The sequence below is a fragment of the Ruminococcus sp. OM04-4AA genome (genome assembly GCF_003462585.1).
Taxonomy (GTDB): domain Bacteria; phylum Bacillota; class Clostridia; order Lachnospirales; family Lachnospiraceae; genus Mediterraneibacter; species Mediterraneibacter faecis.
In genome coordinates, this window is record NZ_QTZH01000008.1 from 1 (window position 1) to 83596 (window position 83596).

Annotated in this window: 83 protein-coding genes, 1 tRNA gene and 4 pseudogenes; 74 read left to right on the top strand and 14 right to left on the bottom strand. The window is 40.8% G+C overall.

The window, feature by feature from the left end:
* Positions 1 to 241: 241 nt before the first annotated feature.
* Positions 242 to 361 (bottom strand): IS66 family insertion sequence element accessory protein TnpA, encoded by a 120-nt coding sequence (gene tnpA / locus DXB52_RS16600; protein WP_416389035.1) that lies wholly within the window; start codon positions 359 to 361, stop codon positions 242 to 244.
* A gap of 285 nt (positions 362 to 646) precedes the next feature.
* Here tnpA and DXB52_RS16605 point away from each other — a divergent pair, with 285 nt between their 5' ends.
* The 23 genes and pseudogenes from DXB52_RS16605 (at position 647) to DXB52_RS04120 (ending at position 24289) form a co-directional block, all read left to right on the top strand.
* The gene (locus DXB52_RS16605) at positions 647 to 949 is read left to right on the top strand and encodes a zinc ribbon domain-containing protein (RefSeq protein ID WP_472519946.1); all 303 of its coding nucleotides are present in this window, start codon (positions 647 to 649) and stop codon (positions 947 to 949) included.
* Positions 946 to 1371 carry a CD225/dispanin family protein gene (locus tag DXB52_RS16610; RefSeq protein ID WP_472519947.1) on the top strand — a complete coding sequence of 142 codons (426 nt, stop codon included), beginning with the start codon at positions 946 to 948 and terminating at the stop codon, positions 1369 to 1371. Before DXB52_RS16605 ends, DXB52_RS16610 begins: the two co-directional genes overlap by 4 nt.
* 32 nt (positions 1372 to 1403) lie before the next feature.
* Entirely contained in the window at positions 1404 to 1835 is a 432-nt protein-coding gene (locus tag DXB52_RS04025) for a DUF2752 domain-containing protein (protein WP_055173064.1), read from the top strand.
* 455 nt (positions 1836 to 2290) lie between these two features.
* Positions 2291 to 3220 carry an orotidine-5'-phosphate decarboxylase gene (gene pyrF / locus DXB52_RS04030; RefSeq protein WP_015527964.1) on the top strand — a complete coding sequence of 310 codons (930 nt, stop codon included), beginning with the start codon at positions 2291 to 2293 and terminating at the stop codon, positions 3218 to 3220.
* Positions 3221 to 3246: 26 nt separating this feature from the next.
* Positions 3247 to 4029: a dihydroorotate dehydrogenase electron transfer subunit gene (locus tag DXB52_RS04035; protein ID WP_015527963.1), complete on the top strand. Its 783-nt coding sequence runs from the start codon at positions 3247 to 3249 to the stop codon at positions 4027 to 4029.
* Positions 4029 to 4931, top strand: coding sequence for a dihydroorotate dehydrogenase (locus tag DXB52_RS04040; protein ID WP_117540998.1), 903 nt, complete (start codon positions 4029 to 4031; stop codon positions 4929 to 4931). Before DXB52_RS04035 ends, DXB52_RS04040 begins: the two co-directional genes overlap by 1 nt.
* 18 nt (positions 4932 to 4949) lie before the next feature.
* A complete protein-coding gene (gene pyrE, locus DXB52_RS04045) occupies positions 4950 to 5630 on the top strand; it encodes an orotate phosphoribosyltransferase (RefSeq protein ID WP_055173059.1) in 681 nt (226 codons plus the stop codon).
* Positions 5631 to 5644: 14 nt separating this feature from the next.
* On the top strand, positions 5645 to 5794 hold the full coding sequence (locus DXB52_RS16110; RefSeq protein WP_020435871.1) for a hypothetical protein: 150 nt from the start codon (positions 5645 to 5647) through the stop codon (positions 5792 to 5794).
* 93 nt (positions 5795 to 5887) lie between these two features.
* Positions 5888 to 6370, top strand: a complete 483-nt coding sequence (locus DXB52_RS04050) for a VanZ family protein (protein WP_117498669.1) — start codon at positions 5888 to 5890, stop codon at positions 6368 to 6370.
* A complete protein-coding gene (locus DXB52_RS04055; protein ID WP_117498667.1) occupies positions 6336 to 6686 on the top strand; it encodes a DUF6142 family protein in 351 nt (116 codons plus the stop codon). The genes DXB52_RS04050 and DXB52_RS04055 overlap by 35 nt, the downstream gene beginning before the upstream one ends.
* Complete coding sequence (locus DXB52_RS04060) at positions 6683 to 8788, top strand: aminopeptidase (protein WP_118106590.1); 2106 nt, start codon at positions 6683 to 6685, stop codon at positions 8786 to 8788. The genes DXB52_RS04055 and DXB52_RS04060 overlap by 4 nt, the downstream gene beginning before the upstream one ends.
* A gap of 123 nt (positions 8789 to 8911) precedes the next feature.
* Entirely contained in the window at positions 8912 to 9424 is a 513-nt protein-coding gene (gene purE / locus DXB52_RS04065; RefSeq protein ID WP_015527958.1) for a 5-(carboxyamino)imidazole ribonucleotide mutase, read from the top strand.
* Positions 9425 to 9456: 32 nt separating this feature from the next.
* Positions 9457 to 10482, top strand: a complete 1026-nt coding sequence (purM, locus tag DXB52_RS04070) for a phosphoribosylformylglycinamidine cyclo-ligase (RefSeq protein ID WP_118106591.1) — start codon at positions 9457 to 9459, stop codon at positions 10480 to 10482.
* A pseudogene (gene purN, locus DXB52_RS04075) lies at positions 10476 to 11101 on the top strand (phosphoribosylglycinamide formyltransferase). The gene purM and the pseudogene purN overlap by 7 nt, the downstream one beginning before the upstream one ends.
* 13 nt (positions 11102 to 11114) lie before the next feature.
* The gene (gene purD / locus DXB52_RS04080; RefSeq protein WP_118106592.1) at positions 11115 to 12386 is read left to right on the top strand and encodes a phosphoribosylamine--glycine ligase; all 1272 of its coding nucleotides are present in this window, start codon (positions 11115 to 11117) and stop codon (positions 12384 to 12386) included.
* A 219-nt stretch (positions 12387 to 12605) separates the two neighbouring features.
* Entirely contained in the window at positions 12606 to 12914 is a 309-nt protein-coding gene (gene trxA / locus DXB52_RS04085) for a thioredoxin (RefSeq protein WP_055173049.1), read from the top strand.
* 134 nt (positions 12915 to 13048) lie between these two features.
* Entirely contained in the window at positions 13049 to 16420 is a 3372-nt protein-coding gene (locus tag DXB52_RS04090; RefSeq protein ID WP_118106593.1) for a PD-(D/E)XK nuclease family protein, read from the top strand.
* Positions 16417 to 20136: a helicase-exonuclease AddAB subunit AddA gene (addA, locus tag DXB52_RS04095; protein ID WP_118106594.1), complete on the top strand. Its 3720-nt coding sequence runs from the start codon at positions 16417 to 16419 to the stop codon at positions 20134 to 20136. Before DXB52_RS04090 ends, addA begins: the two co-directional genes overlap by 4 nt.
* Positions 20133 to 20393, top strand: a complete 261-nt coding sequence (locus DXB52_RS04100; protein ID WP_117568344.1) for a DUF1294 domain-containing protein — start codon at positions 20133 to 20135, stop codon at positions 20391 to 20393. Before addA ends, DXB52_RS04100 begins: the two co-directional genes overlap by 4 nt.
* A 224-nt stretch (positions 20394 to 20617) precedes the next feature.
* On the top strand, positions 20618 to 21820 hold the full coding sequence (locus tag DXB52_RS04105) for an LL-diaminopimelate aminotransferase (protein ID WP_118106595.1): 1203 nt from the start codon (positions 20618 to 20620) through the stop codon (positions 21818 to 21820).
* A gap of 258 nt (positions 21821 to 22078) precedes the next feature.
* Positions 22079 to 22522, top strand: coding sequence for a ribose 5-phosphate isomerase B (rpiB, locus tag DXB52_RS04110; protein ID WP_117540984.1), 444 nt, complete (start codon positions 22079 to 22081; stop codon positions 22520 to 22522).
* A gap of 72 nt (positions 22523 to 22594) precedes the next feature.
* A complete protein-coding gene (locus DXB52_RS04115; RefSeq protein WP_117568342.1) occupies positions 22595 to 23653 on the top strand; it encodes a putative ABC transporter permease in 1059 nt (352 codons plus the stop codon).
* Positions 23654 to 24289, top strand: coding sequence for an endonuclease III domain-containing protein (locus tag DXB52_RS04120; protein ID WP_117568341.1), 636 nt, complete (start codon positions 23654 to 23656; stop codon positions 24287 to 24289).
* Between the two features lie 89 nt (positions 24290 to 24378).
* Here the strand turns inward: DXB52_RS04120 and DXB52_RS04125 are convergent, their stop codons facing one another.
* Positions 24379 to 24726 carry a DUF6465 family protein gene (locus DXB52_RS04125; RefSeq protein WP_118106596.1) on the bottom strand — a complete coding sequence of 116 codons (348 nt, stop codon included), beginning with the start codon at positions 24724 to 24726 and terminating at the stop codon, positions 24379 to 24381.
* Positions 24727 to 24982: 256 nt separating this feature from the next.
* Between DXB52_RS04125 and DXB52_RS04130 the strand changes: the two genes are divergently transcribed.
* The 6 genes from DXB52_RS04130 (at position 24983) to DXB52_RS04155 (ending at position 29920) form a co-directional block, all read left to right on the top strand.
* Positions 24983 to 25219 carry a hypothetical protein gene (locus DXB52_RS04130; protein WP_020435856.1) on the top strand — a complete coding sequence of 79 codons (237 nt, stop codon included), beginning with the start codon at positions 24983 to 24985 and terminating at the stop codon, positions 25217 to 25219.
* Between the two features lie 86 nt (positions 25220 to 25305).
* Positions 25306 to 25376 (top strand) — tRNA-Gly (locus DXB52_RS04135).
* A 246-nt stretch (positions 25377 to 25622) separates the two neighbouring features.
* Entirely contained in the window at positions 25623 to 26216 is a 594-nt protein-coding gene (locus DXB52_RS04140; RefSeq protein ID WP_015527944.1) for a xanthine phosphoribosyltransferase, read from the top strand.
* 129 nt (positions 26217 to 26345) lie between these two features.
* Positions 26346 to 27044, top strand: a complete 699-nt coding sequence (locus tag DXB52_RS04145; protein ID WP_117542334.1) for a response regulator transcription factor — start codon at positions 26346 to 26348, stop codon at positions 27042 to 27044.
* On the top strand, positions 27016 to 29187 hold the full coding sequence (locus DXB52_RS04150; protein ID WP_270370583.1) for a sensor histidine kinase: 2172 nt from the start codon (positions 27016 to 27018) through the stop codon (positions 29185 to 29187). Before DXB52_RS04145 ends, DXB52_RS04150 begins: the two co-directional genes overlap by 29 nt.
* A 52-nt stretch (positions 29188 to 29239) precedes the next feature.
* Positions 29240 to 29920 carry a TIGR00266 family protein gene (locus tag DXB52_RS04155; RefSeq protein WP_117835311.1) on the top strand — a complete coding sequence of 227 codons (681 nt, stop codon included), beginning with the start codon at positions 29240 to 29242 and terminating at the stop codon, positions 29918 to 29920.
* A 121-nt stretch (positions 29921 to 30041) separates the two neighbouring features.
* Here DXB52_RS04155 and DXB52_RS04160 read toward each other — a convergent pair whose 3' ends face one another.
* Positions 30042 to 30734: a helix-turn-helix transcriptional regulator gene (locus tag DXB52_RS04160; protein WP_117568463.1), complete on the bottom strand. Its 693-nt coding sequence runs from the start codon at positions 30732 to 30734 to the stop codon at positions 30042 to 30044.
* Positions 30735 to 30954: 220 nt separating this feature from the next.
* On the opposite strand from DXB52_RS04160, the gene DXB52_RS04165 reads away from it, so the two are divergent.
* Positions 30955 to 31329 (top strand): RidA family protein, encoded by a 375-nt coding sequence (locus DXB52_RS04165; protein ID WP_118106598.1) that lies wholly within the window; start codon positions 30955 to 30957, stop codon positions 31327 to 31329.
* Between the two features lie 149 nt (positions 31330 to 31478).
* On the opposite strand, the gene hydE is transcribed toward DXB52_RS04165, so the two are convergent.
* The gene (hydE, locus tag DXB52_RS04170) at positions 31479 to 32519 is read right to left on the bottom strand and encodes a [FeFe] hydrogenase H-cluster radical SAM maturase HydE (protein ID WP_472519952.1); all 1041 of its coding nucleotides are present in this window, start codon (positions 32517 to 32519) and stop codon (positions 31479 to 31481) included.
* A gap of 181 nt (positions 32520 to 32700) precedes the next feature.
* Between hydE and DXB52_RS04175 the strand changes: the two genes are divergently transcribed.
* The 3 genes from DXB52_RS04175 (at position 32701) to trxB (ending at position 34858) form a co-directional block, all read left to right on the top strand.
* Positions 32701 to 32982: an acylphosphatase gene (locus DXB52_RS04175; RefSeq protein ID WP_015527938.1), complete on the top strand. Its 282-nt coding sequence runs from the start codon at positions 32701 to 32703 to the stop codon at positions 32980 to 32982.
* Positions 32983 to 33045: 63 nt separating this feature from the next.
* The gene (proC, locus tag DXB52_RS04180) at positions 33046 to 33840 is read left to right on the top strand and encodes a pyrroline-5-carboxylate reductase (RefSeq protein ID WP_118106600.1); all 795 of its coding nucleotides are present in this window, start codon (positions 33046 to 33048) and stop codon (positions 33838 to 33840) included.
* A gap of 94 nt (positions 33841 to 33934) precedes the next feature.
* Positions 33935 to 34858, top strand: a complete 924-nt coding sequence (gene trxB / locus DXB52_RS04185; protein ID WP_181984779.1) for a thioredoxin-disulfide reductase — start codon at positions 33935 to 33937, stop codon at positions 34856 to 34858.
* A gap of 127 nt (positions 34859 to 34985) precedes the next feature.
* On the opposite strand, the gene DXB52_RS04190 is transcribed toward trxB, so the two are convergent.
* From DXB52_RS04190 to DXB52_RS04200, 3 genes are all read right to left on the bottom strand, one after another.
* A complete protein-coding gene (locus DXB52_RS04190; protein WP_118106601.1) occupies positions 34986 to 35486 on the bottom strand; it encodes a hypothetical protein in 501 nt (166 codons plus the stop codon).
* Between the two features lie 42 nt (positions 35487 to 35528).
* Positions 35529 to 36464 (bottom strand): PucR family transcriptional regulator, encoded by a 936-nt coding sequence (locus tag DXB52_RS04195; RefSeq protein ID WP_118106602.1) that lies wholly within the window; start codon positions 36462 to 36464, stop codon positions 35529 to 35531.
* A 103-nt stretch (positions 36465 to 36567) separates the two neighbouring features.
* Complete coding sequence (locus DXB52_RS04200) at positions 36568 to 37680, bottom strand: ABC transporter ATP-binding protein (RefSeq protein ID WP_055166708.1); 1113 nt, start codon at positions 37678 to 37680, stop codon at positions 36568 to 36570.
* Positions 37681 to 38019: 339 nt separating this feature from the next.
* Here DXB52_RS04200 and DXB52_RS04205 point away from each other — a divergent pair, with 339 nt between their 5' ends.
* The 4 genes from DXB52_RS04205 (at position 38020) to DXB52_RS16625 (ending at position 40806) form a co-directional block, all read left to right on the top strand.
* Positions 38020 to 38538: a peptidylprolyl isomerase gene (locus DXB52_RS04205; RefSeq protein ID WP_118106603.1), complete on the top strand. Its 519-nt coding sequence runs from the start codon at positions 38020 to 38022 to the stop codon at positions 38536 to 38538.
* 215 nt (positions 38539 to 38753) lie between these two features.
* Positions 38754 to 39779, top strand: a complete 1026-nt coding sequence (locus DXB52_RS16615; RefSeq protein ID WP_472519948.1) for a heat shock protein Hsp90 family protein — start codon at positions 38754 to 38756, stop codon at positions 39777 to 39779.
* Positions 39779 to 40219 carry a hypothetical protein gene (locus DXB52_RS16620; RefSeq protein ID WP_472519953.1) on the top strand — a complete coding sequence of 147 codons (441 nt, stop codon included), beginning with the start codon at positions 39779 to 39781 and terminating at the stop codon, positions 40217 to 40219. The genes DXB52_RS16615 and DXB52_RS16620 overlap by 1 nt, the downstream gene beginning before the upstream one ends.
* Before the next feature lie 32 nt (positions 40220 to 40251).
* Positions 40252 to 40806: a hypothetical protein gene (locus DXB52_RS16625; RefSeq protein ID WP_472519949.1), complete on the top strand. Its 555-nt coding sequence runs from the start codon at positions 40252 to 40254 to the stop codon at positions 40804 to 40806.
* Between the two features lie 141 nt (positions 40807 to 40947).
* Here the strand turns inward: DXB52_RS16625 and DXB52_RS04215 are convergent, their stop codons facing one another.
* The gene (locus DXB52_RS04215) at positions 40948 to 41433 is read right to left on the bottom strand and encodes a DUF5721 family protein (protein ID WP_118106604.1); all 486 of its coding nucleotides are present in this window, start codon (positions 41431 to 41433) and stop codon (positions 40948 to 40950) included.
* A 173-nt stretch (positions 41434 to 41606) separates the two neighbouring features.
* Between DXB52_RS04215 and DXB52_RS04220 the strand changes: the two genes are divergently transcribed.
* From DXB52_RS04220 to nudC, 8 genes are all read left to right on the top strand, one after another.
* The gene (locus DXB52_RS04220) at positions 41607 to 42371 is read left to right on the top strand and encodes a GDSL-type esterase/lipase family protein (protein ID WP_055173129.1); all 765 of its coding nucleotides are present in this window, start codon (positions 41607 to 41609) and stop codon (positions 42369 to 42371) included.
* Entirely contained in the window at positions 42368 to 42853 is a 486-nt protein-coding gene (locus tag DXB52_RS04225; RefSeq protein WP_118106605.1) for a DUF4358 domain-containing protein, read from the top strand. The genes DXB52_RS04220 and DXB52_RS04225 overlap by 4 nt, the downstream gene beginning before the upstream one ends.
* Positions 42854 to 42865: 12 nt before the next feature.
* Positions 42866 to 44275 carry an MBOAT family O-acyltransferase gene (locus DXB52_RS04230; protein ID WP_055147670.1) on the top strand — a complete coding sequence of 470 codons (1410 nt, stop codon included), beginning with the start codon at positions 42866 to 42868 and terminating at the stop codon, positions 44273 to 44275.
* A 43-nt stretch (positions 44276 to 44318) separates the two neighbouring features.
* Positions 44319 to 45473: a DHHW family protein gene (locus DXB52_RS04235; protein ID WP_118106606.1), complete on the top strand. Its 1155-nt coding sequence runs from the start codon at positions 44319 to 44321 to the stop codon at positions 45471 to 45473.
* On the top strand, positions 45466 to 46290 hold the full coding sequence (rluF, locus tag DXB52_RS04240; protein ID WP_117579207.1) for a 23S rRNA pseudouridine(2604) synthase RluF: 825 nt from the start codon (positions 45466 to 45468) through the stop codon (positions 46288 to 46290). Before DXB52_RS04235 ends, rluF begins: the two co-directional genes overlap by 8 nt.
* Entirely contained in the window at positions 46290 to 48248 is a 1959-nt protein-coding gene (ligA, locus tag DXB52_RS04245; protein ID WP_118106607.1) for an NAD-dependent DNA ligase LigA, read from the top strand. Before rluF ends, ligA begins: the two co-directional genes overlap by 1 nt.
* 62 nt (positions 48249 to 48310) lie before the next feature.
* A complete protein-coding gene (locus DXB52_RS04250; RefSeq protein ID WP_181989155.1) occupies positions 48311 to 48787 on the top strand; it encodes a signal peptidase II in 477 nt (158 codons plus the stop codon).
* On the top strand, positions 48784 to 49620 hold the full coding sequence (nudC, locus tag DXB52_RS04255) for an NAD(+) diphosphatase (protein ID WP_117498630.1): 837 nt from the start codon (positions 48784 to 48786) through the stop codon (positions 49618 to 49620). The genes DXB52_RS04250 and nudC overlap by 4 nt, the downstream gene beginning before the upstream one ends.
* A 133-nt stretch (positions 49621 to 49753) precedes the next feature.
* On the opposite strand, the gene DXB52_RS04260 is transcribed toward nudC, so the two are convergent.
* Positions 49754 to 50122 (bottom strand): ArsR/SmtB family transcription factor, encoded by a 369-nt coding sequence (locus tag DXB52_RS04260; RefSeq protein WP_117568314.1) that lies wholly within the window; start codon positions 50120 to 50122, stop codon positions 49754 to 49756.
* Between the two features lie 369 nt (positions 50123 to 50491).
* Here DXB52_RS04260 and DXB52_RS04265 point away from each other — a divergent pair, with 369 nt between their 5' ends.
* Both DXB52_RS04265 and DXB52_RS04270 read left to right on the top strand, forming a co-directional pair.
* The gene (locus tag DXB52_RS04265) at positions 50492 to 50710 is read left to right on the top strand and encodes a cation transporter (protein ID WP_020437282.1); all 219 of its coding nucleotides are present in this window, start codon (positions 50492 to 50494) and stop codon (positions 50708 to 50710) included.
* Positions 50711 to 50723: 13 nt separating this feature from the next.
* Positions 50724 to 52610: a heavy metal translocating P-type ATPase gene (locus DXB52_RS04270; RefSeq protein WP_118106609.1), complete on the top strand. Its 1887-nt coding sequence runs from the start codon at positions 50724 to 50726 to the stop codon at positions 52608 to 52610.
* Between the two features lie 74 nt (positions 52611 to 52684).
* On the opposite strand, the gene DXB52_RS04275 is transcribed toward DXB52_RS04270, so the two are convergent.
* A complete protein-coding gene (locus tag DXB52_RS04275) occupies positions 52685 to 54007 on the bottom strand; it encodes an alpha-amylase family glycosyl hydrolase (RefSeq protein ID WP_118106610.1) in 1323 nt (440 codons plus the stop codon).
* A gap of 247 nt (positions 54008 to 54254) precedes the next feature.
* Here DXB52_RS04275 and DXB52_RS04280 point away from each other — a divergent pair, with 247 nt between their 5' ends.
* The 8 genes and pseudogenes from DXB52_RS04280 to DXB52_RS04310 all read left to right on the top strand — a co-directional run bounded on the left by DXB52_RS04280 (position 54255) and on the right by DXB52_RS04310 (position 59101).
* Positions 54255 to 54782, top strand: a complete 528-nt coding sequence (locus DXB52_RS04280) for an HD domain-containing protein (protein ID WP_181989156.1) — start codon at positions 54255 to 54257, stop codon at positions 54780 to 54782.
* Between the two features lie 56 nt (positions 54783 to 54838).
* Complete coding sequence (locus DXB52_RS04285) at positions 54839 to 56038, top strand: metallophosphoesterase (RefSeq protein WP_181989157.1); 1200 nt, start codon at positions 54839 to 54841, stop codon at positions 56036 to 56038.
* A gap of 215 nt (positions 56039 to 56253) precedes the next feature.
* Positions 56254 to 56681 (top strand): annotated as a pseudogene (rplM, locus tag DXB52_RS04290) (50S ribosomal protein L13).
* 19 nt (positions 56682 to 56700) lie between these two features.
* On the top strand, positions 56701 to 57093 hold the full coding sequence (rpsI, locus tag DXB52_RS04295; RefSeq protein ID WP_020437258.1) for a 30S ribosomal protein S9: 393 nt from the start codon (positions 56701 to 56703) through the stop codon (positions 57091 to 57093).
* A gap of 192 nt (positions 57094 to 57285) precedes the next feature.
* On the top strand, positions 57286 to 57435 hold the full coding sequence (locus DXB52_RS16115; RefSeq protein ID WP_181967863.1) for a hypothetical protein: 150 nt from the start codon (positions 57286 to 57288) through the stop codon (positions 57433 to 57435).
* A 240-nt stretch (positions 57436 to 57675) separates the two neighbouring features.
* Positions 57676 to 57846 (top strand): helix-turn-helix transcriptional regulator, encoded by a 171-nt coding sequence (locus DXB52_RS04300; RefSeq protein WP_117977194.1) that lies wholly within the window; start codon positions 57676 to 57678, stop codon positions 57844 to 57846.
* Positions 57847 to 57875: 29 nt separating this feature from the next.
* Positions 57876 to 58514 (top strand): hypothetical protein, encoded by a 639-nt coding sequence (locus DXB52_RS04305; protein WP_147343348.1) that lies wholly within the window; start codon positions 57876 to 57878, stop codon positions 58512 to 58514.
* An 83-nt stretch (positions 58515 to 58597) separates the two neighbouring features.
* The gene (locus DXB52_RS04310; protein ID WP_472519950.1) at positions 58598 to 59101 is read left to right on the top strand and encodes a WYL domain-containing protein; all 504 of its coding nucleotides are present in this window, start codon (positions 58598 to 58600) and stop codon (positions 59099 to 59101) included.
* On the opposite strand, the pseudogene DXB52_RS04315 reads toward DXB52_RS04310, so the two are convergent.
* Positions 59082 to 60043 (bottom strand): annotated as a pseudogene (locus tag DXB52_RS04315) (ATP-binding protein); the annotation flags it as partial. The gene DXB52_RS04310 and the pseudogene DXB52_RS04315 sit on opposite strands and share 20 nt — an antisense overlap.
* Positions 60044 to 60397: 354 nt before the next feature.
* Here DXB52_RS04315 and DXB52_RS04320 point away from each other — a divergent pair.
* Genes DXB52_RS04320 through DXB52_RS04330 form a run of 3 tightly spaced genes read left to right on the top strand, consistent with a single transcriptional unit; the run spans position 60398 to position 61608 of the window.
* On the top strand, positions 60398 to 60652 hold the full coding sequence (locus tag DXB52_RS04320; protein ID WP_147343349.1) for a hypothetical protein: 255 nt from the start codon (positions 60398 to 60400) through the stop codon (positions 60650 to 60652).
* Positions 60653 to 60686: 34 nt separating this feature from the next.
* Positions 60687 to 61265: a RhuM family protein gene (gene rhuM, locus DXB52_RS16630; protein ID WP_270370561.1), complete on the top strand. Its 579-nt coding sequence runs from the start codon at positions 60687 to 60689 to the stop codon at positions 61263 to 61265.
* A 25-nt stretch (positions 61266 to 61290) separates the two neighbouring features.
* Entirely contained in the window at positions 61291 to 61608 is a 318-nt protein-coding gene (locus tag DXB52_RS04330; protein WP_117570057.1) for a hypothetical protein, read from the top strand.
* 265 nt (positions 61609 to 61873) lie between these two features.
* On the opposite strand, the gene DXB52_RS04340 is transcribed toward DXB52_RS04330, so the two are convergent.
* Entirely contained in the window at positions 61874 to 63070 is a 1197-nt protein-coding gene (locus tag DXB52_RS04340) for an MFS transporter (protein ID WP_118106615.1), read from the bottom strand.
* 128 nt (positions 63071 to 63198) lie between these two features.
* Here DXB52_RS04340 and DXB52_RS04345 point away from each other — a divergent pair, with 128 nt between their 5' ends.
* The 16 genes and pseudogenes from DXB52_RS04345 to DXB52_RS16640 all read left to right on the top strand — a co-directional run bounded on the left by DXB52_RS04345 (position 63199) and on the right by DXB52_RS16640 (position 82280).
* Positions 63199 to 64095 carry an AraC family transcriptional regulator gene (locus DXB52_RS04345; RefSeq protein WP_117542537.1) on the top strand — a complete coding sequence of 299 codons (897 nt, stop codon included), beginning with the start codon at positions 63199 to 63201 and terminating at the stop codon, positions 64093 to 64095.
* Positions 64096 to 64123: 28 nt separating this feature from the next.
* On the top strand, positions 64124 to 64603 hold the full coding sequence (locus DXB52_RS04350) for a GNAT family N-acetyltransferase (RefSeq protein WP_117542538.1): 480 nt from the start codon (positions 64124 to 64126) through the stop codon (positions 64601 to 64603).
* 276 nt (positions 64604 to 64879) lie between these two features.
* Positions 64880 to 66052, top strand: a complete 1173-nt coding sequence (locus tag DXB52_RS04355) for an endo-1,4-beta-xylanase (protein WP_472519954.1) — start codon at positions 64880 to 64882, stop codon at positions 66050 to 66052.
* Between the two features lie 26 nt (positions 66053 to 66078).
* Positions 66079 to 67962: a sialate O-acetylesterase gene (locus DXB52_RS16040; RefSeq protein WP_117861428.1), complete on the top strand. Its 1884-nt coding sequence runs from the start codon at positions 66079 to 66081 to the stop codon at positions 67960 to 67962.
* A gap of 43 nt (positions 67963 to 68005) precedes the next feature.
* Positions 68006 to 69697, top strand: coding sequence for a sensor histidine kinase (locus DXB52_RS04370; RefSeq protein ID WP_181986289.1), 1692 nt, complete (start codon positions 68006 to 68008; stop codon positions 69695 to 69697).
* A gap of 4 nt (positions 69698 to 69701) precedes the next feature.
* Entirely contained in the window at positions 69702 to 71324 is a 1623-nt protein-coding gene (locus tag DXB52_RS04375) for a response regulator transcription factor (protein WP_117542542.1), read from the top strand.
* A 97-nt stretch (positions 71325 to 71421) separates the two neighbouring features.
* Positions 71422 to 73083, top strand: a complete 1662-nt coding sequence (locus DXB52_RS04380; protein WP_117542543.1) for an extracellular solute-binding protein — start codon at positions 71422 to 71424, stop codon at positions 73081 to 73083.
* 68 nt (positions 73084 to 73151) lie between these two features.
* Entirely contained in the window at positions 73152 to 74108 is a 957-nt protein-coding gene (locus DXB52_RS04385) for an ABC transporter permease (protein ID WP_117542544.1), read from the top strand.
* Positions 74109 to 74120: 12 nt separating this feature from the next.
* Entirely contained in the window at positions 74121 to 75017 is an 897-nt protein-coding gene (locus tag DXB52_RS04390) for a carbohydrate ABC transporter permease (protein ID WP_117542545.1), read from the top strand.
* A gap of 21 nt (positions 75018 to 75038) precedes the next feature.
* Positions 75039 to 77139 (top strand): annotated as a pseudogene (locus tag DXB52_RS04395) (glycoside hydrolase family 3 C-terminal domain-containing protein).
* Positions 77140 to 77164: 25 nt separating this feature from the next.
* Entirely contained in the window at positions 77165 to 77800 is a 636-nt protein-coding gene (locus DXB52_RS04400; protein WP_178037769.1) for a YesL family protein, read from the top strand.
* Complete coding sequence (locus tag DXB52_RS04405; RefSeq protein ID WP_118106616.1) at positions 77790 to 79283, top strand: alpha-N-arabinofuranosidase; 1494 nt, start codon at positions 77790 to 77792, stop codon at positions 79281 to 79283. Before DXB52_RS04400 ends, DXB52_RS04405 begins: the two co-directional genes overlap by 11 nt.
* A 12-nt stretch (positions 79284 to 79295) precedes the next feature.
* The gene (locus DXB52_RS04410) at positions 79296 to 79565 is read left to right on the top strand and encodes a DUF6171 family protein (RefSeq protein ID WP_101871488.1); all 270 of its coding nucleotides are present in this window, start codon (positions 79296 to 79298) and stop codon (positions 79563 to 79565) included.
* A gap of 276 nt (positions 79566 to 79841) precedes the next feature.
* Positions 79842 to 81338 (top strand): glycoside hydrolase family 43 protein, encoded by a 1497-nt coding sequence (locus tag DXB52_RS04415; protein WP_117861424.1) that lies wholly within the window; start codon positions 79842 to 79844, stop codon positions 81336 to 81338.
* 53 nt (positions 81339 to 81391) lie between these two features.
* A complete protein-coding gene (locus tag DXB52_RS16635; protein ID WP_117861423.1) occupies positions 81392 to 81955 on the top strand; it encodes an alpha-amylase family protein in 564 nt (187 codons plus the stop codon).
* Positions 81956 to 82079: 124 nt separating this feature from the next.
* A complete protein-coding gene (locus DXB52_RS16640) occupies positions 82080 to 82280 on the top strand; it encodes a hypothetical protein (protein WP_117861422.1) in 201 nt (66 codons plus the stop codon).
* 228 nt (positions 82281 to 82508) lie between these two features.
* On the opposite strand, the gene DXB52_RS16645 is transcribed toward DXB52_RS16640, so the two are convergent.
* Positions 82509 to 83138 carry an McrB family protein gene (locus DXB52_RS16645; protein WP_242988254.1) on the bottom strand — a complete coding sequence of 210 codons (630 nt, stop codon included), beginning with the start codon at positions 83136 to 83138 and terminating at the stop codon, positions 82509 to 82511.
* A complete protein-coding gene (locus DXB52_RS16650; protein WP_472519951.1) occupies positions 83056 to 83421 on the bottom strand; it encodes a hypothetical protein in 366 nt (121 codons plus the stop codon). Before DXB52_RS16650 ends, DXB52_RS16645 begins: the two co-directional genes overlap by 83 nt.
* Positions 83422 to 83596 lie beyond the last annotated feature (175 nt).

The window sequence follows — 83596 nt, forward strand, 5'->3', positions numbered from 1 at the left end:
TTAGATAAAGTATATGAATTATTAGACCGATATATAAAATCGAAATTATAATCATACTTTAGTGGAAGTATTGTTTGATGATAGAAAAAGGTGAAAAATATAATCGAAGATAAGTAAGAAGCTGTCGAACGAATTTTTCCGTTTGACAGTTTTTTGTAAGTAGGTAATCATCTGTATTACCAAAGTAAGCCACTCACTTGGGTGGCATTTTTTAAAATTCAAGAGACCGATGATTACGTACTTACGATTGTTCGTCCAATGTTTTTAGCTTGCGCATCCAGTAATTAATTGTAGAGACTGGAACGTGATGTTTTTGACACCATGTTTTGCACGGCTGTCCACTTGAATGAAATTCACTAATTCTTTCAGATTACAGTGCAATTTTTTCATCTGTTTTCATAATGATACAGTTTCCTTCCTTTGTTATGAAAAGAGTGTATCAGAAAAATATGGGTGCTAACAGATACAGATGATTACCTGCTTACAAGAAAAGTGTTAATTTTTAATGAAGATACAAGTTTTTTTGTGATATTAATGTTATGATATAAGAAATAAAGTCGCAAAACGAACAAGTGAGCAAATTGGTCAGTGCTCTGGAAAAGTGAGAATTGTGACTTACGAAAGTGAGGTAGAGATGATGAAATGTATGAACTGTTATCAGGAGATATCGGATAGTTGTAAGTTCTGTCCGAATTGCGGGGCGAAGCAGCCGGTACAGAAGATGGAACCTGTATCACAGGTAAAGGAAGAGACAATAGATAACATAACAGAAGATACAGCAGAGGTACAGCAGCCGACAGAAAAAGTGCAGTCAGAAGAAGATGTGCAGCCGGAAGAAAAAGTGCAGCCAGAAGAAGATGTGCTGCCGGAAGAAAAAGTGCAGCCGACAGAACCAACACAGCCAGAGGATGTGGAAGGTCATATCAGAACGATCCATACAAAAGTGTGACTCAGGAGCAGAATACTTTCTATGGTGAATCAAACAACTATGAGTATGGACAGGGGTATGGTCAGCAAAATCAGAATTATACTCAGCAGGGTCCAAACTATGGTCAGCAAAACCAGGGATATTATCAGCAGAATAATTTCAATGGAATGCCACAGAAGCCAGTGAACTGGGTTCCATATCTTATATTATCAATTATTTCAACATTATGTTGCTGTCTCCCGTTTGGTGTAGTGGGAATCGTATTCTCGGCGAAGATCAATAGTGCTATGCTGGCAGGAAATCTTGAAGAAGCACAGAATAATGCGAAGATGGCAAGAATCTGGATTATCGTATCCTTTGCAATTGGTCTTCTTACATGGTTGATCTACATGGTTCTGATCGTGACAGGGGCAGTTTCCGGTTCGGCTTATTACTATTATTAAAAAGTGAGCGGATGATGATTTGGAAGATAAAGATGCGTGAAGCATTTCAAACAAAAAGGTCAGCCAGGATCATCGCAGTTCTGACGGGGGCAGTGATTGCAGTGGCTGCTGCGGGTTATCTCTTTTTTCATAATCCGCACCAGTATCCGCTGCCCTGCCTCTTTCATATTATTACCGGACTGTATTGTCCGGGGTGCGGTGCCGGGCGGGCAAGCTATTCTATTTTACATGGAAGATTTTATACGGCATTCCGGTATAATCCGATGTATGTGACATTACTCCCGTTTCTTGGTGTGTATATTGTAGCACGATTGATTGACTGGGTTTTGACCGGTGGTAATCATGTGGATCAGAAGATTAATCAGAAAGTCTTATATGTGGTATTAGTTATAGTGGTGGGGTTCGGAATCGTGAGAAATATTCCGATTTATCCATTTACATTGCTTGTGCCGGCGGGATATTAAAAAATAAAATCAGAGAAACGAAGTTCTTTCAGATTCTGTTTAAATGAGTGACAGAGAAAGAACTTCATTTTTTGATTTATTAAAAAGCATGACTAGGAAAATTCTCAAGAATATGGTATTATGAAAAATGATATATTGTGATGTAAGTGTCAAAAGTAAATTTTGCCACTCACTGATGTAACCGGATTGCTCCATTGCTATGCAATTCCCGCAATCCTCGAACACCTCAAACTCCCATAAAATGGCGTGTTCACACCATTTTATTCCGTTTTCGGTGTTCGGCGTGTCAATAAGTATAAATTGCTTATTTGTGCGAGCACAAACGCAATTTATACTTTTGACACTTACATCATATTGTGCGTAAAGAAAAGTAACGCGTCAACCTGAAGGAAAGACCGAAGGTTATCATTCATCGGTGATCCGATGAAAAGTAACAGGATATGGAGGAATGAAGAATGATTAATAAACTGGTAGAGAAGATCAAAAAGACAGGTGCACCGATCGTAGTTGGACTCGATCCAATGCTGAACTACATCCCACAGCACGTACTTGATAAGGCTTATGCAGAGTATGGTGAGACTCTGGAAGGAGCAGCAGAAGCAGTATGGCAGTTCAATAAGGAGATCGTTGACAAGACTTATGATCTGATTCCGGCAGTAAAACCACAGATCGCAATGTACGAGCAGTTCGGAATTCCGGGACTGATGGCATTTAAGAAGACAGTAGATTACTGTAAGTCTAAAGACCTTGTGATCATCGGAGATGTAAAGCGTGGAGATATCGGTTCTACATCTGCTGCTTATGCAACAGCACATCTTGGAAAGATTAAGGTTGGAAGCAAGGAATATACACCATTCGGAGAGGACTTTGCAACAGTGAATCCGTACCTTGGATCTGACGGAGTGAATCCATTCGTTGACGTATGCAAGGAAGAGAAGAAAGGTCTGTTCATCCTTGTTAAGACATCCAATCCGTCCAGTGGAGAATTCCAGGACAGAATCATTGATGGAAGACCGCTTTATGAGTGGGTTGGTGAGAAGGTTGCCGAGTGGGGAGCTGACTGCATGGGTGATGAGTACAGCTATATCGGAGCTGTTGTAGGAGCTACTTATCCGGAGATGGGTAAAGTATTAAGAGAGATTATGCCGAAGTCTTACATCCTTGTACCTGGATACGGTGCACAGGGCGGACAGGGTAAAGACCTTGTTCATTTCTTTAACGAAGACGGACTTGGTGCGATCGTAAACTCTTCTCGTGGAATTATTGCAGCTTACAAGCAGGAAGCTTATGCGAAGTTCGGACCGGAGAATTTCGGTGATGCATCAAGAGCAGCAGTTGAAGCAATGGTAGCTGATATCAGCGGAGCACTTGCAGCGGCAAAATAATTTCAAGAAAGGAATTGCATAAGTTTATGGCAAAGCAGAAAGAAAATGCAGTAGTACATTCCCAGGAGCAGCTGGCGGATGGAATCTACAGCATGTGGATCAATACAGAGGCAGCAAAGGACGCAAAGCCGGGACAGTTTATCTCCATGTATACGACAGATGGAAGCAAGCTGCTTCCACGTCCGATCAGTATCTGTGAGATTGATAAAGAGAACGGAAGACTTCGTGTTGTTTACCGTGTGACAGGACCGAAGACAGGAACAGAAGAATTTTCTAAGCTGAAAGCAGGAGACATCATTCCGGTGATCGGACCTCTTGGAAATGGATTCCCATACGAGAAGGCTGAAGGAAAGAAAGTATTTCTGATGGGTGGAGGAATCGGTGTACCGCCGATCCTTGAACTGGCGAAACAGATGGATTGCGAGAAGAAACAGATCGTAGTAGGATACCGTGACGCACAGACATTTCTTAAAGAAGAGTTCGAGCAGAACGGAGAACTTTATATTTCCACAGAAGATGGAAGTGTCGGAACAAAGGGAAATGTTATGGACGCAATCCGTGAAAATGCCCTGGAAGCAGATATGATTTATGCCTGTGGACCGACTCCGATGCTCCGCGCGATCAAACAGTACGCAGAAGAGAACGGAATCGAGTGTTATATCTCACTGGAAGAGAGAATGGCGTGTGGTATCGGTGCTTGTCTGGCATGTGTATGCAAGTCCAAAGAGAAGGACGCACACAGCAATGTAAATAACAAGCGTATCTGTAAGGATGGTCCTGTATTCTTGTCTACGGAGGTGGAAATCTAATGAACATGAGCGTAAAGATTGCCGGAGTAGAATGGAAAAATCCTGTAACAGTTGCATCGGGAACATTTGGCTCAGGAGAAGAATTTTCAGAATTTGTAGACCTGAACCGTCTTGGAGCAGTGACAACGAAAGGTGTGGCGAATGTACCGTGGGCAGGCAACCCGACTCCGCGTGTAGCTGAGGTTTATGGCGGTATGATGAATGCCATCGGACTTCAGAACCCTGGAATCGATCTGTTTTGTGAGAGAGACATTCCATATCTGAAGAATTTTGATACAAAAATCATCGTAAATGTATGCGGACACGCTCCGGAAGAGTATCTTGCAGTCGTAGAGCGTCTCGCAGACGAACCGATCGATATGATGGAGATCAATATTTCCTGTCCAAACGTCAATGCAGGATTTCTTGCATTTGGCCAGGATGCACATAATGTAGAAAAGCTGACAGCGCAGATCAAGAAGATCGCAAAGCAGCCGATCATTATGAAGCTGACACCGAATGTAACAGATATCACGGAGATTGCAAGAGCAGCAGAAGCAGGTGGAGCAGATGCGGTATCTCTAATCAATACACTGACAGGAATGAAGATTGATATCAACAGAAAGACATTTGCGGTAGCGAATAAGACCGGAGGAGTATCCGGACCGATCGTGAAACCAGTTGCAGTTCGCATGGTTTATCAGGTTGCTCAGGCTGTTAACATTCCAATCATTGGAATGGGCGGAATTTCCTGTGCAGAAGATGCAATTGAATTCCTTCTTGCAGGTGCAAGTGCAGTATCTGTAGGAACAGCAAACTTCCACAATCCGGCAGTGACACTGGAAGTGATTGACGGAATCGAAGCTTATATGAAGAAGAACGGCTTTGAGAATGTAAAAGATATGGTTGGTATTGTAAAATAAACCTGGAGGTAAGATAGAATGGAAAGTTATAAGAAAGAATTTATTGAATTTATGGTAGACTGTGCCGCATTGAAATTTGGAGATTTCACACTGAAAAGCGGAAGAAAATCCCCGTTTTTCATGAATGCAGGAGCATATGTAACAGGATCCCAATTAAAGAAACTTGGAGAGTATTACGCAAGAGCAATTCATGAGACATATGGAGATGACTTTGATGTACTGTTTGGACCGGCTTACAAAGGAATCCCACTCGGAGTTGTAACAGCAATCGCATACAGTGAATTATATGGAAAAGAAGTACGTTACTGCTCAGACCGTAAGGAAGAGAAAGATCACGGCGCAGATAAAGGAAGTTTCCTTGGAAGTAAGCTGAAAGATGGAGACCGCGTGATCATGATCGAGGATGTTACAACATCCGGTAAATCTATGGAAGAGACAGTTCCGAAGGTAAAAGGCGCTGCTGATGTTACAATCGTTGGACTTATGGTATCCTTAAACCGTATGGAAGTAGGAAAAGGCGGAGAGAAGTGCGCGCTTGACGAAGTGAAAGATCTCTATGGATTTGAGACAGCAGCGATCGTTACAATGGAAGATGTTGTAGAGTGCCTTTACAACAAGGAATGTGACGGAAAAGTAGTGATCGATGATGAATTAAAAGCAGCGATCGATGCATATTATGAGAAATATGGAGCAAAATAAGGAGGCCTGGTGTTTTGGAAAAAGCGTATCGTGTAATGAGAAACAGCGGAGCAGGTAACATTGCAATTGGAATTATCCTGCTTGTTACAGGAGTTACGGTAGGAATTATTTCTATTATCAATGGAGCCAGTCTGTTAAAACATAAAAATAATATAACATTTTAAAAGGAAAGTCCCCTCGTAGCTTGTTCATTGTGAGTAGTTACGTCCGAAGTGACCGGCAGAGGGGACTTTCTTTTTCTGTAAAGGTGTAAGAAATTGACAAAAAAAGAAGCGAAGAGAGTCAGGACGCTTGGAAAGATCCTGTTTATATTATATATTATCTTCCTTGTATACTTTCTGTTCTTGTCAGACTGGTACGGCAGGGAAGGCGTAATGGATGAGTACCATTACAATCTGGAGCTATTCAAAGAGATTAAGCGATTTATTAAATACAGACATCAGCTGGGAACATTTGCGGTTTTCTCGAATTTAATCGGAAATATTCTTATTTTCATGCCGGTTGGTTATTTTTCTGCAATGGCAGGGAAAAGAAGAAGCTTTTTTAAAACGTTATTTTGGAGTTTTTGTCTGACTTTTTGTGTAGAGTTAATGCAGCTGATCACGAAAGTGGGATGCTTTGATGTGGACGATATTCTGCTGAATACAATCGGCGGTGTACTTGGATATATAGTTTTTGTAGTTTGTAATCTACTAAGGAGAAGAAATGAACGAAAAAAAAGAAAAAGAACGAAAGCGTAATCAATCAAAGAAATATGGGAAAGCAGCTTATCTGCAGTCAAGAAGAGGTGTGATCTCCTGCTGGTTGACCGGATGGTCACTTGCTATCTTGCTGGGATGTGTCGGATATGCGTTCCTGACGAGAGGAAAGGCAGCCGGAATTGTCGGAGGGATTGCAATCCTTTCTTTAATGATTGATATATATGGAATCTGGAATGCAATAGAAGGATTTGAGGAGCAGGATAGAAAATACCTTTCCTGCAAATGTGGAATCGGGATCGGTATTGTGCAGATCTTGTGCTTCCTTGGAATTTTTGTTGGAGGTCTGAGTTTATGATCGGAAAGTTAAGTGAGTTACAGAAGGAGAAAAATGAACAGTGCACACAGCGTCACGAACTGGCAGTTGAGCGTCTGCGCACGATCGTGACAGAAGAAACAGTGGATGCAGCATATATTTCTTACTTTCAGGATTGTACCTTGTTTCTGCTTGAGTTAGAGAATACACAAAGAAAGATAGAAGATGGAATCTGGGACAGCTTAAATCTTGAGGAGAAGCGCAGCCTGAACAGGATTCTTTATAGTGATATTATAGGGGAGAAATATCAGACAAGCTATGTCAATCAAGACTATGCCTGTGAAAAATTTGGGCAGGAGATGGGACAGCTTTTAAGTTTGTTGTATACGGAAATCAGAGCAGGAATTCCGTATGTGTTTGAACAGCGCAAGGATTATCTGACAATCCTCTATGAGTTGTTTCTCGAAGTCTATACCTGTTTCGAGGGAATGAGTAAGGAAGAGAATCCAGTTCCAAAGCCGGAGCAGATCAAGGAGATTCTGTATTGGTATGCAAGCGATTACTGCGATGTGTTTTATGCAGACCGAATTCTGGAGCAGATGGACCCGTCAGCGGATTTTGCAGTACAGATCATTGAGAAGGCAGATCTTGATGAAGATGATTATCTGTATGAATTCGGTGAGTACATTTCCAAGAATGAACTTGGAACAGCTCATCATCTGAGAAATCTACCACAGGAGACACTGCAGAAGATGGCAGATGTATATACGGAAGGATATCGTGTTGGTTTTATTAACACTGGAAAAGATCTGTCAAAGAAATCGATTGTAAATATCCGTTACAGTCTTGGATTTGAAAAGGTGATCTGCCTTGCAATCGAGAACTTCCGTAAGATGGGATTAAAGCCGGTTATTTACCGTGCTGCCTCCAGCGTGATCACGAAGAGAGAGCACCACAAGATTGGATATTACGGTGCGATTGCGAATCAGCAGTATGAGTATGATCATAGACAGGACCAGGCACTCTTTATGGATAAGCGTTATGTAGAACGTAAGCTTGAGGTGATGAAGACCGTTTTTGAGCAAAATAAAGAGATGGCAGCAGGCGTTGCAGGACCGGCAGTTATGGAGATCTTCGGTGAGACTCCATTTTCACCGGAAGCGAAAGAAACAGCACCGGCATATGATGAGGCGCAGAGAGAACTGGATCTTCTCTTTAGCAGCAGATCAGGACAGATCACGAATGAGTATATCAAGGGTGAGGAAAGAAGTTTCACGATTGTTGCTTATCCGGTGCCGGAGATTGGGGCAGATTATGCAAAGATCTTTGATGAAGTGATCAAGATCAATACATTAGACGCGAAACTTTATGAAAAAGTGCAGCAGACAATGATCGATGCGTTAGATCAGGGAACTTGTGTACATGTAAGAGGAAAAGGAGAAAACCAGACAGATATTACGGTACAGTTATATCATCTGAAAGACACACAGAAGGAGACAATCTTCGAAAATTGTGTGGCAGATGTGAATATTCCTGTCGGAGAAGTATTTACATCACCGGTTCTGGAAGGGACGAACGGCATACTTCATGTAAGCAAGGTATATCTGGACGGACTTCAGTATGAGAATCTGAAGCTGACATTTCAGAATGGAAAGATCACCGACTATACATGTACGAACTTTGAGGATGAAGCACAGAATAAGAAATACATTTACGATAATGTGTTGAAGAATCATGAGACTCTTCCGCTTGGTGAGTTCGCAATTGGAACAAATACGACTGCATATGTGGCAGCAAAGAAATTTAATATAGAAGATAAGATGCCGATTCTGATCGCAGAGAAGACAGGACCGCATTTTGCAGTAGGAGATACATGTTATTCCTGGAGCGAGGAAATCAGAGTCTACAATCCGAATGGAAAGGAAATTGTGGCGAAAGATAATTCCTGTTCTCTTCTTCGTAAGGAAGATGTATCAAAAGCATACTTTAACTGTCATACAGATATAACCGTGCCTTATAAAGAGTTAGAAGAAATAAGTGTAGTGACAAACGAGGGAAAAGACATTATACTATTAGAGGACGGAAGATTCGTATTGCCGGGAACAGAGGTACTTAATGAGCCTTTGGATGAAGCGGGATTTTAAGGAAATCCTATAGGTAATTGGATAGTTAATAGATGATTAAATGGAATCTTTCATAAGTATGGATAATAAATAAACAAAGTTTCCAAGGGAAGGAAAACAGTATACCACTGAGGAGGAAATGATATGCCAAAAGTAGGAATTGTCATGGGCAGCGACTCAGATCTGAAGGTGATGAGTAAGGCAGCAGCCACACTGGAGAAGTTTGGAATCGATTATGAGATGACGATTATTTCAGCACACCGTATGCCGGATGTCTTTTTTGACTGGGCAAAGGCAGCTGAAGGAAAGGGAATCAAAGTAATTATTGCAGGAGCAGGTATGGCAGCACATCTGCCGGGAATGTGCGCAGCACTTTTCCCAATGCCGGTAATTGGTATCCCAATGTCAGGGAAGAATCTGGAGGGTATGGACGCACTTTATTCAATCGTTCAGATGCCACCTGGAATCCCGGTTGCTACAGTTGCAATCGACGGCGGTATGAATGCGGCAATTCTTGCAGCAAAGATGCTTGCAATGTCAGATCCGGAGCTTTTAGAGAAACTGAAAGCTTATTCTGCAGAGATGAAAGATACGGTACAGGCAAAAGCAGACAGACTTGCAGAAGTTGGTTATGAGGAATATCTCAATAATAAATAAATATTACGATTCGAAAGAAAAGGAGATTTACGATGGATTACAAGACATCAGGTGTAGATATTGAAGCCGGTTACAAATCAGTGGAATTAATGAAAGAATATGTAAAAGAGACAATGCGCGCAGAAGTTCTCGGAGGACTTGGCGGATTCTCAGGAGCTTTCTCTCTTGCGAAGATCAAAGAGATGGAAGAGCCTGTTCTTCTTTCCGGTACAGACGGATGCGGAACAAAGGTAAAACTTGCTATGGTAATGGATAAGCATGACACAATCGGAATCGATGCTGTTGCTATGTGCGTGAACGATATCACATGTGCAGGCGGAGAGCCACTCTTCTTCCTGGATTACATTGCATGTGGAAAGAACTATCCGGAGAAGATCGCTGAGATCGTAAAAGGTGTTGCAGAAGGATGTAAGCAGTCTGATGCAGCTCTGATCGGTGGAGAGACAGCAGAGCATCCGGGGCTTATGCCGGAAGATGATTATGATCTTGCAGGATTCGCAGTTGGTGTTTGCGATAAGAAAGAAATGATCACAGGAGAGAATCTTGCAGCCGGAGATGTTCTGATCGGAATGGCTTCTACAGGTGTTCACAGCAACGGATTTTCACTTGTAAGAAAAGTATTTGATATTACAAAAGAATCTTTAGATACTTATTATGATGATCTTGGAACTACTCTTGGAGAGGCACTTCTTGCTCCGACAAGAATCTATGTAAAAGCACTTAAAAGCATCAAAAATGCAGGTGTTACGGTAAAAGCATGCAGCCATATCACAGGTGGCGGATTCTATGAGAACATTCCGCGTATGCTCAAAGAAGGAACTCATGCAGTTGTAGAAAAAGACAGCTACCCGATTCCACCAATCTTTGCAAAACTTGCAAAAGAGGGCGAAATCGAAGAGCAGATGATGTACAACACATTCAACATGGGACTTGGAATGGTTCTCGCTGTTGATCCGGCAGACGTTGATAAGACAATGGAAGCAATTCGTGAAGCAGGAGATCAGCCATATGTAGTCGGCAAGATTGAGGCTGGCGAAAAGGGAGTGACTTTATGTTAAGAGTCTTAAGTATGGTGTCAGGAGGCGGAACAAACCTTCAGGCAATCATCGACAGCGTAAAGAATGGAATGATCACGAACACAGAACTTGTGGGCGTGATCAGCAATAATAAGAATGCCTATGCACTGACACGTGCCAAAGAAAATGGAATCGATGCGAAATGCATTTCTCCGAAGGACTACGAGTCAAGAGAAGTGTTCAATCAGGAACTTTTAAAGGCTGTGGATGCATATGAACCGGATCTGATCGTGCTGGCAGGTTACCTTGTGGTAATCCCGCCGGAGATGATCAAGAAGTATAAGAACCGGATCATCAACATTCATCCATCTCTGATCCATCTTTCTGTGGAACAGGTTATTATGGATTGAAAGTACACGAGGCAGCTTTGGAGCGCGGTGTGAAAGTAGTTGGTGCAACAGTACATTTCGTAGATGAAGGAACTGATACAGGCCCGATCATCTTGCAGAAGGCTGTAGAAGTACACAATGGAGATACCCCGGAAGTGCTTCAGCGCAGAGTGATGGAACAGGCTGAATGGAAGATCCTTCCACATGCAATCGATCTGATCGCGAACGGAAAGGTTGAAGTAGAAGGACATCGTACAATCGTTACCGAGTAAGGAGGCAGAGACTATGAACGTATTGATCGTAGGAAGCGGCGGAAGAGAGCATGCAATCGCAGCAAGCGTGGCAAAGAGCCCAAGAGCAGACAAAATCTTTTGTGCTCCGGGAAATGCCGGAATCGCTGAGTATGCGCAGTGTGTACCGATCGGCGCTATGGAATTTGATAAATTAAGAGATTTCGCAAAAGAGAATGCGATTGATCTTTGTATCGTAGGAATGGATGATCCGTTGGTAGGCGGTCTTGTAGATGTTCTTGAAGAAGCAGGAATCCGCACATTTGGACCGAAGAAGAATGCAGCGATTCTTGAGGGATCTAAAGCATTTTCCAAAGACCTGATGAAGAAATATAATATTCCAACAGCAGCTTATGAGAACTTTACAGATCCAAAAGCAGCTGTTGCTTATCTTGAGACAGCGAAGTTCCCAATTGTTTTGAAAGCAGACGGACTTGCACTCGGAAAAGGTGTTCTGATCTGTAAGGATCTGGAAGAAGCAAAAGCAGGCGTGAAAGAGATCATGCTGGATAAGAAGTTTGGTACAGCCGGAAATGAGATGGTCATTGAGGAATTTATGACAGGCCGCGAGGTTTCCGTACTTTCTTTTGTTGATGGAAAGACAATCAAGACAATGACAAGTGCGCAGGATCATAAGCGTGCCGGAGACGGAGATACAGGACTTAATACAGGCGGTATGGGAACATTTTCTCCAAGCCCGTTCTATACAAAAGAAGTAGAAGAATTCTGTGAGAAATATGTTTACCAGGCAACGGTAGACGCAATGGCAGCAGAAGGACGTCCGTTCAAGGGAGTTATCTTCTTTGGATTGATGCTGACAGAAGACGGACCGAAGGTTCTTGAATACAACGCTCGTTTCGGAGATCCGGAAGCTCAGGTTGTACTTCCTCGTATGAAGAATGATATCCTTGAAGTTATGGAAGCATGTATCGACGGAACACTGGATCAGGTTGATCTTCAGTTTGAAGACAATGCAGCAGTCTGTGTCGTACTCGCATCCGAAGGATATCCGGTAAGCTACGAGAAAGGCTTCCCAATCACAGGACTGGAAGAGTTCAAGAAGCACGAAGGGTATTACTGCTTCCATGCAGGAACAAAATTCGACGGAGATCAGATCGTGACAAACGGCGGACGTGTTCTTGGCGTGACAGCGAAGGGAAAAGATCTGAAAGAAGCCCGTGCGAATGCATATGCAGCAACAGAGTGGGTAAACTTTAAGAATAAATACATGAGACATGATATCGGTAAGGCAATCGATGAAGCGTAAATAAAGGGTCGCAGACTGGTTGCAATAAGATAAAACGATATAAGAAGTAAGGAAGTAATGAAGGAAACCGGCAGGGAGGAAAAATCCAAACTGTCGGTTTCTTTGTGATTTTATCACAGAAAAATAAAAAATATGTGCTATACTAGGATTGTAACAAAGGAAAAAGGTAACTGTTCAGTTACAGATAAAAGATATAACATCTATAAGGAGGATATAAAGATGGCAGTAGTAAAACTTACAACAGACAATTTTGAGCAGGAAGTACTTCAGGCACAGCAGCCGGTACTCGTTGATTTTTATGCAGACTGGTGTGGACCATGTAAGATGATGGCTCCAATCGTAGAAGCTCTTTCAGAAGAACTCAGTGATGTAAAGGTATGCCACATCAACATTGATGAGAATATCGACATTGCACAGAAATACAGAGTGATGAGCATTCCGACTTTCATCGCATTTAAAGGTGGTGAAGAGAGCGGAAGACAGATTGGTGCGATTCCTAAGACAGCACTGGTTGACCTTGTGAAATAAATTTGCGATAATAGAAGAAAGGAAAAACCCAGACGGGCTGCCGGGCACAGAGAAGGCTGAGAGATATGGCTCATTCCTGTGAACGACAGCCTGTCTTTTGCTTAGATATTAAGAGGAAAGGCGGGAGTCAGAGCATGTCATTGCAGTTTATTTTCGGGAATTCCGGAAGCGGAAAGTCCCATTATTTATATCAGCAGATTGTTGAGGAGTCAATCCGTCATCCGGAGAAGAATTATCTTGTTCTGGTTCCGGAGCAGTTTACAATGCAGACGCAGAAGGACCTGTGTATGGCACATCCGCGTGGCGGTATTATGAATATTGATGTCTTAAGTTTTGGACGTCTGGCTCACCGTGTTTTTGAAGAGACAGGAAAGGAAAGACAGCCGATCCTTGATGATGAGGGTAAGAATCTGGTGCTCCGTAAGATTGCAGGAAATTACGAAGATGAGCTGACCGTTCTTAAGGGAAATCTTAAGAAGCAGGGATATATCAGCGAAGTGAAGTCTGTGATATCAGAATTCACACAGTATGGAATTGATTTTGAACAGCTTGATTCTTTCATGGAAGGACTGAATCCGGAAAGTTATCTGTATTATAAGTTAAAGGATATCCGTAAAGTATATGAAGGATTTGAGGATTATCTGCGTGATAAATATATCACAAAAGAAGAATTACTTGATGTGTTGAGTCAGACTGTACCGGAAGCGAAAATGCTTAAAGACAGTGTGATCGCAATGGATGGATTTACCGGATTTACACCGGTGCAGAACCGGCTGATCGGGGAACTTCTGAAAGTGTGCGATAAGATTATGTTGACAGTTGAGATCGATCGGAGGGAAGATCCGTTTGTCTATAAGCATCCGTATCAGCTCTTTGCGTTGAGTAAGCAGATGGTTACTTCACTGACGGAAGTGGCGCAGGAAGTGAGAGTGGAGATTGATGAGCCGGTCTGGTTATGCAAGAATCCGTCGTATCGGTTCAAAGAGAATCCGGAGATGGCGTTTTTGGAAGAGGAACTATTTCGTTATTCCAGAAGAAAATACAGTGGAGAGAAGATGCGGTCAATTTCTCTTCATGAAGTTCATACACCACAGGAAGAAGCACAGTATGTGGCAGAGGAGATCCGGCGTCTGGTGAGAGAAGAAGGGTACAGATATCGGGAAATCGCAGTGATTGCTTCGGATCTGAGTACTTATGCAGATGCTTTGGAAAAAGCATGTGATCGATATGAAATCCCGGTCTTTATGGATCATAAGAAAAGTATTTTATTAAATTCTTTTGTAGAGTATTTAAGAAGCTTGCTGGTGATGGTAGAACAGAACTATACTTACGAAAGCGTTTTTCGTTATCTGCGGACCAGCCTGTGTGGATTCACAAGAGATGAAGTAGACCGTCTGGAAAATTACTGTCTTGCGCTGGATCTGAAAGGATTCAAGAAATGGGATCAGGTCTGGGTGAGAAAGACACCGATGACGACAAAGGAAGAACTGGAAGAACTGAACCATCTGCGCATGCGTTTTGTGGAAAAACTGACACCGCTGCATACAGTCCTGAAGAAGAGAAAAAAGACGGTAAAAGAGATCACACTTGCAGTTTATGAATATCTGGTTCAGGAGAAGATCCAGGAGCAGCTTGCAGAATTGGAGCAGAAATTCCAGGAAGATGGAGAACTGGCACTGGCGAAGGAATATGCACAGATTTATCGTATTGTTCTGGAATTATTCGATAAATTCGTTGAACTTCTGGGGGAGGAAGAGATTCCTTTGAAGGAATACTGTGAACTTTTAGATGCAGGACTTGAAGAGGCGAAAGTAGGTGTGATCCCTCCAAGTCTGGATCAGGTTGTGATCGGAGATATGGAGAGAACACGTATCAAAAATATCCGCGCATTATTTTTTGTCGGAGCAAATGATACGCTTCTTCCAGGAAATGCAGGGGCAAGAGGTCTTCTTTCCGAGCGAGACAGAAAACAGTTTCAGGAGAAGAAAATGAATCTTTCTCCCGGACCAAAAGAGAAATTATATATTCAGAAATTTTATCTCTATATGAATCTGACGAAACCGTCAGAACTTCTGTATCTGTCCTGGGCGAAAGTATCCGGGGAAGGAAAAGCACTTCGTCCGGCGTATCTGATCCAGGATCTGATGCGTCTGTTCCCGGTACTTGTTCCGGTAGAGGAAGACAGAAAGGGACTGCTTGATCATGAGATGATGAGAAAGAGCGGACTCTTGCAGATTGCAGAAGGTTTAAGAGAGAGGGAGCATGGACTGGATGATTCCTGGAAAGAACTGTACAGATGGTTTGTAAAGGATGAACAGAGTCAGGAAACTCTGAAGCAGATGATAGAAGCCGGTTTCTACCGGAAGGATGAGCCGAGCCTTGGAAGTAGAGTAGCAAAAGAACTCTTCCTGGATCCAAAGCGTGTCAGCGTAACAAGACTGGAACGTTTTGCTTCCTGTGCATATGCACATTTCCTGAATTACGGACTCCGTCTGTCAGAACGGGAGAAATATGGGTTCGAAGCAATGGATCTGGGAAATATTGCACATCAGGCACTGGAGCGATTTGCACACAAGGTAGAAGAGGAAGGTCTGGACTGGGTTACAATGCCGGAAGAGAAGCGGGAGCAGCTGATTGATGAAAGTGTAGAAGAAAGTATTCTGGATTATGGAAATACAGTTCTATTTTCATCTGCACGTAATGAGTATATGATCCACAGAATCAAGCAATTGATCAACCGGTCTGTCTGGGCACTGACACAGCAGATGGCGGCAGGCGATTTTGTGCCGAGCGGGTGTGAATTTAAGTTCGGAAGCGGAAAGATTGACAGAATTGATACATGCGAAGACGAAAATGCGGTCTATGTGAAAGTAACAGATTATAAAACTGGAAGGAAAGCATTTGATATCACAGCATTCTATCACGGTTTGCAGATGCAGCTTCCGGTTTATCTGAATGCGGCACTGGAGATCGAACGGCAGAAACATCCGGAGAAAGAAGTACTTCCGGCCGGTATTTTTTATTACAGGATCCAGGATCCGATTGTGAAGAAAGAAGAGACAAAAGCGGAAGTTGAGCAAAGTATTCTAAAAGAGCTGAAGCTGGATGGACTGATCAATGCAGATGAAAATGTAGTTGAGCATCTGGAGCGGAATCTGAGTGGAACTTCAACATTCTATCCGCTGCGGATGAATAAGAACAAAACGCTCGGTTCGGCATCAAAAGCTTTATCAAAGGAGAACTTTGATACAGTTCTTGCGTACACGAAAGAGAAAGAAAAAGAGCTGAAGGACGTGATGTATCAGGGAGAGGTTGCGGCACTTCCGTATGTACTTGATGAGATGACAGGCTGTGATTACTGTGGGTGCAGGGATATCTGCGGATTTGACCAGAGGATTGAAGGCTGTGAGTACAGAAGATTAAGAAAATATACCTTGGAAGAAGCGTTGAATTCTATGAAAGAGCGTCTTGGTATTTTGGAAGAGAAAGGGGAGGCAGGAGAATGAGCGTAAAATGGACAGAAGAACAACAGAAAGTAATCGACTTGCGTGACCGCAACATTCTCGTATCTGCAGCAGCAGGTTCCGGAAAGACAGCGGTACTTGTTGAACGGATTATTTCCAGGATAACAGATGAAAATGATCCCGCGGATGTAGACCGTCTCCTGGTTGTGACTTATACGGAAGCAGCGGCGGCAGAGATGAAAGAACGAATCGGTGCAGCAATTGAAAAGAAGCTGGAAGAGCAGCCGGGAAATGTGAATCTGGAGCAGCAGTCCACATTGATCCACAATGCGTCGATCATGACAATCCACAGTTTCTGCCTGTCGGTGATCCGGGATCATTTTCATGTGATTGGAATTGATCCGGCCTTTCGCATTGCAGAAGAAGGAGAATTGCGTCTTCTGATGCAGGATGTCTTAGAAGAGCTGATCGAGAATTTCTATGCAGAGGGCTCCGAGGCATTTTTAAACTTTGTTGACCAGTATGGAACAGGAAGAAATGATCAGAAGATCGAGGAACTTATCCTCCAGCTTTATGAATATTCCAGAAGTTATCCACAGCCGGAAAAGTGGTTGAAGGAATGTGTGGATAATTATGAGATCGATCCGGAGAAGATGGAAGAAGCAGATGTCGTGCAGGAGGCAAAGGCAAGAGTAAGGCAGAATCTCACAGATGTGAAAGGGTTTGTTCAACAGGCAATAGAAGTATGCGAACTTCCGGCCGGTCCGTATATGTATGGTGAAATGTTAGACTCTGATCTGGTACAGATTGAGCAATTGGAAAAAGCAGAGACATTTTGTCAGCAAGAGCAGATCGTCAGTGATTTTACATGGAAACGTTTGTCAGGGAAGAAAGATCCGACAGTCGATCCGGAGCTGAAAGAGAAAGCGCAGGGGCTTAGAAAACAGGCCAAGAAACTGATAGAAGATCTGAAAACAAACTATTTCTACGCGCCTGTTGATGAGTGGATCAGGGATATGCAAGAGGCACAGACAGCAATGAAGATGTTAGTTCTGCTGGTACAGGCTTTTGCAGAGGCATTTTCGGAGAAAAAGAGACAGAGAAATCTGTTGGACTTCAGTGATATGGAACAGTTTGCACTTCGGATTCTGACGGAAGAAAAGGAAGGAAAACTGGTTCCGTCAGCAGTGGCACAGGAGTATCAGGAACGCTTTGAAGAAGTTATGATCGATGAGTATCAGGATAGTAACCTGGTGCAGGAAACAATTCTGACGAGTGTGTCAAGAAAGTCGGCAGGACAGAATAATCTTTTTATGGTTGGAGATGTAAAACAGAGTATTTACCGATTCCGCTTGTCGCGCCCGGAACTCTTTATGGGAAAATATAACAGCTACAGTACGCAGGAGAGCAGCAGGCAGAGAATTGATCTTGACAGGAACTTCCGAAGCAGAGGAGAAGTACTTGACAGTACAAATTATATTTTCAGGAAACTGATGCGGAAGGAATTCGGGGAAATTATCTATGATGATAAGGCGGCACTGCATTTGGGAGCCTCTTTTCCTGAATTACCGGATGAAAATGTGTTTACGGATCAGACGGAACTGCTTCTTTATAATCAGACGGGGCTTCGGAGCAGTGAAGCGAGAGAAGAAGAGGCGCGGATGATCGCACAGAGAATGAAAGAACTTCTAAACACGGGTGTTGTGCTTGATAAGGAGACAGGAGAATACCGCCCGGTTCATTATCGGGATATGGTGATTCTGACGAGAAGTTTACAGGGGTGGGCAGAAGTTTTTGCGTCCATACTGGCCGAGGAGGGGATTCCGGCATACTCTGTGAGCAGAGAAGGATATTTCGAGACGTATGAGGTCAGTGTTCTTCTGGATTATCTGAAAGTTCTTGATAATGCAAGACAGGATCTGCCATTGACAGCAGTTTTGACTTCACCGTTTGTCGGTCTGACGGCAGCAGAGTTGTCAGTGATTCGTCTTGCGTATCCGAATCAGTTGTTTTACGAGGCAGTGGAAGGATTTTGCAGCCTGAGTTCGGAAGAAATTCCGGAAACTGTGGACAAAAAGCAGGCAATACAGGTACAGGAAAAATTGAGGAAGTTTTTCGAGGTATTGGATCATTTTAGGGAAATTCTTCCGTATACGGCAATCCATGACCTTCTTGTGGAAATAATTGATAAAACCGGCTATGGGTTATTTATCAGTGCGATGCCAGGGGGCGCACAGAGACAGGCTAATGTAGAAATGCTTGTTGAGAAAGCAAGAGCATTTGAAGGGACGAGTTATAAAGGTCTGTTTAATTTCGTACGCTATATTGAGCAACTGAAAAAATATGATGTTGATTATGGCGAAGCAAGTATCATAGACGAACAGGATGACACAGTCCGTATTATGAGTATTCATAAAAGTAAAGGTCTGGAGTTTCCAATCGTTTTTGTAGCCGGAACAGGCAAGCAATTCAATACACAGGATCTGAAAGGAAGTATTGTGATCCATCCGAGAAACGGAGTTGGAATTGACGTTGTAGATCTTGAGATGAGGACAAAGGCACCGACTTTTTTGAAGAAAATGATCCAGGAGAAGACAAAGCTTGAGAATCTTGCAGAAGAACTCCGTGTGCTTTATGTAGCGATGACAAGAGCGAAAGAAAAGCTGATTCTGACAGGCAGTCTGAAAATAGGAGAAGACGGCCTGGAACCATATGTGAATCATATGACAGACAGGGAATCTCCATTGAGCCTTTATCAGTTAGAGGGCGCAAACCGTTATCTGGACTGGATTCTTCCGGCACTTCTTCAGGCAGAAGATCTCAAGAGGGAAGATGGTTTGTGTGGAATTCTCAAAACAGAAAGCGAAGAGGTTCAGCAATTGCCGATTCAAGTCCGGATTTTTGATGCAGGAGAGATGGATTTTACAGAAGATGCACAGCGACAGGCGGAAATAATTGCAAGAGAAGTGCTTGAACACTGGGATACATCGAAGGTTTATCTTCCGGGAGCAGAAGAAAAGCTGGAACAGCAGATGAATTTCCTGTATCCATATAAAGAAGAAGGAAAAATGAAGCTGAAATTTACAGTTTCAGAGTTGAAGAAGCGTGAGTCTTTGCGGGAAGAAGCAGGAGAAGAATTGATTCAGGAACCGGAGATTGTGCCACTGCTTCCACATTTCATGGAAGAACAGGATGAAGGACTGACAGGAGCTTCAAGGGGAAATGCTTATCATAAATTTCTCGAGCTTCATGATTTTTCAAAAGAGTATACAGAGGAACTTCTGAAAGAAGAAATCGAACGGTTCTATCAGGCAGGGAGATTGTCAAAAGAGATGGCAGACTGTATCCGCACGAAAGATATTCTTGCGTTTTTAAATAGTGAGAGTGGAAGACGAATGACACAAGCAGCAGGAAATGGGAAGCTCCGGAAGGAACAGCCATTTGTTCTTGAAGTAGCTGCTTCAGAGATTTATCCGGAAATCTATCCGGATATTCAGAAGAGAAGTCAGGAAACGGATGAAAATCGAAAGGAAGAGACCATTCTCGTCCAGGGAATTATTGATGTCTGGTTCGAGGAGGAAGACGGGCTTGTACTACTGGACTATAAGACGGATAGAGTCAGAAATGCATCTCAATTGAAAGAACTGTACCATGCACAGCTTGATTACTATGCCCAGGCGCTGGAGCAGCTGTTAGAGAAGCCGGTGAAGGAGAAGATCATCTATTCCTTTGCCTTGAAGGAGGAGATCATCTTATGAAATATTTCTGGTATTACCTGATATTTATCAATTTATTTGCATTTTGTACCTATGGGATTGATAAATGGAAAGCGAAGAAAGGCGCATGGAGGATTCCGGAGAAAACGCTACTAATCCTTGCACTGATCGGTGGAAGTGCAGGAGCAATCGCAGGTATGATGTGCTTCCGGCATAAGACACGGAAAGCAAAATTTATGATTACAGTGCCTGTGATCTTTGTTGTGGAGGTAATCTTGCTGGTTATTTGGCTTTTGTAAGAAAGAAAAAAAGAAAAATATTCTTTATCGCATCATCAATTTGCACAGTTAAAGTGCTGAAATTATTATCAAAGAAACAAGATTTTACAAAATCTTGTTTCTTTTTTTTCAACTTCTTTTCGAATGAAAAAAAATCTGTTAATATAACACATAGGAATACTAGAGTTATTGGTTGCAGAATACTGTGAATAGCATGAAAGCAGCTGGGAAAGGAGTTTGACAAGATGCCAAAATTAAATGAAAATTATCAGAATGTAAAAGACAGTTATCTTTTTGCAGAGATCGCAAGAAGAGTAAAAGTATATGAGGAAACACATCCGGAGAAAGCAGCGGATATTATCCGTCTCGGAATCGGTGATGTGACATTGCCATTGACAAAGAGTGTGATCGAGGCACTTCATGAAGCAGTAGATTCTCAGGCCGTATCTGAGACATTCAAAGGATACGGACCGGAGCAGGGATATGCATTTGCGCAGGAAGTAATCGCAGATTATTATGCGCGCAATGGTGTAGAAGTAAAAGTATCTGATATTTTTATTTCTGATGGAGCAAAAAGTGATACGGGAAATATTACAGAGCTTTTTGCAAAGGATAACGTGGTTCTCGTTCCGGATCCGGTTTACCCTGTTTATGTAGATACAAATACAATGGACGGAAAGAATATCATCTATATGAACGGAACAAAAGAAAACGATTTCCTTCCAATGCCGGATGAAAATGTAAAGGCAGATATCATTTACCTGTGTTCTCCGAACAACCCGACAGGAGCATGCTATAATAAAGAGCAGTTAGAGGCGTGGGTTTCCTATGCACTGAAAAATGATGCTGTGATCCTGTATGATTCCGCATACGAAGCATTTATCACAGATCCTACACTTCCGAGAAGTATCTATGCGATCGAGGGTGCAAAGAAATGTGCGATCGAGTTCTGTTCCCTTTCTAAGACAGCAGGATTCACAGGTACACGTTTCTCTTACACAGTTGTTCCGGAAGAGCTTGTGTTCGAGACATCAAATGGAGAAACATTGAGTCTGCACAACATGTGGAACAGAAGACAGTGTACAAAGTTCAACGGAACACCGTATATCATCCAGTATGCGGGAGCTAAGGTATTCACAGAAGAGGGCATGAAAGAGTGTCAGGAGAATATTGGATATTACCGTGAAAATGCACATATGATCGCTGAAACACTTGAGAAGAAAGGAATCTCATTTACAGGCGGCGTGAACTCACCATACATTTGGTTCGAGTGCCCGAAGGGAATGGAGTCCTGGGAGTTCTTTGATTATCTTCTTGAAAATGCACAGATTGTCGGAACACCGGGAGCAGGATTTGGAGAAAATGGAAAGAATTATTTCCGTCTGACATCCTTTGGAAAACATGAGAAGACAAAGGAAGCAATGGAACGTTTTAATACATTATTCTAAGATATAAAGTGAACGGATTACGTGCATAACAGAAGAAAGTTATCATAGTGACGGTTTACAGAAGGAAAAAGAGAAGCTATTCGTGCTTCTCTTTTTATCGTCAGGCAAAACTATCGTCAGGCAAAGCGGGAATCCTGAACAGCAACATTTTGTATTACATTAGAAACAAATCTGGTGTGAGTTTACAAGACCGTACAAGTTTGGTATGATAGAAACGGTATATCAGATTTTGAAATGTAGAAAGGATGGAACGTTAAAATGAAAATTGGTATTGGTAACGATCACTCCGCACTGGAGCTGAAAGCAGAAATCGTAGAATTTCTGAAAGAGAAAGGTCATGAGGTTGTAGATTATGGAACCTATACATCCGAAAGTTGTGACTATCCGGTATATGGAGAGAAAGTGGCCCGTGCAGTTGTAGCAGGAGAAGTAGAGAAGGGAATCCTGATCTGCGGAACAGGACTTGGAATCTCTCTTGCAGCGAATAAAGTAAAAGGAATCCGTGCATGTGTCTGCAGCGAGCCATTTACAGCGAAGATGTCAAGAGCACACAATGATTGTAATGTACTTGCATTTGGAGCTCGTGTGGTAGGTGGAGAACTTGCAAAGATGATCGTAGATACATGGATCAATACAGAATTCGAAGGCGGCCGTCATCAGCGCAGAGTAGATCTGCTGATGGAGATCGAGGAGAAAAACTAAAAGATTTTACGAAAGAGACTTCTGCGTTACATTTTATCAGAGCGTAGGAGTCTTTTAAAAAGGGGAAGAAAAATGCAGGAATATGATTTATCACAATGGGTTTTATTCTTTTTTCTTTACAGTTTTTTGGGATGGATATGGGAAAGCTGTTATGTTTCTGTCAGAAAGCACCGCTGGGTGAACCGCGGATTTATGCATGGTCCGATGCTTCCGCTCTATGGTTCCGGAGCAATGGTTGTCCTGATTGTGACGATTCCGGTCAGAGATAACATCCTGCTTGTCTTTCTTATGGGAATGATCGGTGCGACAATCCTGGAGTATTTTACAGGAATTACGATGGAGCGTCTGTTCCACGTAAGGTACTGGGATTATAGAAACCTGAAATTTAATGTCAGAGGATACATTTGTCCACTGGCAAGCTTGTGCTGGGGAGTATTCTCCATTCTTATGGTAAAGGTCGTACATATTCCATTTGAACATATGGTATTGTTGATTCCGGTTACAATAGCCGATATCCTTGCATTTGTTCTGACAATCGCAGCAGCAGTTGACTTCACACAGTCCTTCAACGAGGCTATGGATATGAAACGTATCCTTGTACAGCTTGAAGCCAGCAAAGAACAGATCCAGAAGATGCAGGAGCGCCTGAAAGATGCTTCTGAGGAAATGCAGGACAGACTGAAAGATGCATCAGAAGGTGTTCAGGAACGGCTGAAACGTGCATCTGAAGGGGTACAGGAGAGGCTTGAGGACAGCTATCTGTTGTATGAAGAGCGTAAAGAGATGAAAGCAGCGGAGAAGCAGACAAGAAAAGAATTGTATCTTGCGAAGATAGAAGAACAGCGTAGAGAACGAAAAGAACAGCTTACACAGCTTTCAGAGAAGGTTGAGGCACTGCTTCGTACTGTCCGACTGGAGAATGAAGCACAAGAGTCTGAATCGAAAGGAAACTGGAGAAAAGAACTTGCCCAGATGCGTTCCAATATATTAAGTGAGAGACGGAAATTAGGCTCACGTACAGACAGAAATTATGTAAATGCTATGAGACAGCTGAGAAGAAATCCTACAGCAGTATCAGACAAGTTTAAGAATGCAATGGAAGAATTAAAGAAAAATGCCGAGGTGAAGTAAATGACAAAGAAACAGCGTGCGCTTGAAGTGATTGAAAGGCTGAAGAAAGAGTATCCGGATGCCGGATGCACACTTGATTATGATCAGGCATGGAAATTGCTTGTCAGTGTAAGGCTGGCAGCTCAGTGTACAGATGCAAGAGTAAATGTAGTCGTGGAAGGTCTTTATGAGAAATATCCAACAGTAGAAGCACTGGCAGATGCTCCGGTGGAAGATATTGAAGAGATTGTACGTCCTTGTGGTCTTGGAAAGAGTAAGGCAAGAGATATCAGTGCCTGTATGAAGATGCTTAGGGATGAATATGGTGGAAAGGTTCCTGATGATTTTGATGCTTTATTAAAACTTCCGGGAGTCGGAAGAAAGAGCGCGAATCTGATCATGGGAGATGTGTTTGGAAAACCGGCGATCGTTACAGATACGCACTGTATCCGCCTGACGAATCGTATCGGTCTGGTGGACGGAATCAAAGAACCTAAGAAAGTGGAGATGGCTCTGTGGAAGATCATCCCGCCGGAAGAAGGAAGTGACCTTTGCCACCGTCTTGTTTATCATGGAAGAGAGATATGTACTGCGAGAACGAAACCGTATTGCGACAGATGCTGTCTGGCAGATGTTTGTAAAAAGGTCGGAGTATAGTAAAAAGATTGGGGTATAACAGTCAAAATAAAAAGTCTGTGAAAAGAATCTTAAGAGTAGATTCTTTCACAGACTTTCTTTCTATCAGTCTAAGCTAACTCAATAGCACCTGTTCCGCCGGCACAAGCATAGTAAGCTTTCTTATCCTCAGGTTTTACATAGATCTTAAGGTCGGAGCTGTCCATACCTTCAGCTTTGCATTTATCAAGAATCTTCTCTGCAAGTACAGCAGCGTCATATTCGCCGTTCTGATACTGGATGAAAAGATTATATGCCGGAGCAGCATTTACTGGCGCAGTTGTTTCTGTTACAGTCACTTCCGGAACAGGTTCAGCTGTTGGTGCAGCTGTCTCTACTACAGGCTGAGCAGCTAGTGCTGCAGTTGTATGTACTTCATTAATTCTTTTCTGTTTCTTCTTATCTGTTCTCTTGCTCATGGATGTTACCTCTTTTCTCTAATCTGAAAACCGAAGTCCGTGATATCTGTCCTTGCTGGTTATAATGATTCAGTAAAAAGGGGGACAACGGTCACTTTTTCTATTATATAACGAAGAGAGAAATAAGTCAAAAAAGTTGTATTTTTTCTCTGATTCGTATATCATGATAAAGTAAAAAGCCGACAGGGCAGAAAGGAAAATGTTGCCGGCGCAGTACGATGTGATTTGCGATATGCGCAGCAACAGGACAGTTAATATGAATTTTTCACAGCTTGGAAAAATACAGGAATTAAAAGGACATATGGACACATTTCGCAGAAATCATCCGAAGTTTCCAATGTTCTTAGGAGCAGTAGCTCAGAATGCAGTTGAGGAAGGTACGATCATCGAGATCAATGTGACAGCACCGAACGGAGCTCATTACGAGACAAATCTGAAGCTTCGTGCAGAAGATCTGGAATTTATCCGTGCACTGCAGGAGATGGGAAAATAAAAAATGTAAAAAAATTGAAAAAAGTACTTGCATATTTAAAAAGAGTATGATAAGATACTATTCGTGTCAAAGATAAGACACGAAATGCGGGTGTAGTTCAATGGTAGAACACCAGCCTTCCAAGCTGGATACGTGGGTTCGATTCCCATCACCCGCTTTTTTGTTGCCCTAATTTTGGAGGGCAGAATCATAGTTGTACAGAAATAGCGCAAAGCATTTTCCTGCGATTCGGTTTTGATAAACCGGATAAGGAAAGTGCTTTTTTAGAATTATTTTTGTACTATTTTTTCGTCTTGTTAACGTTGTTTCTTATATGGAGTTGTGCTATACTTTAAGAAATATTTTTGGGGTTACACTGAGCAGTAACACATTTTGGGGAAATCACAGAGGAAGAGGTAGAAAGATGAATTTTTTGGAAGAAAGAATTGTAAAAGACGGTATTGTAAAAGAGGGCAATGTTCTCAAGGTTGACAGTTTCCTGAATCATCAGATGGACATTAAACTTTTGAATCAGATGGGTGCAGAATTCAAGAAGAGATTTGCTGACAAGAACATCAACAAGATTCTTACGATCGAAGCTTCCGGTATAGGAATCGCCTGTATCGTAGCAGAACACTTTGATGTACCGGTCGTATTTGCAAAGAAGTCTCAGAGCATCAATTTAGACGGTGAGATGTATGTAGCAGAGGTTGAATCTTTCACACATAAGTGTAAGAATAATGTGATCGTTTCACAGAAATTCCTTTCAGAGGATGATCATGTACTTATTATTGATGATTTTCTTGCAAACGGATGTGCACTACAAGGACTGATCCAGATCGTTCAGTCTTCAGGAGCTACAGTAGAAGGTATCGGAATTGCAATTGAGAAAGGATTCCAGTCAGGCGGAAGAATCATCCGTAACCTTGGATTCCAGCTGGAGTCATTGGCGATTGTGGACGGAATGGACGCTTCTACGGGTCAGATTTTCTTCAGAGAGCAGAATGCAGAGAACTAAGAGACCAATATTTTTGAAAAAGCTATAGTAAGCTTAAGAAAATCTTTTGAAACATATAAAAGCCTCCTTTAGATTTACAGAGTATTCTGTAGATAGATAAAGGAGGTTCTTTTTTTAGGAGGAAACAAAATGGAGATCAATCATGTATTAATTGTAGAGGATGATAAAGAAATCAGAGAAGGCGTACAAATTTATCTGCAGAGTCAGGGGTACAAGGTATTTCAGGCAGCGGACGGAATCGAAGGGCTGGAAGTTCTTGAGAGAGAAGAGATCCATTTGGCAATCATTGATATTATGATGCCACGTATGGATGGAATCCGTATGACAATGAAATTGCGCGAAAAATATGATTTTCCTGTAATCATGTTGTCCGCAAAATCAGAAGAGGTTGATAAGATCACCGGACTTAATATCGGAGCGGATGATTATGTGACAAAGCCGTTTACACCAATGGAACTGATGGCTCGTGTGAATTCTCAATTGAGACGTTATCGCAGGTTTCTGGAGAAGCTGGCACCGCAGGAGAATGTACATGTGATCGGAGGACTTGAGATCAATGAGGATACGGTAGAAGTTACAATGGATGGCAATCCGGTGAAATTAACTCCAATCGAGTACAAGATTCTGCTTCTTTTGGCAAAGAATCCCGGAAGAGTCTTTTCATCCGAAGAGATTTATGAAAGAGTATGGCAGGAAAAGGCAATTAATACAGATACGATCATGGTACATGTAAGAAATATTCGGGAGAAGATCGAGATTGACCCGAAGAAACCAAAATATTTAAAGGTGGTGTGGGGAGTTGGATATAAACTTGAAAAGCAGCCGTAAGATAAGGACAATAGTAACCATAGTAATACTCAGCCTGTTTGCAGCAGGAATTGTGGGAAGTTATTATATGGTGAGTAGAAATAATATCGCATCGACAGTTACAGTAGAGGAGGATATAGAAGATTGTATAGAGAGGATGGACTATTCTCTTGCGACTGGAAACCGCATTCTGTATAACGAGGTCACAGGTGTGAAGGATGCGTCGGAGCAAATGGAGATGATGTCAAACAGTGCATTTTCTCTCTTTAAAAAATATATGGATTATCAGATTTTTGATAAAGAGGGCAATCCTTTATTTAAAGAAAACGATGATCAGATAAACGAGGCGTTGAAGTCAAATGATTCGTATGCGCTGAAAATTGAATACAAGTATGGCACAGCAGGAACAATGTCAAATGTAACAGTTAGCGGTACGAAATTGGTACCGGAAGAAGCATACAATATTGAGAAAGATCTGTCCTATTATTGTATGGACGCAGATCTGGAGGATTTGATTGAGGATGAAAAGCAAACAGATGGAATCAGTATCGTCTATGGAATGACAGATGCAAATTATGATGAATTCATTTCTGCAAATCAGGAGGAGGATGAGTATGTGGAATATAATTATTCCATGTTCTGGAGTTCTGCTGCACTCTTCTTTTTAGGAGTTCTGTTTGTAGCGTTCTTTCTTCCATGTATTCCGAAAGTTGGAAGATACGAAGGAAAATTATTCCATATGCCATTCGAACTTGCAGTGATTCTGGGGATTTCTGCATTGGGTATAGGTTATTCGGCATTTGCGGAATTAGTACACTGGTCATTTGAGAACTATCATCCGTCTGTAAATATTATGTGGAATACGATCAGTATGCTTGGAATCAACTGGATCATCTGGTTCTGCCTGCTGGGAGTTTTCTTCTGCGTGGCGGAGAGTCTCAGACTTATATTTACAGATAGAAGAAATTACTGGAAAGAACACACAATAGCAGGAATGTTGATTCGTTGGGGAAAGGAAAATCGTGGAGAAGTACATGAAAAAAGATATTTATTGAAGAAAGCATGGAAAGATGTTAAAGCATTTTTGCATCATCAATATGAAGCGATTCTTCAGACAGACTTACGTGATAAAGGAAATAAAGGAATCCTCAGAATCGTGATTTTGAACTTTCTTCTGCTCTTAGTAGTGAAATTATTTTCTTACAGTATGGGATTACTTCCGTTGGCGATTTATTCTATTATCTTATTCTTTGTAATGAAGAAAGTACTAAATGGAATCAAGAAGAAATATCAGCTGCTGCTTAAATCAACGAATCAGCTGGCAGAAGGTCATCTTGATCTTCCGATTGAAGGTGATGTCGGAATCTTCCGTCCGGTTCAGGATGAATTAAAGAAGATTCAGAGTGGATTTAAGAAGGCAGTAGATGAAGAAGTGAAAAATGAGCGTATGAAGACAGAGCTTGTGACAAATGTTTCTCATGATCTTCGTACTCCGCTGACCGCGATCATTACTTACATTGACCTTTTAAAGAATGAAAAAGATGAAGAAAAGAGAAAAGAATATACAGAAGTACTTGAGAGAAAATCTCTTCGTCTGAAAGCCCTGATCGAGGATCTCTTTGAGATGAGTAAGGCGGCTAGTAAGACAATCCAGATGAATTATATGAAGGTAGATCTTGTGGGATTGATCCGTCAGGCGGAGCTTGAGAACGAGGAAAAGATTCAGGAAGCACATTTGGAGTTCCGCTGGAAACTTCCGGAAAGTAAGGTGGTTCTCTGGTTGGATAGTGAAAAAACATATCGAATTTTTGAGAACTTGATTGTTAATATCACAAAATACGCAATGCCGCACACGAGAGTTTATATCGAAATGAATGAGCGGCCGGATGACGTGCAGATCTTTATGAAAAATGTTTCCGCAGGGGAATTGAATTTCAATACAGAGGAGATCACGGACCGTTTTGTAAGAGGAGATTCTTCAAGAAATACCGAAGGATCTGGACTTGGCCTGGCAATCGCTAAGAGCTTTGCACAGTTGCAGCATGGTAATTTGAATATTACAACAGAGGCAGATTTGTTTAAGGCAGAGATCATACTTCCTAAATTAGAGATGAGAGAGAAAAAAGAAGAAAATTTTGTACTGGAAAATAACGCAAAAGAATAGTATTGTTAGATTAGATAAAATATTGAGAAGAATGCGTTAGGAGGAATGAAACATGAGATATGAAATCAAAGGTGATACACTTCCGGTGGTAGTCTGCTATCTGGAAAATGGTGAGAAAATGATCACAGAACGTGGATCGATGAGTTGGATGTCTCCGAACATGAAGATGGAAACCACATCAAATGGAGGAATCGGAAAAGCATTTGGAAGAATGTTTTCAGGCGAGGCATTGTTCCAGAACCGTTATACAGCAACGGGAGGTAATGGGATGATCGCATTTGCATCCAGTTTTCCGGGGCAGATCGTAGCGCGCCAGATTGCACCGGGCCAGGAACTGATTGTACAGAAGTCAGGATTTCTCGCTTCAGAAGAAGGTGTTGATCTCTCTATTTTCTTTCAAAAGAAATTCGGAGCAGGATTTTTTGGTGGAGAAGGGTTTATCATGCAGAGACTTTCAGGAAATGGAATAGCATTTCTGGAATTTGACGGACATGTGGTAGAATATGAACTGAGACCGGGACAGCAGATAGTAGTGGATACCGGATATCTTGCAGCAATGGATGCGACTTGCAGTATGGAAATTCAGACAGTACCGGGACTTAAGAATATGGTATTCGGTGGTGAAGGTGTGTTCAATACAGTTGTCACCGGACCTGGACATGTATGGCTTCAGACAATGCCAATCTCCAGCGTGGCGGGAGAACTTCTGAGATATATGCCGGCAGGAAAATAAAGGATGAAAAAGGACAGGACACTTTCGAATGAAATGAAATTTGAATGGTATTTCAGGTAAAACGAAAGTGGCTCTGTCCTTTTTGATGTGTAGATATCAGTAATTTGCATATCACATAGCATTAATTGTTCGTTTTCTCAAGATTGCGTAGATGCAGGTATACAGTATTCTTACTAATCCCCAATGCATCGGCGATTGTAATAACCGCATCCTTCAGATTGAAGATTCCTTGCTGGTAAAGGCGAAAAATGATTTCTTTATTCTTATTTGTGCTCGATATTGCTGAATCCATCAATACTTCTTGGCGAACGGTTTGAATGGTCTGCTCAAGAAGATCAGAACTACTCTGGGAAAATGTTTCATGAATCTGACCGGAGACTGTAAGACCGTCAGAATCAGATGGAATCGGAACAGCAAAGTTGCGGAAGAAATCTGCCATCGTTGTATTCATATAAAAGTTGATACAGAGCAGTCCGATAATTCTGTCCTTCTCTCCTTTGACAGGAATTGTAGTTGACTTCAGAGGTTCTCCTTTTACATTTGTGGAAAAATAAATCACACCATGGTCATTCTCTTCATTGCGGCGGATCTGCTCCAGCATCTTTAATGCAAGGTCTGTAATCGGGGCTCCTTCGGCACGTCCGGTGTGATATCCGTTGATGACCTTGATTGCAGAGTGTTCATAATCCTCCAGGCTGTGCAGGACAATTTCATAACCGTTTCCGAGATAGTTGGAAAGTCCGTCGAGTGTCTGACAGTATGAGTGCAGAATCTTTTTATCAAGTGAAGTTAATTTTAAATTTCCGATTGGCATAATCATGCGTCCTTTCTGCCTGTATTGAATACAATTCATTTTTTCTTTACAGACAAATAGTTTATTGATGGTTTTATTTTATCATGGATAGACAGATTTGTGTGAAAAAGAAGTCAATGAAAAATAGTTAAGTAAATGAAATTTTATTGACTAAACGATTTTAACGTTATATAATTTCATTAAGAACTTATAATTTCAATAAATCAGGAGGTAGAATTCAATGAAAACAATTTCAACAACAAAAGCACCAGCTGCAATCGGACCATATTCTCAGGCAAAGGTAGTTAACGGAATGTTATACGCTTCAGGACAGATTCCGATTAACCCAGCTACAGGTAATGTAGATGCTACAACAATCGAAGGACAGACAGAGCAGGTTATCGCTAACATCGCTGCTGTTCTTGAAGAAGCTGGATCAAGCTTTGACAACGTTGTAAAGACAACATGCTTCCTTGCAGATATTGCAGATTTCGGAGCATTCAACGGAGTATACGAGAAATACTTCACAAGCAAACCGGCTCGTTCATGTGTAGCAGTTAAGGATCTTCCGAAGGCTGTTCTCGTTGAGATTGAGATCTTAGCTGTTGTAGAGTAATTCTTACAGATAGCAAAGAAAATGAAATGATGACACTGCGTTGTGAGGCGAGGTGCGAATAGAAAAGGAGTCCGTGGAAATGCGATATGTCGCATACCATGGACTCCTTTTGTTACTGTTCACACAATGTGCGACCAGCAACCTCCTTTTTACTTATTCAAGGAATCTCCTCGATCTACAACAACGCGATATCCGACAGACTCCATTCTTTGAGCCAGGCAGTTCTTGCACTGTGCCGATTCATCACCGGTGCAGATTTTGTTATCATAAAGCAAATAATCTTTGCGAACCTCTGTTGGAGACAGGTTTGGCATAACTACGTTAGCTCCGGCGAGAATTCCCTGTTCCCTTCCAGTCGGAGAAATCGTACCGAGAGCAGTTGTTGCCGGAAGGAGGACTTTTGGCAGCATAAGACGAATCAATCCAAGCAGATAAAGTGTCAATTCCAACGTTCCGGCAGGTTCATCCGCAAACTGTGTGTCGTGGTGAGGGATAAACGGACCGATTCCAACCATATGCGGATTCAGTTCCTTTAGAAAAAGCATATCATCTGCAAGATTCTCAGTTGTCTGGAAAGGTGCACCGACCATGAATCCGGTTCCAATCTGATAGCCGATCGATTTTAAATCCCATAAGCAGTTCTGCCGGTGAAGTGCACTTAAGGAAGCAGGATGAAGCATACGGTAATGTGCATCATCATAAGTTTCATGACGAAGTAAATAACGGTCAGCGCCGGCATCAAATAAAGTCTGGTATGCATCATGCTCCATCTCTCCAACGGAAAGCGTGATTGCGCAGTCCGGCCAGCTCTTATGTATGTCAGAGACAATATCAGCCAGACGCGGAACCGTGAACCAGCCATCTTCACCACCTTGAAGAACGAAGGTGCGAAAACCAAGTTCATATCCGGTTTTGCAACAGTTAAGAATCTCTTCTTTGGTAAGACGGTAGCGATGTGCATTCAGATTACTTTTGCGGATACCGCAGTAATAACAATCGTTACGACAATAGTTAGTGAATTCAATTAGTCCGCGGACATAAACATTATGCCCATAGTGAGTGATTCGTACTTCGCGCGCATTTTCAAATAAATAGTCGGCAAGTTCAGGGGTTCTTCCGTCAATTAGCCGAATCCATTCATTTTTAGAGAGAGTCTGTGTATCTCGTAATTTATTTATCAATTCTTTCAGATCAGAAGTCTGTGATGTTTCATAATTACTCATTCGTTCTCGAAGCCCTCCTTCAGAAAAGTTATTCCCATTATAACACAGGAAGCAGGAACTGTTTACCGAAAAGAACTGTACAAGGTAAAAAAATGTGTTAGAATAACGGTAGTGTACAACACAAATTGCTTCAAGGGAGTGATCAGATATGGCAGAAGTTAGAAAGCACATTGTTTTTCACGGTCGTGTACAGGGTGTTGGATTCCGCTATACAGCGAAATATCTGGCGAATTCACTAAATCTGGTTGGCTGGGTTCAGAACGAATGGGATGGAACCGTTACAATGGAAGTTCAGGGACGCGAATGGCTGATCAATGAACTGCTAAAAGGGCTGAACAGGAATCAGTTTATTACAATCGACTGGATGGACACAGAAGAAATTCCATTAGAGGATGAGAAAAAATTCTGGGTGAGAGACGGATACATGTAGATAAAAAGTTACTGGACACGGTTCTTAGAACAGTAATGATAAAAGAAAAGGAGACTTAAGATCATGAAATTAGGATTTATCGGAACAGGAAATATGGCAGGAGCAATCATGGGCGGAATCATCAAAAAGGGAATTATTGCCCCGGAAGAGATCATCGGTTCAGATATTATGGAAGCAGGACGTGAACGTGCGAAAAAAGAGCATGGAATTCATGTGACAGCAGATAATATAGAAGTAACACAGAAAGCAGAAGTATTAGTTCTCTCTGTAAAACCACAATTCTATGCACAGACAATTGCTGAGATCAAAGATGCAGTAAGAGAAGACCAGCTGATTATTACAATCGCACCGGGCAAGACTCTCGCATGGCTCGAAGAGCAGTTTGGAAAGAAAGTTAAGATTGTAAGAACAATGCCGAATACACCAGCATTAGTTGGAGAGGGAATGACAGCGGCATGCCCGAATGATGCAGTGACAGAAGAAGAAAAGAACTATGCACTGGAGCTTCTTAGCTCTTTTGGTAAAGTAGAAATCGTGCCGGAGCATTTGATCGATGCAGTTGTTGCAGTCAGCGGAAGTTCACCGGCGTATATCTTTATGATGATCGAGGCAATGGCAGACGGAGCGGTAGCCGAGGGAATGCCTAGACCACAGGCGTATCAGTTCGCAGCACAGGCAGTACTTGGAAGTGCAAAGATGGTACTCGAGACAGGGAAGCATCCGGGAGAACTGAAAGATATGGTGTGTTCACCGGCAGGAACAACGATTGAGGCAGTGCGTGTACTTGAGAAATTTGGACTTAGAAGCGCAGTGATCGAGGCAGAGAAAGTCTGTGCAGATATGTCCAGAAATATGTAAGAAGTGATTGAAACATATTACAGTTTAGCGTAAATGAAAAATGAATTACAGCAATCAGAAAATGTAGAAACAGTTTGTTGGGAAAGGAAAAAATATGGGGATTTATGATATTGGAATCATTGGTGGCGGAACTGCAGGGATGACTGCGGCTATCTATGGCCAGCGTGCAGGAAAGCAGACCGTACTCTTCGAGGGAACAACCTTCGGCGGACAGATCACATCTTCTCCGAATGTGGAAAATTATCCTGGAATTGCAAGTGTGAGTGGCAGTGAATTCTCTATGAATCTGATGGATCAGGCAGTAAAGCTGGGAACACAGACTATGATGGAGCAAGTGACAGGTATCCGTGAAGAAGCGGATTATAAAGTGATTGTAACAACGGAAAAAGAATATGAATGTAAAAGCATTATTCTTGCCACGGGTGTAACACACCGCCATCTTGGAGTTCCGGGAGAGGAACGTCTGACAGGTGCAGGAGTTTCATACTGCGCAACTTGTGATGGAATGTTTTTCCGGGGAAGAGAAGTTGCAGTTGTCGGAGGTGGAAGTACAGCACTCCAGGATGCAGAATTTTTATCAAATTACTGTAGCAAAGTTTATCTGATTCACAGAAGAGACGAATTTCGGGGAGAAGATCAGATTGTAAAACGTCTGCAAGAGAAAGAAAATGTAGAGTTTATCTTAAATACAACTGTTCAGGAAATCCGTGGAGAGCAGATGGTGGAAAGTCTGCGGCTTTTGAATAAAGTAACAGGAGAAGAATCAGGACTTGCTGTTTCCGGAATTTTCGTAGCTGTCGGACAGATTGCACAGAATGAAAAATTTGCTGATGTTGTTCAGTTAGATGAGGGGGGATTTATTGTTGCCGGAGAAGATTGCAAGACGTCAGAAGCGGGAATCTATGCAGCAGGAGACTGCCGGACAAAAGAAGTACGTCAGCTTACAACAGCGGCAGCGGACGGTGCAGTAGCTGCACTTGCCGCATGTAAATATATAGCAGATGCTGCTGAAAAATAAGATTATGATGTCTTAGGTATGTAATTGTAATTCGTAATCTACAACCAGACAGAAAAGAAAAAACAAGTACCACAATTAGTAGTTGCTGATTGTGGTACTTGTTTGAGTTAGAAATAAATATTCAATATTAATCTACGAACATCTTCATTCCCATCCATTGTTTCATATGTTCAATCATATTTTCATCAGGTTCAATATAAACACAAGTCATTTTCTGATTGATCGGGATCATGATTGCGAAAATCTTTGCATTTGCATTTCCGGATGAAAAATCGCAAGTTGTTTCCGGATGATAAGAGTCCAGTCGGTGAGATCCTTTTGGGGCAATAATCTCGGCATTCTGAATATCTAAGTTCATTTTGGATTTTCTTTTCTCTTTGCTGTAAATTGCATCAATATCCAGATCGTGATTCAGAAGGGAATATTCATACTCCACATTTAAGAGTGGAAATGCAAAATAATAAGCAAGTAAAGCCAGGATTGCTGCAAGAGCAAAAGCAAAGAATCCAAGAAACGGCATTCCTCCGATTGCGACCGCAACGATCACTACAATAATAAGAATGCGGATGATAAAATCCATTGGTTTTGATTTTCTGGCTACAATATGTTCACATAATGCGTCATTCATAAGTTATAAGTCCTTTCTTATATAGTATTTAATATATATCAATTACACCGCAGTGCAATTTTTTCCTTTTTCAGCATGAAGATAGTTCATAACCATTGTTGCAATCTTAAATGTCATTGCATCTTCAAACTGTCTCAAATCAAGACCGGTACGCTTTTCAATCTGTTCCAGACGATAGATCAGCGTGTTGCGGTGCATATGGAGCTGGCGTGAAGTCTCGGCAATGTTCAGATTGTTCTGAAGAAAACGGTTAATCGTCAAGAGCGTCTCATCGTCCAACTTGTCAGGAATCTCGTCTAAGAAAACTTCCTGGAGAAAGCTTTCGCACAGAGAAGCAGGAAGTTGATAAATCAGGCGTCCAATCCCCAGTTTATTGTATGGAAAGACAGTCTGTTCCGGATAGAAGAGTTTTCCAACCTTCAGTGCAAGGCTTGCCTCCCGAAAAGCCACGGATAATTCCAAAAGAGAAGGAATCATCTGACTAAAAGAAACCTGAACATGTGCAAGAGCTTCCGCATTCAGTGTATCAACAATCGCATGAGCCAGATGTCTTGCATATTCATCAGCAGAATCTTTGGAATCCTTTGTCTCATGAAATGGATATAATACAGCCAGTCGCTCTTTTGAAACAGGAACGATATAAGCTTTTGTTTGAGAAGGAAACAGATTTTTAAGAATCTCTCCTACAATCTCATCAGGTTCCTTCATTTCGATCAAAAAGAGAATTCGATTTTCTTCCGGCGCAATGTGAAGACGTGCGGCACGCTGATGTACATCATAGGAAGGAACACCGCCGGTCATCAGTCCCATAAGAAAATCATTTTTATTATATTTTTCCCGGTAGGCAAGGCAGAGACAGCGGATCTGTTCCAGGGCCAGCTGTTCTTGTTCAGAGTCTTCGGCAGTCACTGTAAGTGCGATTCCTGTTAAACGTTTTAGTTCATTGAGTCCTTTTTCAAGTTCGGATGTATTAGCCATTAGTACTTCTCCGTAAATAAAACAAAATAATAATAGATGGAAGAAAGGCTGCACCTTCCGAGAAAAGTACAGCCCCCTCCGTGTTTAGTTTAATTGTAAAGGATTAGTTTGTAATAGTCAACTCTGTGTCTTTGTCAAAGAGATGAATCTTCTCCATATCAAGTGCAAATACTGCGTGATCTCCGGTTCTGAGTGTTGTACGTGGGTTAACACGTGCTGTCATCTGAGTTCCCTCAAGATCAAAGTACAGGAATACTTCTGCTCCAAGCAGCTCGTAAACTTTGATTGTAGACTCAATTACGCTGTCAGGAGAGTTACTGATGAACGCCTGTGAATCATGTACATCTTCCGGACGAATACCAAGAACAACTGTCTTTCCGTCATATCCGCCATCGATCAGTGCCTGCTTCTTAGAAGCCGGTACTTTAAGAACATGTTTTCCAACTGTAAGAGTAACATCATTTCCCTTGATTGTACATTTTGCATCCATGAAGTTCATCTGAGGTGATCCGATGAATCCTGCTACGAACAGGTTGCATGGTGTATTGTAAAGAGCCTGTGGTGTATCTACCTGCTGAACAACTCCGTCTTTCATAACAACGATTCTTGTTCCAAGTGTCATAGCTTCTGTCTGGTCATGTGTTACGTAGATGATTGTAGCACCCAGATTCTCATGAAGCTTGGAAATCTCGATACGCATCTGAACTCTCAGTTTAGCATCCAGGTTGGAAAGTGGCTCATCCATAAGGAATACCTTAGGATTACGAACGATAGCACGTCCCATAGCAACACGCTGTCTCTGTCCACCGGAAAGGGCCTTCGGTTTACGGTCGAGCAGTTTCTCAAGATCAAGGATTTTGGCAGCCTCACGAACCTTCTTATCAATCTCATCTTTCGGAACTTTACGAAGTTTCAGTCCGAAAGCCATGTTATCATATACTGTCATATGTGGATACAGAGCGTAGTTCTGGAATACCATTGCGATATCACGATCCTTTGGCTCTACATCGTTCATTACTTTTCCGTCGATCTTAAATGTACCGCCGGAGATATCCTCCAGACCAGCGATCATACGAAGTGTTGTAGATTTACCACATCCTGATGGTCCTACGAAGATGATGAACTCCTTGTCAGCGATTTCAAGATTGAAATCTTTTACTGCGTGAAATCCGTTAGGATAAATTTTCTGAATTCCCTGAAGAGATAAACTTGCCATTATAAGTGCCTCCTTAAATGATTACTTTTTACTTGTTTGACTAAATTTGGTTTTGTTTTTTAATTGGTAGTTGAATTTGGTTTGTTTAACTTATGTACTTAGTATAGCGTTAGGCACGAAAATCAACAATGTCACAAGTGACTAAAAAATGGAGGGGAAAGTGTACATTTCAACCATATCACAGCATTTCAGTGTACAGAATGAACAGTGATTGGATTTTACGGGAATGAAACAGCTGTAATACTTCTTGAAGTTAGGAAATAAATCCGCTACAATAAGACTATTCACAGTCTATAGAAAACTGCGAACGATTATAATAGAAGAAAAGAGGAATTAAACATGGCAAATCCAGTAGTTACATTTGAAATGGAAAATGGCGATATCATGAAAGCAGAACTGTATCCGGAAGTAGCACCGAACACAGTGAACAATTTTGTGTCACTTGTAAAGAAAGGTTTCTATGACGGAGTGATCTTTCACCGCGTGATCAGTGGGTTCATGATCCAGGGAGGAGATCCGGAAGGAACAGGAATCGGTGGTCCTGGATATTCAATCAAAGGAGAGTTTGCACAGAATGGTGTGGCGAACAACCTTGCACATGACGCAGGAGTTCTTTCTATGGCACGTGCAATGCATCCGGATTCAGCAGGAAGCCAGTTCTTCATTATGCATAAGAAAGCACCACACCTTGACGGAGCTTATGCTGCATTTGGTAAGATTACAGAAGGAATGGATGTAGTGAATAAGATTGCTGAGACAGCAACAGACTACAGCGACCGCCCGCTTGAGAAACAGGTAATGAAGAAAGTTACTGTTGAGACATTCGGAGAGGATTATCCGGAGCCGGAAACAGTATAGTTCATAAAAACTTTATACTTTTAACGAAATTATTAGCACTCTTTTGAAAGGAGTGCTAATTTTCTATTGACTTTTAAATTTTGCTGTACTAGAATGTCCATTAGGCAGGCAAATATACTATCGATATCAGCGAAAAAGCTGATTGACAGCCGATATTAAAAGAAACGTAACTGAGCAGTTACGGATAGATTATAAATAAAAAGGAGTGCAGTAAAATGGCAGTTAAAAAAGGTACTTTATCAATTGACAGCGAAAACATTTTTCCTATTATCAAGAAATGGGTTTATTCCGATCATGATATCTTTGTACGTGAACTCGTATCTAACGGATGTGATGCGATCACTAAGCTGAAAAAGCTGGATATGATGGGAGAATATGAACTTCCGGAAGGATACAAACCGAAGATCGAAGTAATTGTCAATCCAGAAGAGAAGACAATGAAGTTTATCGATAACGGACTTGGTATGACAGCAGAAGAAGTAGAGGAGTATATCACTCAGATCGCATTTTCAGGTGCGACACAGTTTCTTGAGAAATATAAAGACAAGACAACAGAAGATGATATGATTGGACACTTTGGTCTTGGATTCTACTCAGCATTCATGGTAGCTGACGAAGTTCAGATTGATACTCTTTCCTATAAAGAAGGTGCGAAACCGGTACACTGGGCAAGTGAAGGCGGTACAGAGTATGAGATGCAGGAAGGAAATAAGACAACAGTCGGAACAGAGATCACACTGTATCTGAATGAGGACAGCCTTGAGTTTGCAAATGAATATCGTGCAAGAGAAGTACTTGAGAGATATTGCTCTTTCATGCCAACAGAGATCTTCCTTTCCAAGGCAAATGCAGAGCCTGAGTATGACACAATCGAAGAGGATGATGTTCTTGATACAGATACTGTTGTGGAGCACATCACAGAAGAGCCAAAGGAAGGCGAAGAGGGCGAACCGAAGAAAAAAGCAAAAATTGTAAGACGTCCGGTATCTATCAGTGATACACATCCGCTTTGGACAAAGAATCCAAGTGAGTGTACGAAGGATGATTATATTGATTTCTACCGTAAGGTATTCATGGATTATAAAGAGCCACTGTTCTGGATCCATCTGAACATGGATTATCCATTTAACTTAAAGGGAATTCTTTACTTCCCGAAGATCAATACAGAGTATGATCCATCGAAGGAAAGATTAAACTTTACAATAATCAGGTCTTTATCGCAGATAATATTAAAGAAGTAATCCCAGAGTTCCTTATGGTACTTAAGGGAGTGATCGATTGTCCGGATCTGCCGCTGAACGTATCACGTAGCGCACTGCAGAACGACGGATTTGTAAATAAAGTTGCTGATTACATTTCTAAGAAGGTTGCTGACAAGCTGAACGGAATGTTCAAGACAGACCGTGAGAATTATGAGAAATACTGGGATGACATCAGCCCATTCATTAAGTTCGGCTGTCTGAAGGATGAGAAATTCGGTGAGAAGATGAAGAACTCTATGCTTTACAAGAATCTTGATCACAAATATATGACTCTCGAAGATATCATCAAAGAAGCCAAAGGTGAAGATGCTGACGTAGCAAGGCAGAAGAAACTAAGGAAGAAGAAACAAAAACAGACGCAGAAGAGTCTAAGGACGCAGATGCGAAGGAAGAAGAGAAGACAAGAATCTTCTATGTAACAGATGAAGTACAGCAGAGCCAGTATATCAACATGTTCAAGGCTCAGGGACAGGATGCGATCATTCTGACACACAACATTGATTCTGCATTTATCACATACCTTGAGCAGAAACATCAGGAAGTTCAGTTCTTGAGAATTGATGCAGATGTACATGATTCTTTGAAAGACGAAGTTGCAGAAGATGAGAAGGAAGAATTCCAGAAGACAACAGACAGCCTTGTTGAAATCTTCCGCAAAGAGCTTGGCAATGAGAAGCTTGATGTCAAAGTTGAAAAGCTCAAAGATGAGAATGTAGCATCTATGGCAGTTCTTTCTGAGGAAAACAGAAGAATGCAGGAGATGATGAAGATGTATGGTATGGGCGGCATGGATGCATCCATGTTCGGAAGCCAGGCAACACTGGTTCTTAACGCCAACCATCCGCTGGTTCAGTTCCTTGTAGCAAATAAGGACAGCAAGAACGTGTCAATCATCTGCAAACAGCTGTATGATCTTGCAATGCTTGCTCATAAGCCGTTAAGTCCGGAAGAGATGACAGCATTTGTTAAGAGAAGCAATGATATCATGATGCTTCTGACAAAATAATAAAGTAAAATGATGAGAAACATGTTCCATGAGTTTCTCATCATTGGCAGTAATAAGTTCAGCCGCTTCACGATTATTTGACCGTGAGGCGGCTGTTATTATGTGCGCCTTGCGGCACACATTGCTAATGGATTTTTAAATTTACATCAACTCAAATGCAATCTCTTTTTTTAAAAAGAACTTCTTTACCATCTCATCCCATTCGCGTTCCAGGGTCTTATCCATCATAAAACTCTTGAAGGAAGTTCCTGTTACGCAGGTGAGATGAGTTCCATCGTAACGTATATTCAAATATAGTCCCTGCACGTCAGCAGGATTAAGTCCCAGTTCTTTCTGTTCAATCAGACGGGAAATATTCTTTGAATTCAGGCTGAAGACAAAATAAAAACCGAGCGGTGTTTTCTTTCCCTTAATTAAGGAAAAACAAAATTCACGCAGATTTTTCCAAAGAGAATATTCCGGAATCTCTTCTTCGGAATCAAAGAAATCTTTCTGTATATACCCGTCAATCCGAAAGGTATTAAACGTAATAATCTCTCCTTCAATAAAAGAGAAATTGTCAAATGTCTCTTTTAACAGAAGGTGAGACATGAAGTTTTTTACATTTGTTAAAGTCAGTGAAATCATAGAAATCAGATACCTCCGCAGCTGTTTAAGTTCTTAATCGTCTACCTATCATTGTACTAAAAGGAATGGCGAGATACAAGCGCAGATTTGTTGACTTTTATTGCTAAAAAATGTACTATTAAAACAGTATGGGATTCTATACAGTATATAAAAAACAGAAAGAATATAGATATATGAAGAAAACAATAAAAAGAAAGCAAAAACTGGGAATCCGGATCGGGGTCGGATGTGCGCTGGTCATTACAGTGATACTCCTGGCAGTGCAGGGTGTTAGCAATCTGACAAAGAAGCCAGTCGACACCAGTGAAGGAATTGCATATATAAAAGGCAAAGAATCTGCTGACGCAAAGACAATTGAGCAGAAGATTAATCAGTTAGAGAAGAAAGATGGTACGGGAGAGTCATCCGATACAAGAAGTATGAAGGAACGCTTTTCCGGTGCTGTTGTGATGGGAGATTCTATTGCAGCGAGTTTCACAGAGTATGATGTACTGAACACATCAAGCGTTGTTGCGAAAATTGGAATTCATTTCAGCGAACTGGATGATCAGATCGAGCAGGCAAAACAACTGGATCCGCAGATTATTTTTCTGGCATATGGGATGAATGATGTGACTAAGACAAACGGAGATGTAGACAAGTTTATCAAGGATTATTCAGATGTGATCAAGAAGATTCAGAAGGCTATGCCGGATGCGCACATTTTTGTGAATGCTGTTTTTCCGGTGCAGGAAAGTGCAGTAGAGAAGGAGCCGGCACTTGCAAATATTGCAGATTACAATGAAAAACTAGAAGCAATGTGTGAAAAGAAGCAAATCGGATACATTGATAATTCAGATATTATAGAAGACGAATACTATGAAGAAGATGGAATTCATTTTAAAGCGAATTTCTATCCAATCTGGGCAGAAAAGATGGCGGAGGTGGCAACGCTATGACAGAGAAAAGACAGCGAATGATCTCTGCGATGAAATATATACTTTTAGCAATTATCGTGGGATATCTTGTGATATTGATGCTATATGCAAGTGGAAGTAAGCGGGCTTTTTCAGAAGTATCAAAGGCTGTGAGCAGTGTATTGGACAGTAAAGAACTTGTGCAGATGGATGACCAGATGCTCAAGAGAAATTATGGACTGAACAGTGCGGACTACAAGGGTGTTTTGTATTATTCTTCTCCGTCCAGTATTTCAGCAGCGGAAGTTCTGGTGATACAGGTGAAAAATGATGCACAGATAGAAAATGTGACAAATGCGATCGCACAGAGAAAAGCACAGAGAATAGAAGATTTTGATTCTTACCTGCCGGAACAGGTGAAGCTTTTAGAGGACTCACAGGAAAGTATTCGTGGAAGATATATCTTCTTCGCAGTATCTTCGAAAGCTTCTGAATATCGCAGCGCATTTGACAAGAGTCTGTAGAAGGGGGAGCAGATGTTATTTAGTAGTATTACATTTTTGTTTTTATTTCTGCCGATCATGCTGGCAGTTTATTATATTGCACCGCCGCAATGGAAGAATCTCCTGCTGCTTGCAGGCAGTCTGATCTTCTATGCCTGGGGCGAACCGGTTTATATCATTCTGATGATACTCAGTATTTTGTTAAACTATTTTTGCGGAATGGATATTGAGAATAAGAGTGAGAATGAGGCGAAAGCAAAACGATCACTGGTCTTTGCAATAACAGTAAATATTGTTTTGCTTGTGTTCTTTAAATATTTTGGATTTTTGGTAGAAAGTACGAATACGTTGTTCGGAATCAGTATTCCATACAGGGAACTGGCATTACCAATCGGAATTTCTTTTTATACATTTCAGGAAATTTCCTATATTGTGGATGTATATCGGGGTAAGGTAAAAGCACAGCAGAGTCTGGTAAAGTATGCACTGTATGTATCCATGTTTCCGCAGCTGGTTGCCGGACCAATCGTCTGTTACGGAGATATTGAGAAGCAGCTTACCGCAAGGAAAATCTCCGGAAGAAAGTTGGGACAGGGCGCGATGCTCTTTATTATTGGACTTTCGAAGAAAGCAGTGCTTGCAAATACACTGGGAAAGATTTTTGAAGAAATCTCATCGACATCAGCAAGTAACCTGACAGTTCTGATGGCATGGCTTGGATGTATTACTTATGCATTCCAGATTTATTTTGATTTCAGCGGCTATTCAGATATGGCAATCGGACTTGGAAGAATGTTCGGTTTTGAGTTTAAGAAGAACTTTGATGTGCCGTATATTTCTAAAAGTATTACGGAATTCTGGCGCAGATGGCACATTTCTTTGAGCTCCTGGTTCCGTGAATACGTATATATTCCGCTTGGTGGAAATCATGTGACGATTTCAAGAAATATTGTAAACCTTTTGATTGTCTGGATGCTGACCGGAATGTGGCACGGAGCTGCATGGAATTTTATTGTATGGGGAATCTATTATGGAGTGGTTCTCGTACTGGAGAAATATGTCTGGGGGGCAATCGTGGATCGGTGGCCAAGTGTATTGCAGCATATTTATGCATTAGTACTGGTGCTGGTTGGCTGGGTGTTTTTCTTTAGTCCAAGCCTTGGAGCAGCACTTCGTTACCTCTTTGCAATGGTTGGCGGCGGAGCAGGATTTGCCAGTAAAGAAGTATTCTTTGTGATCCTGACACACTGGTTGTTCTACTTGTTGGCAGTAATTGGATCAACAACACTTGGATCAAGAATGCTCCGTGCAATCCTGAATGTGTCTGAGAATCATACAGTACGGACTGTAATCACACTGGTTGTTTTCTTTGGAATGCTGGCAATATCAGTTGCTTATCTGATCGCAGATACGTACAATCCGTTTTTGTACTTTAGATTCTAGAGAGTTATAGAAAACAGTGAACGACAACAATTAAGGTGAAAAGATGAAGAAAGATAGACAGAGAAAAGTACAGGAGCAATTGGTTGGTATTATATTTATTCTGACCTTGTTTCTATTCCTTATTATAAATGTTATTGTGCCTGATAGAGAAAAATCAGTGCAGGAGAACCGTATGCTTGCAACGAAGCCAAAGTTTCGCCTGAGTAGTCTGATAAGCGGAGATTATGATGAAAAATTTGAAGCTTATATGGATGATCAGTTTGTTGGAAGAGACATGTGGAGAAAGCTGAAAGTTACGGTGGACCGGATTGGTGGAAGTCGTCTGGAAAACGGTGTCTATATCGGAACGAATGGACAGCTTTTAGAACAGATTGAAGTTGCAGATGAGAATCATCTTGCCGCAAATATTAAGGCAATCAAATCATTTTCAGAGAGCCAGAAAAAGATTCCGGTTCGTATGATGCTTGTTCCGGATGCAGCAAATGTGCTGAATCATTCACTTCCAGCATTGGCAAAGCCGGAAGATCAGACGCAGATGTTCAGCATGGTGCGAAAGGATCTTGGAGATAGCGTTGAGTGGATTGACGTGTCAACGGAATTGAATAAACATAAGACAGAGAAGATTTATTACAAAACGGATCATCACTGGACGACACTTGGTGCATTTTATGCATTTCAGGCGGCGGCACCATCCCTTGGGATTGAAGGAGATCTTTCTGGGAAATATGTTTCCTATGCAGTTTCAGACAGCTTTAACGGAATGTTGGCGTCAAAAAGCGGAGTGAACCTTGGAGAGAAGGAACAGATTGATATTTATGTGCCGACAGAAGAAGATACAGACTTGATCGTAGATTATGTGGATGAAGGAAAGCGTTCCACATCCTTATATGATTCTTCTAAATTAAAGGAGAAAGATCAGTATACGGTATTTCTAGGAGGAAATTCATCCCTTCTTGATATCCGTACAGTTTCTACAAGCACAAAGCGTCTTCTCCTTGTGAAAGATTCCTTCGCAAATTCATTTATTCCGTTCCTGACGCCGTACTACAGAGAAATCGTAGTTGTGGATCCGAGATATTACAGTGGAACGATCAATGATCTTATGGATTCCTACAGAATCTCAGAGGTTCTGTTTTTATACAGCGGAAATACATTTTTCAAAGACAATAATATAAGTGGAGTGTTTGCAGTTGAGTAATCGAATCAAAGAAGAATTTTTACAGAAGAGTGAGCCGGTAAGGCTGAATAAATATTTGAGCGAGGCGGGCGTGTGTTCCAGAAGGGAGGCAGACCGCCTCATTGAGACTGGACGCGTGACAGTTGATGGACAGCGTGCGCAGACCGGTATGCGTATCGTGCCGGGACAGGTCGTGAAAGTTGGAAATAAAGTTGTCTCAAAACAGGATGAGATGATTGTGCTGGCGGTAAATAAACCGCGTGGAATCGTTTGTACAGAAGAACGCAGAGAGAGGGACAGCATTGTCCGTTTCCTGAATTATCCGGTGCGTGTGACTTATATCGGACGACTTGATAAGGATTCTCATGGACTTTTGTTGATGACGAATAATGGAGATATCATCAACAAAATGATGCGTGCAGCCAATAAACATGAGAAAGAGTATAAAGTAACTGTAGATAAAGAAATCACAGAAGATTTCCTGAAGAAGATGGCAGCCGGAGTTCCGATCCTTGATACTGTGACCCGTCCGTGTACTGTAAAAAAGATTGGAAAGTATACATTTTCCATTATCCTGACTCAAGGGCTGAACCGCCAGATCCGCAGAATGTGTGAGGCTCTCGGATATGAAGTGAAGGATCTTTTACGCGTCCGCGTGATGAACATTACACTGGATGGACTGAAGGATGGACAGTACAGAAAACTGACAGATCAGGAATTGAATGAATTATATGATCAGCTGAAAGATTCTTCCGTACTTCCGGGAGGAAAATACCAGGAACAGTGGGCAGCAGCACAAGATAATAGAACGAGACATGGGAAAGGGAAGAAGCGATGATGGATGAGCAGAAAGAAATGAATCACATGCGAGAACTGGTGGAACTTCTGAACAGAGCGAGACGTTCTTATGAGCAGGAAAATACAGAGATCATGAGCAACTACGAGTATGACAAGCTCTATGATGAACTGCAGGAGTTGGAAGAGAAGCTTGGTACGAGAATGGCAAACAGTCCGACTGTAAATGTTGGATATGAAGTACTCAGTGAGCTCCCGAAAGAACGTCATGAGCGTCCAATGCTTTCTCTGGATAAAACGAAAGATGTAGAAAGGCTGAAGGAATTCCTAGGCGGACAAAAAGCATTAATCTCCTGGAAACTGGATGGACTTACTGTTGTTCTGACCTATCAGAACGGAGAAATTGTGAAGGCAGTCACCAGAGGAAACGGAGTGATCGGTGAGGTCATTACAAACAATGCGAAAGTATTTAAAAATGTACCGCTTAAGATTCCATATCAGGGAGAACTTGTACTGCGAGGAGAGGCCGTTATTTCCTATAAAGATTTCGAGAAGATCAATGAAGAGATTGAGGATGTAGATGCGAAATATAAGAATCCACGAAATCTTTGCAGCGGTTCTGTTCGTCAGCTGAATAATGAAATCACTGCAAAGAGAAATGTAAGATTCTATGCATTTACACTCGTTCGTGCAGAAGGCGTGGACTTCCAGAATTCCAGAAAATATCAGATGCAGTGGCTTGAAAACCAGGGATTTGATGTTGTGGAGAACCATGAAGTGACAAGAGATACGATTGAAGAGGAAGTGGCATGGTTTGCCCGTGAGATTGAGCACAACGAAGTTCCATCGGACGGTCTTGTGCTTGTGTATGATGATATTGCTTACGGACAGTCACTTGGAACAACAGCGAAGTTCCCAAGAGATTCCTTTGCCTTCAAATGGGCAGATGAGATCCGCAACACAAAGCTGCTTGAGATTGAGTGGAGTCCGTCACGAACAGGTCTGATCAATCCGGTGGCGGTTTTTGAGCCGGTAGAGCTTGAAGGAACGACAGTCAGCCGTGCAAGCGTCCATAATATCAGCATCATGGAAGAACTTGAACTTGGTGTTGGAGATGAGATCCAGGTATACAAGGCGAACATGATTATTCCGCAGATTGCGGAGAATTTGACAAGAAGCGGAGTGAAAGATATTCCAAAAGTCTGTCCGGTCTGTGGAGGTGAGACGAAAATCTCTATGGAAAATGAGACAAAGACGCTGTATTGTACCAATCCGAAGTGTCAGGCAAAGCATGTGAAGTCCTTTGCACTTTTTGTGAGCAGAGATGCGATGAATATTGAGGGCCTTTCAGAGGCGACACTGGAGAAATTCATTTTCCACGGTTATGTGAAAGACTTTACAGATCTCTTCCATCTTGATAACTACAGAGATGAGATCATGACAATGGATGGCTTTGGCGAAAAATCTTTCCTGAAACTGCAGAGCAGTATTGAAAAGGCAAGAAAGACAACACTTGCAAGACTGGTTTATGGTCTCGGAATCCCGGGAATCGGAAGTGCGAATGCGAAGGTGATCTGCCGGGCACTTGGAAATGATTCGCAACGCGTACTTCAGGCAGAAGAGGCAGAACTGGTTGAGATCCAGGGTGTCGGAGCAGTCATGGCGAAGAGCTATGTAGATTATTTTAAAGAGGAAGAGCATCAGGAAATCTATAAGCGACTTCTTGACGAAGTGGAATTAGAAGAAGAGGAAGTAACAGAAGACAGCCAAAAATTCGCCGGAGTGAACTTTGTTATTACCGGAAGTGTTGAACATTTTGCAAATCGTGCAGAGGTAAAGGCTGAGATTGAAAAACGTGGCGGTAAGGTGACGGGAAGTGTCACATCAAAGACAAATTATTTGATCAACAATGACGTAAATTCCACATCTTCAAAAAATAAAAAGGCAAGAGATCTCGGAGTTCCGATTATTTCAGAAAAAGATTTTCTGGAAATGCTGTAGAGAAATTGTTGCCGGGAACAAGTACTTTGAATTGTAATATGAAATGACTGGGAGATGATAGTGTGAAGAAAAATAAATTCTATCCGTTGGGTGGAACCACGGTATTCCTTGTGGATCAATGGGCAAAGCACTATGTGGAAAAGAATCTCAAGATGGGTGAAAAGAGGAAACTGACAGAGAAACTGGAACTTCGACGTATTCATAATCCGGGAATCTGTCTGGGAGTATTTGCGAATAATCCAAAGAAAGTGAAAAAGCTTACAGAAGTGGGAACAGGTATTGTGACAGTGATACAGATGCTGACACTTCTAGGGAACAGCAATATTTTAAGAAAAACCGGAATCACACTTGCGGCAGCAGGTGCTTGGAGTAACTTGACGGACCGTTATCAGAAAGAGAAGGTTGTTGATTACATCGGAGTTAAGACAGGAAAGGAAAAGTTGGATCAAGTAACATATAACCTGGGAGATTTTGCAATTGGAGCGGGTGGAGTTCTCTGGGTTCTTGGTTCTATGTTTAAGAAAGGAAAAGAATTATGATTCAGGATATACAGCCACATCAGTTTGATAACCAGTACAGACCATGCCCTCCGGATGCGCAGAGCTATGCATTGTATTACGAAGGACAAAGCGCACTGCTGAAGAAAAGGAAAGATGGAATTGAATTTCCAAGATTTCGTGATTTGGAACGGCTTAATGAAGAAATTTATGAAGAAGCAGTTTATCTGTTTACGATTGACGAGGAACGCTTTTATCTGGTACAGAATATTAGTCGTGAACGGTTGTCAGAGTTTACAATGGAGAATAAAGAATCTTTCCGTTATGCAGAACCGCAGTATCTTGCATTTGCCGGAATTACCGGTTATCAGTTGAACAACTGGTATCGTAATCGCAAGTTCTGTGGACGCTGTGGACATAAGATGAGACATGATGAAAAAGAACGTATGATGCGCTGCGATCATTGTGGCAATATGGAATTTCCAAAAATCTGCCCGGCAGTTATCATAGGAGTAACTGATGGTGACAAGATTCTTATGTCAAAATACGCTGGAAGAGCATATAAAAAATATGCACTTCTTGCAGGATTTACCGAGATTGGAGAAACAATCGAGGAGACTGTTCAGCGTGAAGTCATGGAAGAAGTCGGACTGAAAGTCAAGAACATACGTTATTATAAGAGCCAGCCGTGGTCTTTCAGTGATACGATCCTGATGGGGTTCTATTGCGACCTGGATGGAGAGGAAGAAATTACATTAGATCGGGAAGAACTGGCACTGGCAGAATGGTTTCAAAGGGATGAGATTCCGGTGGAGCCGAGCAGAGACAGTTTGACGAATGAAATGATCATTAAGTTTAAAAATGGTGAAGTGTAAAACTTTCTTATGAACAGTTACAAAATATGAATAAATTCAGTAAGAAAACGGAAAGATGTGAATATCTCTGAGAAATTCATATCTTTCCGTTTTGATATACTTGTTTAATTGCGTGATATTGCAGTAATAACAGTTAAGCTTCAGGACATGTGATTTTAATCACCTGCTCGATCATGTGATGAAGCAGCTGAGCCTGGTTTGTGTCTGCTGCTTTGTAGTAAACTTCTTTCCCTTCTCTGCGGCTGGTAATCAGTCCGTAAGATTTCAGCTGGCGGAGATGGTGAGAGACAGCCGGGCTACTCATGTCCATCATGGAAGAAATATTGATCACACATTCTTCGCAGTGGCAGAGAAGCCAGAAAATGCGTACCCTGCTGTTATCTCCGAGGACCTTGAACAGGTCAGCTACAATCTGGAAGTCCTCCGTCTTTGCAATGTTATCTATAAGAAGTTTTGTATTCAAATGTTCACCATGATTATGTGGTAAAATATGGTCAGTCATAAACAATCTCCTTTAAAAATATTATAGTAACTGTTCAGAGCCAACCTCCAAAATGCTACGCATTTCGTCGGTGTGGCGTATCCGCCAAATAAAATTTCAAAAACAGTTTTAAAAATGCAAGCATTTTACACCTGTTTTATGAAATTTTGCTTGGCTCTGAACAGTTACAATTCAAGAATACCTTCAGTATCTCTTTAATCATAAAGGTATTGTAACACAAAATGGCAAAATGTATTGACTTTTTCATTTGGAGAGCTATAATGTAAATATAAAGATTAAACAACTGCTTAATTGTTTAATGAAAAATAAGAGAAGATGTAAGAAATTTGATGAGAGTCAAAGATCAAAGAAGATTAAAGGAGAAGAAAGATGAAGAAGACGTATAAGATCGAAGTGGATTGTGCAAACTGTGCGAACAAGATGGAAGATGCAGCAAAGAACACAGCAGGTGTTCAGAATGCAACAGTGAATTTCATGACACAGAAGATGATCGTTGAGTTTGAAGAGGGACAGGATGCAAAGAGCGTTATGAAAGACGTCCTGAAGAATTGTAAGAAGGTAGAGGACGATTGCGAGATCTACCTGTAAGAGGGTGAAGAGAATGACGAAGAAGCAGAAAAAGATGCTGACCAGGATCATCGCTGCGGCGGTGCTCCTGATTCTATTGAATTTCCTTCCGGTAACAGGAATTATCAGATTTGTATTGTTTCTGATCCCATATCTGATTGTTGGTTACGATATTTTGAAGAAAGCATGGAAGGGAATCTTAAACCGTCAGGTATTTGATGAGAATTTCCTGATGGCAGTCGCCACGGTCGGTGCGATTGCGATTGCATTTTATGAGAAGTCCGGAGACTTTAATGAAGTGGTAGCTGTTATGCTGTTCTATCAGATCGGTGAACTTTTCCAGAGCTATGCAGTTGGAAAGAGCCGCAGAAATATCAGTGAACTGATGGATATCCGTCCGGATTATGCGAACATAGAGCAGGATGGAAAGCTGGAACAGGTGGATCCGGATGAAGTTGAGATCGGAACAGTGATCATTGTTCAGCCGGGAGAAAAAGTGCCGATCGATGGTGTAGTTGTAGAAGGTACATCTACACTGAATACAAGTGCGCTGACCGGTGAAAGCGTTCCAAGAGAAGCAAAGACAGGTGATGAGATCATCAGCGGATGTATCAATATGACAGGGGTGTTGAAGATCCGTACAACAAAAGAGTTCGGAGAATCAACGGTATCCAAGGTACTGGAACTGGTAGAAGAATCTACATCCAGAAAATCAAGATCAGAGAACTTTATTTCTAAATTTGCAAAATATTATACACCGGCGGTATGCTATGGCGCACTTGCACTTGCAGTGCTTCCACCACTTGTGAGAATGTTTGCAATGGGAGCTGCACCGCAGTGGAATGACTGGATCTACAGAGCACTGACATTTCTTGTAATCAGCTGTCCGTGTGCGCTGGTTATCAGCATCCCACTTAGCTTTTTCGCAGGAATCGGTGGGGCAAGTCATGAAGGAATTCTGGTGAAAGGATCCAATTATCTCGAGGCACTGTCCAAGACAAAATATGTTGTTTTTGATAAGACAGGAACTTTGACACAGGGAATTTTTGAAGTGGTCGGAGTACATCATAATCAGATGGAAGAAAAGCAGCTCTTAGAGTATGCGGCACTTGCAGAGAGTGCTTCGTCCCATCCAATCAGCAAGAGTATTCAGAGGGCTTACGGAAAAGAACTGGATCGTTCGCGCGTTAGCGAGATTGAAGAGATTAGTGGAAATGGAATTACAGCGAAGGTAGATGGTAGAAGTGTTGCAGCAGGAAATGTTAAGCTGATGGATCGCCTTGGTATTCCATATAAATCATGTCATAAAGTAGGAACAATCATACATATGGCAATTGATGGCGAATATGCAGGACACATTGTGATTTCAGATGTTGAGAAACCGACTTCTAAAGAAGCAATCGCGAAACTGAAACAGGCAGGAATTCAGAAGACAATCATGTTGACGGGAGATGCGAAACAGGTGGCAGACCAGGTGGCAGCAGATCTTGGTATTGATGAGGTTCACAGCGAACTGCTTCCTGGAGATAAGGTGGAGCAGGTAGAAAGACTTCTGGCTGAGAAGCCGGCGAAGGCAAACCTGGCATTTGTCGGAGACGGTATTAACGATGCACCTGTTCTTGGAAGAGCGGATATCGGTATTGCGATGGGGGCAATGGGATCCGATGCGGCAATTGAGGCAGCAGATGTTGTCCTGATGGATGATGATCCGTTGAAGATTGTTAAGGCAATCCGAATTTCTAAGAAATGTCTCGGAATCGTATATCAGAATATTGTATTTGCTCTCGCAGTAAAGGGCGTGTGCCTGATTCTCGGAGCACTTGGAATTGCAAATATGTGGCTTGCAATCTTTGCAGATGTGGGAGTTATGGTACTTGCAATACTCAATGCGATGCGTACACTTTTTGTGAAGAAGTTATAAAAAGAAAAGGATGAATGGTAAATGTGAGATACATTACCACTCATCCTTTTTCTAATGACTTAATCAGTAAAATCTTATACAGCTTTCAGGAACTGTACACTGTAAGCCGGCATTGTCAGCTGTCCGTTCAGAGTTACATTTTCTATTTCATCAGCATTTGCAAGCAGTTCTGTGAAATTACCCTGCAGTTCTCCATTTCCGGCAGTAAATTCAGAATCACCGGCGTTGATCGCAACGAGAACACGTTCATTATCAGTGCGGCGTTCAAAGATCAGCTGATGATTTGTAATGACAACATTTCGGTAAGAACCATTGCAAAGAGCATCACTGTTTCTGCGAACTTCAATCAATTCTTTGATGAAATCAGTCAGTTCATTCGGCTTCGGCTCTTCGAAGCATGGACGAAGTGCATAGTCATTATCCGGTGCTTTCACACCTTCCTCGCCCCATTCACTTCCATAATAGATACACGGAATACCCGGCATACCAAAGAGAAGACCGTAAGCAAGCGGAAGATGATTCTTGTTCGTCAGGATACTTGCGATACGTGTGACATCATGATTATCTACGAATGTCATCAAATGCTTTCCACGATAAATACACCACTGCTCTGGTCCGAACTGGCGATTCAGAGAATGTGCGATCTCAAACAGATTCATGCAGTTGAAGCTTGAAAAAATTCCTTTGTAGCATTCATAGTTTGTACAGCTGTGAAGCATCTCGTCGTTTACAATTAGATTGTAGTCACCGAAGAGAACTTCACCGATCAGTGCAAATCCCGGTTTCAGTTCCTCGCAGAAGCTGCGCAGACGGCGCATGAAATTATGATCCAGGCAATAAGCTACATCCAGACGCAGTCCGTCTATGCCGAACTCTTCAATCCACATCTTGACACAGTCAAGCAGATAGTCGACAACTGCAGGATTCTGCAGATTTAATTTAACAAGTTCAAAATGACCTTCCCATCCTTCATACCAGAAACCATCGTTATACGCACTGTTTCCGTCGAAGCTGATATGGAACCAGTCTTTATACGGAGAGTCCCATTTCTTCTCCTGCACATCCTTGAATGCCCAGAAGCCACGTCCAACATGATTGAATACTCCGTCCAGCATGATCTTTACATTGTTATCATGCAGCTTTTCACAGACTTCTTTAAAGTCTTCGTTCGTTCCAAGACGACAGTCGATCTTGCGGAAATCTCTTGTGTCATACCCATGGTTGTCTGATTCGAAAATCGGATTCAAGATGATTGAACCGATTCCAAGATCACCAAGATATTCTGCCCATTCACCAATTTTAAGAATCCGGTGTTCTGTTACTCCGTCATTATGTACCGGAGCACCGCAGAATCCGATCGGGTAGATTTGATAAAAAGTTTCATTGTAAGCCCACATAGTTGTTACCCACTTTCTTGATTCGGATTTTTATCGGATTTCGATAAAGAGTCAGAGATATAAAAATCTCTTAAAACCTATTTCTAATTATAACATAAGTTGAGCGTTTTGGTGAAAAAGTTTAAAGAGATAGAATTGCATTTACGAGAAATACAACGTATACTAAAATTATCGAAATAACAGGAAGATACTGGACGGATGATACAGAAATATGGAAGATTCAAATGAAGATTCAAAGGAGGATATCATGGGAGAAGAGATATACCAGAAAGCACTGGAGTATGCGAAGAAGAAGCATGAAGGACAGTTTCGGATAGGTGGAGCTCCTTTTATTGTACATCCGATTGCAGTTGCAGAGATTCTTCGACAGGATGGTAAGCAGGTTGAATATCGGGTTGCGGCAGTATTTCATGATCTTTTAGAGGATACAGATGCTTCAGAACAGGAGATTGTAGAAATCGGGGGAGAAGATGTCTTAAAAGCAGTGAAGCTGGTGACGAAGGAAAAAGAATATTGTATGGAGACCTATATTGCAGGGATTAAGAAAAATTCTATGGCATATGCAGTGAAAGGGGCAGATCGTCTTCATAATCTGCAGAGCGCATTCTGTGCAAATGAGAAGTTTCGCAAGAAATACATCCGCGAGACGCTTGACTGGTATATGAAATTCAGACCGGAGATCCCGGAAGTTGTAGCAGAACTGATTGAAAGCCTGAGCGACGATGAGGAGAAAGAGAAATTCCGTGCTGAAATAGAACATTTTGTAGAGAAATGAATGAAAGCAGAAGTAGATTTAGTAAGAAAATAAGCGGAAGGACGCAAGGCAACGGAATGTTTAAATGGTTTATGTTATTTGTTTATATTGTACTGTGTTCCTATGTCTTCACAGGATGGTTTCGCTGGAGAAAGTGGATGGAGATTCCGCATTGGAAAATAGTAAGTATAGGAATTGCATTCTTACTTCTATTACTTGCCTCTTCCATATTTCTGGGGAAATTTCTTCCACAGAGTGAAATACAGCTTAAAATTCTTCAATTTGGAAACTATTGGATTGGATTTCTGATTTATGTTATTTCCTTTATCCTGGTTTGTGATTTAATTTGGCTGTTACGTTCTCTTCTCGCTTTCAAATGGTCCTGGATGGGTGAACCATTGATCCGAACAAAAACAGGTGTGATCCTACTGGCAGTTTTTGTCCTTGGAGGAAGTTTCCTGTTTACACTATACGGAGCAGTGCATGCGAAGAAGATTAAGACATCATTTCATGATATCTCGATCAGTAAACAGGCAGATGATTTGAAGGAAATGAAGGTCGTGCTGATTGCAGATCTTCATTTAGGATATAGTGTCGGCAGCAAAGACATGCAGAAAATGGTTGATAGGATCAACAAGCAGGATCCGGACCTGGTTGTCCTAGCTGGAGACATTTTTGATAATGAATATGAGGCATTAGATGATCCAAAACACTTGTCAGAGACATTACATCAGATTCAAAGTAAGTACGGAACATATGCAGTGTATGGGAATCATGATGTGAAAGAGACATTGGTTGCGGGATTCTCAATCGGTGCGTCTAAGAAAGCACTCCGCGATCCGAGAATGGATGAATTCATGGAAAAAGCCGGAATCACAGTGCTGGAGGATGAATCAGAACTGATTGATCAGAAGTTTTATCTTGTTGGAAGGTTGGACGGAGAAAAGAATGGGCGAGGCACTTCAAAACGAAAGTCCATCGAAGAACTGACAGCAGACTTAGATCAGACAAAGCCATTGTTTGTAATGAATCACGAGCCGGATGAATTGAAAGAGTATGACAAAGCAGGTGTAGATGTCTTATTCTCAGGGCACACACATGCAGGACAATTCTTTCCACTGACGATCGTTCAGCCCTTTGCATGGAAAAACTACTGGGGAGTTAGGCAGATCGGTGATATGTACAGCATTGTTACTTCAGGAGTAGGTGTTTATGGACCGAATATCCGAGTGGGTACGGACAGCGAAATCATGGTGGTAACGGTACATTTTGAATAGGTGAGTGGTGGCTGTTCCAGGGATGATCAGGGATAGCCATTTCTGTGTAAAAAAATATTGTAATTTCGTCAAAAAACACTTGACACAGAAGATAAATCAACATATAATAGCAAGGTATGACATAAGGAGAAACAGTATGCACCAAAGCCCCGGAGTATGCTGATTTCAAATAAATAAGCAATAGTAATTAATGATTATTTATAGGAGGAACATCCATGAAAACTTATATGGCAAACCCTGATAAGATTGAAAGAAAATGGTATGTGGTTGACGCTGAAGGCGCTACACTTGGACGTCTTGCATCTGAGATCGCAAAGGTACTCAGAGGAAAGAACAAACCGGAATATACACCGCACATCGATACAGGAGATTATGTAATCGTTGTTAATGCAGAGAAAGTTAAAGTAACAGGAAAGAAATTACAGCAGAAGATCTACTACAATCACTCTGACTATGTTGGAGGAATGAGAGAGACTACACTTGCTGAGCTTCTTGCTAAGAAGCCAGAGAAGGTGATCGAGCTTGCTGTTAAGGGAATGCTTCCGAAAGGCCTATGGGAAGAGACATGATCAAGAAGCTTCATGTATACGCTGGACCAGAGCATGCAAATCAGGCTCAGAAGCCGGAAGTTCTTACATTTTAGGTAGAAGGAGGAAATAACAGTGGCTAACGCAAAATATTACGGAACAGGAAGAAGAAAAAAATCTATCGCAAGAGTATATCTTGTACCTGGAACAGGAAAGATCACAATCAATAAAAGAGATATCGACGAGTATCTTGGACTTGAAACTCTGAAAGTTGTTGTTCGCCAGCCGCTCGTGGCTACAGAGACAGCTGACAAGTTCGATGTAATCGTTAATGTATGTGGTGGTGGATACACAGGACAGGCTGGAGCTATCCGTCACGGAATCGCTAGAGCACTCCTTGAGGCAGACGCAGATTACAGACCGGTTCTCAAGTCAGCAGGTTACCTGACTCGTGACCCACGTATGAAAGAGCGTAAGAAACCAGGTCTCAAAGCAGCTCGTAGAGCACCACAGTTCTCTAAGAGATAATTATCTCGCAAGAGAATTACAATTCAAAGAGATTACAAACCTCAGAACTTCGGTTCTGGGGTTTTTCTTTACCCTTAAATCTTGATGAAAGGTCTAGAAATGTGGTGAAACTTATTCGGTTTGCAACAAAGAAATCTATTCCCATCTTCTGTATGAAGAAGATATTCACAATCAGGACAACAGAAGACGTTTATGGCAAAGCAAAATTGTAGAGAAGAAATCAACAGAATTAATAAAAAGACGAATATCAAAGTTGCCTGTATGAAAAGGGAACTGAAGTTTTGGCAAATCATTTCGGTAGGAACAGTGGTAATGGGAATGTTGCTTGGATGGATGTTGTGAAGTTAAGATAGTTCTTATCAAGGGCGAAAGAAGATGCATGCTAGAAAGAATCTTTTGGGGAAGCCGACAACTCCCGATTTACTTAACGATAGATTTGTAAATGGGATAAATGCTTGATTTTAGCGGCCGCACCATAATGGTGACATGCGTTATTGAGATGTTGCTTGAAGTTGTTCTAGTAATTTGTGATACTAAGGTTACATCTGCAGATGAACTGATTATGAAAGGAGTAGATTTAATATGGTCGAATTTGGCGAACAACTAAGAAGAGCGAGAGAAGAAAAGGGAATGACCCAACAGTCTCTTGCCGAGCAATTATATGTAACTAGACAGGCGGTATCAAGGTGGGAATGTGGGGATCGTTACCCTGATTTACTTACTACTAAAAAAATATCGCAGATCTGGAAGTGAGTCTTGACGACCTGTTATCTGGAAAAGAAATGGAAAAAGTAGTAGAACGTAACCCTGTTATTGAAAAGAAAAGCGTCAATAACATAATGATAGCTCTTTATGCGTTTGTGGTAATTTCATTTTTTATCACTATTGTGGACATTATAATTAGATTCCCGTTGCAATCAGAGATGATTGATTATAATGATATTCAAGCGATTGTAATAAATGTATTGGCATTGCTTATTCAGATTTTTTTCTTTGCGTATGGTTTTGTTAATGCTATACGAGGAATGCTATCACCAAAAAGGATGGGTGCCGTAATTGTTGCATTTTTTGCTGCGACCTGTATTAGTGGAACTGGAAATATGGTAATTAATTCAAATGTTCAGATTGTTTTATGGTGGATTGTTTTAATTATCCCGAATATAGTTGGTGCTGTAGCAACATTCGCTTATTTTGTTTCGGGTAAGAAAAGTAAGAAATATTCTATAATGATTTATTTGGTTACGATTTGGGGAATGTTCCGCATCATTTATTCAAATTATAATCTTATAGTTCATGCAAATCAGTATCTGTCTATGAATAGCACGGTTAGACTTGTACTTGAGATAGCAATACATTGTCTAGTAATATATCAAACGTATGTATTATGGATTAAACGCCAAAATGCAATAGACATAAGTTGATAGAAGAGTATATGTTCGGATAGTTTAGAGTTCTGACATCGGTTATAGATAAGTTAAAGAGATCTGTGCATATCATCAGCCGTGTGAAGTCAGAGAATGAAAAGGGCTATTACATCGTGGATGCAATCAATGAGGCCATCAATGTCGGCGTGAAGATTTCCTTCTATTATTCTGAACTTAATGGTAAGAAGAAGGAAGTGCTCAGGAACGATGTGAAACTATATACAGTCAGTCCATTTGATCTGATCTGGGATGGCGACTATTACTATCTGACCGGTTACTGTGATGAGAGAGAGTTTGTTCGTACATATAGAGTAGACCAAATCAAGAAACAGCTGGAGCTGCTGACTGAGAAGGCTGTTAAGAAGCCGAAGGGATATAACGTATCTAAATATACGGCAGAGGTCTCCCGTATGCTCTTTACAGATGAAGCGGTTGACGTGACCTTGCTCTGTGACAACTGTTGTATGAATGATGTGGTAGGTATGAAGGGGCTGTTGCAAAATAGAGTAATCATTTTCACAACAACCCCCTTTTCTTTGTTTAGGTCATGCTCCAGCTTTTTGTTCATTCAAAATGAGCGGTAATATATTTTTGATTACGACTTTTAGGTTTATCGGGAATCGTCATTTCTAATTTCCCTGCTTCTAAAAGCGGATCGATATACTTCAAGGTGAAATTTCTTAGATCTTTGAAACCACAAAATGCTGCAACTTCTTTCTTTGATTTTGGTTTTGTACAGAAAGCCAAAATCTGCTCAGAGACCATTGTTAGTTTGTTAACTTGGTGGGTAACTTGGTGGGTAACTTGGTGGGAGTTACCCTCTAAGTTGTAATTCACATTTTTCAAAATAACTCTGAAATCTGTCGCTGTTGAGGAAAATTCGGGCTTATATGCCTCTGTGTATCCAGGCAGCTTTTCGGTTTCACTGACGATTTTGCGTAGGCCACTTCCACGGCGTTCCATGTACTTCATGCAGTGGAACAGGTCAGCATCACAGGGTTTCGTCGCATGGAACGGATACTGTAAATATCGTATTCCTGAATTGAGCCGCCGCCAAACATACCGCCCGGAGATGTGATTTCCACCCGATCATCAAACATATCAATGTGGACTTCACTGCCAAGCACAATGTAATCACGATGGATGAGCGCATTGACAAGAGCCTCTGTCACAGCTCGTTCAGCATAATCCGGTTTGTCTACCCGATACTGAGCTTCTTTAACAAATCGCACTTTAGAATTATTGCGAATAAATTCACTGCCGCTTTTCAGCAGATAAATCAGATTCCCCTCGTATTCCTTATCATCCAGAGCATCATCAAAGATAGAACCTTTTTCTAAGCCGTTCCACCTGGTACAAAACATACGGGAGTTATAAACCGTGTGCTGATCGGTCATGAGCTTCCCGGCATTGGTCAAGAATCCATTTTTGTCAGCCAAACCAAAGGAAACATAATCGGATGGCTCAAAGCGGAGACCGGTTCGTTCCAGATAGGTTGCCTCCAGAAGTGTAAAGCTGGCTTCCTGATGTTCCGTTTGACGCACCAGATATTTCCCCGATAAAATATGATCCGATGAATCCTTTATTTCTGATAGCAAAGTTGCTATTTATGCCTGCTGGAAAAAATGTTAGACTAAGAAAACGAATTGCAACTGAATTTATCTAATTATTAGAGATGATTTTAGAATTATGGTGTCAGATAATATTCAAAGTTATGATGTTCTTTCTGCGGTTAATTGTTGTCGTCAGATAGATGCGGATGGAATAATCTGTTTAAGGGTTGCAATACAAAAAGTTTTTGCGTTATTAAACATATGCGTAAGTAAAGAATCATCATTGTCAGAGTTAAAAGCTTCTTTTTTGATGAAATCTGCTCAAGAGTGAAGAGATATTCGCTTGCCACAGATTTTGAATCAATCAGTAAGTACTTTGGAGATAAAAATGCTGTGGTAATCTCGACTCTTCATGGAGTTAAGAGTGAAGAATATACCACAGTTATTGCTGCTGGGTTGTTTATTGTGACGGGCCAAAGTCCGAGTTTGCTCGGGATGGATGAAATGCTGCAAGAATGGAAAGGCGCAGACCAGTTTATTATTGTCAAGGGTACCTGGTTTGAAAAATTGATGGCGGAATAATAAGATGCTGTGATAGAATGAAGAAAATGATTGGATGTGCAAACTGGAAGTGTTGTTTGATGTTAAGCACGCTACAGTAAGCGAACATATTTCAAATATTCTTGCTTCAGGAGAACTGGATGAGACTTCTGTCGGTTTTTCCGACAGAAGTACAGGGGGACGAAAACCCAAAATTTATAATTTGGATATGATTTTGTCTGTCGGATATCGAGTTAATTCTAAAAGAGGTATAGCTTTCAGAAAATGGGCAAATAATGTCCTTAAACAGTTTATTTTGCAAGGCTATGCAATCAATGAAAAGCGTCTTCAGGCGCTTAAGAAAACAGTTGATATTCAGTCAAGGATGCTTGCAGATGCACTTGATATAGAGGAGAAAGATGTGCTCAGACGAGGAATTAAGAGATCCAAAGATGCGTTTTTGATTTCCAAGGCAAGACGTTACGACATTAAGGGAGGGATTTGCATGAAAAGAAATTACTGGGCATTATTAGTTTTTACGTTAATAATAGTATTGCAGTGGATCGGATTAGGATTTCACGGTCAAATAAGGTTTATTTTTTTGATAATTATATTAGTTCTAATTGTTTTATTGGCAATATTATTACGGAAATAGTAAAAGTGAATAGCGAGGTGATTGGATGAAAAAGTTAATTGCATCAGTTTTGACATTAGTTTGTATTCTTACTTTGGCAAGGTGTGGAAAATCAGATAGTGGTGACTACCCTGCAACTATAATGGTAAATGGTACTAACTACTATTCCACTGATCATGCTGTTCCTGTTGAAGTGGACGAGAGTGTTATTCAATATACTACTTCTTATGCAGAAAACGGCATACCTCAAAAAGATGGCGAAGCCAATTTCAACAGAGATTTAGGAACACCTTATGCAGTTATTGAGGATGACAGTGTAGTTGTCCTTATAGATAATGAGTGGATAGAGTTCAAAGCAAAGTAAGATAACTTCAAGTCTGATGAAGAGCGCGAAGCGTGAAAGAAAATACAGAAAGAGGCTAGATACTATCCTGAATTTCTATAAAAAATTGATTCAGTTAAGAAAAGAACTGCCGGTTATTGCAAATGGAACCATTTACTCTGATGGAAAAGTAGATGGAACGTTGAGACCATACGAGTGCAAGGTGATGCGTTCCATCTAGAGAGTATAAATTATGTAGAGAAAGAATCAATTGAGGTTAGGATAAGAAATTCAACTTCAACTGAAATTAAACTGTATGAAGCGATTCCTGCGTCTTCTTCCCCTTGCAAAGAATGAATAACATGACTAAGAGAACAAGTGGAAAGATAAGACCAATTCCCATTCCAACACGGATATTATTATCAGAATTCTGGGTAACATAACCTACAATACCAGGTCCAATGCTGCCTCCCAAATCGCCGGCCATGGCGAGCAATGCAAACATTGCGGTTCCACCGGCCGGCATTTTTTTAGATGTAATACTGATCGTTCCAGGCCACATGATTCCAACCGAAAAACCACATACAATACAACCGGTTAACCCGATTACCGGATTTGATGATAAGGTGGTTAAAAGATAACAGATCACACAGAGGATTCCGGAACCTGTCATAAACTTCATCAAATCCATTTTTTCACCATATTTTCCAAAAATCAAGCGACTTATTCCCATTGTAATTGCAAACATGCAAGGCCCAATCAAATCCCCAAAAGTTTTAGAAAGTCCCAGTGCAGCTTCGGCATAGGCTGATGCCCATTGTGCCATAGCCAATTCAGATGCTCCTGAACAAATCATCAGGCAGATTGCCAGCCAGACAACAGGAGTTCGGAATAACTGTCTGACGCCCATTCCATTTCTGTCATTTACTAAATGTTCTATCGGACAAGTTGCGAAATTATATATATTAATCGCCGGAATAAGTGCCCACATGACTGCCATCCATTTCCAACTATTCATCCCGAACAGGAAGAAAAATAAGCTCGAAATCAGTATGGTGGCTGCCGCACCCCAACAGTAAAAGGAGTGAAGCAGGCTCATAGTTGCTTCTTTATTTTTAAACGGGCATGCTTCGATGATAGGACTGCAGAGAACTTCGATCAATCCACTCCCCACAGCATAGATAATTACACTTATAATAATTCCGGTAAAAGGATTCGGTAACAGATCAGGAAGAAATGCAAGTCCAACTAATCCGGCAGCAGCGCATATTTCAGAAGTTACGATACATACACGATAACCGATTCGATCTACAAACTTCGCACAAAATAAGTCGACTAAAAGCTGTGTGAAGAAAAAGAACGTAGATATTAAAGCAATGTTACCCAATGAAATATCATAATCATTGTGAAATTTTAAAAATAATAGTGGTGCGAAATTTGCGGATATCGCCTGAGTGACGAGTCCCAGATAACATGCCACTTTTGTTTTTTGATAATCTGGCATAACAGAAAACTCCTTTGTTCTTTTTATACCGTATTATATATTAGATAACAAGAAAAAACATTGACTTATATCGCATAAATATTGTATTATATCGTAAATCCAATAAAAAGGTTGTTGTGAGGAAAGATATGGCACAAAATAAAATTGTAACAGATGAGAATTTAATGGAATCAGCAAAACATGGGACGGACGGTTATCCGTTTAAATGCTATTTTGAAAAGTTATCACAATTTGATTTTCATTGCATTGACTGGCATTGGCATACAGAATGGGAATTTGTATATGTTGAATCCGGAAACATGACGGTATGTGTTGGTGAATCGATGTTTTCACTATCAAAGGGGAATGGTATTTTTATAAATTCAAAGATTTTGCACAAATTTTATTCCAGTGATGAAACTGTCATCCCCAATTTCCTTTGTATGCCGTCCTTTCTTGCGCCGGAAAATAGTTTGATCTATCAAAAATATATTCAACCGATTGTTTCATCATCGTTGTCATACTTGATCTTAAACGGGGAGAATTTATGGCAAGGAGAGGCATTAGAAATTATGAAGCAAATATTTTCTGCACAGGATAGAGAAGGTGATGGTGAGTTGCTTACATCAGTTCTTATGCAGAAATTATGGCTGATTATTTATGAAAATATTGACAAAACATGTATGGAAGAGCAAACGGACGATTCCGGAACAGCTCAGGCACGCTTGCAGCTTATGATGCAGTTTTTGCACCAGAATTATGCAGAAGATATTTCTTTGGAGGAAATTGCCTGTTATGCTAATATTAGTAAAAGTACGGTGTTGAATCTTTTTAATAGATTTTTACATATCACTCCGATTAATTATTTGATTGGTTATCGGCTGAAGAAGGCAGCATTGTTGATTAAAAATACAGAGAAAAAAATCAATACGATTTCTTACGAAACAGGGTTTCATAATGTAGATTATTTTTGTAGAGCATTTAAAAAGAGTTATAAAATGACTCCAACAGAATATCGGAAAAGTAAAAATTCAACAGTACAATAAAGTTAGACTAGAAGAGGAGAATGACATTATGATAATTAGAAAATATACAGAAAAAGATATTTCCGAGATGGTTCACATCTGGAATGAAGTTGTAGAAGATGGTGAAGCATTTCCACAGGAAGAGTTCCTGGATGATAAGACAGGGGCAGAATTCTTTGCATCACAGACCTATTGCGGTGTTGCAGATAAAGATGGGCAAATTGTAGGGCTTTACATCCTGCATCCCAATAATATCGGCCGCTGCGGCCACCTTGCAAATGCAAGTTATGCAGTGGATTCAACTTGCCGTGGAAAGCATATCGGTGAGAAACTCGTAAGTGACTGCCTTGTACAGGCAAAGCTGCATGACTTTAAGGTTTTACAGTTCAATGCAGTGGTAGAAAATAATGTTCACGCACGTCATTTGTACGAGAGATTAGGATTTGTGCAGATTGGAACTGTACCGAATGGATTTCGTATGAAAGATGGGACATATCAGAATATTTGTTTGTATTATAAGGAAGTGTAATAATAAACAAATGTTAACTTAAAATAAAAATAAGTTGACAATTAAATAGACACAAAGACAAAAAATTATCGACAGTAAGTATGGTGTTGTATTTTTTGATTTAAGCATTGTTTTTCTCCTAAGATTTTGCAGGCTTGAGAAATAATACTGCGAGGTTATTTAATTTGCCGGGGGATTTTCTGCAATTATTCATATTTTACTTTTTTACTTTTATTATATAATTTAAATTATTTAGACTTATATGTAAAAAGCAGGAGGGATAATATGAAGGATATAATGTCGATAAAAAAACGTCTGGAACAGAAATCAGCAATTAATGGGAAGGCTGGCGTTGCAATTATGTCAGGCATGCTAAATGAGGAGAAGATTAGGAATCTTGTAATAAAGCACTATAATAGTATTACATGTGAAAACGAGATGAAACCAGAAATAATTTTGGGAGACGTTCCTGTATTCCGTGTTGATACTGAAGGAAATATATGTTTAGATGAAAATGGCGATCCGGTTTTAACACTTGATTTCAGCAAGGCAGATAAAATTATGGATTTTATAAAAAAACATAATGAGAAAAATCCAGATGATACAATACGGGTAAGGGGTCATGTACTCGTATGGCATTCACAGACTCCGGATTGGTTTTTTCGTGAAAAATATGACTCTCAGGGGGCATATGTGGGTAAAGAAAAGATGCTGAAGCGCCTTGAAAATTATATTCAGAAAGTGCTAGAGCATTATGACGGAGTAAATAGCCCGTATCGTGGTATTATATATGCCTGGGATGTAGTAAATGAACAGATTGAGCCGGACGATTTTCATCCAGAGAAAAACCCAGGATCAGTGCGCTATACATGTAATAACAAGAATACGGGTTGGTATAATATTTTTCAGGGGGATATTAGCTACATTACTCAGTCATTTGTTTTTGCAAACCGCTATGCGCCTAATGATATCAAGTTATTTTATAATGATTACAATGATGCAGATCCGGTGAAACGGGATGCTATTTGTGTTTTGCTCAGGCAGATTAAGGATACAAAGGGAGCACGTATTGATGGGATGGGAATGCAGGCACACTATCATATGGAGTTTCCGTCTATTGAACAGATTAGAGAAGCTGTGTATATGTATTCATCTATTGTAAATGAAATTCAGTTTACGGAATTTGATATGCAGTCAAGCAAAAGTTATGACGGATCAGACCGCGAGTTGGAGTTAGAGAGAGAGGGAGCAAGGTATAAAGAGTTGTTTCGAACAATTTATAGTCTTGATAAGGAAGATAAAATTAATATTACAGGTGTTACATTCTGGGGCACCCATGACGCAGTTTCGTGGCTACAGGTAGCTGCTTTGGTAGGAGGTGGATCTGATGGCAACAGACCTCAGATGCCGTTGCCATTTGATGATGCCTGTAACGAAAAACCAGCTTTTTGGGGAATTATAGACGCATGATAAAATATCGCTAGAGGAGAAAAGGATTGAAGTTATCATATTTGTTCAGTGATGGAATGGTATTGCAACGGGGAAAAAAGAATTATATTTGGGGAGAGACAAGCCCTGAAATTATAGTAGCGGGAATACTCGACGGCAAGAAGTTTAATACTAAGGCAGATACACATGGAATGTTTGTGGCAGAACTTCCGGATCTTCCGGTTGGTGGTCCGTATTGTATGGAAATAAACGGTGACGAGAAGCGTGTAATTAGAAACATTATGAGTGGGGATGTATTTCTTCTGGGCGGTCAGTCCAATATGGAATTGCGAATAAAATTTGTAACAGAGCGGTTTGCAGATGAAATAGAGAAAATAAATGATTCGTTTATCAGAAAGTTTGATGTTCCGAAAGAATATGATTTCGGAGAGAAAAGACAATGGCTTTCACAAGGACGCTGGGAAAGCGCACAGGGGGAATCGGTCCTTGAATTCAGCGCTTTAGGACTGTTTATGGCATTGTCTCTTCGAGAAAAAAATGATGTCCCGGTCGGGCTGATCCAGACTGCTGTGGAGGGAACACCGGTGAAAGCATGGTGTAGTGAAGAGACAATAAGGCATATGGGTTTTTATACAGATGAGTTGGAAAAATGTAAAAATGAAGACTATGTTTTATGTACGCAGAAAATAGAAATTGAAAGAGAAAAATACTGGATGAAAAAAGCGGATCAGTCTTTTGATCAAAGGACTGATAGTTTTTATAAAATAAGTATTCCAGGTATATGGAAAGGAAACATGAGAGATTTCTGTGGAACAGTTTTACTGGAAAAGAAGTTCTTTATTACAGAAGAACAGGTGGTTACGCCTGCAGAAATTCTTATGGGAGCGTTTACAGACGCTGATAAAATATATATAAATGGAATCTGCTGCGGTAGTTCTTATGACAGATATGCATCAAGGATTTATCCTGTAGCCCCAGGAATTCTAAGGGCAGGAGAAAATGTGGTCTGCATACATCTGTATGTATTCCGTGGCAGAGGAGGAGCAATGCCAGGAAAACAATATGGAATACGATTCAAAAAGGGGAAAGAAAGATGGCTTGATTTGTCTGGAACATGGGATGCACAGATTAGAAAACAAATGGAATATTTGCCGGAAAAGACATTTTTCAATTATATGGCATCAGCTATGTTTAATGGTATGATATCACCGGTAAGTCCTTATAAGATATGTGCTGTTATTTATTATCAAGGAGAATCTGATGTTGGACATCCGAATAGATATGCGTTAGAATTTCGTGCGCTGGTCAATGACTGGAGAAAATCTTGGAAGGAAAAGCAATTGCCGATTATATACGTACAGCTTGCTGGTTTTTCCGATGGAAATATTAAGAAACAGGGGACGCAATGGGCGGAATTCAGGGAAGTACAGCGGCAGGCAATGGAGATTGAAAATACGGCGATGGTACAGGCATATGATGCGGGCGAGTATAATGATCTCCATCCCATGGATAAGAAGGCTTTGGGAATGCGAGCTGCGCTTGCTGTACATAAATTGGTTTATGGAGAAAAGGAAGAATGTACAGGACCGCAGGTGAGGAAAATCAGACTGGACAGAGATAAAAGAGTATATGCTGTTTTTGATCAGCCGTTGCAAACTGGAAGTAAAAAAGACGGATGTGAATTAGTAAGTGAAGTTGAACTCAGAAAAGCGAACGGAGATTATAAAAGAGCATATGTCACAGTTGATGGAAATGAAATTTGTGCATGGTTGTCTGATGGCGAGGAACCAACGGGAATTCGTTATGCATGGAAGGATTGTCCTATGAATATATGTCTGTATGGAAAAAGGGGACTTCCGGTCATACCATTTATAAAGGAGTGGGGCAGGGATGCAATTTATACTGGAAAAATTTGTGAGACAGATAGATAATTTTTCAATCCGCAAAAAAATGATTTTTATCTACATATTCTGTATGCTTTTACCAATCACGCTGACAGACGGGGTGATCATATATACGGTTCTGCATACAGAAGCACAGCTGCGCAGATCTGAAATGGAAGATATTGCAGATGCTGTTAACTATCAGATTTTTTATGATGTGGACACTGTTTCAAAAGTAGCAAAAAGTATATATGCGAATAAGTATATCAATGATTTCCTAGAAATGGAATATAGAGATCCTTTTGATTATGTAGTAAGTTATCAGGAATTTTTTAAAGATACACTTTTCCAGAGTTCAGATATGACAGGAAGTTCACTGACAACCTTGTATACAGATAACAGTACAATTGTAAGCGGAGGTACGGTCAGAAATCTGGATCTGATCAAAGAAAGCGGTTGGTATCGGGATCTGAATGAAAAAGGAACAGAACAGATGCTTTATTTTGCATATGAACCAAAGGTACCAGGAGCAGTAATGCATCCGGAAAGGCATGTCTACTTTGTTCGTAAGATGAACTACTATGGAGGCGGACAGTCGGAAAAGTTGCTTAAAATTGAAATGGATTACAGTACGATAAATAAAAATCTGCAAAATCTGAATTATGATACGCCCGTATATATATGCCATGAGGGAAAAATTATATTTTCAAATCGTGATGGCGAAAATATCGGAGATGAGTATGAAAAATTTTCAGATTACAAAGAAGTTGAATATAAGAAAACAAGTAATATTTACGGTGCTCAACTGGAAATATACGTGCTACGTCCAGAGACAGATCTTATAGGAAAGCTGGTGGAAAGGCTGCATATGCTGGTGCTCCTTTTTTTAATCAACATCTTTTTCCCGCTGATTATGGTACTGCTTTTAAACCATTCATTAACTGCCAGAATCAGCAGATTGAGCAGTATTTTCAGAAACACAGAAGATGAAAATCTGGTTGAGATTGAAAATGTGAGTGCAAAAGATGAAATAGGTGATCTGATGAGGAATTACAATCGGATGGCATCACGTATAACAACGTTAGTAAATATTGTTTATAAAAATCGGATACTGGAACAGGAAATGACAGTGGCAAGACAAAAGGCTGAGCTTCTTGCACTGAGAAGTCAGATCAATCCTCATTTCCTTTTTAATGCACTTGAAAGTATACGGATGCACAGTGTAATAAGAAAAGAAAAAATCACGGCGGAAATGGTTGAAAAACTTGCTGTTATGCAGAGACAGTATGTGGATTGGGGAGAGGATCTTATTGAGGTAGGTAAGGAGATGGAGATTGTCAAGAATTACATGGATCTTCAGCAGTACCGATTTGGTAAAAGACTGTCATATAGGCTGGATGTGGAAACAGAATGCCAGCATCAGAAGATACCGAAACTGACAATTGTTACATTTGCTGAAAATGCATGTGTGCATGGAATAGAGAAAAAGACTGCACCAGGCTGGATATTTATTACTGTGTACAGAGAAAATGAGGAAATGTGTATTGAAGTAGAAGATACCGGGGAAGGAATGACGGAAAAAGAGTTTGACAGTATGCGGCGAAAGATGAAAAATGCGAGCATAGAACTACTGGAAAATGAAAAAGGCGTAGGTATTATTAATGCCTGCCTGAGACTGAAAATGATGTCACATGATAAAGTGCAATTTGAATTAAACGGGGAAGAGGGAACGGGGGTGTCGGTTCTGATACGCCTGCCATTTATAGAAAGTGAAAAAGGGTGATAAGATGCTGAGAGTACTATTAGTAGATGATGAACCATTTATACTTCGGGGAATGAAAGAGCTTATAGATTGGGAAGATGAAGGATTTGAGATTGTAGGCTCAGCAGCTGACGGAGAAGAGGCACTTCTTTTTCTGCAGAATCACGATGCAGATCTTATTCTTTCTGATATTAAAATGCCAATTATGGATGGTCTTGAGTTGCTTCGTAAGCTGCGAATCTCTGAAAAATATAGAGATATTTATTTTATTATTCTGAGCGGATATGCTGATTTTCAGTATGCTCAGGAGGCAATCAAATATGCATGCAATGACTATATATTGAAACCCGTGGAGGAAGAAAAACTTGTACAGGCACTTCGCAAAGTCAGAGGATTAAAAAATATAGAATTGGAGAAAGAAAGAGAAACAAAAAAACTGGAAAATGCGTATCTTTCCGGGAAACTTATCTCTATTATTCAGGGAAGATCGGATCCTCTGACGATTGAGTATGTTCAACAGCATATTCGTTTATCAGAACAGGTGAGGTATGTTGAAATCCTGATCGATGAAAAAAATTACGAGGACGACTATGAGGATTCCGTAAAGTTAGCAAATCAAAAACAGCTGTATAATATCTGTAAGGATTATCTTCAGGATGACAGTCAGCATTGTGTGATGGATGTCTCCATACAGGAAAAGGTCTATGATGTTGGTTTCATTTTATGCAGATATATGTATGAATCTTCAGATATTAAAGAATATTTGGGAGATTTTATAAAGTATCTGAGAGAAATACTCGGACTGCCAGTGATTATGATTGTGGGAAAAGAGGAAAAAAATCTGGAAAAAATTGCAAAATCATACAGTACAGCGAGGAGGGTAAGATCCTTTCAGGGATTCAGGGAAAAAAAGGAAATTTATTATTATGAGGAGGAAATGCAAATTCATACAAACGGGATCATGCTTTGTAAGAAAAATCTTGATATTCTCCTGAATGCCATTGAACAGAACAATCATGCAGAAATTATGAAAGCAGTTGACGGATTTTATGAGGAAATGAGAGAGCGAGGGATAGCCGGCGAGGTAATGCGTCTTAATATTAATTATCTTCTTTTTCAGCTGCTGCATCTTGCATCGGAGCTGGATGACAGTGTAAATCAGGAAGAGATATTGAGGATGATCAGTGAAGGGACTTTTGAGGCTGGGATTCTGCGGGGAAGTAAAGCTCATCTGTGTAGGGTCGCATGTGAATACGGGGATTATTTGGCTCAAATGCGTAAGGATTCCTCACGAGGTATATTGGGGAAAGTAGAAAAAGAGATTCGGGAGAGATATGCGGAGAATCTGACACTTAAAGAATTCGGTGAGAAATATTACCTGAATGGAGCGTATTTGGGACAGCTATTTAGGAAAAAATTCGGACAGTCGTTTAAAGACTATCTAAATAATTGCCGGATAGAACAGGCTTGCCATCTGTTGCTGAGGACAGATAAGAAAATATACCAGATAGCGGAGACGGTGGGATACCGGGATTTGGACTATTTTGTGAATCGATTTATCTCAGTGAAAGGTTGTACACCGGCAAAATTCCGAAAACAGGCGAAGACAAAGGATGAAAAGAAAGGGGCAGAAGATTTATCAGAGTGAAGTTCTATAGTTTATCCTGCTTTTTGATATACTTTATCTGATTTTTTTCAGGTACTGATCCGTTAAAATAAAGTTATCAAATTTAAGGAGGACAATTATGAAAGCAAAAAGAGTGACGGGAATGCTGCTGGCATCTGCACTTGCGGTATCATTGTTTACCGGATGTGGTAGCGGAAGCAGCGAGAATGAGGGAGGAACAAAAGAATTTACAGCTTTCTATGCGGTTCCAGGAGCTGAAATCAATGACGACAATGAGATTCAGCAGATTATCGCAGAAAAAACTGGTGTAAAGGTGGACGAGACATGGCTTACCGGTCAGACAGCTTCTGAGGCAGTAGGAACGCTGATTGCCGGAGGTGATTATCCAGATTTTATTGATGGCGGAGATGCAATGGGACAGCTCTATGAGGCAGGAGCACTTGTTCCTTTGGATGATTATCTGGATGATTATCCGAATATCAAGGCGTATTATACGGATGAAGAGTGGAATAAGCTGAGACGGGATGATGGTCATATTTACTGGATTCAGCAGTTTCAGAATGTTAAGGGAGAAGAGAAGGCTACGACGCATAATGATGAAGCCTTTTGGATTCAGACAAGAGTACTGGAGTGGGCAGGATATCCTGAAGTAAATACTTTGGATGAATATTTTGATCTTTTGGAAAGCTATATGGAAGCCAATCCTACAATGGAAGACGGAACAGAGAATATTGCTTACACAATTCTATGTGAAGACTGGAGATATTATTGCCTGGAAAATGCACCGCAGTTTCTGGATGGTTATCCAAATGACGGATCTGTGATTGTTGATCCAGATGAACTGAAGGTTATTGATTATAATACTACAGATACTGCAAAACGGTACTTTCAGAAATTGAATGAAGAATACAAGAAAGGTTATGTGGATCCTGAATCATTTACACAGACTTATGATGAATATATTGCTAAACTTTCTACAGGACGTGTGCTGGGAATGGTCGATCAGTGGTGGGACTTTGCATATAATGTAAATGATTCCTTGAAACAACAGGGACTTGATGAGAAAGGATGCAGTTATGTGCCGCTTCCGATCACTATCGATGAAGGAATTAAAAATCAGTGGCACTGTTCAGGAGGAGTTATGAATTCAGGATCAGGACTTGCAATTACAACAAGCTGCAAAGATGTGGAAGGAGCACTGCAGTTTATAGACGATTTGCTTAGTCAGGATATTCATAATCTGAGATTCTGGGGAGTAGAGGGTGTCGATTATGAAGTTAATGATGATGGATTGTTTTATCGGACAGAAGAACAGAGAAAGCAGGCAGCAGATACGGCATACAAAGCATCACACCTTTGTTCATATTCTTATTTCCCAAACTATAAAGGAACGAGTGATGATGGTATCAATGCAAATTGGCCTGATGATCAACCGGATGAATTTTTTGACAGTCTGAACTCGGCCGTACAGAGATGTTTTAAGGCATATGGCGCTGAGACATATGTGGATATGCTGGGAACGAATGAGACTCCTGGTCCATGGTATCCGATGTATTCATTTTCCGGTACGATGACTACAAGTACACCGGGTGGTGTGGCATGGACAAAAATGGGAGAGATAAAACATGAATATCTTCCGAGAACTGTCATGGCAAATGATTTTGAGAGTGAATGGAATACATATATGAAAGCCTATGAGGGATGCAATCCACAGGATTTCCTTGATGAGATGCAGGCGGAATTGGATCGTAGAATGAAAGAAGCAGCTAAATTCGAATAGGATATAACATACAAAACGGGCAGATATGTGTCATGCTTATCTGCCTGTTTGAAAAATGAGGTGAATTTATGTCTTTAGGAATAAAGAGAAAAAAAACAGTAGTGGATGAACCCAAAATTCATTTTAGTTGGAAGGAGGCAAAACGACAGAAATCCCTTCTAATCTGGTCTGGAATTATTGTAATTTATGGTATCATTTTCTACTATCTCCCATTGGGCGGCTGGGTGATGGCTTTTCAGAACTACAGACCGATTGACGGACTTTTGCACTCTGAGTTTGTCGGATTGCAAAAGTTTCAGCAGTTGTTTTCAGATGCAACTTTTTTACGGGTAATACGAAATACACTTGCAATGGGTGTGATCAATTTGGTGGTTACTTTCGTTGCTGCAATTGCATTTGCAATCCTTCTCAATGAGGTACGAAATACAATTGGGAAAAAAACAGTACAGACAATATCGTACCTGCCGCATTTCCTGTCATGGATTATTGTAACCGGCATCATTCATGATGCTTTGTCAGGAACTGGCATTATTAATGAATTGCTTGTTAATTTGAATGTTATTAATCAGCCGATTAATTTTTTTGCTCATAAAGAGTATTTCTGGCCTATTGTCGCTTTTGCCAACGTATGGAAAGAAACCGGATGGAATGCAATTATATATCTGGCGGCAATAACATCTATTGATCCGTCACTTTACGAAGCGGCATCAATTGACGGAGCAGGAAGGTGGGCGAAGATTAAACATGTAACACTTCCGGGAATAAGACCTACTATTATGATTCTGCTTCTTATGAATGTTGGAAATGTGTTGAATGCAGGGTTCGAAATTCAGTATCTGTTAGGAAACGGGCTTGTTCAGAGTGTATCCCAGACAATTGACATTTACGTGCTGAATTGGGGTATCAGTCAGGGAGATTTTTCCATTGGTACAGCAGCAGGTATATTTAAGAGTGTGGTAAGTATTATTCTAATTGTTATTGCAAATCAGCTTGCAAAACGCAATGGAGACGAAAGATTATTCTAAGGAGGGCTCAAGATGGAAACAAGAAAAAAAATAAAATCATCGCCCGCAGATAAAGTGTTTACAGTATGCAATACAATTTTTATGATTCTGTTTATTATTATCACATTGTATCCGATTCTGAATACGCTTGCTCTTGCATTTAATGAAGGAACGGATGCATTGCGAGGCGGTATATATCTGATACCGAGAAAATGGACATTGAAAAACTTTATTACTGTTTTACAGAAAGACAATCTGATCACAGGTGCCTATATTACTGTGGCACGAACACTGATCGGAACGTTTACAGCCCTTATTACTAATGCGATACTGGCATTTATTGTAAGCAGAAAAAGATTTTTATTTAAAAAACAGCTGTCTCTTTTCTGGGTTATTACGATGTATGTAAATGGTGGTATGATTCCAACATTTTTGCTGTACAAAGGACTTGGGTTAACAAACAGTTTCTGGGTATATGTGATTCCGGGAATGATTAGTGCATTTAATATGCTTGTTATACGTACATATATGAATGGACTTCCAGACAGTCTGGAGGAGTCAGCGCAGCTTGATGGAGCAGGATACTTCACTATTTTTACGAAAATCATTTCTCCTCTGTGCAAACCTGTTTATGCGACAGTTGCTCTTTTTGTAGCAGTGGGACAGTGGAATTCATGGTTTGATGCAATGTTGTACAACAGAATGAATGCAAAATTAACAACATTGCAGTATGAGCTGATGAAATTACTGTCGTCTGTGACGAATCAAGGGGCTTCGGCAGAGGCAATGAAAAATGCAACGGGTTCGGTTACTCCTGAGACAGTTCGAGCAGCGGCGTCAATACTGACTATGCTTCCAATCATTTGTATTTACCCGTTCTTACAGCGATATTTTGTTACCGGACTTACTTTAGGTGGCGTAAAAGAATAATATATAGGCGGAGGTTAAAGGATGGACAGAAAAGAAGCCAGGAGAAAAGCACAGGAACTGGTTATGAAAATGACTATAGAGGAGAAGGCTTCTCAGCTCAGATATGATTCACCAGGTATTTCAAGGCTTGGGATTCCAGAATACAATTGGTGGAATGAAGGGTTACATGGGGTTGCGAGAGCGGGAATTGCAACAGTTTTTCCGCAGGCAATTGGAATGGCTGCCTCATTTGATGAAGATATGGTTCGAAAAATAGGAGATATTATTGCAGAAGAAGGCAGGGCAAAATATAATGCGGCTTCTAAACAAGATGATAGAGATATCTATAAAGGACTTACTTTTTGGGCTCCAAATGTAAATATCTTTCGCGACCCCCGCTGGGGCAGAGGACACGAGACATATGGAGAGGATCCTTGCCTTACGGCTACTTTAGGCAAAGCCTATGTGGAAGGGCTTCAGGGAAATGGTGAGACGATGAAAGCGGCTGCCTGCGCGAAACATTTTGCAGTTCATTCCGGTCCAGAGGCATTACGTCATGAGTTTAATGCCGAAGTATCTCAAAAGGATATGGAAGAGACATATCTTCCAGCTTTCAAAGCTCTTGTAGAGGATGCGCATGTGGAAGCTGTTATGGGAGCCTATAATTGTGTCAATGGTGAACCTTGTTGTGGCAGTAAGACACTTATAAAAAATAAACTTCGGGGTGAGTGGAATTTTGAAGGGCATTTTGTTTCTGATTGCTGGGCAATAAGGGATTTTCATGAAACATATGGTTACGGGTACGCCAATGCAGTCTGCAGCAATGGCATTGAATGCAGGGTGTGATTTGAACTGTGGAAATACATATCTTCATATCCTTAATGCTTATCATCATGGCATGGTTACAGAGGAAGCTATTACGGAGGCTGCAGTTCGTCTTTTTACAACCCGTTTTATGCTGGGACTTTTTGATGGAAGTGAGTATGACAAAATACCATATTCTAAAGTGGAATGTAGCGAACATCTTTTGATAGCACACAAGGCAGCGTTAGAAAGCATTGTGCTTTTGAAAAACGAGAATGGAATTCTTCCGTTGAAAGAGAATGAGATAAAAACATTAGGCATTATTGGACCTAACGCAGACAGCAGGGCAGCTCTGATCGGAAATTATCACGGAACATCATCAGAATATGTAACTGTATTGGAAGGAGTCAGAAGATATGTGGGTGATGAGATAAGGATTATTTATTCACAGGGATGCGATCTTTTCAAAAATAAAACAGAACCTCTTGCCCAGGATATGGATCGCTTATCAGAAGCTGTAACTGTAGCACAAAATAGTGACGTGATTATCCTGTGTCTTGGCCTGGATGAGACTTTGGAAGGTGAAGAAGGAGATACAGGAAATAGCTATGCGTCTGGTGATAAGGAAGATCTTCAACTCCCGTTGTGCCAGCGTAGATTGATGGAAGTGGTGGCGCAGACTGGAAAACCGGTGATTTTATGTATGATGGCAGGGAGTGACATAGACTTGAGTTTTGCACAGAAACATTTTGAGGGAATTCTTCAACTCTGGTATCCAGGTGCCCGTGGAGGAAATGCTGTTGCGGAAATCCTGTTCGGAAAAGAATCTCCTTCAGGAAAACTGCCTGTTACTTTTTATGAAACTTTGAGCGAACTGCCTTCGTTTGAAGATTATTCCATGAGTGGAAGAACATACCGGTATATGAAAGGAAAGGCTCAGTATCCTTTCGGGTACGGACTAACTTATGGAAAGGCGGAAGTCCGCTCAGTAGAAGTGGTGGAAACAGAAACAGGAGCAAATGTTTTCGTGAAGGTGGAAAATACGGGCGAAAGAGATATTTGTGAGGTATTGCAGATCTATATCAAGTGTGAAAATTCGATTTATGCGGTTCCAAACCCGCAGTTATGCGGGTTCTGCAGAGTAAAACTTTACAAGGAAGAAAGAAAAACCCTTCAGGTACATATTCCTGGGGAAGCATTTACTGTTGTGGATGAAGAAGGACGTCATATTGCAGGGGGAAAGCATTATACAATCTATGCCGGTTTCTCTCAGCCTGATGCGAAAAGCGAGGAACTTACGGGTATGAGTCCTGTTAAGGTGGAGTTTAGAAAAAGGTAGACTGAACTTAAGAATGGAGAAAGCTATGAAGATTAATCTGGACAGTCCTGTTATTGTTTTTTTAACTACAGTTGCAGATTTTATGATGTTAAATATTCTGTTCATTTTATGCTGTGCGCCGGTCATTACGATCGGCCCGGCAGTCAGTGCCCTTTACACGATTACTATGCGCGAGGCAAGACATGAGGGTGGATATATATTCAAACCTTTTTTCAAAGCATTTAAAAATAATTTCAAGCAGGCGTTTCTCTTATCCATCTTGTATTTAATAATCGGAGCAAGTTTTGTTTTTGGAGTGAAATTTTGGATAGAAAAGCCGGAATTTTCAACGGTCAATCAGGTGATTCTCGTGATTACGGGAGTATTTGCAGTTATTTTTATTTTTTCACTTCTTTATGTATTTGCTTTAATAGCCAGATTCGATAATACTATTTTTAAAAGCGTGAAAAATGCAGTGATGCTGGCTGTTTTTAATCTGAGAGAGACATTTTTGCTGACTCTGATCCATGTAATTGTAATTGTGCTTATGATTTTTACAAAAGGTATTTGGATTTTTATGATGGTTGGCGGATTTTCAGTCAGTGCATATATAAATTCACTGCTTTTTATAAGAGTATTCCGGCAATATGAAAAGATAGAAGGAGGAAATCATGATGACTAAAATGGTAATCAATCCGAACAGGAAACTGAGCAGGATTAACAGACAAATATACGGCCATTTTTCTGAACATCTAGGAAGATGTATTTATGAAGGAATTTATGTGGGGGAAAATTCACCTATTGAAAATGTGAATGGAATGAGAACTGACGTAGTTGAAGCGTTGAAAGAGATTCGAGTTCCAGTGCTTCGTTGGCCTGGAGGATGTTTTGCAGATGAGTATCACTGGATGGACGGAATAGGTCCTGCGGGTTCACGTAAAAAGATGATTAATACAAATTGGGGAGGCGTGTTGGAAGACAACAGTTTCGGAACACACGAATATTTTGAGCTCTGCCGTCAGCTCGGATGCCAAACGTATATTAATGGAAATTTGGGAAGTGGAACAGTTCGTGAAATGTCTGAGTGGATAGAATATATGACATTTGATGGAATATCCCCTATGTCCGAACTGAGAGGAAAGAATGGTCAACAAGCTCCATGGAAAGTTGATTATTTTGGAATCGGAAATGAAAACTGGGGATGCGGGGGAAACATGAACCCAGATTATTATGCAAATGAGTATCGCAGATATCAGAGTTTTGTTCGTGACTATAATAATGAACATCATATTCAAAAGATTTGCTGCGGAGCACCACACGAAGATTATGAGTGGACGAAAGAGGTATTGGCAACCTGTTTCCGTAGAACTTCCGAAGAACAGCATGGATTTATGGATGGACTTTCTCTCCACTATTATGTATATCCAGAGGGGATTGAAATCAAAGGAAGCTCAACGGAGTTTGATGAAAATGTCTGGTATAAGACATTGAATAAGGCGGTGTATATAGATGAACTTATTCGCAGACATGGTAAGATTATGGATGAATATGATCCTCTGAAAAAAATAGGCATGATTGTAGATGAATGGGGAACGTGGTATACATGTGAGCCGGGTACAAATCCGGGATTTCTTTATCAGCAGAATACGATGCGTGATGCACTTGTAGCGGGGATCACATTGAATATATTTAATAAACACAGCGATCGAGTGAAGATGGCAAATCTTGCACAGATTGTTAACGTACTCCAGGCTGTTCTGCTTACTGAGGGGGATAAAATGATTAAGACGCCTACATATCATGTCTTTGACATCTATAAAGAACATCAGGATTCGAATCTTGTGGAGAGCAGTATTGAGATAGAGATGATTGGGGTGGAAGAAGAGTGGAAGGTACCGAATCTGACAGAATCTGTCTCAGAAACAGCGGATGGAACACTCCATCTTACTATAACAAATCTTTCTGTCGATCAAAGTTTTGATATAGATACTACGATTATTGATAGAAGTGTAAAAACAGTAAAAGGAGAAATTGTTACGGGGGAAATACACGCAAAAAATACTTTTGAAAAACCGGAGTGTGTTACAGTAAAAAAATATGATGGAACACAGATTACGGAAAAAGGAATTCGATTTACGATCCGGCGTGCAGTGTCCTGCATCTAGAAGTGAGGTAGAATGGTTGTGGGGAGTGAGCAGCATCGATTATGCAGAAAATGTCTATTAAAAGATATGTCTGAAAAAGAATTTTTTCACAATATGTATCGCTATATTTCCAATCTTCCAGAAGATGATAAAGTTTCAAATTCGGAATATGAGCGCAGATTGAAAAAATGCGGAGAATGTACGAATTTGTTGAATGGTATATGTAGGATCTGCGGATGCTTTGTTGAGATGCGTGCAGCGATAGCTGTTAAACATTGTCCTAACAGTGTTCCTAAATGGTAGAATTTTCTACAAGCATAAAATAGGGTAAAATCCTCTAGTCTTACATGGCTTGAAAATAGTAAAAACAAAATAGGAGTGGATGTAAAGAGTGTGTGAAACTTTTTCTGTAAATAGCTAATAACAGCAAGGTCTTCTATGGTAAAATATAAATCATAGGAGGCCTTTTATTATGGCAAGAAGAGTTGAAAAGGCAGACGGATAAGGAACAAAGATAAAATAGTAAAAATAGAATAGAACAAAGAAAGAATATGGAGATAAAACAGAAAGGAATAAACAATGAATGTAAATCCTATAACAAGATTGGATTATCCAGATCTGGACGTGATCCGCGTAGAAGACACCTATTATATGGTATCCACAACCATGCACTTTATGCCGGGCTGTGAGATTCTGCAGTCTTTTGATCTGGTGCACTGGGAGCATGTGACTTATGTCTATGAGACGTTGGATCATACGGATGCGCAGCAACTGAAAAGCGGTCAGAATATTTACGGACAGGGCATGTGGGCAGCTTCCCTGCGCTATCATGAAGGCCGATTTTATATCTGCTTTGTGGCAAATGATACCCGTAAGACTTATTTGTATACTTCGAAAAAAATAGATGGTCCATGGAAAAAGCAGCTGATAGAAGGCTTTTATCATGACGGCTCTTTATTATTTGATGAGGATGGAAGAAACTATATTGTATATGGAAATGATGAAATCTGGATTACAGAATTGAATGAAGATTTGACTGCACCCAAGAAGGACGGATTACATCGTCTTTTAGTCAGTGATCATAAGAACCCGGAGCTAGGCTATGAGGGTTCTCATATTCAAAAAATAAACGGCTATTATTATATTTTTCTGGTTCATTCCCTGAGAGACCGCTGGATGCGGACGGAAGCATGCTTTTACAGTGATTCTCTGGAAGGAGAATTCACGGGTGGAGATGTACTTTGTGATGATCGTGGATATTGTGGACAGGGCGTGGCACAGGGAGGAATAGTGGATACGCCGGATGGAAAGTGGTATGCAATGCTGTTTCAGGATTCCGGAGCAGTTGGACGGATTCCTATTCTGCTTCCGGTTACCTGGAAGGATCATTTTCCGTTTTTTGGACAGAACGGACATGTGCCGGAAGAAATAGAGGTTCACAGTACCAGACCAGGATATATTTATCAGCCATTAGTGGGAAGTGATGATTTCTGTAATGGGCTGCTTCCGCGCTGGCAGTTTAATCATGATCCAGATCCACGGTACTATCATCTGGATGCATTGCAGGGAACCTATACAATTACAACACGGGAAGTTTGTACAGAGCTTACACAGGCAGTAAATACGCTTACGCAAAGGATGAGTTATCCGTCCTGCGCAGCTGAGGTTACTGTTGATGCTTCTGCATTGAAAGAGGGCGATGTCGCAGGTTTGTGTGCGTTGCAGAGCTGTTATGCTGCAGTTGGCATTACAAAACATCATGGAAAATATGAAGTCCTTATGTTGGATAAAAAAGAAGATGGTATATTGGATATGACGGGAGGAACTGTTGTTGAATCACACCAGATGGATTTTCGTCTTGAAGCAGATTTCTGTAACATGAAGGATGAAGCACGCTGCTATTACCGGGTAAATAAGGGAGACTGGCTACCCATCGGAACCGTGCATAAGCTGTACTTCAAACTGGATCATTTTACTGGTTGCCGGTTTGGTCTGTTCTGCTATGCGGCAGAGGAAACAGGAGGAAGTGCCTACTTCCGAGATTTTAAGTATTATGATGTTGATGAAATCTCATAAAGATAGAACTGCATAAAATAAGTGTCGAAATTTACTCAAATTTTACCGCAGACATGGTGGCAGATCCGTCCTCGATCTGCGGATGGAATCCGGATATGTATGGAGTGAGAAATACAGAAGCAGGTCAGAGCTATTATGATTCCCTGATAGAGATGTATGCTTCCCGGGGTGTTGATTTTATTAAGTGTGATGATATCTGTGACAGCTTTATATATCGGAATGACAGCTTTTCCGGATGGCATGAAAGCGAAATGTTATACAAGGCTATTCAGAAATCAAACAGGGAAATTGTACTCAGCCTTTCCCCTGGTCCTGCACATATTGACCGTGCGTGGCAGTATTGCAGATATGCAAACATGTGGCGTATTACGGATGATTTCTGGGATAACTGGGAGCTTCTTAAGAATATGTTCTGGAGATGTGAGCTATGGCAGGATCATGTAAAAGAGGGCTGTTTCCCGGATTGCGATATGCTGCCACTCGGCAAGGTCGGTAAAGGCTTTGAGACAGGAGAGAGACTGTCTGTTTACCAGGGAAGAGCAGAAGACCATGATGACACTATGGTGCATGTTCCGTTCTCCGCTGATGATTGGTGCCGAGCTTACCAAAATGGATGATTTTACATTGAGTCTTCTCACTAATAAAGAACTGTTGGTGTTACTTTCCGAGGACTTCAGGGGAGAACAGCTGTGAAGATCAGATGGGGAGGCTGATTGGAAAAATACAAGCACAAAAACCGGCATGATTACGGCAGCACTGTTTAATCTCAGTGATACTGATCGGGAGATCTGTTCGAATATGGAAGAGCTGTCGGGACGGGAACCGGATAAGGATTTCTATGAATTTACCGAGCTGTGGAGTGGTGAGGTTTTACATAGCGGAAAGGAAGCATTAACCGTCGTAGTACCTGCACACGGGACGAAAGTGTTTTCTGTTCGATAGATAATAAAAATTTTATTCAGACCGGTATTGCTGCGGAGTAATACCGGTTATTTTTTTGTCATCACATAATTGTGTCTTATCTATAGGTTTTAAAACATAGCTGGCACAATGAAGCTTTAACGCCTTCTGGGCATAATCAAAGCGTTGATGGCCGGACAAAATCATGCATATTATGGGATGTAAAAATTACTCTACTCCTATTTTTTTATTAGAAATTTTCACAGCAGGTCAGATTTTATCTCCAAGTTTATCTTTTTCGATCAACATGAATAATTCGCCGAATATTTTACTTAGATTGCCACGATTAATTTCATCAATGATAAAGAAATAATCATTTTCATCATCTTCCTCGGCCAATTTACAGAATTTGTAAAAAGAGCCTTTCTTAATTGTAAATCCGTTTTCTGTTGGGCGGTATCCTTCAATAAAATCCTCATAAGAATAACTTTGGTGAAACTGGATCATTTGTACACGTTCAGGATTTTTTGAGCCAATAATGGAATAAGCAAGTCGTTTGGCTGTAAATGTTTTACCAACTCCAGGTGCACCTTGTAAAATAATATTTTTCTTCATTTTTAATACATCTACCAAGGTATCATAATCATGTCTGGTCATGTATACATCAGAAAGAAAGTTTGTAGAAGAATAAGCAGGATAGTTTATTTCAGGAAGAGTATCAATATCATCTAGTTCATCTGGAGCAAAGATAGCAGTAAGTTTTTCGATATAATCAGTATATGGAGTAATATCGGTTAAGCGTTTTGCAAAAATTACATCATTGACGGATAGGGTGTTTGCGAAATTCCATGCCCAAAACCATGACACCTTTTTCCTGACACTCGAGCCAACTGTTATCATCAAAGACTGTATACATCCAATAGTGGGTTTTCCGTTTTTTATCGGAAAGCGTATTTGTATCAGAGGTATCAACAGTGTTTGCGTCATTAGCGTACTTTCCCCAAATATGATCGAAAACAATTCCAGGAATATTGCATTTTTTAATAAAGAGTGCAATTTGTCCCATACGAATAAATGGAATGCTACTAGGATTTTGTTTGAGAAAATGCAAAACTTTCAGTTGGATATCCTGTCCGTAAAAAGGTGCTAATAAAGTTGGAAATAATAAGTGATAATATTTCATTCGCCATACAGTATTGATACCAGGGATGTTTTCCAATTGTTTATAAAGTTCTTCATAATCAGTTTCAGAATTTAAAGTATCAAAAGATGATATAATTTCAGCACCTATAACTAAATTATCACGTATTTCTTCAGCTTTTTTCTATTGCTTCTTCTTTCAGTAAGGTGTATAGGCT

Bases quoted from the DNA above. Each gene is read 5' to 3' on its own strand.
- DXB52_RS16605 (WP_472519946.1), top strand. From the start codon at position 647: ATGAACTGTTATCAGGAGATATCGGATAGTTGTAAGTTCTGTCCGAAT.
- DXB52_RS04025 (WP_055173064.1), top strand. From the start codon at position 1,404: ATGCGTGAAGCATTTCAAACAAAAAGGTCAGCCAGGATCATCGCAGTT.
- pyrF (WP_015527964.1), top strand. From the start codon at position 2,291: ATGATTAATAAACTGGTAGAGAAGATCAAAAAGACAGGTGCACCGATC.
- DXB52_RS04035 (WP_015527963.1), top strand. From the start codon at position 3,247: ATGGCAAAGCAGAAAGAAAATGCAGTAGTACATTCCCAGGAGCAGCTG.
- DXB52_RS04040 (WP_117540998.1), top strand. From the start codon at position 4,029: ATGAACATGAGCGTAAAGATTGCCGGAGTAGAATGGAAAAATCCTGTA.
- pyrE (WP_055173059.1), top strand. From the start codon at position 4,950: ATGGAAAGTTATAAGAAAGAATTTATTGAATTTATGGTAGACTGTGCC.
- DXB52_RS04055 (WP_117498667.1), top strand. From the start codon at position 6,336: ATGAACGAAAAAAAAGAAAAAGAACGAAAGCGTAATCAATCAAAGAAA.
- DXB52_RS04060 (WP_118106590.1), top strand. From the start codon at position 6,683: ATGATCGGAAAGTTAAGTGAGTTACAGAAGGAGAAAAATGAACAGTGC.
- purE (WP_015527958.1), top strand. From the start codon at position 8,912: ATGCCAAAAGTAGGAATTGTCATGGGCAGCGACTCAGATCTGAAGGTG.
- purM (WP_118106591.1), top strand. From the start codon at position 9,457: ATGGATTACAAGACATCAGGTGTAGATATTGAAGCCGGTTACAAATCA.
- purD (WP_118106592.1), top strand. From the start codon at position 11,115: ATGAACGTATTGATCGTAGGAAGCGGCGGAAGAGAGCATGCAATCGCA.
- trxA (WP_055173049.1), top strand. From the start codon at position 12,606: ATGGCAGTAGTAAAACTTACAACAGACAATTTTGAGCAGGAAGTACTT.
- DXB52_RS04090 (WP_118106593.1), top strand. From the start codon at position 13,049: ATGTCATTGCAGTTTATTTTCGGGAATTCCGGAAGCGGAAAGTCCCAT.
- addA (WP_118106594.1), top strand. From the start codon at position 16,417: ATGAGCGTAAAATGGACAGAAGAACAACAGAAAGTAATCGACTTGCGT.
- DXB52_RS04100 (WP_117568344.1), top strand. From the start codon at position 20,133: ATGAAATATTTCTGGTATTACCTGATATTTATCAATTTATTTGCATTT.
- DXB52_RS04105 (WP_118106595.1), top strand. From the start codon at position 20,618: ATGCCAAAATTAAATGAAAATTATCAGAATGTAAAAGACAGTTATCTT.
- rpiB (WP_117540984.1), top strand. From the start codon at position 22,079: ATGAAAATTGGTATTGGTAACGATCACTCCGCACTGGAGCTGAAAGCA.
- DXB52_RS04115 (WP_117568342.1), top strand. From the start codon at position 22,595: ATGCAGGAATATGATTTATCACAATGGGTTTTATTCTTTTTTCTTTAC.
- DXB52_RS04120 (WP_117568341.1), top strand. From the start codon at position 23,654: ATGACAAAGAAACAGCGTGCGCTTGAAGTGATTGAAAGGCTGAAGAAA.
- DXB52_RS04125 (WP_118106596.1), bottom strand. From the start codon at position 24,726: ATGAGCAAGAGAACAGATAAGAAGAAACAGAAAAGAATTAATGAAGTA.
- DXB52_RS04130 (WP_020435856.1), top strand. From the start codon at position 24,983: ATGAATTTTTCACAGCTTGGAAAAATACAGGAATTAAAAGGACATATG.
- DXB52_RS04140 (WP_015527944.1), top strand. From the start codon at position 25,623: ATGAATTTTTTGGAAGAAAGAATTGTAAAAGACGGTATTGTAAAAGAG.
- DXB52_RS04145 (WP_117542334.1), top strand. From the start codon at position 26,346: ATGGAGATCAATCATGTATTAATTGTAGAGGATGATAAAGAAATCAGA.
- DXB52_RS04155 (WP_117835311.1), top strand. From the start codon at position 29,240: ATGAGATATGAAATCAAAGGTGATACACTTCCGGTGGTAGTCTGCTAT.
- DXB52_RS04160 (WP_117568463.1), bottom strand. From the start codon at position 30,734: ATGCCAATCGGAAATTTAAAATTAACTTCACTTGATAAAAAGATTCTG.
- DXB52_RS04165 (WP_118106598.1), top strand. From the start codon at position 30,955: ATGAAAACAATTTCAACAACAAAAGCACCAGCTGCAATCGGACCATAT.
- DXB52_RS04175 (WP_015527938.1), top strand. From the start codon at position 32,701: ATGGCAGAAGTTAGAAAGCACATTGTTTTTCACGGTCGTGTACAGGGT.
- proC (WP_118106600.1), top strand. From the start codon at position 33,046: ATGAAATTAGGATTTATCGGAACAGGAAATATGGCAGGAGCAATCATG.
- trxB (WP_181984779.1), top strand. From the start codon at position 33,935: ATGGGGATTTATGATATTGGAATCATTGGTGGCGGAACTGCAGGGATG.
- DXB52_RS04190 (WP_118106601.1), bottom strand. From the start codon at position 35,486: ATGAATGACGCATTATGTGAACATATTGTAGCCAGAAAATCAAAACCA.
- DXB52_RS04195 (WP_118106602.1), bottom strand. From the start codon at position 36,464: ATGGCTAATACATCCGAACTTGAAAAAGGACTCAATGAACTAAAACGT.
- DXB52_RS04200 (WP_055166708.1), bottom strand. From the start codon at position 37,680: ATGGCAAGTTTATCTCTTCAGGGAATTCAGAAAATTTATCCTAACGGA.
- DXB52_RS04205 (WP_118106603.1), top strand. From the start codon at position 38,020: ATGGCAAATCCAGTAGTTACATTTGAAATGGAAAATGGCGATATCATG.
- DXB52_RS16615 (WP_472519948.1), top strand. From the start codon at position 38,754: ATGGCAGTTAAAAAAGGTACTTTATCAATTGACAGCGAAAACATTTTT.
- DXB52_RS16625 (WP_472519949.1), top strand. From the start codon at position 40,252: ATGTTCAAGGCTCAGGGACAGGATGCGATCATTCTGACACACAACATT.
- DXB52_RS04215 (WP_118106604.1), bottom strand. From the start codon at position 41,433: ATGATTTCACTGACTTTAACAAATGTAAAAAACTTCATGTCTCACCTT.
- DXB52_RS04220 (WP_055173129.1), top strand. From the start codon at position 41,607: ATGAAGAAAACAATAAAAAGAAAGCAAAAACTGGGAATCCGGATCGGG.
- DXB52_RS04225 (WP_118106605.1), top strand. From the start codon at position 42,368: ATGACAGAGAAAAGACAGCGAATGATCTCTGCGATGAAATATATACTT.
- DXB52_RS04230 (WP_055147670.1), top strand. From the start codon at position 42,866: ATGTTATTTAGTAGTATTACATTTTTGTTTTTATTTCTGCCGATCATG.
- DXB52_RS04235 (WP_118106606.1), top strand. From the start codon at position 44,319: ATGAAGAAAGATAGACAGAGAAAAGTACAGGAGCAATTGGTTGGTATT.
- ligA (WP_118106607.1), top strand. From the start codon at position 46,290: ATGGATGAGCAGAAAGAAATGAATCACATGCGAGAACTGGTGGAACTT.
- nudC (WP_117498630.1), top strand. From the start codon at position 48,784: ATGATTCAGGATATACAGCCACATCAGTTTGATAACCAGTACAGACCA.
- DXB52_RS04260 (WP_117568314.1), bottom strand. From the start codon at position 50,122: ATGACTGACCATATTTTACCACATAATCATGGTGAACATTTGAATACA.
- DXB52_RS04265 (WP_020437282.1), top strand. From the start codon at position 50,492: ATGAAGAAGACGTATAAGATCGAAGTGGATTGTGCAAACTGTGCGAAC.
- DXB52_RS04270 (WP_118106609.1), top strand. From the start codon at position 50,724: ATGACGAAGAAGCAGAAAAAGATGCTGACCAGGATCATCGCTGCGGCG.
- DXB52_RS04275 (WP_118106610.1), bottom strand. From the start codon at position 54,007: ATGTGGGCTTACAATGAAACTTTTTATCAAATCTACCCGATCGGATTC.
- DXB52_RS04280 (WP_181989156.1), top strand. From the start codon at position 54,255: ATGGGAGAAGAGATATACCAGAAAGCACTGGAGTATGCGAAGAAGAAG.
- DXB52_RS04285 (WP_181989157.1), top strand. From the start codon at position 54,839: ATGTTTAAATGGTTTATGTTATTTGTTTATATTGTACTGTGTTCCTAT.
- DXB52_RS16115 (WP_181967863.1), top strand. From the start codon at position 57,286: ATGGCAAAGCAAAATTGTAGAGAAGAAATCAACAGAATTAATAAAAAG.
- DXB52_RS04300 (WP_117977194.1), top strand. From the start codon at position 57,676: ATGGTCGAATTTGGCGAACAACTAAGAAGAGCGAGAGAAGAAAAGGGA.
- DXB52_RS04305 (WP_147343348.1), top strand. From the start codon at position 57,876: ATGGAAAAAGTAGTAGAACGTAACCCTGTTATTGAAAAGAAAAGCGTC.
- rhuM (WP_270370561.1), top strand. From the start codon at position 60,687: ATGTGCAAACTGGAAGTGTTGTTTGATGTTAAGCACGCTACAGTAAGC.
- DXB52_RS04330 (WP_117570057.1), top strand. From the start codon at position 61,291: ATGAAAAAGTTAATTGCATCAGTTTTGACATTAGTTTGTATTCTTACT.
- DXB52_RS04340 (WP_118106615.1), bottom strand. From the start codon at position 63,070: ATGCCAGATTATCAAAAAACAAAAGTGGCATGTTATCTGGGACTCGTC.
- DXB52_RS04345 (WP_117542537.1), top strand. From the start codon at position 63,199: ATGGCACAAAATAAAATTGTAACAGATGAGAATTTAATGGAATCAGCA.
- DXB52_RS04350 (WP_117542538.1), top strand. From the start codon at position 64,124: ATGATAATTAGAAAATATACAGAAAAAGATATTTCCGAGATGGTTCAC.
- DXB52_RS04355 (WP_472519954.1), top strand. From the start codon at position 64,880: ATGTCGATAAAAAAACGTCTGGAACAGAAATCAGCAATTAATGGGAAG.
- DXB52_RS04370 (WP_181986289.1), top strand. From the start codon at position 68,006: ATGCTTTTACCAATCACGCTGACAGACGGGGTGATCATATATACGGTT.
- DXB52_RS04375 (WP_117542542.1), top strand. From the start codon at position 69,702: ATGCTGAGAGTACTATTAGTAGATGATGAACCATTTATACTTCGGGGA.
- DXB52_RS04380 (WP_117542543.1), top strand. From the start codon at position 71,422: ATGAAAGCAAAAAGAGTGACGGGAATGCTGCTGGCATCTGCACTTGCG.
- DXB52_RS04385 (WP_117542544.1), top strand. From the start codon at position 73,152: ATGTCTTTAGGAATAAAGAGAAAAAAAACAGTAGTGGATGAACCCAAA.
- DXB52_RS04390 (WP_117542545.1), top strand. From the start codon at position 74,121: ATGGAAACAAGAAAAAAAATAAAATCATCGCCCGCAGATAAAGTGTTT.
- DXB52_RS04400 (WP_178037769.1), top strand. From the start codon at position 77,165: ATGAAGATTAATCTGGACAGTCCTGTTATTGTTTTTTTAACTACAGTT.
- DXB52_RS04405 (WP_118106616.1), top strand. From the start codon at position 77,790: ATGATGACTAAAATGGTAATCAATCCGAACAGGAAACTGAGCAGGATT.
- DXB52_RS04410 (WP_101871488.1), top strand. From the start codon at position 79,296: ATGGTTGTGGGGAGTGAGCAGCATCGATTATGCAGAAAATGTCTATTA.
- DXB52_RS04415 (WP_117861424.1), top strand. From the start codon at position 79,842: ATGAATGTAAATCCTATAACAAGATTGGATTATCCAGATCTGGACGTG.
- DXB52_RS16635 (WP_117861423.1), top strand. From the start codon at position 81,392: ATGGTGGCAGATCCGTCCTCGATCTGCGGATGGAATCCGGATATGTAT.
- DXB52_RS16640 (WP_117861422.1), top strand. From the start codon at position 82,080: ATGATTACGGCAGCACTGTTTAATCTCAGTGATACTGATCGGGAGATC.
- DXB52_RS16645 (WP_242988254.1), bottom strand. From the start codon at position 83,138: ATGATAACAGTTGGCTCGAGTGTCAGGAAAAAGGTGTCATGGTTTTGG.
- DXB52_RS16650 (WP_472519951.1), bottom strand. From the start codon at position 83,421: ATGAAATATTATCACTTATTATTTCCAACTTTATTAGCACCTTTTTAC.